This window comes from Vibrio sp. C8, from assembly GCF_054051265.1.
On record NZ_JBPAOE010000022.1, the window covers coordinates 241791 to 357133 of the forward strand.

98 protein-coding genes and 3 pseudogenes (2 of these 101 cut by a window edge) are annotated in these 115343 nt (G+C 43.7%); 42 read left to right on the forward strand and 59 right to left on the reverse strand.

Annotated features, from left to right (window positions below; genetic code table 11):
• The 3 genes in view from bcsA to ACRQQK_RS12455 are tightly spaced (at most 23 nt apart) and all read right to left on the reverse strand, a layout consistent with a single transcriptional unit that may run on beyond the window.
• Window positions 1-1877, reverse strand: partial view of a UDP-forming cellulose synthase catalytic subunit gene (bcsA, locus tag ACRQQK_RS12445; RefSeq protein WP_457511842.1) — the 5' portion only. The gene continues 229 nt to the left of window position 1, outside the view; 1877 of the gene's 2106 nt are visible here — the first part of the coding sequence; its start codon is at window positions 1875-1877; its stop codon lies beyond the left edge, outside the window.
• A 23-nt stretch (window positions 1878-1900) separates the two neighbouring features.
• Window positions 1901-2704, reverse strand: a complete 804-nt coding sequence (bcsQ, locus tag ACRQQK_RS12450) for a cellulose biosynthesis protein BcsQ (RefSeq protein WP_102962200.1) — start codon at window positions 2702-2704, stop codon at window positions 1901-1903.
• Window positions 2704-3078, reverse strand: a complete 375-nt coding sequence (locus tag ACRQQK_RS12455; protein WP_102962201.1) for a hypothetical protein — start codon at window positions 3076-3078, stop codon at window positions 2704-2706. The genes bcsQ and ACRQQK_RS12455 overlap by 1 nt, the downstream gene beginning before the upstream one ends.
• 287 nt (window positions 3079-3365) lie before the next feature.
• On the opposite strand from ACRQQK_RS12455, the gene ACRQQK_RS12460 reads away from it, so the two are divergent.
• Window positions 3366-4133, forward strand: coding sequence for a carboxylesterase family protein (locus ACRQQK_RS12460; protein WP_457511845.1), 768 nt, complete (start codon window positions 3366-3368; stop codon window positions 4131-4133).
• Between the two features lie 255 nt (window positions 4134-4388).
• Here ACRQQK_RS12460 and ACRQQK_RS12465 read toward each other — a convergent pair whose 3' ends face one another.
• Window positions 4389-5795 carry a glycoside hydrolase family 1 protein gene (locus ACRQQK_RS12465; protein WP_457511847.1) on the reverse strand — a complete coding sequence of 469 codons (1407 nt, stop codon included), beginning with the start codon at window positions 5793-5795 and terminating at the stop codon, window positions 4389-4391.
• Window positions 5796-5831: 36 nt separating this feature from the next.
• A complete protein-coding gene (locus ACRQQK_RS12470) occupies window positions 5832-7250 on the reverse strand; it encodes a PTS transporter subunit EIIC (protein ID WP_457511849.1) in 1419 nt (472 codons plus the stop codon).
• Between the two features lie 669 nt (window positions 7251-7919).
• Between ACRQQK_RS12470 and licT the strand changes: the two genes are divergently transcribed.
• Both licT and ACRQQK_RS12480 read left to right on the forward strand, forming a co-directional pair.
• Window positions 7920-8774 (forward strand): BglG family transcription antiterminator LicT, encoded by an 855-nt coding sequence (gene licT, locus ACRQQK_RS12475; RefSeq protein ID WP_457511851.1) that lies wholly within the window; start codon window positions 7920-7922, stop codon window positions 8772-8774.
• Window positions 8775-8779: 5 nt separating this feature from the next.
• Entirely contained in the window at window positions 8780-10711 is a 1932-nt protein-coding gene (locus ACRQQK_RS12480) for a beta-glucoside-specific PTS transporter subunit IIABC (RefSeq protein WP_457511853.1), read from the forward strand.
• Window positions 10712-10727: 16 nt separating this feature from the next.
• On the opposite strand, the gene ACRQQK_RS12485 is transcribed toward ACRQQK_RS12480, so the two are convergent.
• From ACRQQK_RS12485 to ACRQQK_RS12500, 4 genes are all read right to left on the reverse strand, one after another.
• On the reverse strand, window positions 10728-11420 hold the full coding sequence (locus ACRQQK_RS12485; RefSeq protein WP_457511855.1) for a hypothetical protein: 693 nt from the start codon (window positions 11418-11420) through the stop codon (window positions 10728-10730).
• A gap of 110 nt (window positions 11421-11530) precedes the next feature.
• The gene (locus ACRQQK_RS12490) at window positions 11531-11815 is read right to left on the reverse strand and encodes a hypothetical protein (protein ID WP_102962208.1); all 285 of its coding nucleotides are present in this window, start codon (window positions 11813-11815) and stop codon (window positions 11531-11533) included.
• 258 nt (window positions 11816-12073) lie between these two features.
• Entirely contained in the window at window positions 12074-13627 is a 1554-nt protein-coding gene (locus tag ACRQQK_RS12495) for a diguanylate cyclase (RefSeq protein ID WP_457511857.1), read from the reverse strand.
• A 360-nt stretch (window positions 13628-13987) separates the two neighbouring features.
• Window positions 13988-15379, reverse strand: coding sequence for a PTS transporter subunit EIIC (locus tag ACRQQK_RS12500; protein ID WP_457512368.1), 1392 nt, complete (start codon window positions 15377-15379; stop codon window positions 13988-13990).
• 288 nt (window positions 15380-15667) lie between these two features.
• Here ACRQQK_RS12500 and ACRQQK_RS12505 point away from each other — a divergent pair, with 288 nt between their 5' ends.
• Window positions 15668-16867 carry an enolase C-terminal domain-like protein gene (locus tag ACRQQK_RS12505; protein ID WP_457511859.1) on the forward strand — a complete coding sequence of 400 codons (1200 nt, stop codon included), beginning with the start codon at window positions 15668-15670 and terminating at the stop codon, window positions 16865-16867.
• A 16-nt stretch (window positions 16868-16883) separates the two neighbouring features.
• Here ACRQQK_RS12505 and ACRQQK_RS12510 read toward each other — a convergent pair.
• From ACRQQK_RS12510 to ACRQQK_RS12530, 5 genes and pseudogenes are all read right to left on the reverse strand, one after another.
• Window positions 16884-17597 (reverse strand): annotated as a pseudogene (locus ACRQQK_RS12510) (GntR family transcriptional regulator).
• Between the two features lie 304 nt (window positions 17598-17901).
• Window positions 17902-18027 (reverse strand): annotated as a pseudogene (locus ACRQQK_RS12515) (type II toxin-antitoxin system mRNA interferase toxin, RelE/StbE family); the annotation flags it as partial.
• 121 nt (window positions 18028-18148) lie between these two features.
• Window positions 18149-18886 carry a helix-turn-helix domain-containing protein gene (locus tag ACRQQK_RS12520; protein ID WP_457511861.1) on the reverse strand — a complete coding sequence of 246 codons (738 nt, stop codon included), beginning with the start codon at window positions 18884-18886 and terminating at the stop codon, window positions 18149-18151.
• A 114-nt stretch (window positions 18887-19000) separates the two neighbouring features.
• Window positions 19001-19462 carry a carboxymuconolactone decarboxylase family protein gene (locus ACRQQK_RS12525; RefSeq protein WP_457511863.1) on the reverse strand — a complete coding sequence of 154 codons (462 nt, stop codon included), beginning with the start codon at window positions 19460-19462 and terminating at the stop codon, window positions 19001-19003.
• Window positions 19463-19802: 340 nt separating this feature from the next.
• Window positions 19803-20348, reverse strand: coding sequence for a carboxymuconolactone decarboxylase family protein (locus ACRQQK_RS12530; RefSeq protein ID WP_457511865.1), 546 nt, complete (start codon window positions 20346-20348; stop codon window positions 19803-19805).
• Window positions 20349-20472: 124 nt separating this feature from the next.
• On the opposite strand from ACRQQK_RS12530, the gene ACRQQK_RS12535 reads away from it, so the two are divergent.
• Window positions 20473-21372: a LysR family transcriptional regulator gene (locus tag ACRQQK_RS12535; protein WP_457511867.1), complete on the forward strand. Its 900-nt coding sequence runs from the start codon at window positions 20473-20475 to the stop codon at window positions 21370-21372.
• Window positions 21373-21833: 461 nt separating this feature from the next.
• Here the strand turns inward: ACRQQK_RS12535 and tdh are convergent, their stop codons facing one another.
• The 3 genes from tdh to exaC all read right to left on the reverse strand — a co-directional run bounded on the left by tdh (window position 21834) and on the right by exaC (window position 25901).
• Window positions 21834-22865: an L-threonine 3-dehydrogenase gene (gene tdh / locus ACRQQK_RS12540; RefSeq protein ID WP_102953367.1), complete on the reverse strand. Its 1032-nt coding sequence runs from the start codon at window positions 22863-22865 to the stop codon at window positions 21834-21836.
• A gap of 46 nt (window positions 22866-22911) precedes the next feature.
• Complete coding sequence (locus tag ACRQQK_RS12545) at window positions 22912-24105, reverse strand: glycine C-acetyltransferase (protein WP_457511869.1); 1194 nt, start codon at window positions 24103-24105, stop codon at window positions 22912-22914.
• Between the two features lie 275 nt (window positions 24106-24380).
• Entirely contained in the window at window positions 24381-25901 is a 1521-nt protein-coding gene (gene exaC / locus ACRQQK_RS12550) for an acetaldehyde dehydrogenase ExaC (protein ID WP_457511871.1), read from the reverse strand.
• 249 nt (window positions 25902-26150) lie between these two features.
• Between exaC and ACRQQK_RS12555 the strand changes: the two genes are divergently transcribed.
• Complete coding sequence (locus ACRQQK_RS12555; RefSeq protein ID WP_457511873.1) at window positions 26151-27902, forward strand: sigma-54-dependent Fis family transcriptional regulator; 1752 nt, start codon at window positions 26151-26153, stop codon at window positions 27900-27902.
• Between the two features lie 32 nt (window positions 27903-27934).
• Here the strand turns inward: ACRQQK_RS12555 and ACRQQK_RS12560 are convergent, their stop codons facing one another.
• Entirely contained in the window at window positions 27935-30814 is a 2880-nt protein-coding gene (locus tag ACRQQK_RS12560; protein ID WP_457511875.1) for an HD domain-containing phosphohydrolase, read from the reverse strand.
• 144 nt (window positions 30815-30958) lie between these two features.
• Between ACRQQK_RS12560 and ACRQQK_RS12565 the strand changes: the two genes are divergently transcribed.
• Together ACRQQK_RS12565 and gloA2 are read left to right on the forward strand one after the other, a co-directional pair.
• Window positions 30959-31882 carry a LysR family transcriptional regulator gene (locus ACRQQK_RS12565; protein WP_042479730.1) on the forward strand — a complete coding sequence of 308 codons (924 nt, stop codon included), beginning with the start codon at window positions 30959-30961 and terminating at the stop codon, window positions 31880-31882.
• Window positions 31883-31899: 17 nt separating this feature from the next.
• Window positions 31900-32286 (forward strand): SMU1112c/YaeR family gloxylase I-like metalloprotein, encoded by a 387-nt coding sequence (gene gloA2 / locus ACRQQK_RS12570; protein WP_457511877.1) that lies wholly within the window; start codon window positions 31900-31902, stop codon window positions 32284-32286.
• A 103-nt stretch (window positions 32287-32389) separates the two neighbouring features.
• On the opposite strand, the gene ACRQQK_RS12575 is transcribed toward gloA2, so the two are convergent.
• The 4 genes from ACRQQK_RS12575 to ectA all read right to left on the reverse strand — a co-directional run bounded on the left by ACRQQK_RS12575 (window position 32390) and on the right by ectA (window position 36183).
• A complete protein-coding gene (locus tag ACRQQK_RS12575; RefSeq protein ID WP_457511879.1) occupies window positions 32390-33814 on the reverse strand; it encodes an aspartate kinase in 1425 nt (474 codons plus the stop codon).
• Window positions 33815-33911: 97 nt separating this feature from the next.
• On the reverse strand, window positions 33912-34298 hold the full coding sequence (locus ACRQQK_RS12580) for an ectoine synthase (RefSeq protein WP_457511881.1): 387 nt from the start codon (window positions 34296-34298) through the stop codon (window positions 33912-33914).
• A gap of 9 nt (window positions 34299-34307) precedes the next feature.
• Complete coding sequence (ectB, locus tag ACRQQK_RS12585; RefSeq protein WP_457511883.1) at window positions 34308-35573, reverse strand: diaminobutyrate--2-oxoglutarate transaminase; 1266 nt, start codon at window positions 35571-35573, stop codon at window positions 34308-34310.
• 58 nt (window positions 35574-35631) lie between these two features.
• Entirely contained in the window at window positions 35632-36183 is a 552-nt protein-coding gene (gene ectA / locus ACRQQK_RS12590; protein WP_042479932.1) for a diaminobutyrate acetyltransferase, read from the reverse strand.
• 647 nt (window positions 36184-36830) lie between these two features.
• Between ectA and ACRQQK_RS12595 the strand changes: the two are divergent.
• A pseudogene (locus ACRQQK_RS12595) lies at window positions 36831-38417 on the forward strand (AMP-binding protein); the annotation flags it as partial.
• 29 nt (window positions 38418-38446) lie between these two features.
• On the opposite strand, the gene ACRQQK_RS12600 reads toward ACRQQK_RS12595, so the two are convergent.
• From ACRQQK_RS12600 to ACRQQK_RS12635, 8 genes are all read right to left on the reverse strand, one after another.
• The gene (locus tag ACRQQK_RS12600; protein WP_457511885.1) at window positions 38447-39862 is read right to left on the reverse strand and encodes an ATP-binding protein; all 1416 of its coding nucleotides are present in this window, start codon (window positions 39860-39862) and stop codon (window positions 38447-38449) included.
• Window positions 39852-40508, reverse strand: coding sequence for a response regulator (locus ACRQQK_RS12605; RefSeq protein ID WP_457511887.1), 657 nt, complete (start codon window positions 40506-40508; stop codon window positions 39852-39854). The genes ACRQQK_RS12600 and ACRQQK_RS12605 overlap by 11 nt, the downstream gene beginning before the upstream one ends.
• Window positions 40509-40510: 2 nt before the next feature.
• Window positions 40511-41146 (reverse strand): tetratricopeptide repeat protein, encoded by a 636-nt coding sequence (locus ACRQQK_RS12610; protein ID WP_457511889.1) that lies wholly within the window; start codon window positions 41144-41146, stop codon window positions 40511-40513.
• Window positions 41147-41160: 14 nt separating this feature from the next.
• Window positions 41161-41970, reverse strand: coding sequence for an SDR family oxidoreductase (locus ACRQQK_RS12615; protein WP_457511891.1), 810 nt, complete (start codon window positions 41968-41970; stop codon window positions 41161-41163).
• Window positions 41971-41979: 9 nt separating this feature from the next.
• Entirely contained in the window at window positions 41980-42663 is a 684-nt protein-coding gene (locus ACRQQK_RS12620; protein ID WP_457511893.1) for a TenA family transcriptional regulator, read from the reverse strand.
• Window positions 42664-42712: 49 nt separating this feature from the next.
• Window positions 42713-44200: an AMP-binding protein gene (locus tag ACRQQK_RS12625; RefSeq protein ID WP_457512370.1), complete on the reverse strand. Its 1488-nt coding sequence runs from the start codon at window positions 44198-44200 to the stop codon at window positions 42713-42715.
• Between the two features lie 2 nt (window positions 44201-44202).
• Window positions 44203-44862, reverse strand: a complete 660-nt coding sequence (locus ACRQQK_RS12630) for a thermostable hemolysin (RefSeq protein WP_457511895.1) — start codon at window positions 44860-44862, stop codon at window positions 44203-44205.
• Between the two features lie 222 nt (window positions 44863-45084).
• A complete protein-coding gene (locus tag ACRQQK_RS12635; protein WP_457512372.1) occupies window positions 45085-46428 on the reverse strand; it encodes a DEAD/DEAH box helicase in 1344 nt (447 codons plus the stop codon).
• Between the two features lie 329 nt (window positions 46429-46757).
• Here ACRQQK_RS12635 and ACRQQK_RS12640 point away from each other — a divergent pair, with 329 nt between their 5' ends.
• Window positions 46758-47024, forward strand: a complete 267-nt coding sequence (locus ACRQQK_RS12640; protein WP_457511897.1) for an Lpp/OprI family alanine-zipper lipoprotein — start codon at window positions 46758-46760, stop codon at window positions 47022-47024.
• A 151-nt stretch (window positions 47025-47175) separates the two neighbouring features.
• Here the strand turns inward: ACRQQK_RS12640 and ACRQQK_RS12645 are convergent, their stop codons facing one another.
• Window positions 47176-48261 (reverse strand): AarF/UbiB family protein, encoded by a 1086-nt coding sequence (locus ACRQQK_RS12645; protein ID WP_457511899.1) that lies wholly within the window; start codon window positions 48259-48261, stop codon window positions 47176-47178.
• Between the two features lie 309 nt (window positions 48262-48570).
• On the opposite strand from ACRQQK_RS12645, the gene ACRQQK_RS12650 reads away from it, so the two are divergent.
• A complete protein-coding gene (locus tag ACRQQK_RS12650; protein ID WP_457511901.1) occupies window positions 48571-49209 on the forward strand; it encodes a lipase family alpha/beta hydrolase in 639 nt (212 codons plus the stop codon).
• Between the two features lie 53 nt (window positions 49210-49262).
• Here ACRQQK_RS12650 and ACRQQK_RS12655 read toward each other — a convergent pair whose 3' ends face one another.
• Window positions 49263-50888: a methyl-accepting chemotaxis protein gene (locus ACRQQK_RS12655; protein ID WP_457511903.1), complete on the reverse strand. Its 1626-nt coding sequence runs from the start codon at window positions 50886-50888 to the stop codon at window positions 49263-49265.
• A 163-nt stretch (window positions 50889-51051) separates the two neighbouring features.
• Window positions 51052-51855 (reverse strand): DODA-type extradiol aromatic ring-opening family dioxygenase, encoded by an 804-nt coding sequence (locus ACRQQK_RS12660; RefSeq protein ID WP_457511905.1) that lies wholly within the window; start codon window positions 51853-51855, stop codon window positions 51052-51054.
• A gap of 205 nt (window positions 51856-52060) precedes the next feature.
• Here ACRQQK_RS12660 and ACRQQK_RS12665 point away from each other — a divergent pair, with 205 nt between their 5' ends.
• The gene (locus ACRQQK_RS12665; RefSeq protein WP_457511907.1) at window positions 52061-52960 is read left to right on the forward strand and encodes a LysR substrate-binding domain-containing protein; all 900 of its coding nucleotides are present in this window, start codon (window positions 52061-52063) and stop codon (window positions 52958-52960) included.
• Between the two features lie 36 nt (window positions 52961-52996).
• Here ACRQQK_RS12665 and ACRQQK_RS12670 read toward each other — a convergent pair whose 3' ends face one another.
• On the reverse strand, window positions 52997-53278 hold the full coding sequence (locus ACRQQK_RS12670; RefSeq protein ID WP_102962234.1) for a DUF134 domain-containing protein: 282 nt from the start codon (window positions 53276-53278) through the stop codon (window positions 52997-52999).
• Window positions 53279-53333: 55 nt separating this feature from the next.
• Window positions 53334-54245, reverse strand: a complete 912-nt coding sequence (locus ACRQQK_RS12675; RefSeq protein WP_102962235.1) for a LysR substrate-binding domain-containing protein — start codon at window positions 54243-54245, stop codon at window positions 53334-53336.
• 183 nt (window positions 54246-54428) lie between these two features.
• Between ACRQQK_RS12675 and hisC the strand changes: the two genes are divergently transcribed.
• Complete coding sequence (gene hisC / locus ACRQQK_RS12680) at window positions 54429-55502, forward strand: histidinol-phosphate transaminase (protein ID WP_457511910.1); 1074 nt, start codon at window positions 54429-54431, stop codon at window positions 55500-55502.
• 24 nt (window positions 55503-55526) lie between these two features.
• The gene (locus tag ACRQQK_RS12685) at window positions 55527-56300 is read left to right on the forward strand and encodes an ABC transporter substrate-binding protein (protein ID WP_457511912.1); all 774 of its coding nucleotides are present in this window, start codon (window positions 55527-55529) and stop codon (window positions 56298-56300) included.
• A gap of 92 nt (window positions 56301-56392) precedes the next feature.
• Here ACRQQK_RS12685 and ACRQQK_RS12690 read toward each other — a convergent pair whose 3' ends face one another.
• Complete coding sequence (locus ACRQQK_RS12690) at window positions 56393-57601, reverse strand: cation:proton antiporter (protein ID WP_457511914.1); 1209 nt, start codon at window positions 57599-57601, stop codon at window positions 56393-56395.
• Between the two features lie 238 nt (window positions 57602-57839).
• Between ACRQQK_RS12690 and slyA the strand changes: the two genes are divergently transcribed.
• The 5 genes from slyA (at window position 57840) to ACRQQK_RS12715 (ending at window position 63765) form a co-directional block, all read left to right on the forward strand.
• Window positions 57840-58313: a transcriptional regulator SlyA gene (slyA, locus tag ACRQQK_RS12695; protein ID WP_457511916.1), complete on the forward strand. Its 474-nt coding sequence runs from the start codon at window positions 57840-57842 to the stop codon at window positions 58311-58313.
• Window positions 58314-58330: 17 nt separating this feature from the next.
• Window positions 58331-59389, forward strand: coding sequence for an HlyD family secretion protein (locus tag ACRQQK_RS12700; RefSeq protein WP_457511918.1), 1059 nt, complete (start codon window positions 58331-58333; stop codon window positions 59387-59389).
• A 12-nt stretch (window positions 59390-59401) separates the two neighbouring features.
• Window positions 59402-60445 (forward strand): DUF2955 domain-containing protein, encoded by a 1044-nt coding sequence (locus ACRQQK_RS12705; RefSeq protein WP_457511920.1) that lies wholly within the window; start codon window positions 59402-59404, stop codon window positions 60443-60445.
• Between the two features lie 320 nt (window positions 60446-60765).
• The gene (locus ACRQQK_RS12710; protein ID WP_457511922.1) at window positions 60766-62079 is read left to right on the forward strand and encodes an alpha/beta fold hydrolase; all 1314 of its coding nucleotides are present in this window, start codon (window positions 60766-60768) and stop codon (window positions 62077-62079) included.
• Window positions 62080-62469: 390 nt separating this feature from the next.
• The gene (locus ACRQQK_RS12715; RefSeq protein WP_457511924.1) at window positions 62470-63765 is read left to right on the forward strand and encodes a dicarboxylate/amino acid:cation symporter; all 1296 of its coding nucleotides are present in this window, start codon (window positions 62470-62472) and stop codon (window positions 63763-63765) included.
• 89 nt (window positions 63766-63854) lie between these two features.
• On the opposite strand, the gene ACRQQK_RS12720 is transcribed toward ACRQQK_RS12715, so the two are convergent.
• Both ACRQQK_RS12720 and ACRQQK_RS12725 read right to left on the reverse strand, forming a co-directional pair.
• Window positions 63855-64532 carry a response regulator gene (locus ACRQQK_RS12720; protein WP_457511926.1) on the reverse strand — a complete coding sequence of 226 codons (678 nt, stop codon included), beginning with the start codon at window positions 64530-64532 and terminating at the stop codon, window positions 63855-63857.
• Entirely contained in the window at window positions 64526-66118 is a 1593-nt protein-coding gene (locus tag ACRQQK_RS12725; protein WP_457511928.1) for an ATP-binding protein, read from the reverse strand. Before ACRQQK_RS12725 ends, ACRQQK_RS12720 begins: the two co-directional genes overlap by 7 nt.
• 256 nt (window positions 66119-66374) lie before the next feature.
• On the opposite strand from ACRQQK_RS12725, the gene ACRQQK_RS12730 reads away from it, so the two are divergent.
• Both ACRQQK_RS12730 and nhaD read left to right on the forward strand, forming a co-directional pair.
• Window positions 66375-67781, forward strand: a complete 1407-nt coding sequence (locus tag ACRQQK_RS12730) for an anion permease (RefSeq protein WP_457511930.1) — start codon at window positions 66375-66377, stop codon at window positions 67779-67781.
• Window positions 67782-68017: 236 nt separating this feature from the next.
• On the forward strand, window positions 68018-69469 hold the full coding sequence (gene nhaD, locus ACRQQK_RS12735; RefSeq protein WP_457512374.1) for a sodium:proton antiporter NhaD: 1452 nt from the start codon (window positions 68018-68020) through the stop codon (window positions 69467-69469).
• Between the two features lie 40 nt (window positions 69470-69509).
• On the opposite strand, the gene ACRQQK_RS12740 is transcribed toward nhaD, so the two are convergent.
• On the reverse strand, window positions 69510-69983 hold the full coding sequence (locus ACRQQK_RS12740; protein ID WP_457511932.1) for a methylated-DNA--[protein]-cysteine S-methyltransferase: 474 nt from the start codon (window positions 69981-69983) through the stop codon (window positions 69510-69512).
• Window positions 69980-71353 carry a DNA-3-methyladenine glycosylase 2 family protein gene (locus ACRQQK_RS12745; protein ID WP_457511934.1) on the reverse strand — a complete coding sequence of 458 codons (1374 nt, stop codon included), beginning with the start codon at window positions 71351-71353 and terminating at the stop codon, window positions 69980-69982. Before ACRQQK_RS12745 ends, ACRQQK_RS12740 begins: the two co-directional genes overlap by 4 nt.
• Before the next feature lie 251 nt (window positions 71354-71604).
• Between ACRQQK_RS12745 and ACRQQK_RS12750 the strand changes: the two genes are divergently transcribed.
• Window positions 71605-72045: a DoxX family protein gene (locus ACRQQK_RS12750; RefSeq protein WP_102939787.1), complete on the forward strand. Its 441-nt coding sequence runs from the start codon at window positions 71605-71607 to the stop codon at window positions 72043-72045.
• Between the two features lie 98 nt (window positions 72046-72143).
• Here the strand turns inward: ACRQQK_RS12750 and ACRQQK_RS12755 are convergent, their stop codons facing one another.
• Entirely contained in the window at window positions 72144-73031 is an 888-nt protein-coding gene (locus ACRQQK_RS12755) for a LysR family transcriptional regulator (protein WP_457511936.1), read from the reverse strand.
• Window positions 73032-73181: 150 nt separating this feature from the next.
• Between ACRQQK_RS12755 and ACRQQK_RS12760 the strand changes: the two genes are divergently transcribed.
• Entirely contained in the window at window positions 73182-73550 is a 369-nt protein-coding gene (locus ACRQQK_RS12760; protein WP_457511938.1) for a DUF413 domain-containing protein, read from the forward strand.
• A 222-nt stretch (window positions 73551-73772) separates the two neighbouring features.
• Here ACRQQK_RS12760 and ACRQQK_RS12765 read toward each other — a convergent pair whose 3' ends face one another.
• Window positions 73773-74024, reverse strand: coding sequence for a DUF3081 domain-containing protein (locus ACRQQK_RS12765; protein ID WP_102939789.1), 252 nt, complete (start codon window positions 74022-74024; stop codon window positions 73773-73775).
• 388 nt (window positions 74025-74412) lie between these two features.
• Here ACRQQK_RS12765 and nagB point away from each other — a divergent pair, with 388 nt between their 5' ends.
• Window positions 74413-75213 carry a glucosamine-6-phosphate deaminase gene (nagB, locus tag ACRQQK_RS12770; RefSeq protein WP_457511940.1) on the forward strand — a complete coding sequence of 267 codons (801 nt, stop codon included), beginning with the start codon at window positions 74413-74415 and terminating at the stop codon, window positions 75211-75213.
• A gap of 94 nt (window positions 75214-75307) precedes the next feature.
• Here nagB and ACRQQK_RS12775 read toward each other — a convergent pair whose 3' ends face one another.
• Entirely contained in the window at window positions 75308-76510 is a 1203-nt protein-coding gene (locus tag ACRQQK_RS12775; protein ID WP_457511942.1) for a tetratricopeptide repeat protein, read from the reverse strand.
• 326 nt (window positions 76511-76836) lie between these two features.
• The gene (locus tag ACRQQK_RS12780) at window positions 76837-77418 is read right to left on the reverse strand and encodes a class I SAM-dependent DNA methyltransferase (protein ID WP_457511944.1); all 582 of its coding nucleotides are present in this window, start codon (window positions 77416-77418) and stop codon (window positions 76837-76839) included.
• Window positions 77419-77675: 257 nt separating this feature from the next.
• On the opposite strand from ACRQQK_RS12780, the gene ACRQQK_RS12785 reads away from it, so the two are divergent.
• Window positions 77676-78554, forward strand: coding sequence for a LysR family transcriptional regulator (locus ACRQQK_RS12785; RefSeq protein ID WP_042479662.1), 879 nt, complete (start codon window positions 77676-77678; stop codon window positions 78552-78554).
• A 183-nt stretch (window positions 78555-78737) separates the two neighbouring features.
• Window positions 78738-79631 carry a cation diffusion facilitator family transporter gene (locus ACRQQK_RS12790; RefSeq protein ID WP_457511947.1) on the forward strand — a complete coding sequence of 298 codons (894 nt, stop codon included), beginning with the start codon at window positions 78738-78740 and terminating at the stop codon, window positions 79629-79631.
• Window positions 79632-79672: 41 nt separating this feature from the next.
• Here the strand turns inward: ACRQQK_RS12790 and yddG are convergent, their stop codons facing one another.
• The 5 genes from yddG to ACRQQK_RS12815 form a co-directional block, all read right to left on the reverse strand.
• Complete coding sequence (yddG, locus tag ACRQQK_RS12795) at window positions 79673-80605, reverse strand: aromatic amino acid DMT transporter YddG (RefSeq protein ID WP_457511949.1); 933 nt, start codon at window positions 80603-80605, stop codon at window positions 79673-79675.
• 128 nt (window positions 80606-80733) lie between these two features.
• Window positions 80734-81288, reverse strand: a complete 555-nt coding sequence (locus tag ACRQQK_RS12800; protein WP_457511951.1) for a sugar O-acetyltransferase — start codon at window positions 81286-81288, stop codon at window positions 80734-80736.
• Between the two features lie 110 nt (window positions 81289-81398).
• On the reverse strand, window positions 81399-81992 hold the full coding sequence (locus ACRQQK_RS12805; RefSeq protein ID WP_457511953.1) for a DUF1294 domain-containing protein: 594 nt from the start codon (window positions 81990-81992) through the stop codon (window positions 81399-81401).
• A 138-nt stretch (window positions 81993-82130) separates the two neighbouring features.
• A complete protein-coding gene (locus ACRQQK_RS12810) occupies window positions 82131-82535 on the reverse strand; it encodes an OsmC family protein (protein WP_457511955.1) in 405 nt (134 codons plus the stop codon).
• 36 nt (window positions 82536-82571) lie between these two features.
• A complete protein-coding gene (locus ACRQQK_RS12815) occupies window positions 82572-83150 on the reverse strand; it encodes an exopolysaccharide biosynthesis protein (RefSeq protein WP_457511957.1) in 579 nt (192 codons plus the stop codon).
• A gap of 975 nt (window positions 83151-84125) precedes the next feature.
• On the opposite strand from ACRQQK_RS12815, the gene ACRQQK_RS12820 reads away from it, so the two are divergent.
• The 5 genes from ACRQQK_RS12820 (at window position 84126) to ACRQQK_RS12840 (ending at window position 92160) form a co-directional block, all read left to right on the forward strand.
• Window positions 84126-84596, forward strand: coding sequence for a dCMP deaminase family protein (locus ACRQQK_RS12820; protein WP_167410696.1), 471 nt, complete (start codon window positions 84126-84128; stop codon window positions 84594-84596).
• A gap of 200 nt (window positions 84597-84796) precedes the next feature.
• Window positions 84797-86620: a putative bifunctional diguanylate cyclase/phosphodiesterase gene (locus tag ACRQQK_RS12825; RefSeq protein ID WP_457511959.1), complete on the forward strand. Its 1824-nt coding sequence runs from the start codon at window positions 84797-84799 to the stop codon at window positions 86618-86620.
• A gap of 385 nt (window positions 86621-87005) precedes the next feature.
• Window positions 87006-88442 carry a glyceraldehyde-3-phosphate dehydrogenase gene (locus tag ACRQQK_RS12830; RefSeq protein ID WP_457511961.1) on the forward strand — a complete coding sequence of 479 codons (1437 nt, stop codon included), beginning with the start codon at window positions 87006-87008 and terminating at the stop codon, window positions 88440-88442.
• A gap of 243 nt (window positions 88443-88685) precedes the next feature.
• Window positions 88686-91796: a DUF748 domain-containing protein gene (locus tag ACRQQK_RS12835; RefSeq protein ID WP_457511963.1), complete on the forward strand. Its 3111-nt coding sequence runs from the start codon at window positions 88686-88688 to the stop codon at window positions 91794-91796.
• Window positions 91797-91935: 139 nt separating this feature from the next.
• Window positions 91936-92160 (forward strand): FxsA family protein, encoded by a 225-nt coding sequence (locus ACRQQK_RS12840; RefSeq protein ID WP_042479645.1) that lies wholly within the window; start codon window positions 91936-91938, stop codon window positions 92158-92160.
• 65 nt (window positions 92161-92225) lie between these two features.
• Here ACRQQK_RS12840 and ACRQQK_RS12845 read toward each other — a convergent pair whose 3' ends face one another.
• On the reverse strand, window positions 92226-92840 hold the full coding sequence (locus tag ACRQQK_RS12845; RefSeq protein ID WP_042479644.1) for a LysE family translocator: 615 nt from the start codon (window positions 92838-92840) through the stop codon (window positions 92226-92228).
• Window positions 92837-93316 carry an Lrp/AsnC family transcriptional regulator gene (locus ACRQQK_RS12850; protein WP_457511966.1) on the reverse strand — a complete coding sequence of 160 codons (480 nt, stop codon included), beginning with the start codon at window positions 93314-93316 and terminating at the stop codon, window positions 92837-92839. Before ACRQQK_RS12850 ends, ACRQQK_RS12845 begins: the two co-directional genes overlap by 4 nt.
• A gap of 285 nt (window positions 93317-93601) precedes the next feature.
• Here ACRQQK_RS12850 and yjeH point away from each other — a divergent pair, with 285 nt between their 5' ends.
• Complete coding sequence (yjeH, locus tag ACRQQK_RS12855) at window positions 93602-94855, forward strand: L-methionine/branched-chain amino acid transporter (RefSeq protein ID WP_457511968.1); 1254 nt, start codon at window positions 93602-93604, stop codon at window positions 94853-94855.
• A gap of 40 nt (window positions 94856-94895) precedes the next feature.
• Here yjeH and ACRQQK_RS12860 read toward each other — a convergent pair whose 3' ends face one another.
• Window positions 94896-97019 carry a methyl-accepting chemotaxis protein gene (locus ACRQQK_RS12860; protein WP_457511970.1) on the reverse strand — a complete coding sequence of 708 codons (2124 nt, stop codon included), beginning with the start codon at window positions 97017-97019 and terminating at the stop codon, window positions 94896-94898.
• Between the two features lie 301 nt (window positions 97020-97320).
• The gene (locus ACRQQK_RS12865) at window positions 97321-97782 is read right to left on the reverse strand and encodes a TetR/AcrR family transcriptional regulator (RefSeq protein WP_457511972.1); all 462 of its coding nucleotides are present in this window, start codon (window positions 97780-97782) and stop codon (window positions 97321-97323) included.
• A 404-nt stretch (window positions 97783-98186) separates the two neighbouring features.
• Here ACRQQK_RS12865 and ACRQQK_RS12870 point away from each other — a divergent pair, with 404 nt between their 5' ends.
• Window positions 98187-98489, forward strand: a complete 303-nt coding sequence (locus tag ACRQQK_RS12870) for a YfcZ/YiiS family protein (RefSeq protein WP_457511974.1) — start codon at window positions 98187-98189, stop codon at window positions 98487-98489.
• 126 nt (window positions 98490-98615) lie between these two features.
• Window positions 98616-99230 (forward strand): leucine-rich repeat domain-containing protein, encoded by a 615-nt coding sequence (locus tag ACRQQK_RS12875; RefSeq protein ID WP_240956629.1) that lies wholly within the window; start codon window positions 98616-98618, stop codon window positions 99228-99230.
• A gap of 69 nt (window positions 99231-99299) precedes the next feature.
• Here the strand turns inward: ACRQQK_RS12875 and ACRQQK_RS12880 are convergent, their stop codons facing one another.
• Window positions 99300-100403, reverse strand: coding sequence for a 1-acyl-sn-glycerol-3-phosphate acyltransferase (locus tag ACRQQK_RS12880; protein ID WP_457511976.1), 1104 nt, complete (start codon window positions 100401-100403; stop codon window positions 99300-99302).
• Between the two features lie 245 nt (window positions 100404-100648).
• On the opposite strand from ACRQQK_RS12880, the gene ACRQQK_RS12885 reads away from it, so the two are divergent.
• Window positions 100649-101257, forward strand: coding sequence for an AraC family transcriptional regulator (locus ACRQQK_RS12885; protein WP_102965041.1), 609 nt, complete (start codon window positions 100649-100651; stop codon window positions 101255-101257).
• 67 nt (window positions 101258-101324) lie between these two features.
• Here ACRQQK_RS12885 and ACRQQK_RS12890 read toward each other — a convergent pair whose 3' ends face one another.
• Window positions 101325-103145, reverse strand: coding sequence for an MOSC N-terminal beta barrel domain-containing protein (locus ACRQQK_RS12890; protein ID WP_457511978.1), 1821 nt, complete (start codon window positions 103143-103145; stop codon window positions 101325-101327).
• 280 nt (window positions 103146-103425) lie between these two features.
• Here ACRQQK_RS12890 and pyrC point away from each other — a divergent pair, with 280 nt between their 5' ends.
• Window positions 103426-104454 (forward strand): dihydroorotase, encoded by a 1029-nt coding sequence (gene pyrC, locus ACRQQK_RS12895; protein WP_102965043.1) that lies wholly within the window; start codon window positions 103426-103428, stop codon window positions 104452-104454.
• Between the two features lie 80 nt (window positions 104455-104534).
• Here the strand turns inward: pyrC and ACRQQK_RS12900 are convergent, their stop codons facing one another.
• From ACRQQK_RS12900 to ACRQQK_RS12915, 4 genes are read right to left on the reverse strand one after another with little or no spacing between them, the layout of a single operon-like run.
• The gene (locus tag ACRQQK_RS12900) at window positions 104535-105449 is read right to left on the reverse strand and encodes a L,D-transpeptidase family protein (protein WP_457511980.1); all 915 of its coding nucleotides are present in this window, start codon (window positions 105447-105449) and stop codon (window positions 104535-104537) included.
• The gene (gene phrB, locus ACRQQK_RS12905; RefSeq protein WP_457511982.1) at window positions 105439-106866 is read right to left on the reverse strand and encodes a deoxyribodipyrimidine photo-lyase; all 1428 of its coding nucleotides are present in this window, start codon (window positions 106864-106866) and stop codon (window positions 105439-105441) included. Before phrB ends, ACRQQK_RS12900 begins: the two co-directional genes overlap by 11 nt.
• Complete coding sequence (locus ACRQQK_RS12910; RefSeq protein WP_457511984.1) at window positions 106866-107669, reverse strand: MerR family transcriptional regulator; 804 nt, start codon at window positions 107667-107669, stop codon at window positions 106866-106868. Before ACRQQK_RS12910 ends, phrB begins: the two co-directional genes overlap by 1 nt.
• Entirely contained in the window at window positions 107659-108612 is a 954-nt protein-coding gene (locus tag ACRQQK_RS12915; RefSeq protein ID WP_457511986.1) for a YbgA family protein, read from the reverse strand. The genes ACRQQK_RS12910 and ACRQQK_RS12915 overlap by 11 nt, the downstream gene beginning before the upstream one ends.
• A gap of 329 nt (window positions 108613-108941) precedes the next feature.
• Here ACRQQK_RS12915 and deoD point away from each other — a divergent pair, with 329 nt between their 5' ends.
• From deoD to ACRQQK_RS12945, 6 genes are all read left to right on the forward strand, one after another.
• The gene (deoD, locus tag ACRQQK_RS12920) at window positions 108942-109652 is read left to right on the forward strand and encodes a purine-nucleoside phosphorylase (RefSeq protein WP_457511988.1); all 711 of its coding nucleotides are present in this window, start codon (window positions 108942-108944) and stop codon (window positions 109650-109652) included.
• A 68-nt stretch (window positions 109653-109720) separates the two neighbouring features.
• Window positions 109721-111190 (forward strand): transposase, encoded by a 1470-nt coding sequence (locus ACRQQK_RS12925; RefSeq protein WP_457511990.1) that lies wholly within the window; start codon window positions 109721-109723, stop codon window positions 111188-111190.
• Window positions 111191-111366: 176 nt separating this feature from the next.
• The gene (locus tag ACRQQK_RS12930) at window positions 111367-112830 is read left to right on the forward strand and encodes a hypothetical protein (RefSeq protein WP_457512376.1); all 1464 of its coding nucleotides are present in this window, start codon (window positions 111367-111369) and stop codon (window positions 112828-112830) included.
• Between the two features lie 3 nt (window positions 112831-112833).
• A complete protein-coding gene (locus tag ACRQQK_RS12935; protein WP_457511992.1) occupies window positions 112834-114411 on the forward strand; it encodes a diguanylate cyclase domain-containing protein in 1578 nt (525 codons plus the stop codon).
• A 351-nt stretch (window positions 114412-114762) separates the two neighbouring features.
• Window positions 114763-115143, forward strand: coding sequence for a DUF3302 domain-containing protein (locus ACRQQK_RS12940; RefSeq protein WP_102939816.1), 381 nt, complete (start codon window positions 114763-114765; stop codon window positions 115141-115143).
• A protein-coding gene (locus tag ACRQQK_RS12945; protein WP_457511994.1) for an HlyD family secretion protein crosses the window boundary here: on the forward strand, window positions 115143-115343 show its 5' end (the start). 930 nt of this gene lie beyond the right edge of the window; 201 of the gene's 1131 nt are visible here — the first part of the coding sequence; it begins with the start codon at window positions 115143-115145; its stop codon lies beyond the right edge, outside the window. The genes ACRQQK_RS12940 and ACRQQK_RS12945 overlap by 1 nt, the downstream gene beginning before the upstream one ends.

Genomic DNA, 115343 nt, shown 5'->3' on the forward strand with positions numbered 1-115343 from the left:
AAGCGATAGCCCTTTTCATTAACACCTATCTGCTCAACAGGAATGGCGATACTGCCCGAGCGAAGTTGAAGTTCAATCGCTTCAACCGCTTCACTTCGTTGATCTGCAGGTAATGCAACCAGACAGCCACCCATAGAGAGGTCCACTGTATGCGAGCGAGAGAGCACACCGCTAACATAATGAATTACAGCAGGAATTTTCACATCCAAGCGGATGGTTTCACGAATCTGTTTCGTTTCACGACCTGCGGCAATGGCTGCGAGCAAGAAGAATAGTCCATAAACCGACCATCCCACATTGAGTGCTACAACCATAGGATCAGCCACAAAGAATGAATACCCCAAAGCCCGATAGATGCCCCAACCGATACCAATAACCAGTATCGCTGCGGTAATCATATGCGGCTTAACAATGTGAGCATCGAAATAGGTCTTGTCGAGCAAAGCGCCTTTGTCGGTTACGTTGAATTTACCTCGCTTCGGGAAAATCATGGTCACAATGGTTGGAAGCGCTAAGTGGAACGCCAACGCCATATCGTAAATATCACCCCAGAAACTGTATCGTGAACGCCCATTCAAACGGGAAGAGACGAACATCGACATTATAAAATGCGGCAATGCGTAAGAAAAAATCAGGCTTGCTGACGAGTGAATGATGTTGAGGTTGAACAGCAAAAACGCGAGCGGCGCCGTCAAGAATACAATTCTTGGCAGCGGGAATAAGAAGTACAACATTGCACTCAAATAGCAGAGACGTTGTTGCAGCTTGAGACCACGACCTAACAATGGGTTGTCAACACGGAAGATCTGCACCATGCCACGCGCCCAACGGTTACGCTGAATCACATGCAAACCAAGACGCTCAGTCGCTAAACCACCTGCCATCGGAATTGGCAGATAAGCGGTATTCCAACCTAAACGCTGCATTTTTAGTGCGGTATGTGCATCTTCCGTTACTGTTTCAACAGCAACGCCACCAATCTGTTCTAATGCGGTTCGGCGCAAAACAGCACATGAACCACAGAAGAAGGTCGCATTCCACATGTCATTCCCTTGCTGAATCGGGCCGTAGAAAAGTTCGCCTTCGTTAGGAATATCATGTTTACCGTACAGATTGCGCTCAAAAGGATCAGGAGAATAAAAGTGGTGCGGAGTCTGCATTAACGCTAAGTTTGGATCTTTCAGGAAAGCACCCACCGTTGCCTGCAAGAACACCCGTACAGCGACGTGGTCACAGTCAAAAATACAAATCAACTCACCGTTAGTTTGCTTCAATGCGTTGTTTAAGTTACCTGCCTTTGCATGCGAGTTGTCTGAGCGAGTGATATACCCAACACCTGCCTGCTGAGCAAACCTTGCAAATTCTTTGCGCTTACCGTCATCAAGAATATAAACCTTGATTTTATCTTTAGGGTATTCAAGACATTGCGCTGCCAAGACCGTATCGCGAACAACATCCAGTGATTCGTTATAAGTAGGAATATAAACGTCCACCGTCGGCCATTTGCTGCTGTCTTTTGGCAATGGAACAATCTGACGATTCAAAGGGAATGTCGTTTGTAAGTAGCCGAGCAGCAACATTACCCAAGAATAGAGTTCAGCGATAAACAGCCCAGTTCCTAGAATCGCTTCAATCATCGAATTGAAATGCAACGTCTGATCAGCACGGAAATATAGGTAGCGAGTCGAGGTTAAGATGGAAAACAGCACCATCACCACAGATATGTCGCGACGTTTACTGAAATTGAGCAAATACAGTATTACTAGGCTGACAATCGCAAACACGAATTGCTTGTCACTGTCCATTGGAGTGACAACAACCATTGCTGCCAATGGAGACATGACAATGATCAGCAAATATAAAGCTAGCTTATTCATTCTTAATGTTTACCGATCGCTAATTAAGTGTGATGTGGAGCTGGAGCAGAGAACATTGAACCATCGTTGGTCACCAATCCCAGTTTTTCAGCCAGTTTTTTACTGATGACTTCAATATCAAAAGCCGCTACTGAAGCATGGTTAACTGACGAAATCGACTGTTGAGCAGCATTTGCTTCAACCACACTTTCATCGCGATGAACAATACCGATAACCGTGTCGTTTAGTCGTTGAACCATATAACCTTCAACGTCTTTGCTGACTTTACGGCGATAATCGGCTTGATTGATAACCACAAAGGTATCCGGTGCATTCTCTTGCATTGCAATGTCGGCAAAAAGGTTTTCAACTTCTGGTAACAACGACAAAGAGGCGGTATCCGCCAGAAGTGGAATAACAACCACATCGGCTTTTGGAAGCAATGACTGTATAGCGTAGATATTTGCAGTAGGTAAATCCGCAACAACAATAAGATCAGGTTGAGCCAGTAACTCTTGCAAACCACGAGCAACAAAAGAAGGCTCTCGAATTAAGCTCATCTCAAACGCAGAACGTTGTTGAATCGTCGTCTTACCATAAGGCAGCACAAAGACATGATGCGGAGTGGAAAGCAAATGCTTACTCCACATTGCAGACTCACTGGCAGAAGCAACATAACCGGACGTATCAGCGAGAGGAATACCAAACTGCAAGCGCAAAGCATTTTGTGGATCAAAATCCACTGCCACAGTTTTAAGACCCATAGTTGAAAAAGAATGACAAAGATTGGCAGCAAGTGTTGTTTTTCCAGTACCACCTTTTGGAGAATAAACAGCAATTAAAGGCATTACTCGTTCCCCGCCATGACCAGTGTACTTTCACGCTCTTGAGATAGCCCTGCGGAATGCAACAGACGTTCTAACGACTGCTTAGAAGAAATTTTTGATACTGAATCGAAAATCGAAGTTTCTGACGTTTTATCGGTCACTCGATTGGTAATAAGGTTCGCATCGAACGAAGTTGAGTGTTCAGCGTCAATACCGTTAAGATGATCCAAATGTGCACTATCCTGTGCTTGAGCAGAAAAGTGCTCGTCTAACTGATTAAAAATAGCGTAATGAGCCTTAACCATCTCGTGACCACGAGACAATTCAAACTGCTGAAAATGGGTATTTTGCTGAATTTGTTGCTTAAAACGCTCTAGATCGTCATAGATGTCCAAGTTACTTCCGTCACACTTAAATAGTCAAAGCGCGCATTATGCCAGCATATCAATTGAAGTAATGTCTCAAATTTGAATCATTAGTCTAAATTATAAATAAAAAACTCAATAGCAGCTCAAGTTTTAACCAAGTGAGTATGTAATTTCTATCCATATAGGGGCGAATCTCGAAAAATGTCTATTGCATCAGTGAAATAGTATCCGCTTAAGTTGACTGTAAGATCACACAATCATGCCAAACTGATTGCTATGATACCGGTTACATTCATCAGAAAAATGGATATGTCATGTTGAAGCCTATACTCACTCTAACCATTTCCTTCCTAGCAGTAACTCCGGCATTGGCTGACTGGAGTTCGGCTGTCTATAGCGACGGAGCATTTGACCTCCCGTATCAAGTTTATTCTCCGAACCAAGCAGGAACAAAACTACCATTAATCATCCACTTACACGGTAGTGGGGAAGCGGGAACAGATAACCAAGCACAGATGTATCAGGGCACAAACTTTGGCCCGCAATATTTCGCGAGCGAGACCAATCAGGCAATTCAAGCCGTTTACGTTCTTGCTCCACAGACGCCGAAACCGATGCGATGGGCTAGCACAACGTTAGATCATTATGACTATACGCAGACACCATCAACTCCATCTATGACAGCGCTACTGCATCTTATTGATGAGATGATAAAAAACAATCCGGATATTGATGCAAACAGAATTTATATGACAGGGTTGTCTCGTGGCGGACAAGGTGTGTGGAATGCAATGATTCAAAGACCTGAACTGTTTGCGGCAGCTCTACCTATCGCAGGGAGCGCAGATCCAAAACAAGCCGATAAAATCAAACATATACCAACATGGGTATTCCACGGCAGTAATGATGAAGTGACCAGTGTTGAATACTCACGAGAGATGGTTGATTCCATCATCAGAGCAGGAGGTTCGACCACCAAAATTCGTTATACAGAAATTGAAAACGGTGGTCATGATTCATCGTGGCAGACTGCGTTTAGTAATTCTGACGTGTATAAATGGCTGATCAAAAATCATAAATAACCATAGGGTTACACTCTTGAAATAGCCAGACACCTAACGATAGCCACCTTACCTAGTGGCTATTTAGTAACATAGTGTACTCAGGAACCTAACGACTACAGAAAGCACTAATTCCATAGAAATTTATGAGTTTTGTCGTTCAAAAAGTGCCTCTTTGAACATCAACATTCCTATCTGCACAGTACGAAAGTGAACGCAAAAAAGCTCACCTGAGCAGGAGCTTCCGGTGAGCCGGTGGGGGAACAACTAAATTTTTTATTGTTTTGGACCTTGCAGAGCTTGTCCTCGAGAGGAAATAACTGACTTGTACCAGTGGAAACTTTTCTTGCGTTTACGTTCTAGTGAACCATTGCCTTTGTCGTCTCGATCTACATAGATAAAGCCGTAACGTTTGGACATTTGTGCTGTAGAAGCACTAACAAGATCAATCGGCCCCCATGAGGTGTAACCCATGACAGGAACACCATCCTGAATCGCTTCACCAACTTGATAAAGATGATCATTCAAATACTGAATACGGTAGTCATCGATCACTTCACCGTTCTCATCCAATTTATCTTTGGCACCTAAGCCGTTCTCCACAATGAATAGCGGTAGTTGGTAACGGTCATAGAGGAAATTGAGTAAGTAACGCAGACCTACAGGGTCGATCTGCCAGCCCCACTCCGAAGCCTCTAGATACGGGTTGGCAATAATATTCAGCATGTTGCCACTTGCTTTCTCGGCTTCACCTGGATCGGTACTCGCACATCCAGACATGTAATAACTGAAAGAGATAAAATCGATGGTTTCTTTCAGAGATTCATTGTCGTCTTCAGTAATGTTAATCTCGACACCCAACTCTTTAAATTTACGTGTCATGTAACTTGGGTAGTAGCCGCGCGCCTGAATATCACCAAACATCAGCCATTCACGGTTTTGAGTTAGCGTATGCATGACATCTTCAGGCTTACAGGTCAGAGGATACTGAATCGCGCCCAAAATCATGTTACCGATCTTGGCATCTGGGATAATGTCGTGACATGCTTTCACCGCTTTTGCACTACCCACCAACTGGTGATGAATAGCTTGGAATCGGGTTTGTTCACTACAATCACGAGGAAGACCAGAACCCGTAAACGGTTCATGCAGCGTAACGTTGATTTCATTAAAGGTTAGCCACAATTTGACTTTATCTTTGTAACGCTTGAACAGTACTTGGGCGTAGTTCTCAAAGAAACCTATTACCTCACGGCTCGCCCAGCCTTGATATTTGTCCGCTAGGTTCAATGGCATTTCATAATGAGAAATGGTGACCAACGGAGTGATGTTGTGCTTAGCCATCTCGTCAAACACGCGATCATAGTAAGCCAAGCCCATTTCATTCGGCTCAGAATCGTTACCATTTGGGAAGATTCGGCTCCAAGCAATAGACACTCGCAAACAGGTAAACCCCATTTCTGCGAACAAAGCGATGTCTTCCTCGTAACGATTGTAGAAATCGATCGCTACGTCCTTGATATTGAAATCACCTTCTTCTCGGTATACAAGTTCGCCAAAGGCACCGAATGGCTGAACATCGGATGTAGACAGACCTTTACCATGCTTATTATGTGAACCTTCAATTTGGTTTGCGGCAGTGGCACCGCCCCATAGGAACGATTCTGGAAAACGAAAACTCATGAATATATCTCCTTTAAAATTTGGTTTGGGTTGCCGTTACGCTCTGGCCGTTACAACTGCGTGTGTGGCGTCTTTACTGGCATCGTTAACTTTGCCAAACAGTACGGTTAAAACCGTCGCTAGAACAATGGAAAGCATGGAAGCGAAAACGGTTACCCAAAGCGTTAAATCAACACCAGTTGGGGGAATGACTTGTGGGAAAACTAAAATACTTGGTAGCGCAAACGAATACATACGGACACTGAAGTAACTAATGATTGCAGCCCCAATAGCTCCCGAAATACAGCCAATAGCAAACGGACGCTTCTTCGGCAGGTTTACGCCATAGATAGCAGGTTCAGTGATACCGAACAGCCCAGCGGTGGTTGCAGAACCCGCAATGGCTTTCAGCTTCATATCTTTGGTCACTAAGAAGACACCAAATGCAGCACCCGCTTGAGCAAGTACAGCAGGAACCAGCAGTGGCATCATGCTGTCAGAACCCAAGACGGCAAGGTTGTTAAGCAAAACAGGAACAAAGCCCCAATGAAGACCGAAGATAACGAAAACCTGCCAGAATGCGCCCATCACTAAGCCTGCTAAAACAGGACTTGCAGCGTAGACAAGCTCATAACCATGAGCTAAAAGTTGGCTCGCATGTGTTGCCGCTGGGCCAATAACGAGAAAAGTCAAAGGAACGGTAACGACAATGCACAACAGAGGCGTGAAGAAGTTCTTTATTGCACTTGGCAGCAATTTATTGAAAACCGTTTCTAACTTGCACGATACCCAAGCAGCAAAAATAATAGGCATAACCGAAGAAGCGTAATTCATAAAGGTGATTGGCATACCTAAAAACGTCAACGCTTCATAACCGGGAGCCTGAGAAGCGCCAAACGCCGCAATCATGCTTGGATGTACGAGTGCCCCACCAATCGCCATAGTGACAAATGGACTTCCTCCAAATTTCGCACCAGCGGTATAACCAAGAACAACGGGAAAGAAGAAAAACAGAGCATCACTTCCAGCAAACAACAACTGATAAATACCGCTATCTGTCGTCGTCCAGCCAGCAGCAATCGCCAAAGCTAATCCACCTTTGAGAATACCTGACGCAGCCATGATGCCTAAAAGCGGAGTGAATATCCCTGAGATCAAGTCGATAAAGGTACTCAATAGTCCCTCTTTACCTTTGTTCTCCGTCTTATCTTGTTGCTCAGTACCAGAGTCTCCACCTATTTCAGCCTGTATCGCTTTAAAGACCTGATTGACGTGATTACCTATCACAACCTGATACTGTCCACCGCTCTCTACTGCTGCGATGACACCATCCAGTAGTTTTGTTTGTTCCTTGTCCGCTTTCGCGCTGTCATTGAGCTTGAAACGCAAGCGAGTTGCGCAATGCATAACATTCGCCACATTACTGGTGCCGCCGACACTTTTAATAATATCGATTGCAAGTTGTTGATATGCCATAACTATGCCCTTTTGTTAGATGGGTATTGCTGGCTGGCAGACATAAAAAAACCCGAGGACCCCAAAATGCATTACATCTGGGTATCCTCGGGTTTTGCCCTATAGCGGTAACAATCCCGAAAAACGATAATTAGCCTGAATTTTATGTATAAAAAAACCTGACCACTTACCAAGTAAACCTTAGGTAAGCTAAGTCAGGTTTTGCTCGCATTTGCGATAACAATCCATTTCGACGTAACAAGGTGCCTATTTAACAACCTTGCCGACGTTGTTCGTGTGGACAATAAGTCCAGCCTCTTTTCAGATCAACTGACTAACAAACCAAACGTGAATTGGATCAGATTCACACGATGAATAACTGAACAAATAGCGATAAACATCACAATTGTAACCGGTACCAACAAGGAGTTTATACTCATTTGTAAGCACTGAGATTATGATGTCCCTATCAAAAATGACCCTACTTCGAACTATTTTGGTAACAGTATGTAGCCATTCTCACGTTAACCTGCTTCCACAAAGAAGCAAAAAAGATGGGGGCTATACGCTGTGCCCAAATGACAGAGTTGTCATAATCATTAAAAGGCAAACCTAAGCTCTAGGACAAAATATAAAGCGTCTAACCAGCTTGGTTTTTTCCATACAAAATAGTCTAGTAACTTAAATATTATGCGTGTATCGAAAGTATTAAATAATAATGTTCTTATCTCTACTGACGATAACCAGAGAGAAGTCGTTGTCATGGGGCGTGGTATTGGATTTCAGATGAAACCTAGTGATGAAATCCCTGAAGACAAAATTGAAAAAATATTCATCCTCGCAAAAAGTGACGACGATAACATCGATAACCGTTATAGAGAGTTGTTAGAAAATATACCTCTTGAACTGCTTGCAGCCACAGAGCAAATCGTAGAGCTCGCCGAAAATACGCTCACTGGTGAGTTGCATCCCAGCATTCGAATTTCTTTGGCGGATCACATTCATTTTGCTATCGAACGATTACGTAACGGCATGGTGGTTAAAAATGGAATGTTATGGGAAATTAAACAGCTTTACCCCTTGGAGTTCAAAGTTGGTTTAGAAGCATTAACGCTACTGAAAAAGGCATCGGGCGTTAATTTTTCTGAAGACGAAGCGGGCTATATCGCCTTACATCTGGTTAATGCTCAGCTTAATGAGGACATGAACAACACCATTAGTGTCACCAATTTGATTCGTGACATTGTGCAAATGATTAAATACAACTTAGGTCTGGATTTGAATGAGGATAGCGATGAATTTCGTCGATTGGTCACTCATCTAAAGTTTTTCGTCCATCGGCTTATTCATCAGACCACGGTTTCTGAGGACGACGACTCGCTTTTTAAAACAGTACGCAGCAAATACCCGACAGCTTTCTCATGTGTTGAAAAAATTAGCCGCTATATAGATAAAAAATTCAGCCATGCCATGACTTCTGAAGAAATGATGTTCCTGACCATCCATGTTGAACGGGTACGCCGCGCAGCACCTTCAAGCGAATGACACATATGGTATCCCCAAGTAATTATCTCACTCATCTGGCCGAACAAATCGTTGATCGGGTCGGAGGGGCTTCTAATGTCCAGCAAGTCACTCACTGCACAACACGCCTGCGTTTCCAACTTCGACATATTCCAACCGATGCGGTAAAAGAGATTAACAAACTTCCAGAGGTTATTTCGGTAATACATTCGGGGGGAATGTTCCAAATTATTGTTGGTTCCAATGTCGAAAAGCTGTATCAATCCATATTACCTTTGCTTGAAACATCAGAAGGCACTGGTATTCCCAACCATATGACCAATGTTATTAACACCATTACCAATATATTTTTCCCAATATTATGGTTGCTCAGTGTGGCCGGTATTCTCAAGGGAAGCCTTTTCCTGCTGGTTAGCCTTGGTTGGATGAACGTGGATAGTGGCACTTATCGCATTCTTTTTTCATCTTCCGATGCGGTGTTTTTCTTTCTTCCTATACTCTTGGGCTATTCCGCCTCAAAGCACTTTGGTACAAATCCTTTGTTTGGCATCACCATTGCTTGTGCCCTAGTCCACCCAGAGATCAATAACCATGTCAGTGGGTTGTTTTCGCAGAAAGTCACTGCAATGGAAACAGAACAAGAGTACTTCCTAGGCTTGCCAGTAGAGTTCATCAACTATTCGAATTCTGTTATCCCTATCTTATTCGCCATCTGGTTTAATGTTTGGCTGGAATATTTGATTGTTAAAAAAGCCCCAGACTCTTTTACCAAGTGGCTAACACCACTATTGTGCCTAATTATCACCGTACCACTGACATTCCTAGTGATCGGCCCACTTAGCACAGTGGTTGCCAAAGCCCTCTCATCAGGCGTATTTTTCCTCTATCATTTTAGTCCTGAAGTGGCCGGTTTCATCATGGGGGCTTTGTGGCAGGTTCTGGTTGTATTTGGTATTCACTGGAGCTTTGTCCCTATCATGATGAACAACATCGCAGTTAATGGCTACGATGTTCTCCCACCTTTACTGCTTCCAGCTGCATTCGGACAAGTCGGCGCGTGCCTTGGCGTTCTGCTGATAAACTGGCGAGAGAAGAAAAAGAGTCATGCTGGTACAGCCGCGCTAACCGCCGTATTTGGTGTGACGGAACCCGCCATTTACGGTATTAACCTTCCTCTTAAATGGCCATTTATTTTCGGCTGTTTATCTGCGGCAATTGGCTCCAGCATTGTGGCTTACTTTCAGGCCAAAGCCTATTCCTTGGGGATGCCCGGCCTATTTCTCATTGTTCAAATTGTGCCACCGACGGGTATTGATGATTCGGTAATCGTTAGCATTCTGGCAACCATTTTTACCTTGGTCTGTGCAACGGTTCTTACCTATATTTTTACCCCAATGCTTACAGCAACAGTCCATTCAGAAACCACAGAAACTGAAAAGAAGAAACTACCTGCATCTGAACCTAAACAAACCAATAATGTTAGCCACGATCAAATCAGCAAAGAGCACTTACAAATAGCCAGCCCTCTAACAGGACAAGTGGTCCCTCTTACCGAGGTTGAAGACCCAACCTTTGCCAGCGAAATCATGGGGCAAGGCATAGCAATCAAGCCAGAGGAAGGCGAACTTCGCTCGCCTTTTAATGGCAAAGTCGTATCTGTATTTAAAGCCCTCCATGCTATTGGATTGCAAAGCGATGATGGGATTCAAATGCTAATACACATAGGTCTGGATACCGTTAAGTTAGAAGGACAAGGATTTGAATTACTGGTCGCTGTTGGTGAAGAAATCAAGCAAGGGCAGCCGATTATTTTGTTCGATCTGCAGTTACTCCACACTCTGGGCTACGATAGCACCACGCCAATTTTGATCACTAATAGTGATGAATACTTAGATGTCATCGCCACCAGTTCGCCCAATATCAAAAGTGGTGAAACACTGCTCACGATTTTTTTATGACTGCCACAGCCGATAGTTAAAACAGTCGCCGCTTTAACCTTTGAAATACGGAGAGACTTAACGAGTTCTTTAGCTCATTGATTAGCTTCTGATTAACTTGATTGGTGTAGCATTCAAACGTTTCATACTCAATACCATTAACCACATCAAAGCCATCGGCTTGCGCGTGATTCAATAATAACGATTTGCCAAGCCATTCAGTCTTAGTCTCTGAATCATCCGAACCAATATAAGGGCCCCAAGTAACCGTTATATAAGGATCATTCTCAAGCAACAAATAGAGTACTGAATTAAGCACGTAGGAAATGGTGATGTTCTTTAGAAAAAACTTCCCTCGGGGATCGATTTGTTCATGAAGTTCAATCTCAGACGGAAGAATGTCTTTGACGATTTTATAGCACTGCTCAAGACTCATTTCACAGCGCTTTAGTGATAGATCAATTTGCTTGCATAATTCGGGGTTAGAAGCCTTAGAGATAAACTCTTGATAAGCTTTTGAAGCACATATTCTTTGGCAGGCACTGGCGTCCGCCTCCGCCAGCATGGTACTCGTAAATTTATCAGACTGACGAAGAAGTTTAGTGGAAAGCATGGGAAACAATCGCCTCAGTTGCTCATGGTCAAAGCCTTTACCATCAAACAAAACAGATAGCTCAACATTGCTTGAAATGAGCCTCTCTTCTATCAACTTTCGAATATCATTTTCCATACAACAACCACATAAAAACAGAGAGATAGCGCATTAAATAACGGTGATATTCAACAGCACAATATGAGGGGAACGACCGTTTCCTTATATGTGAATAGTTAACTCTTCCCTTACCACCAACTTCTTACAGGATGAGTCAACCATGTGATCACTTCGGTTGTATAGGCTTTTTGCAGCCAATCCCCGAAACATAACCGAGTAACTGTACAGAAGGGTTCATCAAGTTCAGCGATATAGCTTAACGTATCTATCACTTCATTTCTGGAAAGCGCTGTGTCTAAAAACCAACACTCTTCGTTGAGTTGAACCGCCTTAGAGCCATTTAGTACTTCTTCAATCACAGCTTTAGCTTGTTCAGTCGATTTTGTTCCATAACCAATTGAATACACGGACATAGTTAACCTATTAGTGTTATCGCCCCATTCATTGAACAATAAATCACCAAGCGTTCAGACAAAACCACTTCGTGTTTATTTAAGCGGCTTCTGACAAAGATGTAGGGCGTTAAGAAAAATAGATGGCATGAAGCGTTGGAAGGAACGTTATCTTATCGGTCACTTACAGCAATTTGATACTCGTTAATCCCAAGATAAACCAAGATGATATTGCCCAACATATGGGCCATTCAGAATTAAAGGTGCAGATGTGTGAGGTTACAGCATAGGGAAGTATTTTCTATCCTCTATGAGGATGTGTTGAGTGACCATTTCATACATGATGAAGTGAAGAAGTTCACTGTCGCTGACTTGACCATCAAAGAAAAGCTTTGATAACCGTCTAGCTCTCTCTATCAGCTTTGCATGAAGCTCAATGTGATGCTTGCAGTCTGAATATCCGGCCTTGTGCAATATAGCCTCTTCATCGTTGAAGTGCTGCTCAATAGCAGAAATCAGGCAATCCACTAACTTGGATATCTCTGATTTATCTCTATTATCCAAAATCGCCTGCAAGAGAATATTCGAATGTTCGAGTAGCGCTCTGTGCTGGGCATCGATCACAGCATTACCTGATTCGTAAGCAGGTCGCCACACTAACTCAACAATGTTGGTTTTAGAAGTATCGGTTTGGGTTGACGTATTCTCCACTTCAACACGATTTCGACCGGTCGATTTGGCTCGATATAACGCTTGATCAGCGCGATCTAACCATGAACTCCAAGAATCCAAAGGTTGGCAACTCGCCAGGCCAATACTCGCTGTAACACGCAGCCCATAAGGAAACTCATGTTTTTCGACTGCCGATCTAATCCGTTCAGCTAAAGGCGCTGAACTCGCAAAGCCGCTATTGGGCAACAGGACAACAAACTCTTCCCCACCCCAGCGTGCCAGTATATCCGTTGTTCGAATACAAGACTGAACGACAGCACAGAACTCTTTCAACACCAAGTCTCCCGTGGCATGCCCATATTGGTCATTAACTTGTTTAAAATGGTCTAAATCGACCATGAGAATTGATGTAGGATGCCCGTAGCGTTCTAGCCTTGCTATCTCCTGTGGAGCCTCTTCTTCTAACCGAACTCGATTCCATACACCTGTTAGGCGGTCTTTCATTGCCATCTGCAGGATATGTTCATCTGCGCGTTCCTTGATCATCAAAACAAAGCCGTTAGACATAAGGATTAATGACATGAATGCACAAAAAAATGTTGCAACCTGAATAGGTGTTTGGTGCAACATGCTAGAGATATCATCTGGCTTAATGATGACGCTGAGAATACGCATCGATAACACAACAATGATTATCGTAAGACCCGCAACCACAAGATATTTGCCACGCCCACTAACAACTCTTTTACGGTTCATTAAGATAGACAAAGCCCAAGCACACTGACTACTGAAAATTAGACCACTAAGGATGATTCGAGTGCTAATGTCATCCATTAGAAAAGAAAAAATAATCGCTAAAACTAAAGGAGGGCCTACCAATAAAACTTTGGAGATTCGGCGATGCAGAAATTCCACAATTGCGGCAGTAAAAAAAGAATAGCTGGCTGATAGAGCGGCATTAGCAACGAGAACAGAGAAAAACGCAGGGGTTTGCCCTCGTAAGAAAAACAGAATATAAACCAGAGTGTGAAGCGCTAAACCTATCGTCCACAGCAATAGTTCTTTCTGTTCTTTTGCCCGAGTGACGGTGCCTACAGATAATGTCAACGTGCCCGCAGTTGCGATGATTATTAAAAAAATTGTAGGTATGTGAATTATCATCCGATCGCCATGAGTATCATCTATGCTGCATTCCGTTCTGCAATAGATAGAAATTAATCAAAATGCTATCTACCAAGATTGATTCAACACCAAAAACAGACCTGAATCCAGTTAGCCTCAAGTGTGATATGACTAAATAATTTAAGTAGATATAGCTGGCGCTAGCTTACTAAAATAGTAAATGCCAATAAACCGATTAGTTCTCAAGCATGAGGTTTAGACAAAAGAAATATGTTTAGATAGATTTCAGTGATGACCTTATAGGACAATTTTTGAGGCTTTTCTTTAGACTAAATGGGGCGGACGTAGAAAGCTCATCACGAACGTGATGAGCTTTTTTAATAGCTAGTTCTATCTATATTATTCTGTTTTTACGACGATAGATGTCAGTATGAAGGACAGAACAAAAACACCTACGATACCAAAAATAGCTTGGATAAAGTTTTGTAATCCGCCTGCTAGATAAGCTGGAACGCTGAATATAGAAGACAATATGTACGTTGTTAGATGAGTGTCAATCGTTGCTGAGATTGCACCGAAGACCCCGGCTGCAACACTCGCAGCCAGTAGAGCTTTAGTATATTTGGTAAGTACACCAAACAGAGCTGGTTCGGTAATTCCCAAAATTGCGGTAATCCCAGAGCTTATTGTTATAGATGACTGCTCTTTTGATGAATGTTTACGTTGTTTGTACCATACCGCCACTGTTGCACCAGCAATCGCCATGTTACCTAAACACATGATTGGCATTAGCAAATCTTTACCATACAACGCAAAGTTATTCAGGCTGATTGGTGTCATGCTATGGTGAATACCAAATACGATTGTTATTGGTCTAGTCAAACCAAACACAAATCCTGTCAAAGTCGGTGATATTTCAAGAAGAGAACTCACTACCCATCCAGCACCGTTACTTAGCCACATACCAGCAGGTGCGACGAATGAAAGAACAACGGTAGATGTCACTGCGAAAGCCAGCAGAGGTGTAACTACTGGTTTAGCTGAACTAGGAACTAATCTGTCGACTAGAGGTGTTATCTTCGATAATACCCACACAGCTAGAATCGCTGGCACAATTGCACCACCATAGCCCATGAGTTCAATTGGCACGATACCGAACACGTTGAGTTCTGGACTAGAACCCGCGGCTTTCAACATAGCTGCTTTGTCTATAAGTTTTGGGGCGAGCATTGCAGAAGCTACAGCCAAAGCAAGGTATTCATTTACTTTGAATACCTTGGCTGACGAAAACGAAACCAACATAGGTAGAAAGAAGAATACTGCTACTGAAATGGCTCTAAAAAAGAAAACAGTATCTGAACTTTCAGAGATTACATTCGTTGCAATCAACCCCGAAAGCAACCCCATCAGCATACCTGCGCCAGCAATAGCAGGAACTACCGGTCCAAAGATCCCAGCAACCACACGCATTGCGTTCTGAAACAGTTTACGGTTTTCAATTTCAGAAACTTCATCGACTTGGCTAATGCCAGAAAGTTCGTTGTACCACTTCTCCACGTCCACACCGATAACTACCTGTGTTTGACCTTGGCTAAGAACGACGCCTTTGACGCCCTTTATCTTTTCTAACTCACTCTTGTTGGCTAACTCATCCTTTACCAACTTAAAGCGCAGCCTAGTCATACAGTGAGTGATGTTTACAATGTTTTCTTGTCCACCTAGAGCTTTTATAAGTAATTGTAAATGTTCACTCATTTCACTGTGATTATGTACTGATTTAGTCGGTGCCATCGTATTGTTGTTTTCAGTTATTTCCATGACTGTACCTACAAGATGTTTGGTTATTTGTTGGTGTAATCATACCTACGGGTGTTATAAAAATAAGAGTTAAAAAAGTGAGTGTAATCACACAAACCATTTGGATTTTTAAAAAATACACTTATTTTGGCGATTGGTTTGTTTTTTTTAGCAAAAGAAGGCTCAAAACGAACCAGTTGTGTTTTACTTAAATTTAGCTCTTGAAATATTCTGTTTTTCAGCGTTATATAAAAATAGATTGAACTTGATTGAGCTTTTAATATGACCAAAAACATTATATCCAATATTGAGTGCATAATAACTAAACCCGATAGACACAATCTGATTACAGTTATAGTTGAAACTGAATCCGGAAATAAAGGTTTTGGTTGTGCAACGTTCCAACAACGTCCATTGGCTGTAAAGACGATGGTGGATGAATACTTAAAGCCTTTAATTATTGGTAGAAATGCAGACAATATTGAAGATCTGTGGCAAATGATGATGGTTAACGCATATTGGAGGAACGGTCCAGTAATTAATAACGCTATATCCGGTATCGATATGGCCTTATGGGATATTAAAGCAAAGTTAGCCGGTATGCCACTTCATCAACTATTTGGTGGTAGGTCTCGTGATGCTATAGCAACATATACCCACGCTACAAGCGAAACTATGGACGGTTTATATGATCAAATAGAGACCTATTTACAAAAAGGATATAAACATATTCGCTGTCAATTAGGATTTTATGGTGGTGTACCAAAGAATATTAATGTAACAGAGAATCCAACACCTGGGTCTTATTATGATCAAGACCAATATATTGATAATACACTTACAATGTTTAAGTTATTACGTGATAAATATGGTAATAGATTTCATATCCTCCATGATGTTCATGAAAGATTGTTTCCTAATCAAGCGATAAGATTTTCTAAAGAAGTTGAGAAATATTCCCCATACTTTATTGAAGACATTTTGCCGATAAATCAAACGGAATGGTTAGATAATATTAGAAATCAGTCGTCTGTCTCTTTAGCATTAGGAGAATTATTTAATAATCCTGAAGAATGGAAATCTTTAATTATAAATCGTCGAGTTGATTTTATTCGCTGTCATGTATCTCAAATCGGTGGAATCACTCCCGCTTTGAAGCTTGGCCACTTCTGCGAAGCCTTTGGTGTCAGAATTGCTTGGCATTGCCCACCGGATATGACGCCTATTGGTGCTGCTGTAAATACCCATTTAAACGTACATCTTCATAATAGTGCTATTCAAGAGCATGTGCACTATGGCGAAAACACTATCAGAGTATTTCCTAATGCATCTGAACCAAAAAATGGCTATTTATATGCATCAGAAGAAATTGGTATCGGAGTGGAAATTAATATAGAGGCGGCAAAAGATTTTCCAGTCGAGTATAGACCACACGAGTGGACTCAGAGTCGACTACCCGATGGCAGCATTCATACACCTTAATAAAAATGGTCGCTTATTAGCGACCATTTTTATCTCTGTATTTAAGGCTTTCTGAGTTAAATTGAGTGTGGTAAGTACATTGATAATCGATGTCGATAATATCACTGACAACGAAGACTTCTCCTGAATCAAGAAAACCACGATTCGTAATGTTCATTGCAGCGCTAGAACGCTTACATCCGAATAATTCAGAATCTTATTTTGATAAATTAATAGCTCTATATGTCGTTAAGTAACTATCAATATTCAGCCCTAATGAAATAACATGTTTTTGAAATGAGTTTTCTATGATTTTTTCATCCATTTTAGGAAACATGTTAGTAGGAAGCTTCATCGTTTCTATTTGGATGACTTTATCGTTTATCAGTCTAAGTCTTTTTATATTCCAAATATATTCATTATCATTAATAGAAAACACTTGCATCTCATGTGGTGTAGGAAGGCTCTTATTGAGCTTAATTTTTTTATAAGAGATGTCAAAGAATTTATTTTCAGTTATAGAGTTATATATTAATGATGAACCGATGATGGAAGTGTTAACAAAATAACCAGAACCAGCTTTTGATTTCACCACACCAATAGCTTCTAATTTAGCAAGGGATTTCCGAACACTAAACCTAGAAACTTTATATTTCTCGGATAATTCACGCTCAGATAATAACTTATCAGTGATAATGCCTTGGCAAATTTTACTGATGAGATCTTGAGTCAATTCATCGTTCTTTTTCAAGTGCTAACCCTTATTTAATAACGCTTTGAATTATAACATTAGTATAAGAAACTTATATGTTTGATGCAGCTTTTTCAAATGAAATATGCGAAACCAGAATTTTTGCTGAGACTAATACATAGAAACGATGCTGCTTTTTTTGTAGCAAAGGGTTTCTAAAGCTTATAGAGATATAAGAAATGATCACTTGGCTACCTAGACTAAGGACATCTTTGGGGCGTTTTTTTGTTATCTGGGAATGCACTAAAAGGAAGTTGGGGCTAAATTGGGGCTTTTTTTAGGGCTAAATGGGGCGGCTTGGAATCATAACATTGGATTTTTTTGCTTCGATGATTTCATCAGTTTTTTCTGCGGCATGTGGATTAAAGTCACAAAGTAATGCGAAGATTTTCTCACGGTCATTAAAAGATTTCTCTTCCCATAAGCTCATACTCTACCTCGATTACGAATTTTCTCTTTACGCTCAACCATCTAACTTCTTACAGATTCAGGGTCAATGAATACAGACTTTCCTGAATCAAATATGTCAAAGGCTGGGGTTACTTGTTCAGTTAATGTTTACACTTTCTCTTTCGTACATACTGTTTTGGCGTCGTTCGCGCAATCTGCTTACATTCTCTAGTCATGTGGGCTTGATCGGCAAAACCCTGCTCCAACGCCAGATCAGACAAAGCCACATCGGGCTTCGCTCGAAGCTGCTCTAAAGTCTGTTTCACTCGTTTAATACGTTGGTAATGTTTAGGCGTAATCCCTAACCATTTTTGAAAATTACGTTCTCTCTGGCGTTGACTCATCCCCCCCTGAGACCGGTCAATCATGTGACCGACATCCTGAGGATCAGATTCTGCAATTAGTGCCTGGACCCAGCGATATAGCACAGAAATTCTCGCCGACTTTGAATGCGCTGCTTGCAGAGATGCAAATGTTGGCAGTGTCGAAGAAGCCAGAGGATGGTCGTCTTCAATCCGCAATGGCTGCTCCAAGCGTTTACCAAACAAGTGATATCCAACAGCTGGATGAAAGCGTACACCGGCCATCACTGTGCCCGGAGGAAGACTAACCTGATGCGCCATTGTGCTGACTGGCAGTAGCAAAACACCCTGCACCTGCCACTCACTGTCCATCTGCACTTCATCTCGCAGAATGAACACCACTCCTGTGCCAGCGTCGCTGAGTAATTGCTTACGCACGGTTTGCGCTGTGTCAGGCTCTACAGAAACCGACCAGATTGCCTGAACATAGCCAGCTAATATCCCCTTGGGTTTGAAAATTTCTAATTCTAAATTCAAACGGATAATCCTTCTTAACCTCAACTTAAATAAGAAAGTTGCATAGATTCACTTTCATAAGCTTAAGTTGAGGTGCAAGCAGTGGCGTACGGATGAAAACAGCCTGAGTTGAAATTATTTAGGCTGGTACACTCCGACCTGTGGCTTAAATGCCTTCACTATTCTGTTCCAACTGTTGATGGCATTGACCGCAATTGTCAGATTGACCATAGCTGTTTCTCCAAACGTATTCAAGGTAAGCTCATAAGCATCATCATCTACTGGCATACTCGTTGTCAGCAGTTCAGCCCAACCCAGTGCAATCCGTTCTGCATCGCTATAGAGCGGCATATCTTTCCACGCACTGAGCCCCCATATACGTTCAGGTTTTTCACCCAGCTTAAGAGCATCTTTGCTATGCATATCTATACAAAATGCACACTGATTGATTTGCGAAACACGCAACTTAACCAGTTCCCATATGGTCATGTTCATTGTGTCTGATTGGTTAAATTGCTCATGGAAGTAAGTTTCCTGAGAATACAGAATGTTTATGGCCTTCGGTGCTATGTCAATGTAGTTGAGTCGCTTTTGCATGGTCATTCTCCCTTGTTTTTTCACATAATAAAAAACGCACTCAGCAAAAGATTGAAGATTTTCGACATGTGCTTGGAACTGGTAGATGATCGGATGAGATGTTTCCTAACCCCCCGAGGCAAGCAGACTCAAAATCATATGTTGGAGATGAGGGAAGTATTGGACGGCGATAAACCTTTCATAGAGGGAGGCTTAGTCCACAATTGCCACACAAAAAATGGCCCCCATGCTGACATCTTCAGCCGCAAATGATCCAACTAAAGAGGTAAAAGCGGCCATTTGAAAAATGACCGCTGAACTAAAAACTTTATACGCACTGATACCTATCAGAAGTGTACTTTTAGCTCAAAGTACCAACAGCAGGGAAATCGATCTCCGTACCAAGGACTTCATTTATGTAGTTGGTTAAAGTATTCAAAGCAACATGACCAACAATTTCGACGATTTCAGCATCACTGTAACCAGCGGCTCGAACAGCCTTAAAGTCACCATCTGTAACCTTGCCTCGATTGGTAGCCACTTTTGTCGCAAACTGAACTGCGACAGCTGCTTTTTCGTCTTCGGACGTGCCTCTGCGGTTTGCTTCAATTTCATTTGCACTTAGATTCGCTAAGTTAGAACCAAGGTATTGATGCGCGGCGAGACAATAGCCACACCCATTAACTTCAGCAACAGCTAACGCAATGCGTTCACGAGTTTGTGCTGTTAGCGAACCTTTAGCAAGCGAACCGTTTAATCCTAGATAACCCTCCAGTGTCTCTGGACTAGTCGCTACGATACGGAAAAGGTTTGGAACACTGCCCAACAAGGTGTTTACTGCATCCAATAATGCGTGTGACGCCTCAGGTGCGGCAGCAATTGATACAGGGGTAGTAATACGTGACATGTTCAGCTCCTATTTGCTTTCAAATTGTCGAAATAATCTTACTACTTGGTCGCAAGGAAATAATTAGACCAAGAATTAATTGTCTATTACATTATTTGCAACAATAGAGAAAAGGCCTGACCATATGGATAAACTAGAAGCAATGCGAATATTCGTGGAAGTTGCCAGAGAAAGTAGTTTTGTGGCAGCCAGTCGAACTCTTAACATTTCTCCTCCGGCAGTTACTCGTTCTATTAACCATCTTGAAACTACGTTAGGCGTACGTTTACTGCACCGTACAACCCGAATTGTTCGCCTTACAGATTCTGGAGTGCGTTTCTTTGAAGATGCTAAACGGATTTTAGAAGATGTAGACTCAGCTATATCCTCTGCTGCAGGTAAATATCGTGAACCAAGTGGAGTATTGTCTATTACTGCGCCAGTGTTATTCGGACAAGTACATATCACTCCAATACTGACTGAGTATTTGCAGAAAAACAGCTTAGTGACCGTACGTGCAGAGTTTTTTGATCGCAATAGTAATCTACTTGAAGAGGGATTGGACGTTGCCATTAGAATAGGAAAACTCAGAGATTCTAGCTCATTTGCAACCCAAGTTGGGCTCGTGCAAAAAGTTGTCTGCGCTTCCCCGTCATACCTTGAAAAACATGGTGAGCCCAAACACCCTTCAGATTTAAAAAACCATGAAATAGTTCAAGCATCAATGGTGGAAGCATCTACAACTTGGATTTTTAATTCGGCGGGAAGGGAAGAAAATACAAAGGTAGCGCCACGTTTATACTGTTCGCAAAATGGAACAGCCCTAACTACAGTAGAAAATGGACTAGGAATTACACGTTTAATGTCCTATCAAGTTGGAGAGCAACTGAAGAACGGTTCGTTAATTCGAGTACTTCAGGAGTTTGAACCATCTCCTCTGCCAGTCAACATTTTGTATTTGGAAAAACGTCAATCGAATGCAAAAGTGAGTTCATTTATTGAACTGGCAAAAATGCGATTAAGCGAGTCTTTAAAACAGGGTTAACCTAGCAAAAAGGTATCTAAGAAATCAGTGGCGATTCAGGTCTTTGTATTCCTGAAAGCGATAATTTCTTTTTGAGAATTGCCACTACATCTCTGTAAAAGCGCAATGGTCTTATATGACCTTGGGTGTGGGACGGTAACTGTTAGATGCTCCACATCTATCAGTCGTCCACTTTTCATAGATTTAAGCAAAAGCACACAAAAACAATTATTTGTGCGCTTTTTCAGATTTTTTAATATGTTCGGTATTTGTCTTAGTTTGACTTCTGATGAATAACTAGAATTTTCAGCGCTTCTCGTACTTAACGAGAGCAGTGGGCTGAAAGCTACCCCATTACGGGCGTATGGGACGGTGGCTGTTAGGTGCTCCACATCTATCAGTCGCCCACTTTTCAGTTTTAGAGTTGGATTGATTGCAAACAAAAAGCGCCCCAATCGGAGCGCTTTTCTTATTTGAATGGGTTATTCCCAATCAAGGATAACTTTACCGGAAGCCCCGCTACGCATAGCGTCAAAGCCTTTTTGGAAATCATCAACCTTGTAGTGGTGAGTGATGATTGGTGACAAATCTAGACCAGATTGGATTAGGCTTGCCATCTTGTACCAAGTTTCGAACATTTCACGGCCATAGATCCCTTTGATGACTAGACCTTTGAAAATGACTTTGGTCCAGTCAATCGCCATATCTGATGGCGGAATACCTAGCAGAGCAATGCGGCCACCGTGATTCATAGTGTCCAGCATTGAGCTGAATGCACTTGGTACACCAGACATTTCGAGACCTACATCGAAACCTTCAGTCATGCCCAGTTCAGCCATGACATCTTCTAGTTTCTGCTCAGCAACGTTAACTGCGCGAGTCACACCCATCTTACGTGCAAGATCTAAGCGGTATTCGTTTACGTCAGTAATAACAACGTGGCGTGCACCTACATGTTTTGCTACTGCCGCCGCCATAATACCGATTGGGCCAGCACCTGTGATCAGAACATCTTCACCCACTAGGTCAAAAGACAATGCTGTGTGTACTGCATTACCAAACGGGTCGAAGATTGATGCTAAATCATCAGAAATACCATCTGGGATCTTAAATGCGTTAAACGCAGGGAGCGCAAGGTATTCAGAGAAAGAACCCGTACGGTTTACACCCACACCAATGGTGTTACGGCATAAGTGAGTACGGCCGCCACGACAGTTACGACAGTGACCACAAGTAATGTGGCCTTCACCTGAGACGCGATCTCCAATTTCAAAGCCGCGAACTTCCTGACCAATGGCAACAACTTCACCCACGTATTCGTGGCCGACAACCATTGGTACTGGAATTGTTTTTTGCGACCACTCATCCCAATTGTAGATATGAACATCCGTACCACAAATTGCAGTTTTCTTAATTTTGATCAGAATATCGTTGTGGCCAACCTCAGGTTTTTCCACCTCGGTCATCCAAATGCCTTCTTCAGGCTTAAGCTTAGCTAGTGCTTTAATTTTCATAATGCTCACCAAATGAATCCTCCGAGATTGGAGGAAACAATAATCCTTAGATTATATTCATCTCTTTACCGACTTCGATAAACGCGTCGATAGCTTTGTCTAATTGCTCACGAGTATGCGCTGCTGACATCTGTGTACGAATACGTGCTTGGCCTTTTGGTACTACTGGGAATGAGAAACCAACAACGTAAATACCTTTTGCCAGAGAACGCTCAGCAAACTCAGCCGCAACTTTCGCGTCACCCAACATAATTGGGATAATTGCGTGGTCAGCGCCAGCCATGGTGAAGCCAGCTTCCGTCATACGTGCGCGGAAATGCGCTGCGTTGTCCCATAGACGGTCACGCAGTTCACCGCTTTCAGCAAGCAGATCTAGAACACGTAGAGATGCGGAAACGATTGCAGGAGCAACAGAGTTAGAGAATAGGTACGGACGAGAACGCTGACGTAACCAGTCAATCACTTCTTTCTTACCAGAGGTGTAACCGCCTGAAGCGCCGCCCATTGCTTTGCCTAGCGTACCAGTGATGATATCGATACGGTCGATAACGTTGTGGTATTCATGAGTACCACGGCCGTTTTCTCCCATAAAGCCAACAGCATGAGAATCATCAACCATTACTAGTGCATTGTATTTATCTGCAAGGTCACAAATCGCTGGCAAGTTAGCGACTACGCCATCCATTGAGAACACACCGTCGGTAACAATAAGCTTATGACGAGCACCGGCTTTATCTGCTTCGATAAGCTGCTCTTCAAGCTCTTGCATGTTGTTATTCGAGTAACGGAAGCGCATTGCTTTACATAGACGTACACCGTCAATGATAGAAGCGTGGTTCAGTGCGTCAGAAATGATCGCATCTTCTTTATCAAGCAGAGTTTCAAACAGACCTGCATTTGCATCGAAACATGAGGTGTAAAGAATGGTGTCTTCTTTACCTAGGAATGTAGATAGTTTCTCTTCCAAAGCTTTGTGCGAATCTTGAGTACCACAGATAAAGCGTACTGAAGCCATACCAAAACCGTGGGAGTCCATACCCTCTTTCGCCGCTTCAATCAGTGCAGGATGGTTAGCAAGACCAAGGTAGTTGTTCGCGCAGAAGTTTAAAACATCTTCGCCAGTAGAAATGTGTACAGAAGCGCTCTGCTGAGAGGTAATAGTACGTTCTGATTTATAGAGACCTTCAGCTTTTACTTCATCAAGCTGGTCACGAATTTGCTGGTAAAAAGCAGTCGACATTGCATTTTCCTTCTTCGTTTTTCGGAGCATAAATAAGGAGTTATTTACACTGTAAAAATCACTGCTAGTAGCGACAAAAATGTGCACGTTTTCCCAAACGTTACTCGCTACAATTTATCCCCTAAGTGTAATCCACTCGTTGAAAAGCGATTATCCTACTTTGCGGAAAAGCATTCGTGAAAATGAGGCACAAATAAAAACGATTAAACCCACCTTGATTGATACCCATAAAAAAAGCGCCCCGAAGGGCGCTTCAACTGACGTTGTTTTATTTTTTAGAAGAAGCCTAATGGATTGATATCGTAGCTCACCAATAGGTTCTTGGTGTTTTGATAATGGTTCAGCATCATTTTATGTGTCTCACGACCAATGCCTGATTTCTTGTAACCACCGAACGCTGCGTGCGCAGGATAAGCGTGATAACAGTTAATCCATACGCGACCCGCTTCAATGTTACGTCCCATGCGGTATGCAAGGTTGGCATCACGAGTCCACACACCAGCACCTAAGCCGTATTCGGTGTCGTTTGCGATAGCTAACGCTTCAGCTTCATCTTTGAAGGTTGTGATTGCGATAACTGGCCCGAAGATTTCTTCCTGGAAGACTCGCATTTTGTTATTACCCGCCAGCATGGTCGGCTGAATGTAGTAACCGTTACTGATGTCTCCATTCTGGCTTGCTACATCGCCACCGAAAACCACTTGCGCCCCTTCCTGACGACCAATTTCCAAATAGCTCAAGATCTTGTCGAACTGCTCTTGCGAAGCTTGCGCGCCCACTTGCGTATCTGTATCTAACGGGTTGCCTTGTTTAATAGTTTTTGCACGCTCACTCAGTTTCGCCACAAAGCGATCATAGATAGATTCATGAACTAAAACACGAGAAGGACAAGTACACACTTCACCTTGATTGAAGAAGCCCAATAACGTCCCTTCAACACATTTTTCTAAATACGCATCTTCATGATCGAAAATATCAGCAAAGTAGATGTTTGGTGACTTGCCGCCAAGCTCAACGGTAGAAGGAATCAAGTTATCTGCGGCACATTTCAGAATATGGTTACCCACTTCGGTTGAACCTGTAAATGCCAGTTTCGCGATACGGTTGCTAGTCGCCAATGCTTGACCCGCTTCATTACCAAAGCCGTTCACCACGTTGACAACGCCCGCTGGAATCAAGTCACCAATGGTTTCCATTAACACGAGAATCGAAGTTGGCGTCTGCTCTGCGGGTTTGAGAACCACACAACACCCTGCAGCCATTGCTGGCGCAATTTTCCAAGCCGCCATCAGCATTGGGAAGTTCCAAGGAATAATCTGCCCTACTACACCAATTGGCTCAGGAAAATGGTATGCCGCAGTATTAGCATCAAGTTCAGCAGCACTGCCCTCTTGAGCACGAATACAACCAGCAAAATAACGGAAATGATCAACCATCAAAGGGATATCAGCAGCCATAGTTTCACGAATCGGTTTTCCGTTTTCCCAAGACTCAACGTAAGCCAGTTGTTCGATGTTCTCTTCGATACGATCTGCGATTTTCAGCAATATGTTTGAACGCTCGGTCACACTGGTTTTTGCCCACGTTGCGCGAACGTTGTGTGCAGCATCCAGTGCGAGGTTGATATCCTCTTCGCTAGAACGCGGGACTTGGCAGAACTCTTTGCCGTTAACTGGTGATGTGTTTGCAAAATAGGCTTCTCGAACCGGTTTTACCCATTCACCACCAATAAAGTTATCATATTGATTTTTAAAAACAAAAATCGCATTTTCAGTGCCTGGTTGCGCATAAATCATAGTTCAGTCCTTGTTACTTTACTTTCACGTTATTGTTAGGGTTTGCAGTGTTGATATTCACACTTGCTGATAGTGTTAACGCAAATCACAAGCCAAACTTATCCGGCTTGTTGTTAATAAGTTGTAAAGCTATGATTAACAAAATGATCGCAAGCATTAAGTGGCGATGGAATCGCGGTTTGGGTACTGCCACCCATTGTTCCAGTGTCCCAAAATGACACACTGCTACTGTCACAACATGGAACAGTTATGCAAATTCAAACAGTTAAAGATTGGCTATCAACATCTTGGCATCGAAGTGAAGAAGCAGGACTTACGCAAAGAAGTCGTCCTGAGCATATTCGCTTGCCAAATTACGAGCTCAAAGAGCGCAAATGGTTAGCCACGTCATTAATTTCTGCAGTTGAAAGGCATGCTGTACCACTTTTCAATCAAATGTGTGGGCACAGTGACAGTCACTTAGTGTTAACCGATAAAGAAGGGGTGATTCTTTCCACTTGGGGACATCCCAGATTTAAGGAGCGTTTAACCGAAATCGCGCTGGAATCCGGGGCGTGCTGGCAGGAAAAACTCAAAGGGACAAATGCAATAGGCACTGCGATTGTCGAAGCCCGCCCAGTCACGGTTGTTGGCAATCAACACTACATTCGGCAGCACCATTTTATCAGCTGTTCTTCATGTCCTATTTTCACTCATCAGGGAGAGTTGCTCGGTATTCTTGATATCACCAGTGAACAGCAAAAGCACGATTTATCAATACAGGTTCTGGTGCAGAACATGGTTCAACTGATTGAAAATCATCTGCTGTGTGAAATCCCTCAAGGCTCGACTCGGATAGACCTTGCTTGCGAACGTTCACTGCTAAACAGTGGCTGGCAAGGTATTGTTATTGCAGATGAAGGTGGAAAAATTCTGGCGCACAATCACATTGCCGCTCAGTTATTAGCACAAAGCTCTGTTGTTGGGCACTCGGTTGATGAAGTGTTTAATCAGCGACCAAAGCCATTTGTGTTTGAGAAGCATCCGTTAACCGACAAACCTCGCCAGTCCCACTATTCCTATGCGGCTTCCTGTGAACTGCATTTTGGCGACACCACCATAGAACAAGCATGGCAGCAGGCCAACAAACTGATTGATAAAGACATTACATTAATGATCCTCGGCGAAACGGGCGTAGGTAAAGGCGAATTTGTAAAAGCTCTCCACCAGCAAAACTCACGGAAAAGCAAAGCTCTGGTCAGCGTAAACTGTGGGGCACTACCAAAAGATCTGATTGAATCTGAACTGTTTGGCTATGTGGCCGGCGCTTTTACGGGAGCTAACAGCAAGGGTTACCAAGGAAAGATTCGTCAAGCCGATAAAGGCATTCTGTTTTTGGATGAAATTGCAGATATGCCGTTAGAAGCACAATCTCGTTTGTTACACGTGATTCAGGATAAAGTCGTCATTCCAGTCGGTTCGAACCAAAGTTATCCGGTCGATATTCATATAATTGCAGCTACCCACAAAGACTTAGAGAAAGCGGTTGAGGAAGGCTCTTTCCGCCAAGATCTCTATTACCGTCTCAACGGTTTGATTCTACATTTACCCGCTTTACGCGAGCGACAAGATAAAGCGGCACTGATTGAGAGCATCCACAAAACCTACCGTATCGGTGCTCAGTCGTTATCGCCCAATCTGATGGAGCTTCTCACTAGCTACCATTGGCCGGGCAATATTCGTGAGTTAGACAACATGATGAAAGTGGCTTGTCTACTGGCCAGTGATGAACCTGAACTGGGGCTGGAACATGTTCCGGGGCATATCAGCAAATCTTTGCTCAATCACGTTGTTGATATTGAATCTGAAGGCGACGCTGTGGATTTAAAAACCACTGTCGAAGACAAACTACTAAAAACCTATCAGGCGAATCAGGGCAACATCAGCCAAACATCAAAGATGCTTGGCATCAGTCGTAACACTCTTTATCGCAAACTTAAATCCATCGGTATTTTGAAATAAGTTCGAAAGAACTTTATCGATGGCTGATTATACTATGCCAAATAATCCGCCACGTTGACTTGATCTATCTGCTCAGGTTCTAAAAACTGTTTGGCGTATTCCATGTAAATACCCGAGTTAAGGAACAAGGCAAACAGATCAGCATCAATGTGATTGTCTTTGACCATAAAACTCATAATTTTGAGCGACTCTGACAAGGTCTTAGCTTTTTTATAAGGTCGATCTGAGCTGGTCAGTGCTTCAAAGATATCGGCAATCGCCATCGCCTTCCCGGCAAGCGGGATTTCACTTTCATCAATACCTTGCGGATAACCTTTACCATCCAGTTTTTCATGGTGGCTACCTGCAATCAGCGGAATGTTTTTCATTGTGCTTGGGAAAGGCAACGACTCCAACATCATCATGGTTTCGATGATATGGTCATTGATGATAAAGCGCTCTTCATCGTTTAACGTGCCACGTTGAATGCAAAGGTTATAAAGCTCACCCTGATCGTTCTTGTATTGCTTAGGCTGTAACTGGAAGCGCGCATCTCGAATTTTGCTCGATTCCCAAGGAATACGATGCGATGGCTTATCCGCCAAAAGTGATTCGGTAACAGGCAGATCGTTCGCATCATCACGGTAACGTTTCGCTTCTTCCTGCCCTAATCCTAATCTTGAATCCAAGGTTCGTTGCCAAGTTTTACCAGCAATTGCATGAATACGCTGTTGATGCTCTTCGCTAAGAAACTCATTACCCTCATTCATTTGTGCAATAAACGTGAAATCTTCATCCAACTGACGCCATTTCTCATCTAACGATGCTTGCTGATCGATCGGTAAAGTGCCAAATGCCGACTGATAAGCCTCTATTTGTGCGTCTCTTTTCAACACTTCAAAACGGGTTCTGATTTCATGGATGCGGTTATAGATAGTTTCCAATTTGGTCGCTTTATCCACCACATACTCAGGTGTTGTCACTTTGCCGCAGTCATGCAGCCATGAAGCAATGTGCAACGCTTCCTGATCATTCGCTGTGAGCGAAAAATCTTTAAAGGGCTGCAAATTCGATTCAGCCGCTGCCGAGACTAAACGTTCTGTCAGTACAGGTACCCGTTGACAGTGATTTCCCGTATAAGGAGATTTGGTATCAATAGCGCCTGCAATGACACGAATGAACGCTTCCAAAAGCTCTTTTTGCTCTCTCAAGTGTTTTTTCGTTTCGATAGCCAACGAGGTATAGCCTGTTAGCACCAAAGTGAGTGGCAACGTTTCATCTAATATTGCTTGCTTGTGCTCATTCAGATAAGCAAGGTTCAAACAACCAATGCATTCCTGCTCACGATTATAAAGCGGCACCATTAGCCACCAGATCTCTTCTGGCAGACGAAGCTTTTTCGCAAACTCAGGCGAATTCTCATAGATCAAATACTCTTCACCGTTTACTTGCGAGTAAATGCTTAGGATCTTTTCGTTGCTATCCAAATAAGTAAGGGATACATCATTTTTATCTTTAGTTTTGCTGTCCCAATAAATATGAGCCTCTAAACAACCTTCCTTATCATTCCATATCGATAAAAAAGCGCCTTGAGCTTTAGTTACTTTCACCAAACCTTCACTAATCACCAACTGAATTCGCACAGAGTCTTTCTGTTTCGATATGGTTCTGGTCAGTTCAAAGAAGTTGCGAATGGTAATGTTCATCCCTTTTAACGCTTTACTAAGATCAACAATTTCTCTGATTCGACTGGGTTTATAGTTTGGCGCATCAAACTTGAAGTGACTGATATTTTGAGCATTTTGAGTTGCCAAGCGAATAGGACGGCTAATAAATTGCGCCATGATGTAAACAATCGGTAATACGAGCAATGCAAGAATGAACGCGGTTGCTATCGCATGGTGTCTTATGGCCGCGGCTTTATCTAACAGTTCTGTCTCTTTTATCGCAAACAGCAAGTAGAAATCTTTATCACCAATTTTCGCAACAGGAAACACCTCGCCAAACCACTTATCACCATCAATCAATTCTGTTTTTAATCCTTTCGCGACATTACTTTCATCGAGAATAAACGACCTGATATTTGGAAAGGGTAACTGGTCAATGGTCTCTAACTCACTTAATGACAAACGGTGGCTGCTGCCTTCACTAAAGGCGTAGATATAGCGTTGATTTTTTTCAAACAATAATCTTGTCGATGGGTGATCTTCTGCACTGCCAGCCAGCACATTTGAAACGCTGGACAGCAGTATCTCTGCCGCAATAACCGTTCCTGTTTCAGATTTCTTTTGTACCGTCACGCCAATTTGCTGTTGAACTTTAAAGAACTTTGGCCTCGCCAAGCTCATTTCATTGTTTTTCGCTGCTTGGAACCACGTTTCCTCACGAGCATCTAAGCCGTTATTGGAGATAACCTGCGAACCAATGACATTACCGTCAACACTAAAAAAGAACAGTGTCGCATAACCTTTTTCATAGGAAGACATCACACCAAACAACTCCGCATTTTTAGGCACTGGAATGTCTGTCATCCAACTCGACTGGGTGTTTTTGAACGCAGCCAATACATCCCCGTTGTTATAGCCAACGAAATAAGCATTGACGCCGGGCTGGGTATGTAACAATTTTTGCAAAATTGCCAGATAGGGGATTCGGTCATCTTCACGATTTGGATCATTAAGAGGCGTAAGCTCTAAGGTACTGATAGCATCCATCGCTGGCTGGAAAACCTTTTCGAAATCGCCTTTCGTTGTGGTAGCTATTTGTTCGAACAGGGTTTGATTGGCTTCAAAAATAATGTTGTCGATACTTTTAGATGAGGCCCAAATTTGCAGTAAACACGAGCCCGCCACCACTGTTACAAACATCACAGACAAATGGATGTGTAGTGGCATTACAAATCTCGAATACCACCGCTTTTCAGTTTTCTTCATTCCAGCTTTCCCTAGCACAACATTTTGTAAAGATAGACGATTTCTACTTCTCATAAGTTAGAATTAGCCGAACAGATCTTTTGATTCTTGTGGTACAGTTCCCGTCACCACTGCACTTGTACGATCATTGAACGCCTAAACACCATGCTAAACCCAAAGCTTATTACCTTACTTCCTGATTTAGCGACATTTATCTTAATTGTAAATGAAGGCAGTTTTACAGCCGCGGCTCACAAGTTAGGCGTTACGCCGTCCGCGTTAAGTAAACTTATTACTCGTTTAGAACAAGCCTTGTCGGTGAAGCTGTTTGAACGCACCACACGAAAACTGATCATTACTCAGGCAGGTCAAAAAATTTATGACCAGTGTCTGGTGATGATGAATGCTGCTCAACAAGCGGTAGAGCTTTCAAGCTCGGATCATACTGAGGCAGCAGGCACTCTCACCGTTGCCGCGCCAGAGGCGTTCCTCAACTCAGTGTTGCAACCACTGGTTGTGCCGTTTCTGAAACAGTATCCAGAGATCAAACTCAGACTTCGCGCCGCGGATGGTGAAATAGACCTGTTCAAACACAATGTCGATGTGGCATTCAAACTGACCGATAAACCAGATGAAAACTTGGTGCTCAAAGAACTCGCGAAAACCAACTTGGTACTATGTGCCAGCCCCGATTACCTCAAGCAGAGAGGCGTACCTAAGCATCCTACGGATCTTTCGCAGCACGATTGTCTCTACCTTGCAGAAACCGAGCATGACCATATTTGGAGTTTTCTCAAAGACGATGAGTTTCACACCGTAGCGGTAACGGGTCGTTTCGCGGTTAACCAATCGCAGATCCGTTTGAATGGCGCAAAAAATGGTTTGGGTATCGGAATATTCCATGACTTTGTGGTTCAAGATGCGATTGCCAACGGAGAAGTGGTACAACTGCTACAAGAGTGGACGATTAAGAGTAACTACCATGGTGCGATTGCTATGCAGTATGCTCAAACCAAATACATGCCAGCTCGATTGAGAGTCTTTATTGATTACGCACTTGAACATCTGCGTCCAAAGCTCAACCGCTGAAACGTTACGAGGAAATCATGTTAAAACGAATTCATCACGCTGCGATTATTTGCTCTGACTATCCCCGATCAAAAGCGTTCTATGTGGATGTATTGGGGCTAACGATTGTCGCTGAAAATTACCGGGAAGCGCGCGATTCTTACAAGCTAGATTTAGCATTGCCAGATGGTTCGCAAATCGAGTTGTTCTCATTTCCTAACGCGCCGAAAAGACCAAGTTATCCTGAGGCGCAAGGCTTACGTCATCTTGCCTTCTGTGTCGATGATGTATCTGCCGCCAAGAAGAGACTTGAACAGCAAGGCGTTGAAGTTGAACCGATAAGAGTGGATGAGTTTACGGACAAGCAGTATACCTTCTTCGCTGACCCTGACGGCCTGCCACTGGAACTTTGCCAAAGCGAATAACAGCACCTGTGACAAATGTTAAAAAAAGCGTTAAGTGTGACCACTCAACGCCTTTTTTAATTGGCACGTCTTTTTACCTAAACAAGTTAGTTATATAAACACGTTAGGCCGCTTTTACCGAAGGTTTTGACTCTTCCTTCTGAGCAATTAACTTCTGGTGCAAGGCACAAATAGCGCTGTTGTAGTCATTGTCTTCGACCACGAATTGTACGTTAACGTTACGCATAGATGAATACGCTGCCATAGGTGTCACGTCGGCTTTATCTAATGCCTGCATACCTAAACTCAATGCTGCATTGGTATTGATTGATGCACCAATTGCAGAGATCAGTGCCACCATTTTTCCAGAAATCGATGCGTTCGGATAACGTTTTTCAGCCTTATAAAGTACCTCGTTGAGGTTCTCAGAACTGCCGCTGAGGAAATAGGTCATTGAGTTGGCATTCATCTCCTTTCCAACCAAATGCACTTTGGCTTCAGCGATGATTTCCATTAGCTCATAACTTACGTTATCCACATTGCCGACCATGCTTTGATCAAACATGTGCAGAGCAAAGACTTTATTTCGACCCGCAATGATCTCAACCTTGTTATCTTCAGGCTGATGATCATTAGAAATCAAAGTGCCACCGTGTTCCGGTTCGAAAGTATTTTTAACACGCAGCTCAATACCTTGCTTACGAAGACCCGCTGCAGCGTTTGGGTGGATAGCTTCCATTCCCAAGTTAGCTAACTGGTCAGCAACATCGAAGTTGGTCAGTCCCATCGGGCGCACTTTGTCTGGACCTACTACACGAGGGTCTGCTGAACTTAAGTGATACTCTTTATGAATGATCGCTTGATCTGCATTAGTCAGCGCAGCAATACGACTAAAGGTCATTTCGCTATAACCGCGATCATAAGTTTTCATTAAGCCTTCGTCACAGTAGGCATAACCAGTCACAATCGGTAGCTCAGTTTCTACATCGATATCTTCAAACGCTTTCTGGATAACCTCATCAAGCGATCCCTGAGCACCATTGCTCCAACCCGATAAATCCACAAAACGCGCATTCACACCTAATGTTTTGAGCTTTAACGCCGTGTTATAAGCACTGTGCGCCTCACCAATCGAGGAAAGAAACTCTCTTACCTGTGGCAAATAATGACGCAAAGAAAACTGGCCATACTGGCAGGTTTCCAAAATATTATTGATGCAGTTTACTGCTTCAGAAATTCGAGAGCGGATGAACTTATCTGCGCGCAATCGACTCATAGGATCGGCGAACAAGTTCTCATTGATCATCAACATACGTTGCTCAAGTTCGTATATTGCCTCGCGCCAAGCGTCGTCTCGTTTGGCGATCATTTTATAGATACCTGACTTACCTGTGCGTTTGCACTCTAGTAAAGCATCAGTCATCCCTGAATAAGCCGATACAACAAATACTCGACCGTATGGATTGCTCGGTTTTAGCAGAATATTATCAAGAACTGCGTCAAACGCAGACATAGAAGTACCACCGATTTTCTCTACGGTGTAATACATGATGTCTCCTCTTCTCGTTGGGTTAAAAGTCACTTCTTATATTGGAGTTGTCTCCTTCCTGCAATGAGGAAGGAGAATAGGTGCATTGAATTTTGAATTATTCAACAATCGGGTAAACACCGTCTTTGTCATGGGTTTCTGCACCAGTTAACGGCGGATTAAACACACATGCCATCACCATATCTGCGCCTTCGTAAGCACGTAAGAAGTGTTCATCATGCTTATCGAGAATGTATAAGGTACCTGGCTTGATCGGATAGGTTTTACCACCGACAACTTCAATTTCACCTTCACCCGACATGCAGTAAACAGATTCAAGGTGATTCTTGTAGTGAATATGCGTTTCAGTGCCCTTGTAAATGTTGGTGATGTGAAACGAAAAGCCCATCTGATCATCTTTCAGCAGCATGCGTACACTTTCCCAAGTTTCTGCAACGACTCGACGTTCACTTTGACGACATTCATCTAGTGTTCTTACAATCATGACGATTCCTTATGACGCTTTTTTAATGTATTGAGATGCAATGTTTTCCACTGCTTGAGCGAAAATAGATAAACCTTGCTCCAGCTCAGACTCACTAATTGTTAGAGGACAGAAGAATTTCACCACTTCGTCATCAGGACCTGCGGTTTCAATCACCATACCTTGGCGGAAACATTCGCGGGCAATCTTGTCTGAAATCTCACCGCTCTGACACTCAATACCCTGCATCAGACCGCGACCTTTCAAACGGGTAAACATTGTCGGATACATACGAAGCGCTTTTTGAATGGCTAGCGTTACCTGCTCAGCACGTTGCTGAATGTGCTGTGAAAATTCATCATCTGCCCAGTAGGTTTCTAACGCTTTTGCAGCGGTGACAAACGCATGGTTATTACCACGGAATGTGCCGTTGTGCTCGCCCGGTTTCCATTGGTCGAGTTCTGGTTTAAACAGCACAACCGCCATAGGTAAACCGTAACCACCGATGGATTTCGATAAAGTAACAATGTCTGGCTGGATACCCGCAGGCTCAAAACTAAAGAACGTGCCTGTACGGCCACAGCCCGCTTGAATGTCATCCACAATCAACAGTACGTCGTGTGATTTACAAATCTTCGCTAAACGTTGTAACCACTCATTTGACGCAGCGTTCAAGCCACCTTCACCCTGAACCGTTTCAACCAGAACAGCAGCAGGTTTATCTAAACCAGAAGAGTTGTCACACAACATGGTTTCGAACAAGGCCAAGCCATCGATATCCGCATAACCTTCATAAGGTAGACGAGTCACACCCGACAGCCCCATGCCAGCGCCACCACGATGGTGCTGATTACCTGTTGCGGCAAGCGCGCCATACGAACAACCGTGGAAGCCATTTGTGAACGCAATAATATTGCTACGACCCGTCACTTTGCGCGCAAGCTTCATTGCCGCTTCTACGGCATTGGTACCTGTAGGGCCTGTAAACTGCACTTTGTAGTTCAAAGAGCGAGGCTCAAAAATATAAGTTTGCAATGCACTTAAAAATTCAGCTTTCGCTTCTGAGTGCATGTCCAGACCATGTGTAATGCCATCTCTGTCGATGTACTCAAGCAGTGCAAGCTTAAAAATAGCGTTGTTGTGCCCATAGTTCAGTGAACCAGCACCCGCTAAGAAATCAAGGTAAGCGTCACCATCTTTGGTGTAGAGCCAACTGCCTTTAGCAGTAGAGAAAACAACGGGGAAATTTTTTGCGTAAGATTGAACGTTTGATTCTTTTTTCTTAAAGATATCCATAACGTAGCGTTTTAACCTTCTTTATTGATTCTTGAATGAATAACAGTGATAGCCTTTGCTACTGCTGCTTTAGAGGAATTCGATACAAATATTCCGTATCGTGTTTACCTTCAAAATGACGGGTTTCATCGAGAAAAGTGGATACTTCACCACGCTCTCCATGCACTCTGTCCAATTTCTTAAACAGGCTCCATGACCCGAGGTTGTCTTTAGTAATCGTGGTTTCCAACACTTGGATGTCTTGTAGATCATCCCTAGTCAGAATTTCTTTCAGCATATGGAAAGCAAGACCTTTACCGCGTGCACTTTCATGTACAGCGACTTGCCAAATGAATAACTCACTAGGGTTATCCGGCTTGCGATAGGCTGAAACGAAACCAACGATCTCACCGTCACACTCAGCGACAACGCAAGTACTTTGGAAGTGCGTTGATTGCAGAAAGTTGCAATAAGCTGAGTTTTCATCAAGTGGCGCACACTGAGATATAAGCTCATGTATTTTTGCGCCATCACTTGCGGTGGGTACTCGAAAAACCCAATCTTCCTGAAGATTTTGCATAATTTCTGGGTATGCGACCCAAGGTGCTGCTGTAATCATTGTTCGCCACATAATCATTTAGAACTCTAAACAAATTCCTTTTATAAACTAACAGGACTAAAGATTATTTCAACCACAAATATTAAGAGGAAATGAAGATTGAACAATAAATTATTGTTTTTAAAGTAATTATTAAGATCAACCAAACACTCAAGGCGCAAAAATATTAATTAGTATTCTAACTATAATCAAAACAAAGAGGATTTAATGAAATACTGTTTTAATACTAAGATTATCACTAGCAAATTGACTAAACTTTTGCATTATGCATTTGCATTATGCAAAAGCATTTCAAAAAACTTTCATAAAACGCACATTTAGGTTAATTAATAACCAAAAATCATACTAAACAAGTTGGCATGCTATATGCTTTATATTAGGTGACCCTTATTAAGCCGAGGGTCACCTAGCCAACTGACGTTGTTAGTGAATATATTTTGTTCACATGTTATATCAGCCAATCGTAGTAATTACGGTTGGCTCTTTTTTTACCTGTCTCGTACTGCAATCTGTCAACAACTTCATGCCTTTGCCAACACAAGTCAAACTATCCAAGTCTATTGTTCGTTTTTTACTTAAATATCAGTGAGCTGTTGTTTGACTTTGTCTAGATCTGCGTCAAAACTCTATTCAGAGCAAATTGAATAGCTGAGAGAGTTATGTCTAACGAAACCCCATTGTGGATACCCAGTGAAGAGCGAGTTCAAACATCGAATCTTCAACAGTTTATTCAACACATTAATATGCAGGGTGAAGCGGTTGAAACCTATCAACAGCTACACCAGTGGTCAGTAGCGGATAAGAAGAAGTTCTGGCTGGAGATCTGGCAGTTCTGTGATGTGATTGGATTCTGCGGAAACTGTATTTACGGTGAAGGCATTGCTCGTTGGCAAAAATTTATTCCTGCTCGTGATACGATTTGGTTTCCTCAAGCGCAACTCAATTACGCAGAGAACCTACTTTCCTATGCTTTCCAGAAACCAGAAGGTGTTGCTATCTGGTTTAAAAATGAGAGCGGACAAAGCAAAAAACTGACATGGCAGCAGCTCAGTGACCAGGTTTCGATTGTTCAACAATGGCTGACACAGAATGGGGTGACAAAAGGTGATGTGGTTGCGGCTTGCTTACCTCATATGCCTGAAACCGTTGTGGCGATGCTGGCGACCACCAGCTTAGGAGCTATCTGGGCATCAACTTCCCCTTCAGATGATATTGATGACACCATCGCTCGCTTTGAGCAAATTCAACCCAAAATATTGTTCTGCTGTAATGGTTATAGCTTTAACGGCAATAATCATCTGATGGAAGAAAGCAATTCTAAAATTGTTCAAGCGATTGAAAGAATAGAAAATACCTGCCAGATCGAATATTTACAGCAACGTGAATACAGCGTGAATTTCAATGATACGTTTTCTGATTGGCAATCACTGCTTTCCAGCTACCTTCCTCGCGGTTTAACTTACGAACGTATTGGTTTTAACGACCCTCTGTTTGTGCTGTTTTCAGAAAGAGATAATGCTCCACCGAGATGCACCGCTCACAGTGTCGGGGGAACCGTACTCAATCACTTAAAAGAACATCAGCTACAGTGCGATATACAGCCCGATGATCGTGTTCTGATCAACACAGAATGTGACTCGATGATGTGGAACTGGCATATCTCTGCACTGGCAAGCGGGGCGACCTTAGTTATTTATGATGGCTATCCGCTTTACCCTCAAGCGAGTGCATTATGGGAGTTTATTCAGGAGGCAGAAGTGACTCTGTTTGCGACTCCGGCAGATTATTTACGGACTCTTGAGCAAAAAGAGTTTTCACCCGGCAATTTTTACGCTTTAACTTCTCTCAAAACACTCTGCTCAACTGGGCAAATGCTCGAAGCCAAACAATTTGATTATATATACGATCAAGTTAAACCCGATTTGCACCTGTCAGTCATGTCCGCAGACTCAGATATTCTTGGCAGCTTTGTGATTGGCAACCCTATCTCACCAGTCTACAACGGAGAATGCCAAGGTGCGGCTTTGGGGTTAGATATTGATGTTATTGACCAAAGTGGAGAAACTATCTCTCTTGCTGAAGGCGAATTAATTTGCAGAAATAGTTTTCCCAATCAACCGATCGGATTCTGGCATGATGATGGCGAACAGTATCACCTTGCATTTTGGGACAGTGAAGATGGCGCTTGGCATCAGGGCCGCCAAGCAGAAGTGACCAGCCATTGCGGTATGCGATGCTACGGCCGTAAATCTTAACGGCCGCAACATCACGAACACTATTTAGGAAGTACAACCAAAAACGTATTACGGCTGTCAGCACGTGGAAGCAACTCAACGCTTCCTCCATGCAATCTGGCGATATCTCGAGTAATCGACATACCAAGTCCTGCTCCATCGCCTTTTTCTGTGTTGGCCCGATAAAAGTTATCGAACATTTTTTCTCGCGTTTCGACAGAGATATTTTTTCCTGAATCACTGACGTAGACGTTCACAGACTCTTCTTTGTCTTCCAATCTGATGTTGATCTGAGACCCCTCCCCCGAATAGCGCATTGCGTTATCGAGCAGGTTCGTTAGCAGCATTCTCAGTAACGCTTCATCACCTAATATTTGAATTTCGTCACCTTCAAACGACACGTCCTGTTGACGCTTAAGAGCAAGCGGTACACGTTCTGCGATAACTGACTGACAAAGCTTAGAGAGATCGGTAACCAAGAACTTCATTTCATGGATACTTTCCACTTTAGCTAGAGTCAACAGCTGCTGAATCATGCGGTCAGTTCTGTCGATTCCTTGCAGAATATTGTTTAAATCTGACTTTAGTTGTTGTTCGTTTTGACTCATTAAAGCGTTTTCTGCGTTCAGACGCAGTATGGTCAGTGGCGTTTTCAACTCATGTGCGGCCATGCGGGTAAAGCGTTTTTCCCTTTGCCAAGCTTGATCCAATTCGCTCAATAAAGTGTTGAGAGCGGCAACTAAAGGGGACAGTTCCTGCGTTGGGTTTGCGACATATATGCTGTCTAGCTTATTCGCACTGCGTTGAGCAATCGCCCGCTTAAGTTCAGTGATTGGCTTAAAATGTTTATCAATCAAAAGCACCATCAGCAGTGCCAGACTCGGAATTAAAACAAATTGCGGCAGCGCAGCAGACAACGCCAGTTCATACATCATTTCATCACGAATCGACTCTTTCTCAGCAACAAAGATGTACTCATGCTTAATGTTCATCGCCTTAGGCAATGGCAGCTGGAAAAATCGCCAAGATTCGTTCTCAATATTCATATAACCAAACCCTGCGTATTTAGGGTCATGGTTGAGATTATCTATTTCCGGAATCGAGCTCCAAATGAGCTCATCTGCGATATAAAATTGAACTAAAATATGTTGCTCGTAAGGATGGCCAAATGGAGTAGGGTTATCATCACCTTTAGCTTGTCGCTCAATGCGTTTCATCCAGTTATCAAATAATTCACGTGTATGGCCTGACTGCATAGGCTGTTCGGAAATCGGCATACTCAGAAGCAACATCTTGGCTGACTGACCAAGGCGGGCATCGTATACCTCTTCAATTTCATGTTTGGAATAAGAGAAGCTGAAATACAAACAAATCAGAATTAACACAGATGAAAGCGCGATCACTGATATCGTTAATCGCTTTTTTATAGAAAAAGTTGCTTCTACATTATTTTTCAATGATGTACCCCACGCCACGGATATTCTTAATCAGGTTATTTGGAACTTTTTTACGCAAATTGTGAATATGCACTTCAATGGCATTGTCACTAGCCCCTTCATCCCAACCGTGCAACGACTGTTGTAGCTGGTCTTTACTGAGCACTCTCCCCGCATGAGTCATTAATGCGGTGAGCAATTTAAATTCATTATTGGTTAACTTTAGCCTATTTCCATCATAATCAACGGCTTGTTCAGCTAAAGAGAGAGAAAGCTGTCCAACAACGATGCGTTCATCACAATATCCTGATTGACGACGAATGAGCACCCGCAGCCGCGCCATCAACTCTTCAAGGGCAAATGGTTTCACTAAGTAATCATCAGCTCCGCCATCTAAGCCTTTTACTCTGTCTTCAATATCATCACGGGCGGTAAGAATTAACACAGGTAAGGTATAGCCAGCTCGGCGCAGGTTTCGCAAAACAACCAGACCATCGATATCTGGCAAGGTAAGATCCAAAATAACGGCAGCGAATTGCTCCGTTTTCATAGCGACTTCAACACCACCGCCTCTGTCTACCCAATCCACAGTATATCCATGGCGACTGAGTGAAGTCACCATGGATTGCCCGAGTAATGCGTCATCTTCAACTAAAAGTAACCGCATGGTTATTGAAGTTCTCCTAATAATTTTGTTATTTCTTGCTGACGCCCATGATCGGCTAAAGGACGATCAGCACGAGGCGGCGCTTTCTGTGCTTTGGTTAGATACGGGATGGCTTCTTTTTTGCGTCCATCTTGTGCTAAAAAGTCCGCGTAAAAATAGTTTGGATCGATGCCATCAGGGTTGATTTCTAATGCTTTACGGAGCATTTTTTCAGCCATTTCATCATCACCGAATCCGATAGGCCACCCCGGTACTTTGTAGTATAGCGAACCTAAGCTGGTAAACGCTGAACCATTTAACGTTTCTGGCGCTTTATCAATAACTTGTTCTAAAAGCGCTTTGGCTTCTTTCACTAACGAAAGTGCACCTAAACCACCATCAGCACCCGCAAGTGACGACTTGTTGATTGCCAACCACACTTTTAACTCTTGGCGGTTTGGGTCTTGTTTCAATGCTTCTTCGTTGCGCTTGATTAAGTTTTCCAAACAGTAAACCTGATTATCCGAATCTTTGGACTCGTACTGACAGACTGCCCATTTTTTTTGAATAGTGATTAACGGATCTGCTCCCGCAGCAAAGGCTGATGTTGCAGCGCCAAAACAAATAGTAGCAGCTAAAGCTGATATTAAATATTTCATAATTCGTCCCTCAATTACTTGCTATGGACTTGGTTAATAAAGTGATGAATGGTGTCTTGTTGTTTGCGAATAGACTTAGACACAACGCCAGGAAGGATCTGATTAATACGAGCAAAAAGTTTTTCTGGCCAGCCGATCCAACGCGCAGCTTGCTCTTTTTCCAGAATATCGACCACATGCGCAGCAACCACTTCTGGTGAATCACTTTTATTACCAAGCTGTTGGTTCATTTGATTCACAAAGCGGTCGTTTAACGTGGTATCCGTTGCTCGTGGCGCAAGATACAACGTACGAATGCCTGAACCGTCTAATTCTCTGTCCAGCGCTTCACTAAAGCGCTGCAAACCCGATTTTGCCGCACAATAGGTGGTGTAACCGGGAAAACCAATTGAGCCAAACGTTGAGCCAACATTCAGAATAATGCCCGGACAGCTAATCCAAGAGAGCGCAGATTGACTTAACAACATCGGTACCAGCAAGTTCAAACGCATCTCTAACTCAATCGATGGGCAGCTTCTCTGTGCAAGAAAGCTGAACTGATTACTACCTGCATTGTTAATCAGCACATCAATACGTTGCCCTTTTTGCGATAGGTTCAAACAAGTTTGTTTCACCTTTTCGAGGCCTTCATCTGTAGACAGGTCTGCCGCCAAGATCTCGTGATGGTGTGGAAACTCTAAGCTGTTTTTCAGCGCTTCAAGCTTATTGCCATTACGCGCAACCAGAAGCAGTTTTGCTCCTTTTGCTTCGAGCGCTTTTGCGATCTCTTTGCCAATGCCGCCAGAAGCACCGGTTAGTAATACACGTTTGTCTTGCAGTTCCATAACTGTTCCTTAAGCCGCATTTTGCATTGCTGTTGGAGTCAGCTCTTGCAGCATTTGACCGTATAGCTGGAAAACCATGTTCGCGGAATCAATAATCGCCGCTTGATCTTTCTCATCGGTAATTTGATTCATCAAACCCTCAAACAATTGGATGTGCTCTTGGTCCAGTACGCTGTGTGAAGTCAAGTAGCTCATTGCGTTGTCTGGCAGGTTTAGGGTCTGTTTGACTAAAGCTGCGACTTGACCACCGACACCCACACTGGTGCCTTCCAATACCCACACCATGCCGAAGAAAGCAATAGGATTGCCACGGTCGATTTGGTGATACAGATACGCCACCATCAGCTCAATCGCAGAACCCACTCGACCATTGCCCGAGTTTGCTCGCACTGCGTCGGCATCCGCACCACATGCATTGATGTCATTTAAGATCCATTCGTGATGGCCTTTTTCTTCTTCGATATATTCACCGATCGCCTGACGTAACCACTCGTACTTTTCAGGTAAGCGCCCACCACAGGCCATCAATAGAGGCACGGTGTGTTTTACATGGTGAAATGCCTGAGTAAGAAAGTTCACGTAAGTATCTAGTTCAATTTCACCACGGGCGCAGGCGGCGAATATCGGTGCTTGTAACATCTGTTGTTGAGCCACTTGGGTTTCTTTTTTCAGGGTTTCAAAAAATGCAGTCATGGTAGTTACTCCGTAATTCTTTTTTTCAAAAATATTGGCGACGTTTCGTTTATTCGTTAATTGGCGTAATGATGCGCCCGTCATCTTCATCGGTTTTACTCAACATCCACCGTTCAAACTTGGAGCGAATCGGGCGACCATTGCTGGTATAAAAACCCGTCATCGAACTCAGACCTTGAGCGGTAATTAAAGTACGGATACGAGCATAGTCAGGTAGACGTTGATTAAGCTGTTTCAGCGCCGCTGTCACTTGCTCAACATTTGGGTTTTCTAGGATGGCACTCAGTGATTTTTCGCCGTCACCGACCAGAACCATGCCGTACAACGCCCTAAATGCCTGAGCCTCAGATTCCACCCACTCTGGTGAAATATTGCGACCGAATGCAGTAATGATTTGGTTCTTTTTACGACCGTTAATCACCAAAAATCCGTCTTCATCAAGGTGGCCTAAATCGCCTGTGGCATACCAACCCTGTTCGAAAGGTTGCTCGATATAGCCCAATGCAACACATCCTGAAACGTAGATTTCGCTGTCATTAGAAACTTTCACATCAATATGCGGCAGTGGTTTTCCACTGGTGCCAGCTTTATAGGCAGATGGGGTATTTAGACTGACAACCGATGCATTTTCAGAAAGACCGTATCCTTCAAAAGCAGGAATACCTAAGCTATGCGCCACTTCTAATAGCTGTGGTGAAACGCGAGCACCTCCTACCGCAACGAACTCTAAGTTGCGCGCTAAGATTGGCATCGCTTTTACTACTTCAATCAAAGCCATCAGCAGAGCCGGAGTTAACACTAAGCTGTTCGGCAGGTACTTTGCCAACGCCAATGCAAATTGAGATGGGTCAAAATCGCTTGAACCACTCAACCCCACTTCTGATCCGTTCAACACCACCGAAGTTGCCCCAAGAATAATTGGAACATAGATACCCGTGATATTTTCTAGCAGCGTGGATAAAGGCAAAAGAACCAGATGCTTTTCACATTTCGCTTCGGTAGCAATCGTATCAGCCAGTGAACGGCTAACCTTTGATAATTGATTCTGACTCAAACACACCCCTTTCGGATGGCCAGTAGAACCCGAGGTAAACGTGATTTTTCCGGTATGTGGTAGAAGTGGTTTTTCTGCCTCTACATATCGTTTCCAGACGCTTAAATTCTCAACTTCACCCAGCATTTCTGCATCCAGCGAATGTGCATTCTCGGCTGTGTTCTCAATCCAAGCATCCCAATCTCCCACCAATAAATCCGCGCCAGATTCAGCCAAAATATGGCTGACCTGCTCAGGAGTAAAAAATAGCGGGACTGGAACATTAGGAATTTCGGCATACAGCGCAGCAAGATCAGCGATAACCCAGTCGAGGCTATTTTCGGCACGCAAAGCGATACACTGAGGTGAATACTCAACCAAATACTCAGCGACATTACGCACTCTGACGAGTAAGTCTTGATAGGAGATCTCTTCATCAGCGCCAATAAATGCAATTTTGTTTGGCGTATCAATCGAGTGTCGGATGAGAGATTCAATAATCATATTCACTGTGCACCTCCACGCGCACGACACACCTTTTCAGCAAACAGAGCCTCAAGATGCGCGAGCCCATGTTTCAGGTTACCCGCAACAATACGCGGTTGATGTTGGTAGTAGTTGCCCCATGTGTAGGTCGCATCGGGAATTCTTGAAGGGTCAGCCTCAGCTAACACTGTGGTTTCCAAACCGAGTCGCGACATCATGGCGTACAGCGGATCTGTGGCAGTAAAAATGCACCATTCATAGCCACTCTCCACCAACTTTTGAGTCATAAGCAGAAAATGAAGCGTAGAAAACCCTTTCGAAAATGAAGCAAGTTGTCCGAACTCAATAAGATTGCTGCGCTCTATGCGATTGTTAGCCGTGCTTTCTACACATTGATCAGATAAAGGCTGCTGAAACACATGGTTTAAAAGCTTATCTGCTGGTTCATCTAGATACTGCTCAAGAAACAGTGGTTCGTCACTGGCAACACGGAAACCACATAAAGAGCGAATTTCCTCGCCCTCCATCAACGCCATAAACGTAGGCATAAAAGAATTTAAATGTGCATCAAATGCCAAGGAATAACGCTGAGCAATGTAGTGTTCAATCTCACTGCGTTGCGGATGAATGCGGTCGATAATCTCAAGCTTAAATGGGTGAAATGGAAAGAAATCTGCCATACAAGAAGCCCTCTCTGATAGCTATAGAAAGAGCTTAAATAAGTAAACTTAAGGAAAGCTTAAGGAAAATTAAGAATAGGACTTTTTATCCGCACTCTTGTGGACGTAAATTTGTAGGTACAGATGTTGTAGATTAGAGAGATTGGCAAAAACACCATATGGCACAAACAAAAATGCCGCTGTCAAAGCGGCAATTTTTTATCGGGTTGGTAATCGGGCTGATTACTCTTCGTCTGCTTTAGGCGCAACTTTCTTCTTAGGAATGAAGACATCGTCACCCACAGCGACGTTTTGATAGAAACTCTTATCGCGTTTGGCAGGTTTCTTCGCAACCTTCTTCGCTTTCGACTTCGCATTCTTGTTCGCTTGGTCGTTTGCTTTACGCACTGGCTGCCTCGGTTTTAGGCCCTTAAACTTGCCTTTTAACCCTTCCAACTCTTCAAATTGAATGTCTTGTTGCAAGAACGCTTCTACTCGTTTGAAGCTATCCCAGTCTTTAGGGCCAACGAAAGAGACAGCATCCCCTTTATGACCTGCTCGACCAGTACGTCCGACACGGTGAACGTATTCTTCAGTGTGCTTCGGCATATCAAAGTTGATAACGTGAGTCACGTTGGCAATATCCAGCCCACGAGACGCAACGTCAGTCGTCACTAGAATCTTAAAGACCGCTCGCTCAAACTGGCTCATGATGGTGTTACGCTGCGCTTGGTTCAGGCTTCCGCTTAACGCCACTGCTTTCAGTTTTTGTTCATTCAGCTTATCGGTTAAACGTTCAGTATCAGCACGTGTTGCCGTAAAGATAATTACCTGACGATATTCTGCATCACTTAGCACTCGATCCAGTAACGCTTCTTTGTGGTCAAGGTGATCACACAAGTAGAAACGTTGACGAATGTCTTTGTGCTGCTCATTTGAGACACCCACTGAAATACGACGCGGGTCATTTAACATCTCAGATGCGATATCGTTAACTTCAGCGTGATCCAACGTTGCAGAAAACATCAACGTTTGGCGACGACGATGTTTTGCTGCTTTATGAATATGACGAAGTTGAGGAGCAAAACCCAAATCCAACATGCGGTCTGCTTCATCAAGAATCAGAGTATCCACACCATCTAAAAACAAAGAACGGTGTTCAAGGTGATCCGCAAGGCGTCCGGGAGTTGCCACGATAAAACGTGGATAGCGATTCAATGCTTTTACTTGATCGTTAAAGTTCTCGCCACCAGTGATAAGCGTTCCAGTATAGCTTAAACCACCTAGCATAATGCGTAGTTCGCCATACACTTGCTTAGCCAGTTCACGCGTTGGCAACAGAATGACTGCACGCGGATCTTTTGCTGAAAAAGCCTTTGTTTTTAAAGCTTTATGCAGAGTAGGAAGTAAAAAGGCTAGTGTTTTACCGGAACCAGTTTTAGAAGATGCCAACACATCTTTTCCTGCGATAGCGACAGGAATAGCGATCTTCTGGATTTCGGTCGCTTGTTTGAAATCGTAGTGTGCTAAGTTTTTCAATAAGCGATTATCTAAGCCTAAATCTTTAAACTGCAAAGGATTCTCCAAATCAGTGGGGGTAGCCAATCAAGTACGGCTAAATGGTCAAAATCAAAGCGCAGTATAATACCGCGAATAGTGCGCTAATAGATAGAGATCACAGAAAATATTCTCTTCATAACACTTAAATAGTATATGCACTACAGTCAAAATTGGTGCTAAAGTGATTCTTAGCAGTAAGAATTCACACAATCATTTGATTCATTGACATTATTTTGGGTTATTTTGACTTTTACTTATTAGGCTAAGCGTAAAATAGTGTCTACACTATAACTCGTCACTATATGGAAAAGAATGTATAGGACGTTTTGATATTTACATAAAATCAAGGAGTTCATATGAACAAGATGTTAATTGCAGCAGCGTCATCTGTACTATTACTAGCAGGTTGTGCATCAGGTCCAGACGAAGCAACAACAGCAAAATTGGACGAGCTAAACAGCCAAGTTAGCCAACTAAATGACGAAGTTGCAGCACTTAAGAGTGAGCACGCAATGCTAAGCTCAAAAGCAACTTCAGCATCAGATTCAGCAATGTCTGCTCAAGAAGAAGCTGCACGCGCAAATGAGCGTATTGACAACATCGCTCAGTCTTACACTAAATAAGATTTCAACCCAACTGCACGCAGCTTGAGTTTTTAAGCCTCCAGGTCCCCTGTGGAATTTGGAGGCTTAATTTTTTCGCTATTGCTCGCCGCAAGCGTTAGTGATTGACTAGCAACTCTCGGCAAAAATTCCATAGTCGACTCTCCTTCTACTACCGCAATTGATATTTCTGTGCCAACTCTCGTTTTTGCTCGTATTGTTCAATAAGCGTTTGCTGTGATTTACCTTTGTTGCCATAAAACAAGCCGCCGCTTTGATTCAAATAATCGAAGTCGCTCGCTAGAACATCAAGCACCAAAGATATACGTTTCAGGGTTAATTCCGTACAGGATTGACCGTCAATGTCATCATCAATATCAAGCACATGGGATCGGAAAGATTCTAGTTGAAACAGGTGCATAAGTTCATCATCACTGCCTAAAGCTCTCTGCCAGGTTTCAATAAGACTTTCAAAATGATTGATCACCATAGCTTCTGCATGTTGTCCTTTAAGCCACTCGATTTTTTGCTGATAAACTTCCACTCCTATTTGTTTCAGCGTCCGATACTGCTCCAGTTGCTCAGAAAAAGAGTGGTCATTTTTCAACAGCCAGCCAAAAAAGAAGCGTGTTTCGAAGCGTTCCACCATGTGAAATAAAGGATCGGCTGTTCCGTTGCTGTTGAAATCTGTTTTGGGATCAAAGGAATACATATAGCCGAAGTCGAACAGCCAAAGCTGCTGATGTTGATCGACCAGCAAGTTGCCACTGCATAGATCCCATTCCATTAAACCGTGTTCTTCACATGCCTGCAGTGTGGCGAACAACTGTTGAATCAAATCCGGCGTGAGTTGCTGAATATGGTTCCCTTCTATCCATGGTGACAAAATTATTCCCAGACGGTAGTTAGCGTAGATCGTTGGCACTATATGGCTAAGTCTCTGAGCGGTATCTGTTTGCTGCTTGAGTTTTTGTAGATCATTCCGTCGCTGAACTTCATTGAGAAAAGAATACTGACCGTCTAAGTTAGCTACTTTTGCCACTGTGCGGCGCTTTTTCAGGTTGTAATCTTTACCATCGATTCTTAGGTGGAAAACTTCTGCGGTCAGCCCTGAGCGAATAATGCTGACAACCAGAGGTGAGTCTTCAGTGATCTCAGCTAGGACGGGAGGCTCTACAGGACAGAGCTGTTTACTACCAACCACCAAGTTTTCTCCACTCTCATCAAACGCTTTTTGCTGTTGTTGTCTCAGATTCATAATCTTCCCTTCCCGTTATTGGCTCTGTTGTCGTTTAGTTGTTATGTGCTCATAACACAGGTATCTGATGAAAAAATCATCATACTTTGGCAAATAACAAGGGGAGGATAGCCAAAGAAGGAAGTGAAAATTAAGAGGCTGAGAAGCTTCGCTTTTCTAGTAGGGAAAGCTTGAGATATGAACACACAAACTTAAGAACACCGACTATTTACATGTAAGGTAAATCTGGACTTTGACAGGAGCTCAAGCATCGTTATATTAAATCCATTGCATTATTATCTGTTCACCTAAAGAACCCAGAGATACCGTATGAAAGTGATCATTCTCCACGGGCTGTACATGCACGGAATTGCGATGTTGCCGCTCAGCCAACGTCTTGAAAAACTGGGCTACGATACCGAAGTGGTGAGTTATAACTCGGTTGCTATTGATGAACGCAAGGTGTTTCCAGCGATTGATAAAGCGCTCGATCACAAACAAATCAATGTTCTGGTTGGACACAGTTTGGGTGGAGTGGTGATTAAACGTTATCTCGCTTCACGTAAACCGGATGTAGATACAATTTCGCATGTTGTTGCGTTGGGTTCTCCGATTAACGGCGCTTCTATTGTTGGCAAAATTCAACAAATGGGCTTAGGGGTGTTGCTGGGGAACTCTGCGAAATTTGGCCTACAAAAGCACGAAGATAAGTGGGAGTTTCCACAAAAGCTGGGCAGCTTAGCGGGTACTGTTCCTCTGGGAGTACGGTCTATTTTGATGGGAAAAGACACACATTCGGATGGCACAGTTACGGTAGATGAAACCAAAATTGCCGGAATGACGGCGCACCGTCTGATGCGGAATACTCACACCAGTATGATTTATAGCTCGAAAGTTGCAGAACAAATTGATTACTTTATTCGTCACAATACGTTCGCACGAAAAAAAGCCCGAATAAAAGCGGAATGATTGGGCAAGTTTACTTTTATTCGGGAAAAGTGCAGGTTTGGAACGAAACTGATTTAGACGCTAAAAGCTCCAATGTACTGTTTTAAATGTTCTGTTTGAGCTTGTACCGCGTGGTAAGTCTTAGTGGTGTCGCTTGCGATATTCTCAATATCCAAAGAAGACTGACTGATCGCTTGAACACTGTTGTTCACATTCACCGATAGCAACTGCTGATCTTGTGAAAGCCTTGCGATCTGGCTGTCCATATTAGCAATCTCCTCTGCAGCACTGACGATAGCATGGTAAGACTCACCGGCCTCCGTCACTTGCTGTAAGCTAACGCCAATTTGCTCTTGGCATTGGCTCATTAATTCTTGAGCACTGGTGGCTTGAGACTGCAAGTTGCCAATAATGCCGCCAATTTCATCGATAGAGCTTTGAGTTTGTTGTGCGAGTTCTCGAACCTGATCTGCCACCACCGCAAAACCTCGACCGCTCTCACCCGCTCGAGCCGCTTCAATAGCTGCGTTCAAAGCAAGTAGGTTGGTTTGTTTAGTGATATTGCTAATTACATCGGAAATCACACTGATATCAAAGCTGCCACGATAAAGTCCTTCAATGACTTCACCTGTTTGACCAATCAACTGCGACATATTCTCAGTGCGCGAGATGGAATTCACGATGCTCTTTTCACCAATTTGCGCCTGCTGTTTCGTCATTCCACTCTTTTCTGATGCTTGCTGTGTGACTTGGTCGATAAATTGTGTGTTCTCAGTGAGTTCTTGAGATGCAGCGACGATCTGATCAATTTCGATTTTCTGAGCATCGACACTTTGCTGAGTATGAGCTACTTTCGCAGCCAGCTCTTCTGAGACTAAATCCAACGAGTGAACACTTTCTTTCACTGCAATGATGAGATTAAGCAGGTTCTGTTGCATGCTGTTGAATGCAGTTGCAGCTTGACCAAACTCATCATTATGAAAATCGTTCTTTGCCAACGACGCATGCAGCTGGCCTTGACCCACAACAGACATGTGCGCTTTCAGACGATTGAGTGGGTTCAAAACTCGTTTCGCTGTGTAGTAGCTAAATACCACCAGTAAGATAACGACAACACTGGCAGCTATCACCGACCACTGAAGTGCATTTTCGATGTCTGCTTGTTTGTTCTGTTTAATCAAGTTCGCTTCTTGTTCCAAATCGTTTTGTAGCTGGGTTAAGCGATCTACGATGGCATTAAACGGAGCAAGCATTGGAGCTAACATTTCTTGTCTTGCGTCGTCTATATGACCTTGATCTATTAAGCGAATGTAATTCTGTTGCATTGCTCTGTATTCATCAATGCGGCGCTCAAAATCGTACACTGCAGCCTGAATATCGCTGGTATCGGCGAGAGCTTTCATGCGTTTAAAGGAATCATTGACCTTGTTGTCATTGAGCGAGATGGTTTGAACAATCTTATTATGCTGCTGTTCATCGGACGTTAAACCGTAATCCAATGCGAAACGACGATATGTCACAGTGTAATAACGAAGATCAGAAACTGTCGTCATCAAACTGACATTCCGGTCAACGACGTTACCAAATTGAGACTGCACACGAGTGAGAGTAAGTAACAAATATAGGGACAACGCGACAATCGCAGCAACCGCTATGAACGCATTTGCCCGAACCAAGTTTGTAATTGAAAAAGAACGCATAATAATGCCCTAACTACCTAACGAAGGACAAAATTTAACAGATACAAAATCTAATGGATGCTCGATTAATCCTATTAGTTTGATAGAGAAAAACTATAAAAAAGCCCAAAAGGTCGCTCTCTCGGGCATTACAATCAAGTGATTGTTGAATGAAAGAAGTGTTTTAAGCTGTAATGCCAAAACCGTAAGCATCAAGCGCTAAGATTTCCAGATCGATTGCACGGTGAAGAACCTGACCAATTTCATCATCATAGCTAGTGCCCAAAATACAAGGCAGAGGCAGATAATGATCCGGCGTCGGGTGATTAAACCTAGCGTGTGGCGCTTGGTTTAGGTAATCCAACAAGGCATTCATGTTACCTGACGTCAGTTGTTCACTCACCCATCCCGTGAACTGATTTACTTTCTCTACTCTATGTGGGTCTTGAACTGGTGCAAAAATTTCGCGCAAGTTATGGCTGATACCGCCTGAACCGACAATCAACACACCCTCTTCACGAAGTGGTCTCAACCAACGACCAATTTCATAGTGAGAAACCGCATCCATATAGCTGTTTATCGACACCTGAATGATAGGCACATTTTTCTGTGGATACATGTATAGCATCGGTATCCAAGCACCGTGATCCAACCCTTGGTTCGAATCAAGTTGAGCACTTATACCAGCATCTTGCAGCAATTTCGCTGCTTTTTGAGCCAGTTCAGGCTCGCCTTTCGCTGAGTAGTAGATGTCATAAAGCGGTTTAGGGAATCCATAGAAGTCATGGATTGTTCCTAAAGTATGTCCGCTGGTAATTGACACTGGACCACGGCGATCGTAATGCGCTGAAAATATCACGATTGCTTTAGGCTCTGGAAATTTATCGCTGAGCTGTTTAAAAAACTCTGTCGTTTGCGAATGTTCTAGCGCCATCATTGGAGAACCATGTGATAAGAACAATGCAGGCATACGTTGAGTTGATTTCATTTTATTTCTCCTGATTCGGCGGCTTTCGTTTTTAGTGTTAATACTAAGTCTGTCTTAACACTATGTTTGGCTTGAATCTAAGCTCGCCTTGACTATGTCGGCTAATATACCTATCAACTCAGGCGTGATAAAATAGCGTCGTGTTGCTTAATTATAAACGTGGCATTTCTAATACAGACAGAAGTTAATATAGACAGAAGTTAATATGGACAAGATTGTTGCTATGAGAGCCTTCACAACCGTTGTATCGGAAGGAAGCTTCGTTAAAGCCGCAGACAAGCTGGAACTGTCACCACAATTGATCAGTAAATATGTCGCGCAACTGGAAGACAATTTAAAGATACGGCTGCTCAACCGAACCACACGCCGCGTAAATCTGACCGAAGCTGGTCAGGCCTATTTCGATCGCTGCCATCAAGTATTGATGGATATTGATGATATGGAAAATGCGATTTCTAATTTGCATACCCAAGTCTCCGGCACACTGCGAATCAGCGCGCCGATGTCGTTTGGGGTTTACCATTTGTCCGGCCCTATAGAACAGTTCCAGACCCTGTTCCCTGAGATCAAAGTTGAACTGTTTTTAACGGACAGGAAAGTCGACATTCTTGAAGAAGGGGTTGATATCGCCCTGCGTATCGGTCATCTCAAAGACTCTGCGCTTGTGGCGAAAAAAATTACGCCGATTAACCTCTTCGTCTGCGCCGCACCAAGCTATTGGGATAAACATGGCAGACCAACTAGCTTTGATGAATTATGTCAGCTCAACTACCTGCGTTTTTCGTACTCTGATCCGAGAAGTCTTTTTACTCACTGGCCGAAACACCTATCGGTGCATGATTTCCGCAGTGATTTCGCCAGCAATAACGGTGATGTGATTGTCAAAACAGCGGTATTGGGGCGTGGTTATGCCATTCAGCCGACTTTTCTGACTGGCTCTGCTATTGCATCAGGAGAGTTGGAGATTCTCGATAACTTCCCAATTGAACCTCTCGGGCTTTATGCGCTGTACAGTCATAGGGAATTCCTTGCATCCAAAGTTCGACACTTTATCGACTTTCTATCTGGCTTCTACGGTGACAAGCCTTACTGGGATAACTACTAACGGGCAGCTAGGGCAACACTCTAAACAGAGCCCAAATTACTCAGTTGGGCTCATCATCAACGCTTTACCATTGAGTAAGCTATCCGCCACTTTTTTACGGGCAGATTTCACCAAGTTTGCCAACGTTTGTCGCGAGACTCCCATCTCAACGGCTGCCTGTTGCTGTTGCATTCCTTGATAGTCCACCAGCCGAATCGCTTCAAATTCATCAGCTTCAAGAAAAACCTTTTCTAAACTTCCCATTGGAACGCCATTAGGTTTAAAACAGCTTTGAGCTGGAGAACCACAAATCTGACGAGGAATTTTCGGACGTGCCATAACGGCTCCTTCTTTGTTTCTATTCTGGATCTGTCGATATTGGATGCAGAACAAATTAGTTCGCAGCCATCGCCTGCTTTTCGATTGCTACTGATTGTTGAAAGCCAGAAACAAGCCAATCCTGAAGCGTATCTAGCATAGGATTATCACTCTGTTTTGGATACAAAAAGTAATAGCTGTGGCCAGAAAGTACTGTTTGTTCAAATGGCTTAATTAATCGATGCATAGCAAGATCTTGCTCAGCAAGCGTAATGTCTCCGACAGCAATGCCAAACCCTTGCTGAGCCGCATTCATGGTTTGGTCAAGGGTTGAAAAGTGCTGATTGCTTTTGCTAAACAGCTCTCTTCTATCCATATGGTTTAACCATAACTTCCAGTCACTTTGTTCTGTATTCGCATGTAACCACGTCAGTCGCGGTAAATCATCAAACGACAACTGTTGCCCTAAATCATCCAACAGTTCTGGGCGACAGATAGGCGTTAAACACTCTTCAAACAATTGATGGCTCACCACTGAAGGAAGCTTGGGCGCTTTGCTGTACATAATCACTGCATCAAACAAATTAAAGTTCGGTTCAAGATGATGCTTAATGGTTGAGGTCAGCTCCACATCAATATCAGGGTGCGCATCCTGAAAAGCCATTAATCTCGGCAACAACCAAGATGTCACGCAGCTAGGCGCGTTGAGTTTTATAGTCGAAGGGGTCGACGACACCTCTTCAATCGCCGAGCGTAGACGGTTGAGTACATCTTCCGCATGAGGAACAAACTTCAACCCTTGTTGCGTGAGCGACAATCCTCTTGCATGACGGAAAAACAATTTCACACCCAACAACTCTTCCAATGAAAGAATTTGCCGACTGATCGCGCCCTGAGTCAGGTTCAAAGCATGCGCAGCCTTAGTAAAGTTCAAGTGTTCTGCTGTGGCGAGAAATGCCTGCAATGTTTTTGTCGATGGAAGATGCATCCTACACCTCAAGCTATGATTTTTTATCATGGCTAGTATGTATTTATTTCGATTCTTTTTACAAATCCTTTTTGATTGAATAATCAAAACAAAAAGCGAATTGCAAATAAAAACAAATTAAATGCAATTTAACGAATAAAAAATCACTTAGTGCGACTAACTAGCATTAGCGAGAGGTCAACCATGTCTTCACTAGCCGCCTCATTAGTACCAGAGGTCATAAAAAAATTAATACCTTATCAGTCAGCAAGACGTATCGGTGGTTCAGGTCGAGTGTGGTTAAACGCCAACGAACTTGAGTTCCCAATCCATTTCGATAATCAGGAGCAAAGCTACAACCGCTACCCTGATTTTCTGCCTCATGATGTCGCATCAGCTTATCAAAAATACGCGGGGGTTGACGCTCCAGTGCTTGCGGTACGTGGTGCAGATGAAGCTATTGACCTATTGATTCGTACCTTCTGCCAACCGGGTAAAGATAAGATCGTGGTTTGTCCGCCAACTTACGCTATGTATGAGTTCTGTGCCGATGCACTTGCGATGGAAACCATCAAAGTGCCATTGATTGGTAATACTTTCGAATTGGACTGCCAAGGTGTTATTCAGGCAGCAAAAGAGGCGAATTTGGTGTTTCTATGTTCGCCGAATAACCCAACGGGCAATCTCATCTCTCAAGCAGAGATCGTCAAAGTGCTTGAAGGAACACAAGACGACGCCATCGTGGTGGTTGATGAAGCCTATATCGAATTTGAAATGGAACACAACGCCGCAAGTCTGATTGAACAATATCCGAACTTAGTGGTCATTCGCACTTTATCGAAAGCCTTTGGCTTAGCGGCAGTACGTTGCGGTTTTATTATCGCCGATAAAAGTGTGATGGATTTCGTCGCGAAACTTATCCCACCTTACCCAATGCCAGATTCAAGCGCGACAGTCGTATTAGCGGCTCTGTCTGAAACTGGTTTAAAGCAGGTAAAAGAAAATACCCAAGCTCTTATTAGTACTCGTGACTGGTTCATTGGTGAGCTTAAAAACTTACCATGCATTGCTCACGTCTACCCGTCATCAACCAACTTCGTGTTAGTGCGTACACATTCAGGTGAAGACTTGTTTGCGTATCTTCTAAAGCAAGGTATTGTGACTCGCAATCAAAGTCACGACCCTGCACTTAGAAACTGCGTACGAATCACTATCGGTAGCCAATCGAGCATGGAAGAAGTGATTAGTGTGCTCCGCAGTTACCCAACGCAATCGTAGATAATTGATAAAAGGAATTAACCAATGAAAAAATTAGCTTTAGGTTTAGCTTGTTGTGCAGCACTGTTCGGTTCAGCAGCTTTTGCAAAAGAAGTACGTCTTGCTTCTGACTTCACTTACCCACCGTTCAACTACAAAAATGCAGACGGCACGCCTGTAGGTTTCGACATTGAAATAGCGGACGCGTTATGTGCTCAAGCAAAATTAGAGTGTACTTGGGTTGCACAAAGTTGGGATGCGCTTATCCCTAGCCTGCTTGCTCGTAAATCAGACGTGATTATGGCGTCAATGCGTATCACTGACGACCGTAAGAAAAAAGTTCTATTCACCAACAAGTACTACCAAACTCCAGCTCGCTTCGTGGCCGCTAAACAAGCAGGTTTCGCAATTGATGAAGCAGGAATGAAAGGTAAAGTGATTGGTGTTCAGCAAGGTACGATTCATGACCGCTACGTAACAGACAAGTTTGGCGCAGTTGCTGAGATCAAACGTTACACAGGTCAGGATGAAGTATACATCGACATGCAAAACGGCCGCTTAGATGCAACATTCGGCAACGCAGACCAACTGTCTCTCGCTTTCCTAGATAAAGCTGAGGGCAAGAGCTTTGAATTCAAAGGCCAAGCGGTAACGGATAAAGCCTACATCGGTGAAGGTACTGCACTTGCGCTACGTAAACAGGACCAAGATCTGGCAGAGAAGTTTAACCAAGCTATCGTCGAAATTCGCCAAAACGGTACGTACGATAAGATCGCAGCGAAATACTTCAGCTTCGATATCTATGGTGAAAACCTATAATTCAATCTCACCATCTTTAGACACGATTTACTGAGATGAAAGCCGGCTATCAAGCCGGCTTTGTTTTACATGCCGCTTTGTTTGAAATGCAACTATGGCTTTTGGATGTGTTTACTATACAAATTCGCCAACGGCTGAGCAGAAAAACCGTGGGCAAAAATGCTCATCAATACCGTTAAAGTCACAACGGCGAACAACTGCTCATAACCTTGAATAGAACCGAATTCATGAGCGACCAGCAGAGCATACAATATAGAGGCAATACCTCTGGGACCAAACCAAGCAATAAAGCTCATGGTTGAGAAATCAAGTTTACTTCCTAGCAAACAAAGAATCACAGGCAGCATTCGCAATACAGTCAAACTTAGTAAAGCGTAAACAATCACGGGTGCTGAAATGTAGTCCCAAGTGATAGGCACAAAGGCAAAACCAAACACAAAGAAGCTGATCAACACCAAAAGCTCACCCTCACTCTCGGCAAAATCTTCAATATGCTCGCGAACACCTTGATTGGTATTTCCAGCATATAAGCCAGCAAAAAACGCAGCGATAAAGCCATTGCCAGAAACCACCTCGGCACTGTAGTAAGAGAGAATAGCTAAGGCGATCGGCACCAAGTTGCGATAGGTTTCCACCATCCACCCTTTCTGCAAACACTTCATTTGAGCTTTTGCACCTAAGTAGCCAATCGCCGCGCCAGCCAGACCACCAAACACAATCTGCTCAGCAACGTAAATCATCCAGTTACCTTGAGGTTCATGGTGAATGCCAGCGCTTATCGCTGCGACTACCGTAATCAAGACAGGGAAAATAATACCGTCATTTAATCCACTTTCAACATTGATGGTAGAACGCACGGTTTTAGGAACGATAGGATCGGAAACAACTGCTTTTCCCAGTGCTGCATCGGTTGGCGTAAGAATCAAAGCCAGCAACAGTAAATCCAAAAATGGCATTTGCGGGAAAAGGATTTTTCCAGCGATGGTTCCTGCAACAACCGTGATGGGCAGACCGATAAAAAGCAGTCTCGCAGGGATTTTCCATGATTGCTTTAAAAGGCCGAGATCCAATAATGCCGCATCACTAAACAGCACCAAGACTAAAGCGATTTCGACCAGTACCGTGACCATATTGGCATCGATATTAAGCTGCGCAAAGTTCAATCCGAGCGGAGAAAACAGTAGACCGAGTCCGGTAAATACCATTGGTCCGGAAATATCATAGCGAGCCAGAAAATTAGAAATGTAACCATAGCTGAGAATCACTAGAGCGATTACAAGGATAATGATGTGTTCTTCCACAAGCCTGCGCCTTTTGGGAGTTGAATCCGCTTGGATTAGTGCTGATTGAATTCAAGAATACCGTAACCCTTTAACAATAGAAGATAATTTCATTTCTCCCTGACCAATTTTAATCGATTTTTCTCACCAATCTTGTTCACGACCCTAATAAAAATTTATGTGATTTAACTCACAAGCATTTACTTAGCATGCTAACCAAATTATATTACTTAGCACGCTAAGTAAATAAGAGTTAATCATGGTACATGACATTACAAGCCTCAAAGAATTGTCTCTCGCTGAACAGTTAGCTCGCGTTTCACGCCTGTGGAAAATGGTGGCTGATCGCGAATTGGCGCCACTTGGTCTTACGCACCCGCGTTGGACGGCGCTATGGAAACTGAGACGTCTGGGCGACAACGTAAGTCAGAAATGTCTTGCTGAAGCGCTTGAAATTGAATTGCCATCGTTAATGCGCACCTTAAATCAACTAGAAGAGCAATCTCTCATCACTCGCTACAGCTGTAAAAGTGATAAACGCGCTCGAATCGTACGACTGACCGAAGATGGAATATCACTGCTCAAACAGATGGAAGAAAAAATCGTCGAAGTTCGTAGCCAACTGCTGAACAACATCAGTGATGAAGAGATAAAAATGCTTTCATCGATACTCGACAGAGTCTCACATAGCGCGCTTGACGCACTTAGTAAAAAGTCAGAAACCTTAGAATAAAAGAGAAGTTTTACATCATGACACCAGATCAAAAATTCGCTCGCTGGATAAAATATTCCTGCTTCGGGTTTGTCTTTGTATTCGCCTATTTCCTTATTGCGGATTTAGCGATGCCTTTGACACCTCAAGCCATGGCGACCCGCGTCGTCACAAAAATTGCCCCTCAAGTCAGCGGTAAAATTGCCAATGTTTATGTGGAAAACAACCAAGCCGTAAACAAAGGCGATGTACTGTTTGATATCGATCCAACCTCTTACCAATTAGCGGTTGAACAGGCAGAACTGAACCTAAAACAAGTAATGCAAAATAACGAACAACTCGACGCTTCCATCTCTGCAGCTCAAGCAGACGTGAAAGCCAGCGTTATCGTCGCAGAACAAAAACGCCGTGAAGCAAGCCGTCTTAACACTCTTTTCCTTCGCAACGGCACTTCACAAAAATTAAAAGATGATGCACAAAGTGCTGCGGTTGCCGCTCAAGCTAACGTTGCCGCTGCGCAAGCTCGACTAAAACAGTTGCAAGTTAGCCGTGGAGACATGGACAACAACAACGTGAATATTCGCGTTGCACAAAACCAGCTAGATAAAGCAAAACTGAACCTTTCTTATACTCGCGTTGTAGCTGAACACGATGGTGTTGTCGCCAACTTGCAGTTAGAAAATGGTACTTACGCAAACGCGGGCAGCCCCCTTGTAGCGCTAGTTGCGGATGAAGTGGATGTAATTGCCGATTTTCGTGAGAAAAGCTTGCGTCATTTTTCGTCTAACAGCCGAGCTTTAATTGCCTTTGACAGTAAGCCGGGACAAGTATTCGAAGCTCAACTCAGTACGCTGGATGCTGGTGTGAGTGCGGGACAGTTCGCCGCTGATGGTAGCCTGGCAACACCGACCACATCGAACCGATGGGTTCGTGATGCACAACGCATGCGTGTTCACCTCGCGATTGATAGCCAGTTGGTTGATCATCTTCCATCCGGCGCTCGTGCAACGGTTCAGCTCATTCCTGAAAACTCACTATTCTCGTGGCTGGCTAAAGCGCAGATTCGCTTCCTTAGTGCTCTTCACTACATCTATTAATTAGGGGGTAGCATGAGATTATGGGATCACCCATTGTCTGCGAATGATCTCAGACAGTGTCTGCGTATTGCCACTGGTGCAACCCTCGGCTTCACCATCAGTAAACTGTTCGGTTGGGACAATGGTGTGTTCTTCACGGTTACGCCAATGCTTCTGCTTGGAATGGTGCCAGTAATGAATGCTCACGCTGCTCGCCAGTTAATTGCCGCCGCCGTTGTATGTGGATTAGAAATAGGCATCCTAGGAGGGCTGTTTGGTGGTCATCCGGGCATGATGACATTGATTGTATTTGGCTTATTTCTGATGAAATTTGCCTGTATGTCAAAAGGCAGCTTGTTTTTGTTTGGTGCAAATAGCGTCATCAGTTTGAGTATCATGCTGCATTTTGCCAGTTACCCAACAACAGACATCAACAACCTTGTATTTACCAACTTACTGGCGAGTGTTATTTCCGTGGCTATCGCCTATTTAATGACATTCTTTATTCCAGATGTTGAGCCGAGAGAGCCACCACCAAGACCATTGGAAGCCAAGAAAAGTCACCGTATGCGCCATGAAGCTATCATGGGGGCAAGCATAGCAACGCTGTCATTTATTGTGTTTCAAGTATTTAACCTAAGTGATTCCTTGTCTGCTCAAGCCACGACGGTACTGCTGCTTTTCCCTATGAACTGGAACGGTGCTATGGGTTATGCGCGTAAACGTGCGATGGGAACATTAATGGGTGTGACATTCGGTTTGCTTGGGCAAATTCTGTTGTATGACTGGTCAGATTTACTATTGTTTGTTGTGCCGATTCTTTGGATCGGCTCTATGATCTTCAGCTATATGCACGTGAAAGAGTCGAGCGGTTCGGGGGCCGGATTTGGCGGCTTAACAACACTTGGAATCTTGTTCGGCCAATATCTGACTCCGGGTGGTGATCTGGTTTACAGTGCCCTTTACCGTGTAAGTAGCATTCTGTTTGCGATTGTGGTGACACTGCTAGTGACCTACTTTGTTCATCGCCTGCTCAACCGTTTTGAGTCGACCCGATTCAGCCTCGAGATGGCGTAGTTCCACCCATAACAACTGTTCAATCTTTCACAATAGCGCCGCTAATACAGGCTGCTGCCTAAGGCGCTATTTTTAGGCTGGTGCTAATTGAACAATATTCATTAATATACCCAAACTACTTGAAGTTGCAGGTAGGCGGCAAGTGAGTAAATCCCCATGAGCATAGATAACTATGTGATTGGGGTGAACGAACGTAGCCAACACCGCTGCAGCTTCAAGTAGGAAGAGTATAGATACGAATTGTATCTGTGAGCAGTTATGCCGATGATGGAGTTGTGTTAAGGTGCGCAAAAACAAATCCAAAGGATAAATCATCAACCATGTCTCTACACGCTCATCGCTTTATCGATAACGGAGTTCTCTACACTCCGCATACATTCTCTGTTCCGCTTGATTACCAGTATCCTGACCAACAAACCATCGAAGTGTTTGCTCGCTCAGTGACATCCGCTCGCGGTGATGATCAGCACAAGCCGTGGCTTGTTTATTTTCAGGGTGGCCCAGGCTTCCCCTCTCCGAGAGCAACAGCCACCAGCGGCTGGATGAAACGTGCATTACAGCAATTTCGCATTCTTCTTCTGGATCAACGCGGCACAGGAAACAGCAGTGTCATTAACCATCAGACACTGGCAAGTATGACAGCTCAGAAACAAGCGCAATATCTCAGCCATTTCAGGGCAGATAATATTGTTCGCGATGCTGAGTTTATTCGTAAGCAATGGAACGTGGATAAGTGGGCGATTCTAGGTCAAAGCTTCGGCGGTTTCTGTTCGTTAACTTATCTATCGCTCTTTCCAGAAAGTTTGCTGCGATCATACATCACTGGTGGTGTGCCTTCGATTTCGCGCCATGCGGACGATGTTTATCGCGCAACTTATCAGCGAACTCAGGACAAAAACGCAGCATTCTTTGCTCAATTTCCTAGAGCACAAGAGCTATGCCAACGCATTGCCGATCACTTGTTAACCCATGAAGTTATGCTACCCACAGGTCAGCGTTTTACCGTTGAGCAGTTCCAGCAAATCGGCATCAACTTTGGTGTTAGTGATAGCTTCATTCCTACCTACTTCACATTGGAAAATGCCTTTATAACGGTTGAAGGCAAAGAGACACTGCGTTACGAATTTCTGCAAGCAATGATGATGGAGCAGAATTTTCAGACCAATCCTATTTATGCAATATTGCATGAGTCTATTTACTGTCAGGGGTTTGCCTCTCTTTGGTCTGCGCATAGAGTCAGACAAGAGTTCCCACAGTTCAATTATCAAAGTGGGCAACCTTTCCTCTTTACTGGCGAAATGGTTTTCCCTTGGATGTTTGATAGCTACACCAACTTGAAGCCACTGAAAGAAGCCGCTCAACTATTAGCAGAAAAAGAAGACTGGGTGAACCTATATGATGCGGAAGTTCTTGCAAACAACTCCGTGCCAGTGAGCTGTACTGTGTATGCCGATGATATGTTTGTTGAGATGGATATTAGCCGCGAAACACTCAATCATATTCCAAACAGCAAAGCGTGGATCACCAATCAATATGAGCACAATGGTCTGCGTGCAGATGGTGAACACATATTAGATACGCTAATAAAAATCGGTGAGCAAACCGCTGCCAACGTTAACCTACCGCTTCTTTAGTCTCTATACAGTCAAGTGAACTTTTGTTCGCTTGACTCTTTACCTGCACACATCCTAAAACGTGAATTTTCCTCATGCAGTTACCCTGGATCTTATACTCCACTCAATTGCCAACAACGCGATCTAAGCGTCAATTAAATAACCAGATACAACACAACATATTGCATATATTTCACGAAATCTGCATTTTATGCTTAAAATTCAAGCGATATTGTTTCTAAATTCTAAAAAAATGTTAATTTATGGTAATTTCAACCGCTCATAAAGTGATCTTAATCACACTCGCAAATTTCACTCCGCTTTTCGATTTTTGATTTCACGTTTCGGCTGATACCCTGCCGCCCTCTTCGAAATGATTATCGAAGTGCATAACTATAAGGAGTGTTCTCAATGGATACCAAGAAGCCGTTATCCTTAACCAGCCGAGTTATCATCGGTATGGTTGCTGGTATTTTAACCGGATTCATTATTCGAGCCTTGTTTGAAGGCAATACATTCGTCGACGCCTACATCGTCAACGGACTGTTCGAAGTTGGTGGAAAAATCTTTATCGCCAGCTTAAAAATGCTTGTAGTTCCACTAGTGTTCGTATCACTGGTCTGTGGCACAAGCTCTCTAAAAGACATCACTACACTTGGTCGCATGGGTGGTAAAACGCTCGCGTTTTATATCATCACTACCGCAGTCGCTATTACACTTGCCCTGTTCATGGGTACGGTATTCCAACCAGGCGCTGGAGCTGATCTGACGGCTGCAAGCACCTTTGCAGCAACTGAAGCACCGTCATTGGGTAAAGTGATCATTGATATGTTCCCGACCAACCCAATTAGCTCGATGGCTGAAGGCAAAACCCTGCAAATCATCGTATTTGCAGTATTGTTTGGTATTGCTATTAGTGCCGCGGGTGAAGCTGGTGAGCGAGTGGCAGCCATGTTCAATGATCTGAATGAAGTGATCATGAAGCTAGTCGCTTTGCTGATGAACATCGCCCCATACGGCGTGTTCTTCCTTATGGCGAAGCTGTTTACCGGTCTTGGTTTAGGTGCCATTGTAAACCTAGCTGAGTATTTCCTCGTACTTTCAGCAGCGCTGCTGATCCACGGACTAGTCACCTACAGTGTGATGCTAAAGAGTTTTTCAGGTTTAAGCCCAATTACTTTCCTGAAGAAAATGGAAGACGCAGTGATGTTTGCCTTCTCAACAGCATCATCTAACGCAACCATTCCAGTGACGATGGAAACAGCAAAATACCGACTAGGTGTTGATAACAAAGTGGCATCTTTCACAATTCCGCTAGGTGCAACGGTCAACATGGACGGTACGGCAATCATGCAAGGTGTCGCGACAGCATTTATCGCTCAAGCGTTCAACATCGACCTGACTATGGGTGATTACCTAACCGTTATCCTGACGGCAACACTGGCTTCTATCGGTACAGCGGGTGTTCCGGGTGTTGGTCTGGTTATGCTGGCAATGGTTCTGAACCAAGTTGGTCTACCACTGGAAGGTATTGCTCTGATCATGGGTGTTGACCGTCTGCTGGATATGATCCGTACTGCGGTAAACATCACTGGCGACTGTTGTGTTAGCTGTATCGTAGCGAAATCTGAAAATGCACTCGATGTAGCAAGATTTAACGACCCACATGCAGGCGAAAAAGAAGAAGAAGTTCATCTTCATAGATAAGCTGAAGTGAATCTAGAAAGCCCCAAGTTGCTCTCGCACTTGGGGCTTTTTTATTGGTTATTCTTATGCCAATTAATTTTTGAATCTAATTACTTCTTTATGCCAATAGGTCGGCAATAGACCCGTGTTGGTCTACCCACTTTGCCATGCTCCAAAAATGCCGTCAGTTCTCCACGATCAACCGCTTTATCAAGATAGCGTCGGGCCGTACTTTTACTGATGTTCATCATTTCCGCAACACTGCTGGCGGTTTGTTCCACATGAGCATGAGCAAACTGAGCAACAACCTGCTTCAGAGTAAACTCGTCCGTACTGTTGTTTGCCTCAGGGGTAGCTGGCGCTTGATAAAACAAGCTATCCAACTCACTCTGATGTAATTTATTGGCTTGAGATAAATGCTGGCGCACCTGAATAAATTTGTTCAAGCTCAGTGATAAACGCTGGTAATCGACCGGTTTGACTAAGTAATCGAACGCTCCATAGCGATGCGCTAAGTTGACCGTTTGAGCATCATTGGCTGCGGTAATTAAAATACACTCTGGTTTGTGCTCTAGCTTGAGCCATTCATAAACCAAATCGACACCTCGTCCGTCAGGCAGATAATTATCAACGATAACCAAATCTGGCTTGGCTATTTCCATCATCTCCCTTGCCATACCAAATGAAACGGCAATCCCAACGAGTTTCAGTGAAGGCTCTTTAGCAATAAAATGGGCATGTAATGCTGCGATCTCACTGTCATCTTCAACGATCATGACTTTCAGCATTCAACCTCCTTATTCTTGGGAAAATACAAAGTAAATGATGTGGCTTCAGCGTCACTGTCCAACTCCATATGTCCATTGGCAGCTTCGATGATGGATTGTGTTAAATAAAGCCCGATTCCGTGTTCTTTTGAATCTGATTTGGTGGTGTAACCTAATGTGGTTAGATCATCCAGAGGTTGTGTAATCTCAGTGCCATTGTTTGTGACAGACAAACCAAACTCAAGCGACGACTGCCACATTCCCAACTCGATTCTGCCGTTGTTTTGTCCCTGCAAGGCGTCCATGCTGTTATCTAACAAATTACCCACCACGGAACAAAGCTGATCCTGAGTCAGTTTGCCTGGCATCTGCTGCCAATGTTCGTCATTTGGCAACAATAGCTCTATCTTGCGCTCTTTTGCTTTGATTAATTTTGCCAACAACAAGGCGGAAAGCTGAGGAAACTGAGCAAACGATTTAAGTTGATCAAGCCCTTGTTGGTCCGCTCTTGACTGGTTTAACACCACATTCAGCGCTTGCTCATACTGACCAAGTTGTAATAGTCCAGCAAGAATAGAAAGCTTGTTCTGATACTCATGGCGAGTCACTCTTAAGCTCTCAATATATTGCCCAACCTGACTGAGGGTTTCAGATAATGCTTGCAGCTCTTCTGACGCACGGAGACTAAATACCGCGCCTTGCTCGCCACTGCGAGACATAGGGATGGTTACACGGGTCATTACGCAATTTTGACCGTTGATCCGCACCAGTTTATCGAGAAAGTCTTCACCAGATAAAGCAAACAAAGCGCTATCATCCACCCAGTCATCAATGTTAGCCGTCAACATTTTCTGGTTAATACCGAGCAGCTTCTTGGCAGAATCATTAGCGACATAGACCCGACCAGCACTATTCACTGCAAGTAAACCTTCGTGAGTCGCTTGCAATACCCCTTGTTGCGTCACCAGTGTCTGTTTTAACTCCCACGGCTCCATATGCTGCATGTTCTGCTTCACGTAAGTAGAGAAACGTACCGCTAAGCCAATAGAAACTACGATAATAAACAGACCGAACATCAATAATCCCGCTAGACGCTTGCTGTTCCACATCTCCAGTGTATTCAGCAAGTATCCAACTTTGATCATGCCGACAACCTGCTGATCAGCATTAAAAATTGGAGAAATGTAACGGACAGAAGGCCCCAATGAACCAGAAGCATAGGAAAGATAAGACTTGCCGTGCAGTAACGCATCATCAATATCGCCACCAGTAACCGGTAAGCCAACACGTTCAGATACAGGATGAGCCAATCGAATCCCCTGTTGATTGCTCACCGTGATGAAATCAGCATCGCTTACTGAATCAAACGCCTGAATAAGCGCACTGACCTGATGAGAATCGTTATGTTCAACGGCTGCAATTAAACTCGGCATTTTGGCCAGCTGCTGCGATTGAACTTGCGCACGGAGCGAAATTTGGCGAGTCAGCACGTCTTGCAGTTGATAGGCACTGTAAATCCACCAGCCAGTTGCGACAAGCAACAACGCAGCACTTAACAACCAGAATAAATGCTTAGTAAATGTGTCCGAGATAAAACGTACTGTCATAGTATTTTCCACTTAGACGCTGAAACAAATGCCAAATATGCGTATTAGCCTGAAATAAGAAATGTGAGCAATCTCACCGCAATGAAGTTAATGGTTTTTATGAATTTAAAACGCCTAATTTCAAATAATTTACAAGGCAGACCAGAACCAACACCCAGGTTGGAAGTTAACCAAAAAACGAATGACTAGAAATTGATTTTACACAGTAAATGCCTCTGTTGAAGCGATATATATAGCGAAAACTTAGGAGGTAATTATGGTTTCTTCAGCTAACTCAAGATTGCTATTACTAGCATTACTCGGCGTCATTTTATGGTTCGTTCCCGTACCAGATGGCTTAACAGATAACGCATGGCAAATGATGGTTATTTTCGTCATAACCGTTCTTAGTCTAATACTGGCACCACTACCCTTAGGTGCGATGGCTATAATCGGACTGGTCGCTTGTACCGTTTTAGGTGTTCTACCGATTAAAACCGCGCTCAGCGGATTTGCCAACCCAACAATTTGGATGATTGCGGCAGCGTTCTTCATCTCACGAGGCTTCATCAGTACAGGTTTTGGACGCCGTGTTGGTTACTGGTTTATCTCTAAACTGGGCCACAACTCGCTGGGTCTCGCTTACGGTTTAGTCCTGACGGATCTTCTTTTCGCACCAGCGACACCAAGTACCACAGCGCGTTGCGGCGGCATCATCTCTCCACTTTTCCGTTCTGTTGCAGCGGCTTATGACTCTGACCCTGAAAAAGGAACTGAGAACAAAATTGGTGCATTCCTTGTTCAATGTATCTTCCAATGCAACGCAATCACCTGTGCAATGTTCCTAACGTCGATGGCAGGTAACCCACTCGCTGCAAACTTTGCTAAGGAACAAGGCGTTGAAATTACATGGGGTGGATGGGCGTTAGCGGCTATCGTTCCTAGTGCATTATGTCTATTCTTGATTCCTCTGGTGATGTACTACGTGTTCCCACCAGAGCTGAAGAAAACACCAGAAATGCGCGCATTGGCAAAACAGCATCTTGCTGATATGGGTGCCATGAGCCGTGCTGAATGGATGGTCGGCATTACTTTCCTAGGCATGGTTACTCTTTGGGTTCTTGGTCCAACTTTAGGTTTACACGCAACGGTAACGGCACTATTAGGCTTAGTATTCTTACTCATCACTCGCACCATCACGTGGGATGCAGTTCTTGGTGAAAAAGAAGCGTGGCATACCATTACTTGGTTTGCCGTGTTGGTAATGATGGCAGCGCAACTTAACAGCCTTGGTTTTATCAAATGGTTTGGCGATTACGTAAGCAGCTCTCTGTCTGGTTTTGGATGGGTAACCACCATCGCAATTCTGCTGCTGGTTTACTACTACAGCCACTATTTAATGGCGAGTGCAATGGCACACATCAGCGCGATGTATTCCGCATTCCTAGCCATTGCTATTTCAGCAGGTGCTCCACCAATGCTGGCGGCTATTGTTCTGGGTATTTTCAGTAACCTTTACATGTCTACTACCCACTACTCTTCTGGCCCTGCGCCAATTCTGTTTGGTGCTGGTTACCACTCACTGCAAAACTGGTGGAAGATTGGTTTTGTGTTCTCACTTATCGTTATCCCGATCTTCTTCGTTGTCGGCGGCGCATGGTGGAAAATTTTAGGCATGTGGTAAACCCCGATTTACCAGCTAAACTGACAATGACTATCAGCCCATCCTCCGATGGGCTGTTTCATTATCACGTCACTGAATTCCATCAATATTTGCCCAACTTCACACTCCGGTTATTAATTAAGCATCTCTATAAACAGAATCTACTGAGTTCACATTCTAGCCATACAATCCTTTCTACACTGAGGCATAACATTTCATCAACGCTGTAAAAAGTGCGAGGATCCATAATGAAAAGAATGCGTTGCTTGCCCCATTGGCTATTTGCCCTTTTCACACTTTTATTCTCTGCTTCAAGCATGGCTTCTGGTGGAGCGAATCATGGTTTGAATTTGACCCACTCCTATTTTGGCTATGCGGCTGTCATTATCTTCGTGTTTGCTTATGTTCTCGTCACGCTTGAAGAGTATTTAAAGCTCAGGAAATCTAAGCCTGTGTTACTTGCCGCGGGTCTGATTTGGGCAATGATTGGTTATGTTTATCAGCAACAAGGGGCGACAGAGATCGCGCGTGAAGCACTCGAATACAATCTTTTAGAGTACGCAGAGCTATTGTTGTTCCTTTTAGTCGCAATGACTTACATCAGTGCAATGGAAGAACGTCGGCTTTTCGATGCGTTGAAGGCTTGGATGGTCAGCAAAGGGTTCAACTATCGAACACTATTCTGGATAACAGGCTTGCTGGCCTTTTTTATCTCCCCCATTGCCGATAACTTAACTACCGCACTGCTCATGTGCGCCGTAGTTTTGAAAGTCGGAGGAAATCATCGACAATTTATCAATATCGCTTGCATCAACATTGTTGTCGCTGCAAACGCTGGCGGCGCATTCAGCCCTTTTGGCGATATCACCACATTAATGGTGTGGCAGGCAGGACACGTCAATTTTTCTCAATTCTTAAATCTGTTTCTGCCTTCAATCGTCAACTATATGGTTCCAGCGTTAATCATGTCTTTCTTCGTCCCTAAAGAGACACCCGACACCGTCAATGAACATGTTGAGTTAAAACGGGGAGCAAGACGCATCATACTGTTGTTCGTTCTTACCATTGCCACAGCAGTCAGCTTCCACAGTTTGTTCCACTTCCCACCAGTGATGGGGATGATGATGGGTTTAGCTTACCTGCAATTTTTCGGCTATTTCTTGCGTAAGACGTTGGCAGGTTCACTGGCGAAGAAAACCGCTAAAGCTATCGCCAACAACGACGAAACAGCACTCAAACGAATTGGTTCTGTAGTACCTTTTGATGTGTTTAGACGAATTTCACAAGCAGAATGGGATACGCTGTTGTTTTTCTACGGGGTCGTCATGTGTGTCGGCGGCTTGAGTCTATTAGGCTATCTCACCATGATTTCAGAAGTTATTTATACCCAGTGGGACCCTATGTGGGCCAATATCACTGTCGGTGTTCTCTCTTCGATCATAGATAACATCCCAGTGATGTTCGCTGTGCTTTCGATGGAGCCTTATATGTCACTGGGGAACTGGTTATTAGTGACGTTAACCGCCGGTGTTGGTGGTAGCTTGCTCTCTATTGGCTCTGCGGCTGGCGTGGCTCTGATGGGGGCGGCCCATGGACAATATACCTTCTTTGGTCATCTGAAATGGGCACCTGTCATCATCTTAGGTTATATTGCGAGTATTGCTTTGCATCTTATGCTTAACCATTCGCTGTTTAATATTTTTTTCTAAACGAATGAAAGAGCTTCGCTGTTGCAGTTAGAACACCATGTTATTTGGATCGTTCTAGCTGCAACAGTTTTTCCTTGGTTTCAACGCCACCGGCATAGCCTGTTAGTTTACCGTTCTTACCAATTACTCGATGACATGGAACGATGACCGAAATAGGGTTTTTGCCATTGGCTAAACCAACTGCCCTCACTGCTTTAGGGTTACCAATTTCATCCGCGAGTTGCTGATAGCTCCAAGTCTCTCCGTAAGGAATTTTGCAGAGCGCTTGCCAAACCAACTGCTGAAAATCAGTACCTTTTGCGGCCAGTGGTAAGTCAAACTGAGTACGACTTCCTGAGAAATATTCCTCTAGCTGAATCTTAGCTTGATTCAAAATAGCATGATCATCGCTGTGTGCGCCCAGCTCCTGCGGCTGTGTGGTCTGTATTTCAAACCAAGCGCCGAGCAAGCCTATATCATTGGCTTGTATCGTCATCTGTCCATGCGGACTTTGATAGTAGGTGTAGTAATTCATGTTATTTGGTTCCAACAGTGAAAAGTTGCGTAGCTTCCCCAAGGCGCTACTTGTTGTTTGTTCAGTTGCGGGTATCCTGCGAGTGCCTTCTTAACCACCAGATCAGTATCCAGAAAACAGTTGCTGTCCGATAACCCTCTTAGACGTGCATAACTGACTGTCCATGGGCCGATGCCTTTTAATTTGAGCCAATCCTCAACGTCTTCATCAAAATGGTCTTGCATGTATTGAGCAAAGCGACTCAAGGTATCTTTACGGCTTTGAGGCATGCGTAAAAATGAAAGATCGGCATTGGCTACCTGCTCAGGTGATGGAAAAACGGCACTCTCATTCGGTTGTTTCAGATGAGCAACTAGCAAGTTAAGCTGCCCAATCGCGGCTTTAATCGAAACCTGCTGACCTAATATCGCTCTGACACCCGCTTCCCATACATTCCATACTCCTGGAATTCGAATACCAGAAGTTTTAATTAGCCCCGGAGCAGCCTGCTCTATTTGAGTTTCAACAGCGACGATATCGACATCTAAGTCAAACAAACGTCTGAGTTTTACCACCAACTGCCGCAGATCCGTCATAGATTCCAGTTCAAACTCAACATCTAAATGTGTCTCTGAGTTTTTCGTAGCTTTAAACCAGCCCTCTCCTTGACCTAATCTAACGTGCCGAGCGTAGCTGTTGTCATCAACCGTTTCTAGCCCCTGAATCGCTCTCAGACGATAAAATGCCAACATATGTGACCAATCAAAAGGCCCTCTAAAAGCAAGTGAGAGCTGATTTTTGGCCGTGACTGAAGCGCATTCTTTACGTACCTGAGAAGGTGTAAGTTGCAATACTTTACTGAAAGCATCATTAAATCGCCGTGTGCTGTTAAAGCCACAAGCAAACCCGATATCGGTTATCGACATTTTACTGTTGTGAAGCAGCTGTTTCGCAAACATCAGTTGATGGTATTGCGCGTACTGTTTAGGCGACATGCCGAGATGTGTTTGAAAGAGCTGACGCAGGTAACGGTCTGAAATCCCCAACCTGTCTGACAGCTCACTGAGCTTATGACTTTGCAGCTCACCACTGTCAATCATAGATAGGGCGCGAATGAATGTGGTTTCCACTCCCTTCCATGCCCAAGAGCTTGGCGCACTGTCGGGGCGGCAACGTAAACAAGGGCGATATCCCGCCTGAAGCGCCTGTGCTTGGTTCAAGAAATATTCCACGTTCTCTTCTTTTGGTAAATTCGCCGGACAGATAGGTCGACAGAATATGCCCGTGGTTTTCACCGCGACATAAAACTGACCGTCAAAACGAGCGTCTCGACTTAGTCGCGCCTTTTGACACTGTTCTTGAGTTAGAACGGCTTCCGCTTCTATAAGCATGATCTATCCTTAATCTTGAAATCAACGTTAGTTTACGATGCTCTCAACATAACACTAGCCATATTCGGAACTGAATGCTCCACAAACTGACATTGATGCGTAACTAGACTTAAAGTTCATTCGAATTTTTCAAACAACAAAGCCAATGAATAGCGATTATCAAATATATAATCGTCTACTAAACTTAGATTCAACAGTTACAGATAACATTAAAACTTATTCGAAAGTTTTGAACTTTGAGGAATCTAATTATGTCAGCTCTTAAAAAACTCCTAGCATCAAATGCCGGATTTGCTCCACTCGCTTTGCGTCTTCCTATTAGCATCATTTTTATGGCGCACGGCTCACAGAAACTTTTTGGTTGGTTTGGTGGCTACGGTCTTCAGGGCACTGGTCAATGGATGGCATCAATTGGTTTAGAACCTGGCGTACTAATGGCATTCCTTGCAGGTAGCGGTGAATTCTTTGGCGGCTTGTTCATTCTGATCGGTTTGCTGACTCGCCCGGCAGCAGCGGTTCTTGCTTTCACTATGGTGGTTGCAATCCTAAGCACACACATTAGTAACGGCTTGTTCCTATCTAACGGCGGCTACGAGTTTGGCTTAGCACTATTGGCGGCATCCGTTTCTCTGGCTATCTCTGGTGCTGGAAAATTGAGTGTAGACAGTTTGCTAAGTAAGTCATCTAAGTAATCGACAAACTTCAAAAGATAAAAAAGGCGAGCACTGATAATGCTCGCCTTTAATTTATTTACTCGTTTGGTTTATTCTTCTACTAGGCCAAAACTGAGTTACAAACTCGCTTCTCCGGCTCTCTGAATACTATAAGCGGTGAGAGGATCGATCTTCTTCACCAGTTCTTCTACATGCCCGATAGCTTCTATAGTAGAGCTGTTTTTACGATAGCTTAAGTAAACAGGTCGATGCCATTCTTCGACTTCAGGAATTAAATTGAGCTGACCAGAGGCAATAAAAGGCTCAACAATCGAGGTCGGAAGGTAAGCACTACCCCCTTTCTCCAAAATGAAGTCTAATGCGATGCGCGCCGTTGATGTACGTAAAAATGGCGCTGGCGCCTTAGGGTGTCTATCGGCATGCTCTGCCGCGAAGCGCGAACCCCAGTCAACGTAAACATAACGATTCTGAAATACCGACTCTAATGTGTCATTTTGGGTCGATACCAACACTAGAACCAGATCTGCGACTTTCTTGCAGTTCAGCTCTTCCGCTTTAATCTGATCAAAGGCAAAGGCCATGTCTAATGTGCGCTCTAGCAACTGTCGACTTAACTGTTCGCGTCCCATCACTTCAGCCATAAATGCATATCCACTAAATGCATCTGTCACGACACTCAAACAGTTTTGTAAATACGCATCCCATATGTTCGGCGTACCACCAATCGTCAATTGCAACGCTTGACCATTTTCTAAAGAAAGTTCAAATTTAGCCTGCTGCAAGGTCGTCACCATGACCTCGGCATAACTGACCAAACGCTCTCCCGCAGACGTCAATTTTATGTTGTTGCGGTCACGAGTGAAAAGTTGGGTGTCAAAATAGCTTTCTAATTGTTTAATACGTGCACTTACAGCCGCTTGAGTTAAATATAGGTTTTCTGCAGCACGGCCAAAATGCCGTACTTGAGCCAACTCAAGAAAAGTACGAAAGACTTTTACGTCCATATAGAATCCTCTGAATTTACAGTCGAAGATTAACAAGGAAGTACAATTATGACGATAAAAAATTTTTGTTTTTCTTTTTTATAATTTGCGCCTAACTTTCGCGGTGAACCAAAGCTACATAGTAGCAGCTCATATTTACACGAGGTTGATATGTTTGAGACTGCATTTCGTTTAGGAAAAAAACGTTTTTACGACACGAAAAAGTTCCCACGCGGATTCGCGAAATCCGGTGATTTCACTCTTGGAGAAGAGGATATTTTAACACTTTACGGTGAAACTCTATCTGGCTTGGAAGCTGGTACTCTGCAACCTGAAAACGCGGAAGAACAACAATTTATAAAAGTGTTGAACAATCCAGAATTAGCAGCAAGCAAAATCGAAAAAGCATGGTTGAAATACGTGCGTTTGGCTCGCGGTCGTAAACGCTTCCATACATTGAATGGTCGCAACAAACTTGACGCTTCATCAGATGATTACACAGACACTGATGACGAGCCTAGCTTAACCGAAGAAGGTTAATAGAAAGCTTCAGCACATTCTCGTGCTGAAGCTATCGATATAAACGCAATTTCAACACCTTTACGGTCGTGCATTGCACTAGATTCAAAATTCTCAATGTTGTACTTTCCGCTTTATCTCGTTTGAAGCTCAGAAAGTAATTCCCCCCTTATTTCGTTAGATTCCATCACAACAAAGAGCATCTCGAGCATTTTGCTCATCGACTATTTTACTTTTCCATGTCTACTTGGCTAACATCGCGACTTTTTTCAAAAAGGTTTCTTTCAAATGTTCTTGGTCATACTCGAGATGATAAGTGTTGTGGAATCCAACTTTGAGCTCTACCCCATTCCCTCGTAAGTAAATACTGTAACCATCATAATCAGAAAAAGCCTCTACACCCTCATAAATTTTGCCATGCTCAGTCGGCGTACCGTGTTCTATAATTGCCTCATACGCATGTAGGATTTTGGTTGGATCAAGTTCATTTTTCATTTGTTTACTCCTTAATCTTTCCTTGCAGATTAATTATGGGTAACGAACTTTCTCTTCGCCAATTAGCTATGAGTTATTAATCAAAATTTCACTTAATTTTAAAAGTAAATTTTGTTATACAAACGTCTTAGTAATAGCCAAGCAACACTGAATAAGTCGCTTCTAAATCGACAATTATTGACTTTAAAAGCCCATATTTCAGGTCATGGAGTGAAAGTTTGACATAAAACAATGGCAGATACAGAAAACTTATTTTATAATGCAAATTAATATAACAACCCAAGGTGTTCAAAGCTGTGTTGTGATTGAATGGCAACGTTCGCTGGCAACCAAAAGTCAGTTTAGGCATTGAGGGGGAGAAGACATTTACCAATATTAAGGGCGAAACATGAGACTTATCCCACTGAACAACAAAGCACAAGTCGGCAAATGGGCAGCGACACACATTGTTAAGCGTATCAATGCATTCAAACCAACAGCAGAACGTCCGTTTGTTCTAGGTCTACCAACAGGTAGTACTCCTCTTGAGACTTACAAAGCCCTGATCGAGCTTTATAACGCAGGTGAAGTGAGTTTCAAGCATGTTGTAACATTCAACATGGACGAGTATGTAGGTCTACCAGCGGATCACCCTGAATCTTACCGTACATTCATGTACACCAATTTCTTCAACCATGTTGATATCCAAGAGCAAAACATCAACTTGCTTGACGGTACTTCTGATGATCACGACGCTGTATGTAAGCGTTACGAAGAGAAGATCAAATCTTACGGTAAAATCAACCTATTCATGGGTGGCGTAGGTAATGATGGTCATATCGCATTTAACGAGCCAGCATCGTCACTATCTTCACGTACACGTATCAAAACACTGACTGAAGATACACGTATCGCGAACTCTCGTTTCTTTGGTGGTGATGTAAGCCAAGTGCCAAAATACGCTCTAACTATCGGTGTGGGTACTCTACTGGACGCAGAAGAACTGCTCATCCTAGCAATGGGTCACAACAAAGCACTCGCTGTTGAAGCCGCTGTTGAAGGTTGCGTAAACCACCTATGGACGGTAAGTGCTCTGCAACTTCATCCAAAAGCAATCATCGTATGTGATGATCATGCAACACAAGAATTGAAAGTAAAAACTGTTCGTTACTTTAACGAGCTAGAAGCAGAAAATATCAAAGGCTTCTAAGTTTCTCTCAGAATATTGAGAAATAAGAACAGAAAAAGCCCAGAGAGCGAATCTCTGGGCTTTTTAGTTTATTGAAATCGGGGCTATTCACTGATTAGGAATGCTTATCCATTGTGGTGTTGGTGAAGTCCGGTTTTTTAGGCAGCTCTTGAGCTTTAGGCTCATCGCTTTGTTCCATACCTTGTGGCAACTCAAGTTCCAATTCATCGAACTCATCCAACGCCTCTAACTCTTCAAGCAGCGTTTCACTCGCATTCTCTGCAATCTCACTGTCATCTAATACTTCCCCTTTCATAGGTACTGGAATTTTACGTTTATACAGCTTGTTCAGAGCACGAATAATCGAGTGCTTGTTTACTTTCCCTGTTGCGATTTTCTTTTGTAGTGGTCTTGCTAAAGCTTGTAACCCAACAACTGAGTTAACACCCATGTTGCTACCTACTTTATCGCGTAACGTTCTTGCCGGTTCATAACCAAAGTGGGCAGACAGATACAACCAGATGTAAGCGATAGAGTTGCCATTTGCGCCTCGGTCTATCCACGCTTCTGCTGCATGGTACATAGATTCAGCATGACCTTTTTCCGAAGCTCGCTCCAACCAGTAACAAGCCTTTTCATGGTTGGCTGGAACACCCACACCTTTTAGGTAATTGAGCCCCAGTTTCATCATACCTTCAAGGCTGTTTCTTTTTGCCGCTTTCGAGTACCAGTAAGTTGAATCACCCGGTGATGGCGTAATGTTATCTTTGGAAACACACCAATCACCCATAAAGATAATAGCGTCGATATACTTTCTTTCCGCCGCTTCCTGAACCATTCCCAAGCCTTTGACGACGTTAACTTCTACCCCATGCCCAGAGATGAACGCACGACCCGTCTCATATTTCGCTTGTAAATCGCCATCTAATGCATCGATATAGAGCTGCCAAAAGCGGCTTTTTTCTCGCAAAATCATGTCATCACGCATTCTATTGCAGATACGAACGACACCATGCATACCATTAATATTGTCGAACTGAGCGGCTTTTTCGTACCAAAACAGCGCTTCTCTCAAGTTCTTTCTTTCGGCTTCTTTTGCTAAATACAATATTGTTGGAATATGACCAGATTCCGCTTGAAACAAACGTTCTTTGCGCTCTTCTTCTCGCGTACGCTCAAGTGCCCTGCGATAGGATTCTTCTCGCTCTCTCTTTTCTTCTTCCAGTCTTTTCCTTCGCACTGAAAGAGAAATCATCCAAATAAAAATCAGGATGAAAGACAGGCCTAATGCGCCAATGGCCATACCAATAATATTCATATGTTCTCTGTTTTATTTATCCTATTGGATTCTATACACCCTATTTCGGCAGAATCACAACTAATTGAAGCATTTTAATCACATTCGCACATCAATCGTTATTACAACGTATGAACTTGAGCGCGGTGAGAATACCATTGGATGAATTATTACATTTGCAGTGAATAAAATATCCAACCAGATGAGAACCGAAAACATCAGCGAATCGTTCCTGAACTAACATCACACTCATATCCCTCCGAGTAGCCTGACAGGAGAGGATAAAAAAACCGCAGTGACTGCACTACGGTTCCTAACGATGAATGAATACGATTAACTGCGTATATTTACTTACGCCCTACGCCCATGACGACGGGTTTCAGTCCCTGAGGCGTATTCAACTCAAAAGCAATACTCGTTGTCACTTCAGAGAATCCCGCATTCGACAAAGCGCTTTCAATATCTGATTGGCTTAAACCATATTCTGGATCTGTATCGTCAACCAACCAATCCCAGTGAACAAATAGTCCATCTTTATCGAGTAGAGAGTGAATAATCACCGCGACTTCTTGGAAATCAGAAACAAAACCACACACAGAAGAAGCAACGACCAAATCAAATTGTTTGCGGAACGCTGGATGTTGAGCAACCAAACCACGGGTTAAGTGATCAACAACGGGTTCAACATTTTTTAATTCTTTCTTATCAAGTTCTTCAATCATGGCTTCAGAGCCATCTAATGCGACGATATCTTTTGCCAATGGAGAAATCAGTTGAGTCAGCAAACCTGTCCCACAACCGAAATCCAGCACGTGCTTCCCTTCTACGTTTATCAATTTTTGAAGTTGTTGGAATACGTTTTGCGCAAAAACGGTTGTCGTGTCGTCTTTTTCCCAGTCAGGTGCGTATTCGTCCCAATCGTGTGCCATCATGGCCTCCGTGTTACTTCGTGTCTTCGGCATTTACGTCAAGATTAAACCAAAATGAGGTTCAGTTCCTAGCGTTAGCGTGCAATCTTATTGAAGAAATTGACATTCTTCCGCAAATCTTAATTTAGCTGACCATTTTTGCCTCAATAATGTAGAAAGTAACAATTACTTCCGACAACCAAATCCAAACAGCCGTAGATAGGCAGAGTAACAATTTTTGTATATGATTCCTTAACTTTCATTCGCTTGAGTACATTATGAACCTGTCGCAACTTGAAGCTTTTTGTACCATCGCTGATACCGGCTCTGTCTCAGAAGCCGCTCGACAGCTAGAGTGCAACCGAACCAAGTTAAGTATGTCGATTAAAGCGCTGGAAAAGGAACTCGGGGTTGAATTATTTCAGCGCTCAGGGAACAACGTCACGCTTTCTGAAGCTGGAAAAGCAATCTATAAAGACTGCGAAAGTGTTCTGATCACAGCGACGCGAATTCGCCGCACTTGCTCTCAGGTTTCCAGCGAATTTGCTGCTGAAATGTGGATTGCCCGTGATGACTCTCTGCCTGACTCACTATGGCAAGATCTAGCACACAAGCTGAATAACTTGTTTCCCAACACTTCATTTAACTTGTTTTTGGCTTCCAGTGGCGACCTAGCCAACATGGTGGCGACTCAGCAGGTAGATTTTGCCTTTGGTGTCGATTACGAGCGACTAGACGACCCAAGAATTACATACCAACCACTGGGTAAGATCCGCATGATGTCTGTGTGTAAAGCGACACACCCGCTTGCCAAACTTAAACGTGTGGCGGATGAAGAGCTACGTAAGTCAATGCAGGCGGTGATGGTATATCTGAATGAAAAAGATAACCCAAGCCTTGAACCGTTCTCCCGACGTTATATCGGCTTTTCCAGCTTCGAATACATTCTGAATACCATCTTGACTGAAAACGCTTGGGGCGTATTACCAGAGCCGTTGATCCGCCACTATCTTCGTGAACAACGCCTTTCCGTGATTAAACATACGTACGGGCTGACACAAGAAGACTATTGTATGTTCAGCACATCTGGAACCGCAGAAAACCCAGCTATGGTCTGGCTGGCAGATAAAATCAGTGATTATCTTTTTGATTTCTAACCTTCATGTAACTAAACCAGTCAGCGTCAAAATTAATGACACCAAAAACAACGCATAACCATTTGTAAAATATAAATAAAAACAAAATAGCTCACTTATCACTCAATCAAAAAACCAAATAGACATTGTCAAAGCCCATTTAAAAGCCAAAATATCAGCAGATTTTCAACTGGTATTCCCCCTATGTGTGCTAAAACAAACATCAACGAGAAACGCATCCTGACGCTTTCAGCCCTTATTTCTTCGGGCTTTGCTATGGGTGGTTTAGTTGTTGGCTTAATGGTTAGTTCACTCGTTATCTTGTTTGACGGTATGTACTCACTAGTCAGCTTACTGTTAACTATTTTGTCGCTAATTGCTTCTCGATACATTCAAAAGCCGTCAGATGACGAATTCCAGTTTGGTCGTGCGGCTCTTGAGCCAGCGGTAATTGCAGTCAAAGGCGCGGTCATTTTAATCGTCGTGTGTGCTTCGTTATATAGTGCTGTTGTAGCGATGTTTACTGGCGGCCGTGAAGTTGACGTTTCGATTGCGACTCTATTCGGTATTGTTAACGTGATTGGTTGTGGTATCGCATGGTTTTACATGACTAAGCTGCACAAACGCACAGCCTCTGACTTAATTGATGCTGAAGTAAAACAATGGAAAATGGATACTTTGCTCAGTGTAGCGGTAACCATTGGTTTCATCTTAGCTTGGTTGGTAACTCTATCACCACTGGCTGAATACGCGGTCTATACCGACCCAATGATGATGCTGGCAATGTCGTTTTACTTCTTAAAGGTACCGTTCGAAATGTTGAAGTCTTCACTACGTGAAATTTTCATGATGGCACCAAGTGAAGAGATATGTAACAAAGTCGACCAAGGCGTTTTAGCTGCTGGTGAAGAGTCGGATCAACTGGTAGAACTTTCGGCAGTAACTAAAATTGGCCGTGAGCTGTGGGTTGATGTAGACATCAAATCTGAAGACAACGTGATTGCTGTAGAAGATATTGAGCATACTCGACGTACACTTCATAAGAAGCTGTCTAAGCTGCCGTTTAATCTTCAGCTCAGCGTGAACATCGCAAGCTAACTAACATAAAAAAGAACCCTCGCTCTCCGCGGGGGTTCTTTTTATTCATTGCTAATCTTTTGACTATGCAGCGGTTCGTTCGATTCGATGTTCTTTTTACTGCGGGTCACCCTCCAGCAGATCAATGAACCAATAGTGACCATCACAACCCCTTGCCAGAAAGATACGCCTAAAGTGACACCTAATATGACAGACGAAAATAATGTCGAAAATACGGGTGTGAAGTAAGACAACGTAGCCAGAAGCATCATGTTTCCACGCAGAATCGCCACGTTCCACAGCGCATAGCCGCTCCCCATAACAATGCCAGTAAGCACTAAGTTCATTGTTGTCGATAGGGTAAACTGCAAAGCACTTTCGTCGCTAATCCCGTACTTCACCCACAGTGATATTGCCGTCATGATAAAAAACACTGTGATAGCATTTTGGCCGTTGGCTAAACTCTTGGTCACGTTACAGTAAACCGCCCAAATTATTGCGCCGATAAAAGCCATGGAGTAGGTAACTGGGTTAGTCGCAACGTTAGCTGCGATAGACGAAACAGAAAGACCGTCATCACCTGTAATTGTCCAAGCGACACCAATAAAAGCTAAAGCAATACTTGGATAAACCAGAATGTTAACGGGCTTTCTGCTGATCAACACCGCTAACAATACCGTTAACGCAGGCCAAAGATAATTGACGACGGCCATTTGCAGCGCTTGATGTCGGTCATTTGCCATCCCAAGAGCAAGTGCTAAACAAATCTCATAACTGACGAACAAGACGCCACCAATAATGAGGTACTTTGGAGAGAAAGATCTGAGTTTAGGCACACCCATAACAACCATCAAAAACAGTGAAGCCACGGTGTAAATAAGCGCTGCACCACCAATCGGGCCAAATTGTTCAGCAACTGTACGGGTTAACCCCATTAAGCATGCCCATAGTAAAATGGCCGCAATACCATATAGAGTGTGTTTATGACGAGACAAAAGCTTTCTCCAAGTACCATTCAAGCTCGCACTGTAATTCATATGGTGAAGATAGAGAAGATTTGAATATCTTACTCAACCCAAGCGCAGTGATCGTGATCTTCCTGTCATCACTGCCAGGGCAAAATCTAGGATTCAACATCCAGCTTGCGGATAACACGTGCAGGTGTACCACCCACCAATGTATCCGGTGGAACATCGCTATTGACAACAGAGTTGGCAGCAATCACAGAGCGCGCGCCGATAGTGACACCTTGGTTAATGACCACGTTGCCTCCAACCCAAACATCATCTTCAACCACAATCGGTTTACACGTGGTTTCCCAGCGCCTTCTCGCCTTGTAATCCAGAGGATGAGTCGGTGTATAAAACTGAGCGTTAGGGCCAATCAAAACATTGTTGCCAATTGTGATAGGGGCATTGTCCAACATTACTACGTTCATATTAATGAAGGTTTCTTCGCCAATAGAGATGGTTTTGCCAAATTCACAGTGAAAAGGTGGCTGAACAAGGCTTCTGCCAATTTTTCCAAACAACTTTGACTGCAATACCAGACGCTCTTCTTGGTCAATACACTGATTAATATCCAGTTTAAGCTGCGCTGTGGTTTTACGAAGCTCCACTATTTCTGGATCGAATCCGTCAAAATCGAGACCATTCATCATCTTTTCTAATTCTGTCATTACTACACCCTAATGCTGATACACCTTTGATGACTAGAATCGGGATCTTACCCCTTTTTACTCGCTGAAAAACAGAAAAGTGAAAAAGATAAATTTCCTCATTAACTCGTTTAATGTTGTGAGAATAAACGAATCCACTCGCGAAGTTGAACACCACCTTCGGGCGTAAGACTCCACACTAAGAAAGCAATATGCAGTAACATGACGAAGAAAAACAGCAGTTGAAACGTGAAGGATTTAAGCTGTAAATTGAACGAATATTGCCCGATAACCGCCCCCGGCCAACCACCCAATATCGAGAGGAATAACAAGGCAGACTCCGCCGTCACTGCTTTGTTTCGTTTCTGATTGCGCTTATCCAGCAGATAAACGACTAGCACAATGGTAGACGCGCCGAGGTAGTAATAGACTATTGGGAGCGGATACTGCCAGAAATAAACACACCCGCCTAATGTTGCGGCAAACCAGACAACAACCAGCGTAGCCCATGGAAAAGATCGAACACCTTCTACATGGGTGGCTCTGCGGTTGCCGTTTTCATCTTGAGCAATGACGAAGCGAACTGGCTGTTTTAATTCGCCTATATTGACTGAATTCTTTACCTCAGAGAGAAGAAACTTAATCCTCAGCGCCCCTGAATCAGGAATGATATAGCCATAACCTCTGTCTATGTACCATTCTGAAATTGTCCCTTTTAACGCCATGCTTATCTTTCAACAATGATTGGTTCTTTAATCATAGCCAAGCAAAGCACAACCGCTTAGAAACGACCACAGAGTTTTTCCCGCAGACACAAAAAAGGCCGAGCACACGGCTCAGCCTCTTGAACAACAGCGCTTAAATTAAGCAGCCACGATTTCCCAACTGTGGGTCATATCAACGGCTTGTCCTAACATCAAACAAACGGAGCAGTATTTTTTCAGCGAATCCGCCGTTACCTGCTCAACAATTTTGGCATCTAGGTTCTCGCCCGTCACAACAAAGTGAATATTTACGTTAGTAAAGATGCGTGGTGCCGTATCACGACGCTCGGCAGAAAGTTTTGCCACACAGCCAGTCACTTTCTGTTCCGCTTTTTTTAGCCCGTCGACAACATCTACTGAACTGCAACCACCAGCACCCAGCAAAACCATCTCCATTGGGCTAGGGGCAGTAGAACCGCCATTGCCGTCCATCACAACAGAATGGCCTGAGTTAGATTGACCTAAAAACTTAAAATCTTCGACCCACTTTACTTTTGCTTCCATTTTAATACTCATTCTTTATTGTTTCAGAAACTGATATTACAACGCTAACATCAGTGAATTCCACGCCATTCTCACCATGATCTGGCTGATCCACATCGCCATCAAAGCAATCGCGCTACCAATCAGCAGGCACAAGCCATCGCGCTCAATAATACCCAATGCCAGACAAATAATCGCGAAATTTGGCAGAAAGTTAATAAACGGCAGAGGCAGAATAGCAATGGCAGCGAGTACACAGATCATCGCGCCAATCACTCGGCGGCCATTCGCACTGGATAGAGGTTCCCAACGCGGCTTTACATATTCTTCAATGCGCTCCAGCCAAGGCATTACCTCTTGAGTGAACTTCAGCGTTTTTTCACGATGAATACGCTGTTTTTGAATAATATTAGGAAGCCGAGGAGCATGAAAACCCAACGCAATCTGTAACCCAAGCAAGAAATCGGCGACAGCCGCAAAGAAGGAAATACCGGGAATAAGTCCTGCCAGACTCAACATGATCAGCAGTGCACCGTATGAACGGCGTCTAAGTAACTCTAAAAGTTCACCAATAGTCAGATATTGCTCAGGATGAGACTTGAGCGTGTTGATAAGAAACAGCGAGGTTTTTTCCAAAGTGACACCCAAAATGTATAGGTAACGACAAAGCGAGGTACTTCATACCTAACGCTATGTGATGTGATGTGAGCAAACATTATCAAATTTGTCATCAAAAGACGCAATAGACTTAACGGTCGAAGAGACGAATCAACAAAGAATTTACTTTTGGCTCGTTTGAGAAAAGATACATTTAAATATGCCAAATAAGAAAACCCCACTAAGTTTTCACTTAGCGGGGCTCTATTCTCTTCGCAGCAATCCGGCTACTAATAGGTGCTCCCTGCATCTATTCCCTGATAATCTGCTGGTTCCTTCAGCGCATTCCATTTCATCGCCATCCTAGCGGTGTCCTGAATCTGTCATCCTGACAGATGCTTAGTCCCTTAAGTTGTCTATTAACCGTTCTAAAACAACCATCCTAGCTATTTCGAACTTTACGTTAATATCCTTTGCTTTCCTTGCCGACCATTCTTCCTGAACAATCGAATCTTCGTCCTGAAGATACTCTATCCGTGAGCTTTTCCATTTCCATTTCCGTGCCAGCATCCTGCCAACACCTTAAGATTACGACATCGGCATTGAGTAACAAGTACGCTAGACAACAAATATATTCACGAGATTATTGATAAAAACCAAAATACTAACGTTTACAATAATTTATCAAGTAAGACAGCCGTTAATCTCAAGCATTTAAATCAAATATCTCACACGGCTTGTAAGAGATATCTCACAAACAGCACGAGCGATATCTACATCCGATCTGATAGTGCCATCGCCTTACCTCTCCAAACTGGCTTGGAAGCTCTTAGTTTCTTATCTTTTTATAGACTAAAAGACACAAAATCAGGGTATTATTACAATCACACTACTTGTCGCCATGATGACTAGAACAAGCAGATAGCGCAGCGCACTGCTCAACGTTCAGCTTAGCTTCAAGTAGCAGATAACTAGCGCAATTATCAATTATGATTTAGCAGAGGAAGCCTCACTATGATTTCGAAATGGTCACAACGTTTTTACCAAATGGCAGAACTTGTTGGCTCTTGGAGTAAAGACCCTTCAACACAAGTAGGGGCCGTTATTACAAAACAAAATCGAATTGTTTCTGTGGGCTTTAATGGTTACCCACATGGTATTTCAGACAGCGCAAACACAGACGACAGAGATATGAAATATCTCAAAACTCTACACGCTGAAGAAAATGCCATTCTATTTGCTAAACGTGACTTGGACGGATGTGAAGTTTACGTGACACATTTTCCTTGTCCAAACTGCGCAGCCAAGATTATCCAAACTGGTATATCAGCGGTTCACTGCCCTGAGCAAACCGAAGATTTCCTCTCTCGCTGGGGAGATAAAATTAAGGTAAGCCAAGATATGTTTTTGCAAGCGGGTGTGAAGGTTAACTGGTTACCACTCAACGAGTTAAAACCAATAAGTGAAATTCATAAAGAATCTTAAAAATAGCCCTCCAGATGGAGGGCTTTTTTTTATTTAGTGCTCATTTTTGTCTCAAAAGTGAAACAACAATGCAACTTTGAACCGTCATTAACATTTTTCCTGCATGCAACTCAATGTTCGACTTTAACAGTGGCTACACTGAAGTTCAGGTGTCCCGATATACGTTTATCTAGTGGTTATTAAAAGTAAAAGGATAATTCATGAAGTCCACTACAACTGCGAACAACAATCCTGATCAAAAACACTTTCTGGTTACGATTTTATTTCTAATCGCAGTCAGTGCCGTGAGCTACGCCTTACTGACCGAACATCAAACCTTCGCGCGCTACTACTTCATTTATCCACTGTGTATGCTTGCTGCGTACTTTATGAGTAACATTTGGTTTAAACGCGTGCTATCCGTAGTCACTTTTGCCTTGCTGATGGCAGGAAGTTATCTCGAACCGCTGAACATCAGTGTCCTCTCTCAAGCCTTTATACTAGTGCCACTCTGTTATATCGCGATTTTCCCCGGCTCACTGTGGCCTATCTTCGTCGCATTAAGCATTCTCGGGATTTACGTTCCGCACGTTACAAGTGTGCAGATACCTGAGTTCGTCGAAGCGTCAATTGAATTCTCCGCTATAGCCATATTTGCTACTGGCGGCACTTTCTACAAACAGAAACTGGGCAGACAAGTTGAACGCTATCGCAAAGACAGCCTTACCGATTTCCTGACGCAAGTATCCAACCGCAAAGCGTTCAAACAAGATTTAGAATCGATAGCCAAAATTGCGGGAGAAAGCAGTAAAACCAAGTTTGCATTGCTGTTACTCGATCTTGATGACTTCAAACAGATCAACGATTCACTGGGGCACCAACAAGGCGACTTATTGTTAATTCAATTCGCAAAGCGCTTAAGCAATTTGGATTTCAACCGTATCAACATATACCGATTAAGTGGAGATGAGTTCGCAGTGCTATTGCAAGATAAGTACGATGTGAACTTCTACTCTCAGCAAGTAGCCACTTACATCTTAGAAGCCTGTCAATCTGCCTATCATCTCGACAAACGCAGTTACACCATGACCATCAGTATTGGTATCGCGTCATTGGATGACGCTTTATACGACACAGATATCTGGTGTCGAAACGTCGATATTGCACTTAAAAGAGCAAAACAAGCAGGTAAGAACAGCATTCAATGGTTTGATGAGAACTTGATTGGAGAAACCGTCCGCAGCTATCAAATAGAGCGTGAATTGAGCGATGCCATCGAGAAAGGCCAGTTGGCGTTGTATTACCAACCTAAAGTCGATATCAAAACCAATTTGGTGCATGGGGCTGAAGCCTTAATCCGTTGGAAACATCCTGATTTGGGGATTATTCCTCCTGACGAATTTGTGGGCGTTGCCGAACGCAGCCAACAAATTATTCCTATCGGACGCTGGGTGATTGAAACCGCATGTCAGCAAGCCAAAGCGTGGGATCAACTCGGCCACCCGATTTGTGTTGCGGTAAACGTGTCAACCGTGCAGTTTCTTTACGATGACATCTTCCATGTTGTGACCAAAGCACTGAGAGACTCCCAGCTCAATCCTCAGTTATTACAACTGGAAATCACTGAAACCACATTGATGCAGCAGCCACAGCGAGTGGTCGATGCATGCCACGACTTACGTACCTTAGGTATCCGTGTCGCCATTGACGATTTTGGTGTTGCTTATTCTTCATTGAATTACTTAAAACAACTCCCCATCGATGTGTTGAAGATCGATAAATCATTTATTGATGAGTGCTGCTCCAATCACAATGACCACATGTTAGTAAGAACCATCATTCAACTTGGTCATAATATGGGTAAAGTGGTCACTGCAGAAGGCGTGGTCAATGATGAGCAGCTCTATTTGTTGGCAACCGAAGGCTGTGACGAGTACCAAGGCTATTTATACTCTCGCCCAGTCCCTCCTTACGAATTTATGGCTCTTTTATCGAGCAGAAAAGACGTCGCGATCCCTCGTCCTCAAGTTGCCGCTCACGGATAAGTTCATATCCCATCAGATCATCAACATAAGGGGCATTTCGCCCCTTTAATGTTTACTCTTTGCGTAGAGAAAATGATGTGCAGCCAATTTTTATGTAATACCAAACTGTCTTGCCACAATAAAAATTTGGCATAAATACAGATAGACGCGAAATAAGTTCCCTTAATCAGATTCTGTCAATACGTACAAACACTTAAAAACCCACGTTAAAGCTCTAATAATGATCAAGTTAACAGTTAAAAATATGGGCATTATTTTTTCTAGCAGAATAACCTATCAGACATTACAATCCCGCCACATAAAAATAACAATACTTATCCCCCAATACCAAACGCAGTAAAAACTGTGGGTAACAGCTCAACCATAACGTGAAAGGTTTACAGCAATGAGTCCAGAAAAACATCTACTCGATTGGCAGACCAGCCAAACTATCGCAGAATCGATGTCACCTTTAATCGGCCAGCTCTATCGTTTAAAAGGTGTTGAAGTTATTTTGTATGGTAAGACACTGATCAACGCCGCTACCATCGACATCATTAAAACCCACCGCATTGCCCGCCGATACACTGGAACCGCACTCTCTCTAGAACAAACCATGCCGATTTTGCAGCGCTTAGCTGGTTTAGACTTATCGCCATGTCGCATCGATATAGGTCAACTTGGTCACCAGTATTGGCAGCACCACACTGATGAAAACAGCCTAGATGATTTTCTTCAAACCGCACTGCTCAGTAGCTTAAACGGCACCACGATGACGACACCAAAAGATGTGGTTCTCTATGGTTTTGGTCGTATCGGCCGGTTACTGGCTCGCTTGTTGATTGAAAAAAGTGGCCCAGGCTACCCACTAAGACTGCGTGCCATTGTTGTTCGCGGTGGTAAACATGGTGATTTGGAAAAACGCGCAAGCTTGCTAAGAAGAGACTCGGTACACGGTCAGTTCAATGGCAGCATCATTGTTGACAACGAACATAAAGCACTCATCGTTAACGGTAATTTCATCAAAGTTATCTATGCCAACTCCCCTGAAGAGATTGATTACACCAGTTATGACATCCACAACGCACTCGTTGTGGATAACACAGGTGTATGGCGTGACAGCGAAGGGTTGAGTAAACACTTAAGCTCAAAAGGCGCAAGCAAAGTATTGCTAACGGCTCCGGGCAAAGGTGATATTAAAAACGTGGTATTCGGTGTTAACGAATCCGTAATTCAACCTGAAGACACAATTATTTCAGCAGCAAGCTGCACCACAAACGCTATCACACCGATTCTGAAAGCGATGAATGATAAGTTTGGTGTGGTGTCTGGTCACATTGAAACCGTGCACTCTTTCACCAACGACCAGAACCTCATCGACAACTTCCACAGTGGTGAACGTCGTGGTCGTTCAGCGTCATTGAATATGGTTCTGACTGAAACTGGTGCTGCAAAAGCCGTTGCAAAAGCGCTGCCTGAATTGGCTGGTAAGCTGACTGGTAACTCAATTCGCGTTCCTACGCCAAATGTATCAATGGCGATTGCTAACCTGAACTTAGAAAAGAGCACAGACAAAGAAGCGCTCAATACTTATCTCAGAGAGATGGCACTGAACTCTGCCCTGTCAGCACAAATTGATTACACAGAATCAACAGAGATCGTATCGTCTGACCTTGTAGGTTCACGCTACGCTGGCGTAGTCGATGGTGCTGCGACCATCGCTCAAGATAACCGATGCGTTCTGTACGTTTGGTATGACAATGAGTTTGGTTATAGCTGCCAAGTTGTTCACTGTATGGAACAGATGATGGGTGTGCGCTACAAAACATACCCACAAAAGTAAGAATTAGACTCCACAACATAATAATAACCGATACTGACGAAGTGGTTTCTGACCCATTTAGCCACTGCTTCTGATGACATCCCCCCGTTTTGCCGCTCTATCCCTGATATGAGCGGTTTTTTTTCATCTTTTTTACAAGCAAATTTGCACCAGTAAACTTAACTCTTTTGGAAAAATATAGTTAAACTAACGAACTATATTTTTTGAGAATTTTCTTAAGCAAGAAAGAGGCTAATACTACCTATGAAACAAGCAGTATCTGTGTTTTATGCTCGTTTTAAATCAGCGCCGAAGTGGTTAAGAGCCTCGACATATCTAGCGCTTACCTATATGGCTTATGCCGTCATTATCGGCCTTATTGCCCCTGCGGTTATTCAGTCGCAAGCGCCCAAGCAACTTAGCCAATTGTTAGGCAGAAACGTTCAACTTGAAAAAGTCTCGATTAACCCTTTCCTGCTTAGAGCTCGGATTGAAAATTTCGCCATTCTTGAGCAAGACCAACAACAAGCATTCACTCAGTTTGAAATGCTGGAAGTGGAAGTTAACTTTTGGCAAAGCTTACTAAGCTTAACGCCAACTGTAGACCATCTGTTTCTTGCCCAACCTAGAATTCAGGTACAGCGCTTAGACGAACATAATGCGTTTAACTTCAGTGATATTCTCGAAACATTAGCCAGTAACAATCCACCGCAAGCTCAAGAGAACACGCCTCAAGAGGCCGCCACCAACACGATTCCTGCATTCAAGGTTAACGCTGTTGCTATCACTGATGGTGATGTCCAATTTGCAGATTCCGTTACTGGTGCTGACTTAAGTTACCAACAGATTTCCCTAAAGCTCAACAACATTGATAGTAAGGCTTACACTCTGAGCCTGCCTGCTAACCAAGATGGAAAACTGAATCTGACCGAAAATGCTAACCAGTACCAATTTTCGTTAGTGAGTGCTGATCAAAGCCCGCTCGCTCTCAATGGTCAATTTCAGCTTTCTCCATTTGAAATTAAAGGTGATGTGGCACTCAACGATCTGACGCTAACGCCATATTGGCCATTCGCTAAAGACCTGATAGAAGCACGGTTGAGCGATGGTTCAGTCAGCTTCTCGACCAATTACCATGCAAAACAAGTTAATGACTCACTTTCATACCAAACTCAGAACGGACAGTTCTCGCTCTCCAATCTCGTTTTTAGTGATCAACAATCTGAAAAGGTAAAACTGCCTTCATTGGTTGTCAGTGATATCCAACTGTCCGGCGATGAACAAATGATCAACATCGCTGATATTTCAATGCAAGGCTTATGGTTTGACGCATTATTGGACAAAAATGGGCTCGATTTGGCCGCACTGTTCACGCCAAGAACCCAAACAAAAGGTGTTGCGCCTAATCAGGATACTTCAGCCAATCAGGCAGCAAACCAAGAATCAGCGACACCGGAATGGAAGGTTCGCCTTGAGCAATTCTCAATGGCAGATTCGGACTTTAATGTGTTGGAAAAAGTTCAGTCACAAGGTGTGCACTGGCGCGTCCACCCTATGACGGTGACAACAAAAACGATTCAAAGCGACCTAATCGACCCTATCGAATATGACGTCGCTCTTGATGTGAGCTCAAGTAGCAAGCAGCAGCCAGAAAACACTAGAGGCTCTTTTGCAACTCAAGGTAGTGTTGATGTTAAAGCGCTTAAAGTGGATGGCAATTTGTCCATTAATTCACTGGATCTGACACAGCTACAGCCTTACTTCACCCCTTATCTGAATATTCGCTTAACCAAAGGCGCACTCAATACCAAAGGAAATTATAAAGTCAGCGGATCAGACGACATTAATTTCGACGGCTCGCTCAGTGTTAACAATCTTTTGATGCGTGACACCATCAAGAGAGAACCTTTGGTGAAATGGCACAAAATGTCCGTGGACTCACTGCGTTTTAGTTCAAAGCAAAACCAGTTGATCATCAAAACGGTGTTGCTTGATGCGCCTTACGCTAAAGTAATGATTGCCGAAGATAAGCGCACCAACATTGGTGATATTGTGGTTACTAAGCAGAGCGATACCTCTAATGCTGCAACTGACAACACAACTACAACCAAAGCAACAGTGACCACGAAGAGCAACAGCGGTAAGCCTATGTCGGTCATGATTCAACAGATTAAGTTTGCCAATGGCTCCGCGTTTTTTGCTGACAACTCGCTAACCCCTAACTTTGCATCAGGTATTGAGCTACTCGAAGGTGAAATCAAAAACCTCTCTTCTACTCCGGGAACGAAAGCTAGTGTGGATATTGCTGGCAAAATTGACAAATATGCTCCAGTGACACTGAAAGGTGAAATCAACCCATTGATTGAAAAGCCTTATCTCGATCTCGCCTTAGTGTTTAGAAGCGTTGAGCTGACTTCAGTCAATCCGTATTCTGGAACCTATGCAGGTTATTACATCGATAAAGGTCAGCTGTCACTCGACCTGAACTACCAACTAGATGACAACCAGCTTCAAGGTACAAACCACCTTGTTATCGACCAGCTGCAACTGGGTAAACCCAGTGATTCAAGTCTTGCCACTAGTCTGCCTCTCACTCTGGCGATTGCGATATTGCAAGATCGTCACGGCGTGATTGATTTGGGTGTTAACGTGTCAGGTGAAGTTGATGATCCTGACTTCAGTTTTGGTAGTGTGATTTTGAAAGCGTTCGCCAACATCATTACTAAAGCCGTGACAGCTCCGTTCTCGCTGTTAGCTGATCTTGTCGGTACAGATGAAGAGTTGAATCAAGTCACTTTCCAAGCTGGTATTGCAACCTTAGATGACGAAGAGAAACAGCGCATAGGTAAACTTGCACAAGCGTTGCAGGAAAGACCAATTCTTAAAGTCAGCGTCGAAGGCTCTGTTTCTGCTCCAGACGACAGCTATGCATTGGCAGAACAGAATGTGCAGAAAACCCTGCTTGCCAATAGTGGTCTGGAAACACTCCCTGAACCATTCAGTGCCAGCCGTATTACCGAATCTACGCCGTTAGTCGATGCACTTGAAGAACTTGCAAAGAAACAATTGCAGTTAGATATCAGCCAAGAAAGAAATAAGGTCGAACAGCAACTGACTGAAAAAGCCCAAGGCGCAGAAGTGACCAAAGAACAAATTGGGACCGTTGTTCATATGGGGCTCTACAATCAGTTGGTTAAAGCGACCAACGTCGATAAAAACAGTTTGAGTAATCTCGCAGCAGAGCGCGCAAAAGCGGTCAAAGCGTATTTGGTGGAAGAACAACAAATCAGCCCAGATCGAGTATTCCTGCTCGACAGTAAGACCGATTTGAAAACCGAAAAAAGTGGTGCTGAGTTAACCGTAGGCGCTGAATAACCTTTCTTTACATCCTCAACTCTAGCCCAATCCTTTGTTCTCTAAGGGATTGGGCTTTTATCATCTACCTGAATGGCTTGTTCATGTTTAATTCATCTGTGCTGGACTAAGATGAAGGCAATCAAAACAGGAGCAGACAATGAATAGATTTCTTATTACCGTACTGACGCTCATAACTGGATTTTTCGCACTGACATTAAGTTTGTTGCTCGTCATTCCATTGACGATTGCAGCACTCATCACCGGCAAAAAACTACAAAATCAACTGCATCGTCGTCCGTTTTATCAGGCTCAGAACAATCAGACCTACGGCAATACCATCGATGGTGAGTTTGAAGAAGTGAACACCCATTCGAAGTATTAACAAAGAACCCCTCGTAATATAGGGGTTCTTTGGTATTTATGGCTAGAAAATAACGGGACCTGAACTTACACCGTAAGCAGAACTCGCGCAGCAAGCAGCAGCAAAACAATCCCTGACAAACGATCAATCAATACCGCTCTGGAACGTAGCTTGTCGAGAATGAGTGGGCTTGATAGCAAGAAGGTAATAAAGGTATACCACAAGCCGTCAATGACAAACGGCGTCACAACAATGATCGCTTTACTGCTCAACTCATGCCCAACGGCAACAAACTGACTGAACAATGCGATAAAGAACAGCGCAATCTTTGGGCTTAATAATGAAATCAAAAAGCCTTCGCGCGCAGATTGCCATGCACTTACCGTTTCGCCAGATTCCAACTTCGCAGCCACACCACCTTTAGAACGAATGGCATTGAACCCCAAATAAGCCAGATACCCTGCACCAGCATAACTGATGGTTTTAAACAGCAGTGGCGACTGATGAAGCACCACTGCCAAGCCAATCAATGTAATAAACGCATAAATACCTATGCCGAAAGCATGAGCCCACGCCGTTGCTAAACCGTTGCGACGCCCACCAGCAAGGCTGTGTTTCGCAACCATAGCCAAGCTAGGTCCGGGAGACATTGCACCCAGCAAACAAATAGTAAAAAGTGATAGCCAAACGGTTATTGTCATTGATTATTCCCTATTTTTTGAACATGAGAGGGGGTTGATGAAGTGTTAAACAGTTCTTTTAAAACCGTATGCGTTATCAATTGACGCAGTTGGGAGTAGCTTTGCAGCTCATCTCGAATCGCATTTAGCTTCGCCATGCTTTCCACTTCAACGTACAGCATCATATCGGTTTCACCACTAATCGCATGGCACCACTTCACACCGGGAATCAGATAGATCTTGTGAGCATACAGTTCACAGGAGTGGAGGCTGGCAGAGGTATCAAATTTTAGTGCAAAATAAGCACTCACATTATTGGTGTGATCTGGCTCTGCGATTTGAGCGTGATAGCCCAAAATCACTTTGTCTTGTTCGAGTTTCTTAATACGTGCCGTAACGGCAGAGCGTGAAAGGTTGACTTCGCGGGCAATGTCACTCACAGATGCTCTCGCATCCCCTTGCAATATCTCTATGATTTGTCTGTCAAATTTATCCATCGTACATTCCCATTCTTTTCGCTTCTCATACGTTTTTTCTCAAATAAAAAACGTTGAAAAGTAACCAACTTATCCCGTTGATTCATGGCTAATTTGACACAAATTGCATGGCTAGACTACTGACAATTAACGGGAAGTCTCTTTATGAAAGGAGTTTCACCGTCAAAATGGCGGAAATTCGATAAAAAAGTGTCACTTTGACGCTAAAGCAGAACGTTTTGCCAGATGCATCACATCTCTGTTTTGAGTAAGCTTTCGGCATAATAAGAATCAGGGAATGAGAATATGAATCAACTCAAACAAGAGATCACTTTGCTTTCTGGTATTGGTCAGTTGTCGACCACATTAATGGGTACCGGATTGTTTATGATCCCAGCCATTGCCGCCGGAATTGCGGGCCATTTTTCACTTTGGGCTTGGCTCATCTTGTTTGTTGCTGTTTGCCCTGTTGCTTTAACTTTCGCAGCGCTTGGGAAAAAATACCCGAGTGCTGGCGGCACCGCCTTCTTTGTGCGTAAAGCGTACAACGCACGACTAGAGCGAGCGGTTGCCTGGCTATTTGTAAGCGTCATTCCTGTAGGCGTCCCCGCAGCTGTCGCCTTAGCTGCGGGCTTTTTACAGCAATTGTTACCTGCTCAGTTCAATAATGCCATTTTGGCTCAAGTGCTCACTGTGGCACTTCTTATTGGGGTAAACCTAGCAGGAACAAAATCTTCTGGCCGACTACAAACGGCCATCGCATTGAGCATTTTTGCACTGGTGGCCTCTTTTCTCTGGATTGGAGATGTGGGAAGCACCGACTTAACTATGCCAGCACTGAATATCGATTCTATTTGGTCAATTGGTGCTGCGCTAGGAGTGATGTTCTGGTGTTTTGTGGGAATAGAAGCCTTCGCGCATATGGGGGAAGAATTCAAAAACCCACAACGTGATTTCCCGATTGCCATTCTGGTTGGATGCTTTGTGGCTGGTGCAACCTATTGGGCTTGCTCAGTCATAGTTTTAAAGTTTGGTGCTTTTGGTACACCTGAGTTTGATAGCACCTCTATTCCTTGGCTCAGTGATAAGCTCTTTGGCTCTCGTATGGCAATCATAATCAGCATCATTGGCTTCTTTGCATGTTTTGCCAGTATCAACCTATATACGCAGAGTTTATCGCGTATGGTGTGGGCGCAAGCCAGAGAATATCGTCCTAACAGCGCACTGGCTCAACTCTCTCAGCGCGGCGTTCCGGCCAATGCAACATGGCTGATTGGCGGCATATTGCTGCTATCGTGTGTAGTCGGTCAACTGTCGAATTTGGATTTGGAATTCTTCCTGAAATTGGCAAATGGTGTCTTTGTCTTAGTCTACCTGTTAGCCATGTTGGCAGCGTACAAACTACTGAAAGGGTATCAAAAGGCACTGTCTGTTGTTGCTTTGATTCTCTGCACTGGCGTGTTTATCTGTCTTGGCTGGTCAATGCTGTATGCTCTGGTTATTTTTGCTGCCTTGGCGGTACCATGGCAAAAAGAGCTGAAAACACACAACCCTGTTTAAATAACAAAGGCGGGATACCCCGCCTTTGTTTGGTAACGTTCTATGACGCTTTACGGACGTCAAACCGACCAACCAGTTGTTCCAATCGCTGAAGCGAATTTTGCATTAAGGTTGTCCTGCGAGATAACTGTGAAGAAGCTTCCTGCAGTTTCACCACTGTAGATTGCGCTTCATCGGCTGTTTGTCTGTGCTCCTCACTGTTACGAGCAATGCCTTGAATCAACGTAAACAATCCAGTGACAGACGTTTGTAAACGTTCACTACGAGAAGATTCGTCCACAACCTGTGTACTGTTCTCAACGTTGGTAATGCCCTCTTGCATGTAACTCACTGCTCGCTCTGATTGCGTATGTAACGCAGTCATCAGCTCTCCAATGCTGTTCGCTGCCTGAGAGGTTTTGTTTGCCAACACTCGTACTTCATCAGCAACCACAGAAAAGCCTCTGCCATGCTCACCTGCTCTTGCGGCCTCAATCGCAGCATTCAGAGCTAGTAAATTGGTTTGAGCCGTGATCTCCGTTATAACAGAGACGATATTGCCGATTTTCTGCATCTCCTCGTTCACTTCGTTCACCGTATGCGCCGACGACTGAACGATATTCTTGATCTCTTGAGCGCTTTCGGCCGCTTTTTGATACTCGAGCTGCGCGGCATGTACCGTTTGCTGCATGAGCTCATGCATTTCAGTCGCAGTGTCATTGGCGCTGTTGATTTCCTGACTCTGCACTCCAGCGAGAGAGAGCATATCCGTAATTGAAGTGGCGGTCCTGTCACTGCTGGTAAGCAGCAACTGACTGCGGCGGAACATAGATTCCGACACGTTTTTCACTTCATTGCTGGCGAAAACCAACTCCTGAATAATTCCTTCTAAACTATCGATAAAACTGTTGGTCCAGCGTCCCAGATCACCCGTTTCGTCAGACTTAAATTTGCTCGCATCTAAGCGGCGGGTTAAGTTTCCATCCCCTTCTGCGAGCACCTGCATAACCTGTGTCATTGTCTCTAGATTATTCGCCATAGGCTTGGCACTGAAAAAGTGGAATAAACCCATAGCCATGAATCCAAGCAGTATCGAAATAGACATCAGCTGAACGTTTTCTAGTGGGTAAAACATGTGAAGAACAAAAGGAATCACTAACGGACCAAACACACTAAGCGCGAACTGTTGACTGAGTTTTTGTGCTACCGAACGATGACGATAAACCTCTTCTAAATCCGATTCGCACATCATCCCCCAACGGTCTTTGGACCCAGGCATAGTAAACGTCACACCCTTACCAATCACTGGTATATGGCGGTAATCAGAATAACCCGGATAGTCGATATATAAGTTGTGACCATTGTTAATGGTTTCTCTTACCCCTGGATGAAGTTTTTTGGTTGCGGGATCATTAAACACAATTTCAAATTCGGTATGGCGACTGACTTTAACCACGCCCCATTTGGTATTAACGCCATCCTTCAAGTTCTCACCATGGGAAAAATGGTTATCCTCAAAACGAGAGCGTGAAAGCGCAACACCTGGTTTGATTGAAGGATCAAAATGAGAATTGACCATAAACAGGTAGTTGTCGCCCGACTCACTATAAATATGCCCAGCTTCGCGTTGAATCAGGTCGCCGATAACATCATTGGGGATTCGTCCACACAAACACCCTCTTGTATCACCAGCTAATTCGATCGGTTGATAGAACATTAAGGTCACTTCATCATGAAAATGAGAGCTTGATGGACCAATAGCGAGCGTCACCGGATCGCGATAAGGACCATGCAAAAATGGCTGAACTAAACCCTCATTCAAAGCTTGGGTTGTGACGACCTTCTTGTTTTTCTGTGATGGATAAGTGGATTCAAGGATCTCTCCTTGTGCAGAGACAATAAACAGCTCAGATAAGTCAGCGCTACGATTTAATAATCGGTTTAAGGTATCCCGATATTCATGGGGAGATTTGGTTGATAAATATAACGAAGCATCATGCAGGAATGACCATTGGTTTTCAGCCCAAGTCGTGAGGATTTTGACTCGGGTATTTGCAATGTTTTCAAATGTTTGTTCAAGAGAAGCTTTACGTTTACGGTTAAACCAACAGGCCTTACGCATGGCAAATTTACCTGTCTTGCCAAACCAAGGCAGCCAACCTTTTTCTTCAGGCGTTAAATACATAAAATTTCCTTATTTTTGTATTGTTATGTGCACTAATGTGCAATAGGCGTTCCAAAAATAAGAAAAAAGTACGTTGTTCTGTATTTTAGTAAGAACTCAAACAGGTTAACTATACGAATAAAAATCAAGTAGTTAATATCACTTTTAACTTCCCAGTCTATACATTAGCGAGCACTAAATCAGTGATACCAGCACTCGAAATGCACCATGTTGGTTAGCTTATATGTACATTAGGCGCATGAAAAAGGGCTTGCGAATGCAAGCCCTTAAAAATCTGTAGCTCTTACTGGTTTCTAGGTAATTACTTACTCATTTCAACAAGTGATTTACCAATCAACCACTCAACCTGTTTGTCACTGCCTTCACCAAACTTTTCGTGAGCCAGCTTGTACATACGCCCTACACCTTTATAAGAGAACTCTTCTGCTTTATCGGCTGCCACGATATGGTGGAAAAATAGACGTAAAATAGCTAAAAACTCTTTGCTATCGAGAGCTTTAAGCCATGAACTAGCGAATGCATCAACGCCATGGTCTAAATCCAAATGTGCGACAAATAGATTGAAAATCTGGCCATCTAGCGCAAGAACAAAGTCTGTCTTTTTCGGAAAGTGGTGACTAATACCTGTTCTAGATACACCCGTTTGTTGACTTAATGTGGTGTATGACATTTTGTCATAGCCTAATCTTAACAGTTGGTCGACAACAGCATTCGTGATTGTTTGAATGGTCACTTCTGTATCTTCTTTACTACGCTTCGGCATATTAATAGCTCTTTGTGTACAAACTCATCAAAAAATAAAATGAATCAAATACCGCTGAAACAATTCAACAGCCAATTCATCTTTGTAAGAAAATATCCTTGCATTCAAATTAAATGAAAGAATATCCTTCAAAATTCCATCTCAATATGGGAACAATTCATTCACACCATGAATTCCACTAAAGAATAATCTTACAAACAATAAGGTATGACAATGCATCAAACGGTGTAATGACAAAAAAACGTCACTGTAACGCCTAATTTTCGACTATTATCACACTCCGAATTTTGTTAACTGCGTCAACAATATAAACCCGTGTTCATACATTTTTGCAGTATCATTTATCTGGAACACCCGCTGATAGAGGGTTAGAATGTCCTTAAATTTTGTAAGAGGATTTTGAGATGAGTAACGAAAGCTGTGAAGTAAACCAAGTTTGTGAAGCTTGCGGTTGTTCTGCTGAAATGGGCTTTTTTATCAAAGAGGGTGATGAAGTTGCAGAAGTAACTATTTTCGCCCCAAATCAAGACCAATTAAAAAGCGAATTAGACAAGTATATAGCTCTGGCAAAAGAAGTGTGCGCAGCGGTGGAGTTTGAATCAACACCTATCGATGAAAAAACAACTGAGCTGAATGCACGTTTCAAATTTGAAGTGAGCGCAGAGAAGCTCATCTTCGAACTTAAGTCGCGTTCACTGATGCGATAATACCTCTTCAAAAGCGAGCACCCAGCTCGCTTTTGTGATCTTCTCCTTGTGATTTTGTTCTTGATTGAAGACATCGCAACTCCTGCCGATACTATCGTTAATACTGTGACGAGATTTAGGAAAAACATGTCTTTCTCAACTTGGCGTTTCTCTGCTTGGGCGCTTTGCATTGCTTTATATTCATTACCTTTGAATGCTGCACCTCTCGATCAGTACCGCATACTTAATCATCTGGATAATTACGGTAACCTTGATTTACGAAATAAACCGTATACCAGCTTACCTGACGGATTAGAGGTTAAAGGCAATCTCAACATCGCAAAAACGTCGATCACATCATTGCCAAAAGGCTTAACAGTGATGGGAAGTTTAGATGCGTCAAATAGCCAGCTTGAACGAATTCAACGTGGCACAAAGATTCGTGGTTATGCGAATTTTCTCGGTTCGCAAATCAAAATCTGGCCTGCGCGAATTCAAGTTGGCGGATTCCTTAACTTTACCGATACGCCACTAGAACAACTGCCACCAGCGATGACAGTCAAAGGGGATTTGAGCGTTGCCAGAACACCATTAACTGAACTACCCGAAGGAATTGTGATTGAAGGCAGCCTTTATATTGGCGGCTCAAAAATCGTCACATTCCCAGACACAATGACAGTGAAAGGCAACATCTATCTAGGCGGTAATGTCATTACAAAATGGCCGAAGAATTTGACCTTAGGCGGAGCCGTTGCGCGTTAAGCAGAGCACCAAAGCCAGAAACAAAAAAGAGAAGCCAAATCGCTTCTCTTTTTTCGTTCTGTTTACTCGCTATTGATTCCGCACTGGGTTTGCGTAGCTATCAAGCAGGTACTGATGAGCGTTCAGTGGAAGCTGAGACAGCTTTTGTTCCAATTTCGCTTTTACCGCAGGTGTAATGTCTGCATCTTCACGTCCAGCTGCTAACAAGTTGATTGGGTATAACTTGTAGTTTGCGTGGATTTGACGGTCAATCTCTTTTGCAAGTTCTTCCGGTGTTTCGTAAGTCTCAGTGATCACGTTGCCAAAGGCGACATGAACTCGACCTTTGTCGCCAATGATGCCCTGAATGATACTTTCGATATCTTCAAATTCGCCTTTTTCGTATTTACCATGCGTTGCTTTTTCATAAAGCTCGCGCGCCTTGGCAATATCACAAGGATCGTTTTCATAAGAAATTGAAACAGGCACAATTCTTAACGATTTAATGTACTCAGAAAACTCAACTTTCTGTTTACGACCTTCGACGTTAAACATTTTTAAGATCGCAGGATCGGTAAAATCGTTACCGTCTTTAGCACGACCTTCTTTTTGAGCAATCCAAATTGAATGCCCTGTATCCAAAGAGTGCTTGATATAGCCAGACAAAGTACCCAGCGCTTTCATCATTTCACGTGGAGCTTTGGCTGAGCGCTTAACGATAAAGCTTTTGTTCAATCGCATCAGTTCTGTTGCACAAGGCTTCTTCAGTAAGTTATCGCCAATAGCGATACGAACTGTACGGTGCCCTGACTCATACAAACCGTAGTTAACCAACGCAGGATCCATCGCAATATCACGGTGATTAGACACAAACAGGTAAGCCGTATTCTTATCTAGTTTGTTCAAGCCACTGTAAGTCACACCTTTGGTGGTGTGTTCCAACGTTTTTTCTAAATACTTTTTCACTTCTAGCTGAATGGCATCAACCGAAGTCAGCTTTGCCCACTTAAACTTAAGGTAAGCTTTTACGAATGGGCCCATCATCATTTTTAGCCATGAAGGTTGACGCTCAAAACGATGATCGAGGATCGCTGTGATAAATTCTTCATCATTAATTAGACGTTCGATGGCTGCAGGAATTTCTTCGTCGTTATAGGGACGAATCTCTTGATACGGGTCGGTGGTTGAAGTCATATTCTCGTACATCAAATAAAAAACTGGCTTATTCTACGCGCACTCGCATCCGCTCGCAGCTATCATAAGCACATAAATTACAAGGTCAGACCAGAAAATCAAAAATAAGTTTCTGTCTGTTTTCCTTCTATCTCCTAACTAATAGGCATTGCGGTTAGGCCGCGGCTAAGAGATCCACAACTCGATATTTGGCTTTTGAGTGGATAAACGTTAATCTTAGCGCCCTTAATTTTATGAGGCCTTGTATGAACTACGCTATTCAATCTGAAACCTGCTTATTTCCATATCTGGAAGTCACACCGCGTAAGCGCGCAACAAAGCATAGTTTAGTCAAGGTTAACAATGGCCTTGCTCTATTCAAATTGGGCAAACAAGAGTACGCCATTGAAGCTGGACAAGCGATTTGGATCCCTATCGAATGTTTATGCTCCCTCACCTTTTTGCCAAATACTCACATCACTCGAGTCGATTTTTCAGTTCGTCTACGAGATGATTTTCCTCATCAATCTGGATTCATCACACTGACAGAATTAAGTTCGGCGCTGCTTAGTCGCATACAGTCGACCAATGCAGGTGACGAAGTGTACCCGCATTTGTTGCAAGTACTCAAAGATGAAGTCAAAAAACTTGAGCCAAAGCTTGTAGAAAATAGCTTAAGCCAACAGTTTGCTCGCTGGCAGCCGAATCAGCAGGGAACCGTCAACAAAGAACATCATGTTGCTTTACTCGTAAGAGAAGCCATGAAGCGCAAACTCTCTGGCATAAAAACCCAGATGGTGATTGATGAACTGTTTTCAGGCAATGCCGTGCAGTTCGAACAAATGTGCCAGTTAGTGCTTGGCAAATCTCTTTAAAAGAAGATAAAAAAAAACAGCCAGCTAATAATAGTTGGCTGTTTTTTTATAAGGCGAAGAAAAGCGCCTAGTTGACCACTTCAATATCCGTTTCTGGTACACAGCAACACGCTAAAGCCATTCCCATATTACGTTCGTGATCTTGCAATGCCGGAACATCTGGCTGATGAACTTTGCCCGATTCAACCTTCACTTTACAGGCACCGCAGAATCCGGCGCGACAACTGTTTGCAATAGGAACGCCTGCGGCTTCAGCTTGCTCTAACAAGGTGCTTTGGTTATTTCCTTCAAACAGATTGCCGTTAACACTTAACTGCAAGGTTTTAAATTCTCTGACGGTTTGCTGTGCTACGCCAAAGGCTTCTTGGTGATAAGCGTTTTCAGCCACACCTAGCTTAAGCAGCAAGTTCTTGGCTTTTTGCATAAAACCATCTGGACCACACACAAACACTTGGCGAGAAGCAATATCTTTCACCTGTTTGAGGTGTGACAAAGATAAACGTCCTTTCAAACCAAACCAGTCAACTGGTGGTTGGGAGAGAGAAATAAACACCTTCAGTTCAGGATGAGCAAGTTCTAGTTGTTCCAGCTCTTCGCGACATGGAATGTCTTCAACAGAACGACATTGATGATAGAACACCACATCACGCATCTGCTGGTTATCGGCCAGATAACGCAGCATAGACAGCATAGGCGTCACGCCGCTTCCCGCTGAAAGTAGCAACAGTGGCTGATTATGATGTTCAGAGGTTAAATGAAAACTGCCATCAGGCGTCTGGGTTGTTAATGTGTCACCAACTTGCAGGTTATCAAGTAACCAGTTCGAGACACGGCCGCCATCAATACGCTTAATAGAAATTGCCAGCCGTCCCGGACGAGAAGGGCTTGAAGACAAAGTGTAAAAGCGACCAATGTTTTCACCGTCGACAATAATCTCAATGGGCAAATGTTGACCAGGCTGATAATTCGGCAACACGCCGTGTTGCGGCTCCAGCCAGAAAGTCACAAAATCGCGAGCAATTTCTTCACGCTCAACACAAGTCATCAGGTAGTGACGCTGCCCTAAATCTGGGTAGTACTCTTTCTCTTTGTATTCTAGAACTTCTATCTTGTCTCCCGCATGAATCATGCCTTCATTTCTGGCTACAAGATTCTGGCCGAAGAATACGCCACCGCGCTCGTTAGCACGAAACTGGGAAAGGGTACGCAGTGGTTCTTTGGTTGGACGATATTGGCCTTTTTCGAGATCCACGGTGGTCATAATGCAACGTTCACAAGGCTTCAGAGCTTCGAATTCCACCTCACCAATACGGATGCGCTTCCAACCATCTTCCGCAAATGGTTCCGTACCTGATACAACAAGGTTGGTGCGAAACTGATCCATGCTGTGATGTTCAGGACTGCGACGGTTCAACTCATCCAGCGAGCCTTGGCTAATAATCAATAGCGGATAACCATCCGCAAAGCTGACGTTATGGCCGAACTTCTCACGAACACGATTGGATTGTTGACCAGTGAACAACAGCTCAACACGCTGCCCCATAATCTCACTGAACCAGTCGTCAGCTTCATCTGTTGTGGTGTACGCAATAAAGCTGTCATCCCAAACCGTTGCCGGTGACTCCTGCATTTTAAAGTCGGCGTAACGAATCGTCAGTGGCGATTTTCCCTGTGCGCTAAAAATCAGTCCATCTGGCGTCAGAGTAGATCGAATCTTGACCATTTGCGGGTATTTACGGGCTGTCACCATACTGCCATCAGCGAGTGCCAGCATAAATCGTCGGTCAAACATCAACCCTTGTTTCTCAACCCATGCGGTAGATAAAGAGAGTCCACCCACCGATTTCACTGGATACACATTGATTTGAGAAAGTACCGCTGACGACATGACACACATCCTTACGTATGGTTAAACAAAATAAATTCGGAGCCACCTAGGCGTCTCGCTTCCAGTGATCACAGAACAGGGCTATGAATGACACAAATACGCTATCGTTTCAATCTATTAGGCGCGAGAAACTGCTGTAAACAAACAGAACTGACAAATTAAAAGATGAAATGAGAAGCCAATTACTCTATCATCCTGTCGCCTAAACGGAAGCGTTTGCGTAACGCAAAATTTCTTTTAGGCTCCAATCATTCCAATGACTTCATGGTGGGAGCAATTCATGACAACACTTACGATCACTCGTCCTGACGACTGGCACGTTCACCTTCGCGATGGCGAAGTTCTTGCTGATACTGTGCGTGATATCAGCCGTTACAACGGACGCGCGCTTATTATGCCAAACACCGTCCCACCCGTGACCAATACCGAAATGGCGCTTGCATACCGTGACCGCATCATGGCGCAAAATCCAAGTGCTACGTTCCAACCTTTGATGTCTTTGTATTTAACCGATAACACCTCAGCTGACGATATTCGCCAAGCGAAAGCGTCTGGAGCTGTAGTTGCAGCAAAACTCTACCCAGCGGGTGCAACCACCAACTCTGACTCGGGTGTGACGAACGCGAAAAACATTTACCCAGTTCTGCAAGCAATGCAAGAAGAAGGCATGTTGCTGCTGGTTCACGGCGAAGTGACCACTCACGAAGTCGACATTTTTGACCGTGAAAAGACCTTCTTAGAAACCGTTCTTGCGCCAATCGTGAATGATTTCCCTAACCTTAAAATCGTTCTAGAACACATCACAACCGCAGAAGCGGTTAACTTTGTGAAGAACGCTTCAGATAACGTGGCAGCAACCATTACTGCTCACCATTTGCTGTTTAACCGCAACCATATGTTGGTTGGCGGTATTCGCCCTCACCTGTTCTGTCTGCCAATTTTGAAGCGTGCAACTCACCAACACGCGCTTGTCGCGGCAGCAACGTCTGGCAACAAGAAGTTTTTCCTAGGAACAGACTCAGCGCCTCACGCTAAAGGCAAGAAAGAAGCCGCTTGTGGTTGTGCAGGTTCATACACTGCTCACGCGGCACTGGAACTGTACGCCGAAGTATTTGAGCAAGAAGGTAAGCTTGAGAATCTGGAAGCCTTCGCTAGCCACAATGGCCCAGACTTCTATGGTGTTCCACGCAACACAGACACTGTGACTCTAACCAAAGCGTCTTGGGAAGTTCCTGCAAGCATGCCTTTTGGCGGCGAAACTGTGGTTCCAATTCGCGCTGGAGAAGCTATTCAGTGGCAAGTTGCTTAACACTGTTCTGCTTGAATGAAAAAGCCGCCTTGTTAGGCGGCTTTTTACTATGCAACTTTCGCTATTTTAGCGAACTGAGCTTAATCAAATTCTGGAGCAACCACTTCGACCGGCACTCCATTTTGCGCCAGTATCACCGCTTTTGCTTTCACTTCCGACTTATCAAACTCATCCAGCCACCATTTTAGTTCTACTGGTAACACGAGATCTTTCTTACTGCCGTCGCTGCGAGTCAGTGGTTCGTGCGCTTCAACGAAAACACTTCTGTCAGGTTCCAATGCTACTTTGACAGGCTCGTCAATGATACGAACCTTCTCGCCTCGCTCAACTTGGTTAAACAACCACTCTATGTCTTTCGGCTCCATGCGGATACAGCCAGAGCTCACTCGTAAACCAATGCCAAAATCTTTATTGGTACCATGGATCAGGTAGTCACCATTGCCAAATGCAAGACGAAGCGCGAATTCACCTAATGGGTTCTCAGGGCCTGAAGGGACAACTTTTGGCAGTTCAATGCCTTTTTGCAGATATTCTTTTCGAATAGAGTCCGGTGGAGTCCAAGTTGGATTTGGTCGTTTCTGGCTGATCTTGGTTTCCATTTCAGGCGTATCACGTCCGATTCGACCGATACCTACAGGGAAAATATGCACCTTTCTCTCTTCGGGCTTGAAGTAGTAAAGACGCAATTCAGCAAGATTCACCACGATGCCTTCATAAGGCACCATGGGCAAAATGATTTGCGACGGTATCGTAAGCACATAACCTTCTTGCGGAAGGAAAGGGTCAACGCCTTTGTTCGCGGCCATCAAACCTAAAAAGCCGATGTCATACTGCTTAGCGATTTGCGCTAAGGTCTCTCCTTTTTCGATCACATGATATTGAGCATTTCCCACCATCCTGCTGCCTTCCATCGGGAAGTCATAAGTGGCTGCTAACACCTTTGTCATAAAACTGGACGCCACTATGCAACCAATGACCAATAACTTACGCAACATGTATATCTTTATCCCTTGCCTGCTTATACATGTCTAAGGTTACTTCTCTTTCCGCTTTATGATCAACTATTGGAGAAGGATATAACACCGAGTTAACACCCGGCCATAACCAAGGTGAGTGGATATATTTGTCAGGCACCGAACTCAACTCCGGAATCCAGTGGCGAATGAATGCTCCACTTTCATCAAATTTTTCACCTTGGGTGATCGGATTGAAAATTCGAAAATACGGCTGACCATCACACCCAGTGGATGCACACCACTGCCAGCCGCCATTGTTTGCCGCGTAGTCACCATCAATAAGCTTGCTCATAAAATAGCGTTCGCCCCAACGCCAGTCGATATGCAGATCTTTGGTCAGAAAGCTGGCAACGATCATTCGTAAGCGGTTATGCATCCACCCCGTTTGATTCAGTTGTCTCATGGCCGCATCCACAATTGGGTAGCCCGTTTCTCCGCAACACCAACGTTCAAAATGGTCATGCTCCTGCCACCATTTCACATAGCGCCCCCAGTACAAGAAGTCTTTTCCTTTGCACAACTTAGGCTCAAAAGTAAGTAGGTGCTGATAAAACTCGCGCCAAATCAACTCACTCAGCCATGTTTGAGCGCCTTGAGACAAAAAGCCCATTTTGGATTCAGCGTAAAGCCTTGCCATACATTGCCTTGCCGACAACGCGCCTATCGCTAAGTAAGGAGACAAACTGCTGGTGCCATCTATGGCAGGGAAATCTCGTTGCTCGTGGTAACTATCCATACTCTCTTGGCAGAACGATCTCAGTTGAGATCGAATCGACTCAAAATCGACGTCCCAGCCAAAGCTGTCTTCTCTTGGGTAACTGAATGGCTGTTGTGGGTTCCAAACCAAAGGTTGCACTGCTTTCGCTAACGCAACTTTGGCTGCACTTTGGGTAGCAGAAATGATGGGTACGCCAGCAACAGAAAGCCAAGCCTTTTTAAAAGGCGTAAATACTTTGAAATATTGGCCTTGTTTATTCAGTAAGCTGCCTGCGGGGATAATGCACTTGTCATGGTACGACAGCCACCCAATACCTTGTTGCGCTAATGCGAATTGCGCTTGTTTATCTCGCGCCTGCTCATTCACTTCGTAGTCTTGATTGACCAAGACTTCGCTCACTTCACACAGCTTCGCTATCTCAACAATGCAGTTTGCCGATTGCTCAAAATCGCTCACTTCCTTGTAAAGCAGCGAAATATTAAGCGCTTTAAGCTCTTGTTGCAGAGCGCTCAGGCGACGATAGATAAGATCAGCCTGACGGCGAGCCATATGGTGTTGATGCCATTGCTCAGGCGTGGCGATAAAGACAGCGCTGACGGGTTCTCCGCTCGCAATTGCGCTATTAAGAGCCGTATTATCAACGGCTCTTAAATCTCGGCGTAACCAAACAAGTTTCACTAATCCAATCCATTGAGTGTTTGCAGCACATTAGACAGATAGCATTGATCGTTAAATTGTTTACGTAGCTTAGCGATCGCAGTCGTCTGAGCGTCTGCTAGTGATTTATGAGAGAACAATGCCAATGCACTGTATGATTCAACGGCTTCGCTACCTACCAGCCCTGAGACGTCATCGACACCATCAAGAAAAGTCACATTGTAGCCTTTCTCAGACCATGTAACTGCCCAAAGCCAGGCCAGCAAGCTACCCACCGGATCATAACTGACACATAAGCATTTACCTTTGTAAGCCGCTTTGTTTTCTGCTTCCAGAATCGATGAAAGCTTATTGATCATCAGAGATTGAAACAGACCTTTTTGCAAAGAGCGCAGAGGGCCTTTCACTCGCTCTAAAGCATCAATCACCGGAAACGCAAACTGGCTCTCAACAATATCCAAAGGATACTCTTTCATTACCGTAGCAATAATGTTCTCTGACTTGCCACGATTCAGTTGAGAGAGTGCAGTAAGTAACTGCTCACACTCTTCCAGTTGTACTCGCGTTTCCTGCTGTAACTCATCAGTAGGAACGCCGCCTTTCAGCAACTCGCTCACTTTTCCTATGGATACGCCTTTTGCCAGCCATCCTTGAATCTCTTTAATGCTATCGATATTTTCTTGGTTAAATAAACGATGGCCTTTTTCCGTTCTTTGCGGCTGAACCAAATTGTATCGGCGTTGCCAAGCTCTTAGTGTTACGGGCTTAACACCGGTTAATTCTGCTACTTCACGAATAGCGTATAGCTTTTGTTCATAAGCCATAGCGTAACTTTAACTCCTGTGGATATGGGTCCAGATAGCGTTGCTGCATCAGGTAAGAATCTGGATATAACGTCAAATAGTGCTTAATTAGGGTAATTGGCGCGAGCAGCGGCAACATACCCTTTCTATAATCATGAATAACTTCTGAGAGTTCTTTTTTCTGAGACTTATCAAGCGAACGTTTAAAGTAGCCCTGAAGGTGCATCAATACGTTAGTGTGATTCTTTCTGCTGGCTCTGATTTTCAAAGCTTGCATCAAACCTAAACGGTATAGCTCAATAAACTCGTCGGGCGCGTAGTTTGCCACATTTGCCACTAATCTTCCCAGCTCACGATAAGAGGTTGGGTGATGAGCCATTAACGTCAGCTTATAGCGAGAGTGGAATGCCACGACTTTGCCCGCGGTTGGCTCTTTACCCAGCGTCTGATAGAAATCATGCAGGCAGTAAACACGCGTTATAAAGTTTTCCTTTAACACCGCGTCATTGAGCCTTCCGTCTTCTTCCACCGGAAGCCAAGGCATTTTTTCCATCAACATTTGTGTGTAAAGCCCAACACCGCTCTTTTCTGCTTCGTGGGATTTGTACACTTTTACTTTTTCCATACCGCAAGAAGGCGACTTAGCACAGACGATGTAGCCGCACAAATGCATATCTTTTAGTTGATTTATTTTTTGCTCAGAATATTGCAGCAAACCTGCAGTATGGTCTTTGGTTGGATCTTTGGTTTCAACCAGAGAAATACGTTCATCATTGGAAATTAGGCGTATTGGTGGACGAGGCACAGGTAACCCCATCCCAACTTCTGGGCATACGGGAACAAACTCGAAATAGGGCGCAAGCTCTTTATTAACAAATTGACTGGCTTTATGCCCAGAATCAAACCGAACGTTCTGTCCAAGAACACAAGCACTAATGCCCAACAAAATAGGTGAATCAGCCATATCAGCGCCCTCTTCTCTCAAGTTGACAATAACAATTATACAAAAGAAAACTTTGTACAAGTTATAGCACATTTGAAACTAGTTATACAATTTTAAAATTCGTACAAATAAAGCCAACGTTTTCCTGTATCGATTGCTTTATCAGTTTCAACACATTTAGTTATCAACCCTCGTCCGACGCACCACTGTCGCGTTTTTTGTGACCAAAATCGCAAGAAACCCAGCTATTACTCACTAATATTGCCTCAACAGACAAATCCACAGTCAACAGAAATAGTAATTTGATATGCAATACTGTTTAATTGGCTGAACATTTTTGGAGAACAATTATGGCAACCCCACACATTAACGCACAACCTGGTGATTTCGCTGAAACAGTACTAATGCCTGGTGACCCGCTTCGTGCAAAATTCATTGCGGATACTTACCTTGAAGACGTGAAGCAAGTGTGTGACGTACGTAATATGTTCGGTTACACCGGCACATATAAAGGCAAAAAAGTTTCTGTAATGGGTCACGGTATGGGTATTCCATCATGCTGTATCTACGTTCACGAGCTGATTGCTGAATACGGTGTGAAAAACGTAATTCGTGTAGGTAGCTGTGGTGCTGTACGTGACGACGTTAAACTGATGGACGTGGTTATCGGTATGGGCGCATCTACTGACTCTAAAGTTAACCGTATCCGTTTCAGCAACCATGACTTCGCTGCAATCGCTGATTTCGATCTATTAGAAGCGGCTGTTGCTCAAGCTCGTGCTCAAAATGTTTCGGTTAAAGTTGGTAATATTTTCTCTGCAGACCTGTTCTACACTCCTGAGCCAGAAATTTTCGAGAAGATGAAGAAACTTGGCATTCTAGGTGTTGATATGGAAGCTGCAGGTATTTACGGTGTAGCAGCAGATTTGGGCGCTCGCGCTCTGACTATTCTGACCGTGTCTGACCATATTCTACGTGGTGAAAAACTCAGTGCAGAAGATCGTCAAAAATCTTTCCATGAAATGATGCAAGTAGCACTTGAAACAGCTATCACCATGTAATTCAAAATTTACTTTAGGGTTGCCGAGTAGCGCGCTTGGCACCCTTCCAAATTACCGAGGGGGAGATCGTGTCGACCGACCAATTACCTGCGGACGCTGATGGCTTGCAGCTCAACTTTTGTAAAACATTGGCGTGTGACAACTTTGGTTTGAGTGATGCAGAACGGTATGTTTTGCAGCGCGCAAATCCTAAGCGTCCAACGATGGTTTGTCGTGAGTGCGGTGCTTTCCCCCCCTTACTTAATAACAAAGAAGTCCTCAACGAACTAGTTCGTTTACGTCAGCTTCACAGTGACGGCTTACCTGCCTGTCGCAACCTAGAATGTGAAAACGCAGGGCTTTCAGTCCATACACACAAACACCTCTATCATGCCTTTGGCTACAGTGGCGATCGTCAACGCTATCGCTGCAAATCTTGTCACTCTACTTTTGTCGATAAATGGTCTGGTGCGAATAAAAAACTCTTGTTCCAAGAAACCTTATTCGGGTTACTTTTCATGGGTTATTCGGTACGAGAAATCTGCCGTAAACTTAGCATCAACCCGAAAACCTTTTACGATCATATTGAACATATCGCCAGTCGCTGTCGCAGAAAACTCGCGATGATCGACGCGCGTTGGGTTAACCACGCCAGCAGTTTTCAGTTCTCCTCGCACTACATGCCACTGCAACCCAAAAGCAATAATGGCGTGCTTTGGATAGCAACAGGAGAAGCGAACACAGGCTATATTCTTTGCCAGCATGTGAACTATTCGGCAAAAGAAGAGCCTGTAGGATCAGTGGATCACAACCCTTATGAGTTTCCGGCTCGATTCGTTTCAAGAGACCACTCTTCAGAAGCGAACGTCCCACAACCAGAGCCTTCACCTATATTGCGAGAGCGTATAGATCAGCAATATCAAACGATACTGGCTCGCGGCAATGTTGAAGACCCAATGGGCAATCTTTCCACCTTTAACTACCCTTCAAAAGGCGCTTTGATTCGTCCACCCTATACCTCGTATGCGCATTACTTGCATGTTTTAGACATGTGCGACATGGATAAACACGTATCGATTTTCATGCCTCAGGACCCCATTCTGCGCTCGGCAGCTTTGAGCGTCTGCCTATCAAGAATTCGACGTCAAAACGTTGACTTAATGTACGTAGAAGAAGATGAGAGCTGGCAAGACAACCAGCCTTTTACCAAAGTTGATATTGTCCTTATGGGCTGGTGGCGAGATAGATGGGCGATAGCTCATCAAGATGAAGGTTCCAAAGGTATCTGTTATCTTGCGGGGGCTAATCCAGAGCCTGAAGCTTGGTTACAAAAGGCTTCGATAAAACAGACTGAATTTTATCAGCAACGTTTTCAGTTGCTGTTTGAGACTTTCATCAACGAACCTAGACGTAAATTACGTCCCGGTGGGATACAGCCGTTACTCGATATTTACCGCGCTTGGCACAATCTATGCTATCAAGATAAACATGGAAACACTGCCGCACAAAACCTAGGATTAACTAAGAAGCCTTTGACCTTAAAAGAACTCTTGTCCTAAACGTTTCGTCGCGGAGTGTGAGGAAGCACAAATTTATACACGAGCAAAATCATAAACATTTCCGTTCTGTCGTCTATTTAGTGCTAAATGGCATCGATACTTAAACGACGCATTGCGGACAAGTGGCAACACTTTGATAAATGTCTTGTGAGTCGTACAGCCAGGAAGTAATGGATTTGGATCAAAGCCAGTACCTTTTATTATCAGAACTTAAACAGCTTAAACTCCGTATCGAGTCTGAGCCTGCGGAAGTATTGGCGGCAGCTGAAAATGCCCTTGTCCAATCCAAACAATCCCAGTTTCACGATGGTATTATTCAAGCGCTGATCATTATGTCTCGTTGCGCTTGGTGTGAGATGGATTACCGCCGAGGCTTAAAGCACATCAAAGAGGCGTACCAACATCAAAATAGCCTCGACACTGATGAGTTCCTTCCTGAAATTCTCCATGTTCATGCGCTCCAGTTCTGGGGGCAAGCCAAATACTACACCGCCCAACAATTTTGGATTAACGCTTTAGAACAGTCTGCGTTGGTAGATGAAATTGAAGTGCTGATAGAGAGCCTAATTGGATTAGGCAATATTTGGCGCATCACTAAGCAATATGATCAAGCTTGTTCAACCCATCAGCTTGCAGCCAAAGTCGCCCACAATATGGATATCTCCTGGCTAGAAGGCAAAGCTCGTATTTTATGGGCATGGGACTTGTACTTGCTTGAGCAGTATGTCGATATGCTCACTGTGCTCGATGGCGCTGATGAAGCACTGATCGGACACCATGATAAAACTTGGCAGGCAGAAGTTTGGGATTTCCGAGGGTTGGCTCTTTTAGGACTTGAACGCATCGAAGATGCGCAACAAGCCACCCAGAAGGCGCACAAGTTAGCCGTCGCTCATAACTTGTCTTGGATGAAAGCTCATTCTTACATTAGCCGGGCAAGAATTGAGCTTTTAAGGAAAAATCTTTCCCAAGCCGCCCAGCTACTTATCTCAGCAGAAGAAACCGCGCGCAGCTTCGATAATGGTGAACTGCTTTCACAGATTTGCTATCAGCAATCTCTTGTCGCCGAAGAGAGTGGTGATGACCAAACGGCTCTAGAGGCGTTCAAAAAGTACCGAAAATACTCTCTACAAATGCTGCACGAACAGACGATGCGGCTTGGCTCTGATAAAGCACGCACATCCAAACGTCAACTCGATCAGCGCGCGATAAAGCTCCTCAACCGAATTCGCAACCAACATGATTTCCATACAGAGAAGCATTTATCGAATGTTGTGCCAGAGAATTACTGGTGGGAACAAATGGTGCTGCATAAAGTTGACCTGATGAACTCAACCTTCTCTGTTATTTCTATTCATCATGCGAATCCATTGTTTTTAGATGCTTGTACGGAGCTCGTTCATTCTCTCTGTGGTTCTAAAGATCTCCTATCACGTTTAAGCGCTAACTATCTGGGATTTCTGGTGAACGAACATGGTGAAGCAGCACAACATATGTTTGATGTACTTGAGAAGATGATTGAAATTTATCCTTGGGAGCGCAAAAAATTGCACGGAACTCTTCCTGATGCAACTCTTCATACTATCGTCAGCTTCCCTTTTACCCTTGAGCTGCTCGAAGACATGGGTTGGGAGGAATAGTTGATGGAAGCACTACTCAATAAAGTTCAAGATGCGGGACTAGACGCAACATCGGTAAGCGGTGAAGAAGCGATTGCCTTCTGGAACAAAGTTCGCAGAACTATTGCTTCTACCAAAGAAGAGAAAGCACTCTGTTTTATTGTCAGCGCAGAGTTCCATGCTGAAATGCGCCAAATTAAAAATAGTATCAGTGAGTTAAGGTCTGCACTAAATTTGTTAGATTCAGACAGTGCAGAACTCATCCTGTCGGTGAAAAACAGTCTGGCGGAACTCCTGATTGAAAATGGAGATTACGTCGAGGCACTGCAAGAACATATATCTTCTTCAGGCTTAGCTGTTGAGTATCGCTACATTGATGACTATGTCCTAGCAATACTGGGCATGGGTAACTTATGCGATGCCTATGGTGATCACCGCAGGGCAATGAGCTATTACCTCAAAATCAACAGCCTTGACCACGCTATCAGTAGCCGTTCTCTGAGATTGCGATACAAACTTTATATGCTTGCCTGTTACGTAAGCCTAGGCCGATTTGATGAAGCCGATGAGCTGGTGCGGGAGTGTGAAGAACTCAGCATTCTTGTTAGTGACAAAATTCTTGCCGGACAAACCATTTTGTACGAAGCCAAGATATATCGTCACCAAGGCGAAATAGAACAAGCGCTTCGCACCCTATCAACGGTTCAATTTTCACCGGGCAATATTCATTCCTACTGGCTTGCCAATATGGTTCGAGTTGAACGGGCAAAATGTTTTCTAGAGTTGGGCAAACCAGAATTGTCCAATATGCTGCTATTTAGCACCGAAAAGCGTTTAAAACGCTTTCCTTCGCCGGTGTTGGAAAAAGGTTTATACAAAACCTTTGCTCGTATTTTTGAACGACAAGGTCTCTATAAAGAAGCGTTGCGCTATGAACGCGAAGCGTTTGAGATTGAATCAGAGCTTATCCAAAATATTCCCATTGCTGAGCTTGGGGCGACACAGTTACGCCGTTTATCACGGTTTGAACTGCAACTAAAATTGATCGTTTCAGAACTTGAAAACCAAGAGCTGAAAGAGAGTACAGAACAGCACAAAAATGCGGTTGCGCGTCTGCAACAAGACGTCTTAACCGATCCTCTCACCAAACTGCACAACCGTCGTTGGTTGGACGGTAAGCTCAAAGAGCTGCTCCACAACGAAACCCCTTTTGCTTTCCTCGTGGTGGATATTGACCACTTCAAATCGATCAATGATGAACTTAGTCATCTTGTTGGTGACAAAGCTATAGTTAATGTCTCAAGTGAATTGGCGGAACATTTCAACTTTCCGCAAGCATCTTGTGTTCGCTATGGTGGTGAAGAGTTCTTAGTCATTCTTGAAAACATGACTTTGGAGCAAGCACAAACCGCTGCAGAAGAGTTCCGTGAACGAATTTTTAAGTACCACTGGCAGGATATCCTTGGCGAACGTGGTTTAACCGTCAGTATCGGGATCACGTTGAACAAAGAAGGCGAAAATACGCAAAGAACCTTCTATCGAGCAGATAAAGCCTTGTATCGAGCCAAAGCAAATGGGCGAAACCAAGTCTGTTCAGAATAGCTTTTTGTTTTTCTGCACAATATTAATTCCTGACATAGTGTGACTATGTTTTAAATCAAAACTTGATCCAAGATCGAATAATTTCACTCTGAACAGATAGTTAGAGGTGACTTAGGTATAAATAGGCGTATGCAACCGTGTTAATTCACAAGTAGAATACGCTACGGTGTAAAAGAAAAACGTACTACGCTTGAATAAGCGATAACGGTACCCATCCACGGTTTTCTCATAGCTATATGACTTAATTTTAATTAGTCGCCAACTGTGCATTATTAATTCTTGTTATGATTTTACGTGGTAAGAACTTTGTTATTCACGACTATAAGTATTCAATTTATATAGGACCACTCTATGTTTTTAGATTATTTTGCCCTAGGTATGTTGGTATTTGTGTGTTTAGTGATTTTCTACGGCATCATCGTCATCCATGACATCCCGTACGAAATAGCTAAAGAGCGCAATCACCCTCATCAAGATGCCATTCACGTGGCAGGCTGGGTTAGCCTGTTTACTCTTCACGTTTTGTGGCCGTTCTTATGGATTTGGGCAACACTGTGGCGCGAAGACCGAGGTTGGGGTTTCCATAAACTTCAGGAAGAAACACACGATATCCATGTACGTGTCGACGAACTGACCCAACAAGTAGCCATGCTAAAAACTGAAATCGCGAAACTAAGTCAAAGCCAAGCTCCTGCAGCTTCTGAGACCGCTCAAGAAGAGGAGCAAAAATAATGGATTTGTTACTTATTCTGACTTACACAGCGATTTGTATTGCCATTTTTAAGATTTTCAAAATCCCTCTAAACAAATGGTCGGTGCCGACTGCTGTATTAGGCGGTGTGGTGCTCATTGGTACCCTGATTCTTCTCATGAACTACAACCACCCATTTACCGCAATCGGTGGGCAAGCCTATAGCACAACGCCTATTGTC

Excerpts from the sequence above, each read along its gene's own strand:
- bcsQ (WP_102962200.1), bottom strand. The coding sequence starts at position 2,704 with ATGCCTTTAATTGCTGTTTATTCTCCAAAAGGTGGTACTGGAAAAACA.
- ACRQQK_RS12460 (WP_457511845.1), top strand. The coding sequence starts at position 3,366 with ATGTTGAAGCCTATACTCACTCTAACCATTTCCTTCCTAGCAGTAACT.
- ACRQQK_RS12465 (WP_457511847.1), bottom strand. The coding sequence starts at position 5,795 with ATGAGTTTTCGTTTTCCAGAATCGTTCCTATGGGGCGGTGCCACTGCC.
- ACRQQK_RS12470 (WP_457511849.1), bottom strand. The coding sequence starts at position 7,250 with ATGGCATATCAACAACTTGCAATCGATATTATTAAAAGTGTCGGCGGC.
- licT (WP_457511851.1), top strand. The coding sequence starts at position 7,920 with ATGCGTGTATCGAAAGTATTAAATAATAATGTTCTTATCTCTACTGAC.
- ACRQQK_RS12480 (WP_457511853.1), top strand. The coding sequence starts at position 8,780 with ATGGTATCCCCAAGTAATTATCTCACTCATCTGGCCGAACAAATCGTT.
- ACRQQK_RS12485 (WP_457511855.1), bottom strand. The coding sequence starts at position 11,420 with ATGGAAAATGATATTCGAAAGTTGATAGAAGAGAGGCTCATTTCAAGC.
- ACRQQK_RS12490 (WP_102962208.1), bottom strand. The coding sequence starts at position 11,815 with ATGTCCGTGTATTCAATTGGTTATGGAACAAAATCGACTGAACAAGCT.
- ACRQQK_RS12495 (WP_457511857.1), bottom strand. The coding sequence starts at position 13,627 with ATGATAATTCACATACCTACAATTTTTTTAATAATCATCGCAACTGCG.
- ACRQQK_RS12500 (WP_457512368.1), bottom strand. The coding sequence starts at position 15,379 with ATGGCACCGACTAAATCAGTACATAATCACAGTGAAATGAGTGAACAT.
- ACRQQK_RS12505 (WP_457511859.1), top strand. The coding sequence starts at position 15,668 with ATGACCAAAAACATTATATCCAATATTGAGTGCATAATAACTAAACCC.
- ACRQQK_RS12525 (WP_457511863.1), bottom strand. The coding sequence starts at position 19,462 with ATGCAAAAGCGACTCAACTACATTGACATAGCACCGAAGGCCATAAAC.
- ACRQQK_RS12530 (WP_457511865.1), bottom strand. The coding sequence starts at position 20,348 with ATGTCACGTATTACTACCCCTGTATCAATTGCTGCCGCACCTGAGGCG.
- ACRQQK_RS12535 (WP_457511867.1), top strand. The coding sequence starts at position 20,473 with ATGGATAAACTAGAAGCAATGCGAATATTCGTGGAAGTTGCCAGAGAA.
- tdh (WP_102953367.1), bottom strand. The coding sequence starts at position 22,865 with ATGAAAATTAAAGCACTAGCTAAGCTTAAGCCTGAAGAAGGCATTTGG.
- ACRQQK_RS12545 (WP_457511869.1), bottom strand. The coding sequence starts at position 24,105 with ATGTCGACTGCTTTTTACCAGCAAATTCGTGACCAGCTTGATGAAGTA.
- exaC (WP_457511871.1), bottom strand. The coding sequence starts at position 25,901 with ATGATTTATGCGCAACCAGGCACTGAAAATGCGATTTTTGTTTTTAAA.
- ACRQQK_RS12555 (WP_457511873.1), top strand. The coding sequence starts at position 26,151 with ATGCAAATTCAAACAGTTAAAGATTGGCTATCAACATCTTGGCATCGA.
- ACRQQK_RS12560 (WP_457511875.1), bottom strand. The coding sequence starts at position 30,814 with ATGAAGAAAACTGAAAAGCGGTGGTATTCGAGATTTGTAATGCCACTA.
- ACRQQK_RS12565 (WP_042479730.1), top strand. The coding sequence starts at position 30,959 with ATGCTAAACCCAAAGCTTATTACCTTACTTCCTGATTTAGCGACATTT.
- gloA2 (WP_457511877.1), top strand. The coding sequence starts at position 31,900 with ATGTTAAAACGAATTCATCACGCTGCGATTATTTGCTCTGACTATCCC.
- ACRQQK_RS12575 (WP_457511879.1), bottom strand. The coding sequence starts at position 33,814 with ATGTATTACACCGTAGAGAAAATCGGTGGTACTTCTATGTCTGCGTTT.
- ACRQQK_RS12580 (WP_457511881.1), bottom strand. The coding sequence starts at position 34,298 with ATGATTGTAAGAACACTAGATGAATGTCGTCAAAGTGAACGTCGAGTC.
- ectB (WP_457511883.1), bottom strand. The coding sequence starts at position 35,573 with ATGGATATCTTTAAGAAAAAAGAATCAAACGTTCAATCTTACGCAAAA.
- ectA (WP_042479932.1), bottom strand. The coding sequence starts at position 36,183 with ATGTGGCGAACAATGATTACAGCAGCACCTTGGGTCGCATACCCAGAA.
- ACRQQK_RS12605 (WP_457511887.1), bottom strand. The coding sequence starts at position 40,508 with ATGCGGTTACTTTTAGTTGAAGATGACGCATTACTCGGGCAATCCATG.
- ACRQQK_RS12610 (WP_457511889.1), bottom strand. The coding sequence starts at position 41,146 with ATGAAATATTTAATATCAGCTTTAGCTGCTACTATTTGTTTTGGCGCT.
- ACRQQK_RS12615 (WP_457511891.1), bottom strand. The coding sequence starts at position 41,970 with ATGGAACTGCAAGACAAACGTGTATTACTAACCGGTGCTTCTGGCGGC.
- ACRQQK_RS12620 (WP_457511893.1), bottom strand. The coding sequence starts at position 42,663 with ATGACTGCATTTTTTGAAACCCTGAAAAAAGAAACCCAAGTGGCTCAA.
- ACRQQK_RS12625 (WP_457512370.1), bottom strand. The coding sequence starts at position 44,200 with ATGATTATTGAATCTCTCATCCGACACTCGATTGATACGCCAAACAAA.
- ACRQQK_RS12630 (WP_457511895.1), bottom strand. The coding sequence starts at position 44,862 with ATGGCAGATTTCTTTCCATTTCACCCATTTAAGCTTGAGATTATCGAC.
- ACRQQK_RS12640 (WP_457511897.1), top strand. The coding sequence starts at position 46,758 with ATGAACAAGATGTTAATTGCAGCAGCGTCATCTGTACTATTACTAGCA.
- ACRQQK_RS12645 (WP_457511899.1), bottom strand. The coding sequence starts at position 48,261 with ATGAATCTGAGACAACAACAGCAAAAAGCGTTTGATGAGAGTGGAGAA.
- ACRQQK_RS12650 (WP_457511901.1), top strand. The coding sequence starts at position 48,571 with ATGAAAGTGATCATTCTCCACGGGCTGTACATGCACGGAATTGCGATG.
- ACRQQK_RS12655 (WP_457511903.1), bottom strand. The coding sequence starts at position 50,888 with ATGCGTTCTTTTTCAATTACAAACTTGGTTCGGGCAAATGCGTTCATA.
- ACRQQK_RS12660 (WP_457511905.1), bottom strand. The coding sequence starts at position 51,855 with ATGAAATCAACTCAACGTATGCCTGCATTGTTCTTATCACATGGTTCT.
- ACRQQK_RS12665 (WP_457511907.1), top strand. The coding sequence starts at position 52,061 with ATGGACAAGATTGTTGCTATGAGAGCCTTCACAACCGTTGTATCGGAA.
- ACRQQK_RS12670 (WP_102962234.1), bottom strand. The coding sequence starts at position 53,278 with ATGGCACGTCCGAAAATTCCTCGTCAGATTTGTGGTTCTCCAGCTCAA.
- ACRQQK_RS12675 (WP_102962235.1), bottom strand. The coding sequence starts at position 54,245 with ATGCATCTTCCATCGACAAAAACATTGCAGGCATTTCTCGCCACAGCA.
- hisC (WP_457511910.1), top strand. The coding sequence starts at position 54,429 with ATGTCTTCACTAGCCGCCTCATTAGTACCAGAGGTCATAAAAAAATTA.
- ACRQQK_RS12685 (WP_457511912.1), top strand. The coding sequence starts at position 55,527 with ATGAAAAAATTAGCTTTAGGTTTAGCTTGTTGTGCAGCACTGTTCGGT.
- slyA (WP_457511916.1), top strand. The coding sequence starts at position 57,840 with ATGGTACATGACATTACAAGCCTCAAAGAATTGTCTCTCGCTGAACAG.
- ACRQQK_RS12700 (WP_457511918.1), top strand. The coding sequence starts at position 58,331 with ATGACACCAGATCAAAAATTCGCTCGCTGGATAAAATATTCCTGCTTC.
- ACRQQK_RS12705 (WP_457511920.1), top strand. The coding sequence starts at position 59,402 with ATGAGATTATGGGATCACCCATTGTCTGCGAATGATCTCAGACAGTGT.
- ACRQQK_RS12710 (WP_457511922.1), top strand. The coding sequence starts at position 60,766 with ATGTCTCTACACGCTCATCGCTTTATCGATAACGGAGTTCTCTACACT.
- ACRQQK_RS12715 (WP_457511924.1), top strand. The coding sequence starts at position 62,470 with ATGGATACCAAGAAGCCGTTATCCTTAACCAGCCGAGTTATCATCGGT.
- ACRQQK_RS12720 (WP_457511926.1), bottom strand. The coding sequence starts at position 64,532 with ATGCTGAAAGTCATGATCGTTGAAGATGACAGTGAGATCGCAGCATTA.
- ACRQQK_RS12725 (WP_457511928.1), bottom strand. The coding sequence starts at position 66,118 with ATGACAGTACGTTTTATCTCGGACACATTTACTAAGCATTTATTCTGG.
- ACRQQK_RS12730 (WP_457511930.1), top strand. The coding sequence starts at position 66,375 with ATGGTTTCTTCAGCTAACTCAAGATTGCTATTACTAGCATTACTCGGC.
- nhaD (WP_457512374.1), top strand. The coding sequence starts at position 68,018 with ATGCGTTGCTTGCCCCATTGGCTATTTGCCCTTTTCACACTTTTATTC.
- ACRQQK_RS12740 (WP_457511932.1), bottom strand. The coding sequence starts at position 69,983 with ATGAATTACTACACCTACTATCAAAGTCCGCATGGACAGATGACGATA.
- ACRQQK_RS12745 (WP_457511934.1), bottom strand. The coding sequence starts at position 71,353 with ATGCTTATAGAAGCGGAAGCCGTTCTAACTCAAGAACAGTGTCAAAAG.
- ACRQQK_RS12750 (WP_102939787.1), top strand. The coding sequence starts at position 71,605 with ATGTCAGCTCTTAAAAAACTCCTAGCATCAAATGCCGGATTTGCTCCA.
- ACRQQK_RS12755 (WP_457511936.1), bottom strand. The coding sequence starts at position 73,031 with ATGGACGTAAAAGTCTTTCGTACTTTTCTTGAGTTGGCTCAAGTACGG.
- ACRQQK_RS12760 (WP_457511938.1), top strand. The coding sequence starts at position 73,182 with ATGTTTGAGACTGCATTTCGTTTAGGAAAAAAACGTTTTTACGACACG.
- ACRQQK_RS12765 (WP_102939789.1), bottom strand. The coding sequence starts at position 74,024 with ATGAAAAATGAACTTGATCCAACCAAAATCCTACATGCGTATGAGGCA.
- nagB (WP_457511940.1), top strand. The coding sequence starts at position 74,413 with ATGAGACTTATCCCACTGAACAACAAAGCACAAGTCGGCAAATGGGCA.
- ACRQQK_RS12775 (WP_457511942.1), bottom strand. The coding sequence starts at position 76,510 with ATGAATATTATTGGTATGGCCATTGGCGCATTAGGCCTGTCTTTCATC.
- ACRQQK_RS12780 (WP_457511944.1), bottom strand. The coding sequence starts at position 77,418 with ATGGCACACGATTGGGACGAATACGCACCTGACTGGGAAAAAGACGAC.
- ACRQQK_RS12785 (WP_042479662.1), top strand. The coding sequence starts at position 77,676 with ATGAACCTGTCGCAACTTGAAGCTTTTTGTACCATCGCTGATACCGGC.
- ACRQQK_RS12790 (WP_457511947.1), top strand. The coding sequence starts at position 78,738 with ATGTGTGCTAAAACAAACATCAACGAGAAACGCATCCTGACGCTTTCA.
- ACRQQK_RS12800 (WP_457511951.1), bottom strand. The coding sequence starts at position 81,288 with ATGACAGAATTAGAAAAGATGATGAATGGTCTCGATTTTGACGGATTC.
- ACRQQK_RS12805 (WP_457511953.1), bottom strand. The coding sequence starts at position 81,992 with ATGGCGTTAAAAGGGACAATTTCAGAATGGTACATAGACAGAGGTTAT.
- ACRQQK_RS12810 (WP_457511955.1), bottom strand. The coding sequence starts at position 82,535 with ATGGAAGCAAAAGTAAAGTGGGTCGAAGATTTTAAGTTTTTAGGTCAA.
- ACRQQK_RS12820 (WP_167410696.1), top strand. The coding sequence starts at position 84,126 with ATGATTTCGAAATGGTCACAACGTTTTTACCAAATGGCAGAACTTGTT.
- ACRQQK_RS12825 (WP_457511959.1), top strand. The coding sequence starts at position 84,797 with ATGAAGTCCACTACAACTGCGAACAACAATCCTGATCAAAAACACTTT.
- ACRQQK_RS12830 (WP_457511961.1), top strand. The coding sequence starts at position 87,006 with ATGAGTCCAGAAAAACATCTACTCGATTGGCAGACCAGCCAAACTATC.
- ACRQQK_RS12835 (WP_457511963.1), top strand. The coding sequence starts at position 88,686 with ATGAAACAAGCAGTATCTGTGTTTTATGCTCGTTTTAAATCAGCGCCG.
- ACRQQK_RS12840 (WP_042479645.1), top strand. The coding sequence starts at position 91,936 with ATGAATAGATTTCTTATTACCGTACTGACGCTCATAACTGGATTTTTC.
- ACRQQK_RS12845 (WP_042479644.1), bottom strand. The coding sequence starts at position 92,840 with ATGACAATAACCGTTTGGCTATCACTTTTTACTATTTGTTTGCTGGGT.
- ACRQQK_RS12850 (WP_457511966.1), bottom strand. The coding sequence starts at position 93,316 with ATGGATAAATTTGACAGACAAATCATAGAGATATTGCAAGGGGATGCG.
- yjeH (WP_457511968.1), top strand. The coding sequence starts at position 93,602 with ATGAATCAACTCAAACAAGAGATCACTTTGCTTTCTGGTATTGGTCAG.
- ACRQQK_RS12860 (WP_457511970.1), bottom strand. The coding sequence starts at position 97,019 with ATGTATTTAACGCCTGAAGAAAAAGGTTGGCTGCCTTGGTTTGGCAAG.
- ACRQQK_RS12865 (WP_457511972.1), bottom strand. The coding sequence starts at position 97,782 with ATGCCGAAGCGTAGTAAAGAAGATACAGAAGTGACCATTCAAACAATC.
- ACRQQK_RS12870 (WP_457511974.1), top strand. The coding sequence starts at position 98,187 with ATGAGTAACGAAAGCTGTGAAGTAAACCAAGTTTGTGAAGCTTGCGGT.
- ACRQQK_RS12875 (WP_240956629.1), top strand. The coding sequence starts at position 98,616 with ATGTCTTTCTCAACTTGGCGTTTCTCTGCTTGGGCGCTTTGCATTGCT.
- ACRQQK_RS12880 (WP_457511976.1), bottom strand. The coding sequence starts at position 100,403 with ATGACTTCAACCACCGACCCGTATCAAGAGATTCGTCCCTATAACGAC.
- ACRQQK_RS12885 (WP_102965041.1), top strand. The coding sequence starts at position 100,649 with ATGAACTACGCTATTCAATCTGAAACCTGCTTATTTCCATATCTGGAA.
- ACRQQK_RS12890 (WP_457511978.1), bottom strand. The coding sequence starts at position 103,145 with ATGTCGTCAGCGGTACTTTCTCAAATCAATGTGTATCCAGTGAAATCG.
- pyrC (WP_102965043.1), top strand. The coding sequence starts at position 103,426 with ATGACAACACTTACGATCACTCGTCCTGACGACTGGCACGTTCACCTT.
- ACRQQK_RS12900 (WP_457511980.1), bottom strand. The coding sequence starts at position 105,449 with ATGTTGCGTAAGTTATTGGTCATTGGTTGCATAGTGGCGTCCAGTTTT.
- ACRQQK_RS12910 (WP_457511984.1), bottom strand. The coding sequence starts at position 107,669 with ATGGCTTATGAACAAAAGCTATACGCTATTCGTGAAGTAGCAGAATTA.
- ACRQQK_RS12915 (WP_457511986.1), bottom strand. The coding sequence starts at position 108,612 with ATGGCTGATTCACCTATTTTGTTGGGCATTAGTGCTTGTGTTCTTGGA.
- deoD (WP_457511988.1), top strand. The coding sequence starts at position 108,942 with ATGGCAACCCCACACATTAACGCACAACCTGGTGATTTCGCTGAAACA.
- ACRQQK_RS12935 (WP_457511992.1), top strand. The coding sequence starts at position 112,834 with ATGGAAGCACTACTCAATAAAGTTCAAGATGCGGGACTAGACGCAACA.
- ACRQQK_RS12940 (WP_102939816.1), top strand. The coding sequence starts at position 114,763 with ATGTTTTTAGATTATTTTGCCCTAGGTATGTTGGTATTTGTGTGTTTA.